The sequence below is a fragment of the Pseudomonas sp. R4-34-07 genome, assembly GCF_003852375.1.
Taxonomy (GTDB): Bacteria; Pseudomonadota; Gammaproteobacteria; order Pseudomonadales; family Pseudomonadaceae; genus Aquipseudomonas.
In genome coordinates this window covers 1,548,453-1,661,468 of the sequence record NZ_CP027760.1, presented here as the reverse complement: position 1 = coordinate 1,661,468, position 113,016 = coordinate 1,548,453, and the positions used below count along the sequence as shown (strand labels likewise).

At 60.4% G+C, this 113,016-nt stretch carries 105 protein-coding genes (2 of these 105 running past the window's edge); 45 read left to right on the top strand and 60 right to left on the bottom strand.

All coding sequences use genetic code 11. From position 1 onward, the window contains the following. The 6 genes in view from C4J85_RS07575 to C4J85_RS07550 are tightly spaced (at most 3 nt apart) and all read right to left on the bottom strand, a layout consistent with a single transcriptional unit that may run on beyond the window. Positions 1-494, bottom strand: the start of a protein-coding gene (locus tag C4J85_RS07575) for an ABC transporter substrate-binding protein (protein ID WP_124409340.1). It extends 1,021 nt beyond the left edge of the window; the window shows 494 of its 1,515 coding nt (coding positions 1-494); it begins with the start codon at positions 492-494; its stop codon lies beyond the left edge, outside the window. Further along, entirely contained in the window at positions 476-1,495 is a 1,020-nt protein-coding gene (locus C4J85_RS07570) for an ABC transporter ATP-binding protein (protein WP_124366319.1), read from the bottom strand. Before C4J85_RS07570 ends, C4J85_RS07575 begins: the two co-directional genes overlap by 19 nt. Then, positions 1,492-2,448, bottom strand: coding sequence for an ABC transporter ATP-binding protein (locus C4J85_RS07565; protein WP_124366318.1), 957 nt, complete (start codon positions 2,446-2,448; stop codon positions 1,492-1,494). Before C4J85_RS07565 ends, C4J85_RS07570 begins: the two co-directional genes overlap by 4 nt. Further along, positions 2,445-3,296: an ABC transporter permease gene (locus tag C4J85_RS07560; protein ID WP_124409339.1), complete on the bottom strand. Its 852-nt coding sequence runs from the start codon at positions 3,294-3,296 to the stop codon at positions 2,445-2,447. Before C4J85_RS07560 ends, C4J85_RS07565 begins: the two co-directional genes overlap by 4 nt. After that, a complete protein-coding gene (locus C4J85_RS07555; protein ID WP_124361846.1) occupies positions 3,293-4,240 on the bottom strand; it encodes an ABC transporter permease in 948 nt (315 codons plus the stop codon). Before C4J85_RS07555 ends, C4J85_RS07560 begins: the two co-directional genes overlap by 4 nt. 3 nt (positions 4,241-4,243) lie before the next feature. After that, positions 4,244-5,131 (bottom strand): proline iminopeptidase-family hydrolase, encoded by an 888-nt coding sequence (locus tag C4J85_RS07550; RefSeq protein ID WP_124409338.1) that lies wholly within the window; start codon positions 5,129-5,131, stop codon positions 4,244-4,246. A 183-nt stretch (positions 5,132-5,314) separates the two neighbouring features. Between C4J85_RS07550 and C4J85_RS07545 the strand changes: the two genes are divergently transcribed. Both C4J85_RS07545 and C4J85_RS07540 read left to right on the top strand, forming a co-directional pair. Beyond that, positions 5,315-6,079, top strand: a complete 765-nt coding sequence (locus C4J85_RS07545) for a LuxR family transcriptional regulator (protein ID WP_124370070.1) — start codon at positions 5,315-5,317, stop codon at positions 6,077-6,079. Positions 6,080-6,171: 92 nt separating this feature from the next. After that, a complete protein-coding gene (locus C4J85_RS07540; protein WP_124366314.1) occupies positions 6,172-7,104 on the top strand; it encodes a proline iminopeptidase-family hydrolase in 933 nt (310 codons plus the stop codon). A gap of 167 nt (positions 7,105-7,271) precedes the next feature. Here C4J85_RS07540 and C4J85_RS07535 read toward each other — a convergent pair whose 3' ends face one another. Further along, complete coding sequence (locus tag C4J85_RS07535; protein WP_124406626.1) at positions 7,272-8,774, bottom strand: nucleobase:cation symporter-2 family protein; 1,503 nt, start codon at positions 8,772-8,774, stop codon at positions 7,272-7,274. Between the two features lie 157 nt (positions 8,775-8,931). Between C4J85_RS07535 and C4J85_RS07530 the strand changes: the two genes are divergently transcribed. Continuing rightward, on the top strand, positions 8,932-9,765 hold the full coding sequence (locus C4J85_RS07530) for a nucleoside-binding protein (RefSeq protein WP_124409337.1): 834 nt from the start codon (positions 8,932-8,934) through the stop codon (positions 9,763-9,765). Between the two features lie 128 nt (positions 9,766-9,893). Here the strand turns inward: C4J85_RS07530 and punC are convergent, their stop codons facing one another. Next, positions 9,894-11,072, bottom strand: a complete 1,179-nt coding sequence (gene punC, locus C4J85_RS07525) for a purine nucleoside transporter PunC (RefSeq protein WP_124366311.1) — start codon at positions 11,070-11,072, stop codon at positions 9,894-9,896. Positions 11,073-11,194: 122 nt separating this feature from the next. Between punC and punR the strand changes: the two genes are divergently transcribed. Then, a complete protein-coding gene (gene punR / locus C4J85_RS07520; RefSeq protein ID WP_124409336.1) occupies positions 11,195-12,109 on the top strand; it encodes a DNA-binding transcriptional activator PunR in 915 nt (304 codons plus the stop codon). Positions 12,110-12,930: 821 nt separating this feature from the next. Here punR and C4J85_RS07515 read toward each other — a convergent pair. After that, positions 12,931-14,100 carry an aspartate aminotransferase family protein gene (locus tag C4J85_RS07515; RefSeq protein WP_124409335.1) on the bottom strand — a complete coding sequence of 390 codons (1,170 nt, stop codon included), beginning with the start codon at positions 14,098-14,100 and terminating at the stop codon, positions 12,931-12,933. Positions 14,101-14,203: 103 nt separating this feature from the next. Between C4J85_RS07515 and C4J85_RS07510 the strand changes: the two genes are divergently transcribed. Next, positions 14,204-15,109 carry a LysR family transcriptional regulator gene (locus C4J85_RS07510; protein ID WP_124409334.1) on the top strand — a complete coding sequence of 302 codons (906 nt, stop codon included), beginning with the start codon at positions 14,204-14,206 and terminating at the stop codon, positions 15,107-15,109. On the opposite strand, the gene C4J85_RS07505 is transcribed toward C4J85_RS07510, so the two are convergent. Beyond that, a complete protein-coding gene (locus tag C4J85_RS07505) occupies positions 15,106-15,729 on the bottom strand; it encodes an HAD family phosphatase (protein ID WP_124409333.1) in 624 nt (207 codons plus the stop codon). The two genes, C4J85_RS07510 and C4J85_RS07505, sit on opposite strands and share 4 nt — an antisense overlap. A 210-nt stretch (positions 15,730-15,939) precedes the next feature. Here C4J85_RS07505 and C4J85_RS07500 point away from each other — a divergent pair, with 210 nt between their 5' ends. Then, entirely contained in the window at positions 15,940-17,142 is a 1,203-nt protein-coding gene (locus C4J85_RS07500) for an anthrax toxin-like adenylyl cyclase domain-containing protein (protein ID WP_124409332.1), read from the top strand. Between the two features lie 60 nt (positions 17,143-17,202). On the opposite strand, the gene fabV is transcribed toward C4J85_RS07500, so the two are convergent. Beyond that, positions 17,203-18,396, bottom strand: coding sequence for an enoyl-ACP reductase FabV (gene fabV, locus C4J85_RS07495; RefSeq protein WP_124361834.1), 1,194 nt, complete (start codon positions 18,394-18,396; stop codon positions 17,203-17,205). A 274-nt stretch (positions 18,397-18,670) separates the two neighbouring features. Between fabV and C4J85_RS07490 the strand changes: the two genes are divergently transcribed. The 4 genes from C4J85_RS07490 to C4J85_RS07475 all read left to right on the top strand — a co-directional run bounded on the left by C4J85_RS07490 (position 18,671) and on the right by C4J85_RS07475 (position 21,838). Beyond that, on the top strand, positions 18,671-19,495 hold the full coding sequence (locus C4J85_RS07490; protein ID WP_124409331.1) for an aspartyl/asparaginyl beta-hydroxylase domain-containing protein: 825 nt from the start codon (positions 18,671-18,673) through the stop codon (positions 19,493-19,495). 149 nt (positions 19,496-19,644) lie between these two features. Next, on the top strand, positions 19,645-21,018 hold the full coding sequence (gene ppnN / locus C4J85_RS07485) for a nucleotide 5'-monophosphate nucleosidase PpnN (RefSeq protein WP_124409330.1): 1,374 nt from the start codon (positions 19,645-19,647) through the stop codon (positions 21,016-21,018). Positions 21,019-21,188: 170 nt separating this feature from the next. Continuing rightward, entirely contained in the window at positions 21,189-21,446 is a 258-nt protein-coding gene (locus tag C4J85_RS07480) for an AbrB/MazE/SpoVT family DNA-binding domain-containing protein (RefSeq protein ID WP_124366304.1), read from the top strand. Beyond that, entirely contained in the window at positions 21,443-21,838 is a 396-nt protein-coding gene (locus C4J85_RS07475; protein ID WP_124361830.1) for a PIN domain-containing protein, read from the top strand. Before C4J85_RS07480 ends, C4J85_RS07475 begins: the two co-directional genes overlap by 4 nt. Positions 21,839-21,865: 27 nt before the next feature. On the opposite strand, the gene C4J85_RS07470 is transcribed toward C4J85_RS07475, so the two are convergent. Continuing rightward, positions 21,866-22,195, bottom strand: a complete 330-nt coding sequence (locus C4J85_RS07470) for a YXWGXW repeat-containing protein (protein ID WP_124366303.1) — start codon at positions 22,193-22,195, stop codon at positions 21,866-21,868. Between the two features lie 132 nt (positions 22,196-22,327). After that, on the bottom strand, positions 22,328-23,227 hold the full coding sequence (locus C4J85_RS07465) for a DMT family transporter (RefSeq protein ID WP_124409329.1): 900 nt from the start codon (positions 23,225-23,227) through the stop codon (positions 22,328-22,330). 97 nt (positions 23,228-23,324) lie between these two features. On the opposite strand from C4J85_RS07465, the gene C4J85_RS07460 reads away from it, so the two are divergent. Next, positions 23,325-24,161, top strand: coding sequence for a LysR family transcriptional regulator (locus C4J85_RS07460; RefSeq protein WP_124361827.1), 837 nt, complete (start codon positions 23,325-23,327; stop codon positions 24,159-24,161). Positions 24,162-24,223: 62 nt separating this feature from the next. Here C4J85_RS07460 and mqo read toward each other — a convergent pair whose 3' ends face one another. Next, positions 24,224-25,870, bottom strand: coding sequence for a malate dehydrogenase (quinone) (mqo, locus tag C4J85_RS07455; protein ID WP_124409328.1), 1,647 nt, complete (start codon positions 25,868-25,870; stop codon positions 24,224-24,226). Positions 25,871-26,295: 425 nt separating this feature from the next. Here mqo and C4J85_RS07450 point away from each other — a divergent pair, with 425 nt between their 5' ends. Then, positions 26,296-27,483, top strand: coding sequence for an MFS transporter (locus C4J85_RS07450; RefSeq protein ID WP_124409327.1), 1,188 nt, complete (start codon positions 26,296-26,298; stop codon positions 27,481-27,483). 100 nt (positions 27,484-27,583) lie between these two features. Here the strand turns inward: C4J85_RS07450 and C4J85_RS27640 are convergent, their stop codons facing one another. The 4 genes from C4J85_RS27640 to C4J85_RS07430 all read right to left on the bottom strand — a co-directional run bounded on the left by C4J85_RS27640 (position 27,584) and on the right by C4J85_RS07430 (position 29,965). Then, the gene (locus C4J85_RS27640) at positions 27,584-27,802 is read right to left on the bottom strand and encodes a hypothetical protein (protein ID WP_124409326.1); all 219 of its coding nucleotides are present in this window, start codon (positions 27,800-27,802) and stop codon (positions 27,584-27,586) included. A 146-nt stretch (positions 27,803-27,948) separates the two neighbouring features. After that, positions 27,949-28,314, bottom strand: a complete 366-nt coding sequence (locus C4J85_RS07440) for a DUF6124 family protein (RefSeq protein ID WP_124409325.1) — start codon at positions 28,312-28,314, stop codon at positions 27,949-27,951. A gap of 248 nt (positions 28,315-28,562) precedes the next feature. Then, a complete protein-coding gene (locus tag C4J85_RS07435) occupies positions 28,563-29,036 on the bottom strand; it encodes an adenylyltransferase/cytidyltransferase family protein (protein WP_124409324.1) in 474 nt (157 codons plus the stop codon). Next, the gene (locus tag C4J85_RS07430; protein ID WP_124409323.1) at positions 29,027-29,965 is read right to left on the bottom strand and encodes a hypothetical protein; all 939 of its coding nucleotides are present in this window, start codon (positions 29,963-29,965) and stop codon (positions 29,027-29,029) included. Before C4J85_RS07430 ends, C4J85_RS07435 begins: the two co-directional genes overlap by 10 nt. On the opposite strand from C4J85_RS07430, the gene C4J85_RS07425 reads away from it, so the two are divergent. Next, a complete protein-coding gene (locus C4J85_RS07425) occupies positions 29,964-30,539 on the top strand; it encodes a hypothetical protein (RefSeq protein ID WP_124409322.1) in 576 nt (191 codons plus the stop codon). The genes C4J85_RS07430 and C4J85_RS07425 overlap by 2 nt on opposite strands. A 474-nt stretch (positions 30,540-31,013) precedes the next feature. Here the strand turns inward: C4J85_RS07425 and C4J85_RS07420 are convergent, their stop codons facing one another. Further along, the gene (locus tag C4J85_RS07420; RefSeq protein WP_124409321.1) at positions 31,014-31,322 is read right to left on the bottom strand and encodes a BrnA antitoxin family protein; all 309 of its coding nucleotides are present in this window, start codon (positions 31,320-31,322) and stop codon (positions 31,014-31,016) included. 392 nt (positions 31,323-31,714) lie between these two features. Here C4J85_RS07420 and dusA point away from each other — a divergent pair, with 392 nt between their 5' ends. After that, positions 31,715-32,701 carry a tRNA dihydrouridine(20/20a) synthase DusA gene (gene dusA, locus C4J85_RS07410; RefSeq protein WP_124409320.1) on the top strand — a complete coding sequence of 329 codons (987 nt, stop codon included), beginning with the start codon at positions 31,715-31,717 and terminating at the stop codon, positions 32,699-32,701. Between the two features lie 331 nt (positions 32,702-33,032). Further along, positions 33,033-33,959 carry a transaldolase gene (tal, locus tag C4J85_RS07405; RefSeq protein ID WP_124409319.1) on the top strand — a complete coding sequence of 309 codons (927 nt, stop codon included), beginning with the start codon at positions 33,033-33,035 and terminating at the stop codon, positions 33,957-33,959. A gap of 196 nt (positions 33,960-34,155) precedes the next feature. On the opposite strand, the gene rssC is transcribed toward tal, so the two are convergent. Continuing rightward, a complete protein-coding gene (gene rssC, locus C4J85_RS07400; protein WP_003172602.1) occupies positions 34,156-34,638 on the bottom strand; it encodes an anti-sigma factor antagonist RssC in 483 nt (160 codons plus the stop codon). Next, complete coding sequence (rssB, locus tag C4J85_RS07395) at positions 34,638-35,819, bottom strand: two-component system response regulator RssB (protein WP_124361818.1); 1,182 nt, start codon at positions 35,817-35,819, stop codon at positions 34,638-34,640. The genes rssC and rssB overlap by 1 nt, the downstream gene beginning before the upstream one ends. 276 nt (positions 35,820-36,095) lie before the next feature. Here rssB and C4J85_RS07385 point away from each other — a divergent pair, with 276 nt between their 5' ends. Further along, the gene (locus tag C4J85_RS07385) at positions 36,096-36,392 is read left to right on the top strand and encodes a PilZ domain-containing protein (RefSeq protein WP_124409318.1); all 297 of its coding nucleotides are present in this window, start codon (positions 36,096-36,098) and stop codon (positions 36,390-36,392) included. Positions 36,393-36,454: 62 nt separating this feature from the next. Here the strand turns inward: C4J85_RS07385 and C4J85_RS07380 are convergent, their stop codons facing one another. After that, on the bottom strand, positions 36,455-37,144 hold the full coding sequence (locus C4J85_RS07380) for a VacJ family lipoprotein (RefSeq protein ID WP_057722960.1): 690 nt from the start codon (positions 37,142-37,144) through the stop codon (positions 36,455-36,457). Between the two features lie 196 nt (positions 37,145-37,340). Here C4J85_RS07380 and C4J85_RS07375 point away from each other — a divergent pair, with 196 nt between their 5' ends. Continuing rightward, positions 37,341-37,949, top strand: a complete 609-nt coding sequence (locus tag C4J85_RS07375; protein ID WP_124366287.1) for an HAD family phosphatase — start codon at positions 37,341-37,343, stop codon at positions 37,947-37,949. 111 nt (positions 37,950-38,060) lie between these two features. Next, a complete protein-coding gene (locus C4J85_RS07370) occupies positions 38,061-38,327 on the top strand; it encodes a DUF4404 family protein (protein ID WP_124361814.1) in 267 nt (88 codons plus the stop codon). A gap of 137 nt (positions 38,328-38,464) precedes the next feature. Here C4J85_RS07370 and queF read toward each other — a convergent pair whose 3' ends face one another. After that, positions 38,465-39,295 (bottom strand): NADPH-dependent 7-cyano-7-deazaguanine reductase QueF, encoded by an 831-nt coding sequence (gene queF / locus C4J85_RS07365; protein ID WP_124409317.1) that lies wholly within the window; start codon positions 39,293-39,295, stop codon positions 38,465-38,467. A gap of 66 nt (positions 39,296-39,361) precedes the next feature. Continuing rightward, positions 39,362-39,874 carry a plastocyanin/azurin family copper-binding protein gene (locus C4J85_RS07360; protein WP_124406607.1) on the bottom strand — a complete coding sequence of 171 codons (513 nt, stop codon included), beginning with the start codon at positions 39,872-39,874 and terminating at the stop codon, positions 39,362-39,364. A gap of 156 nt (positions 39,875-40,030) precedes the next feature. Between C4J85_RS07360 and C4J85_RS07355 the strand changes: the two genes are divergently transcribed. Next, the gene (locus C4J85_RS07355) at positions 40,031-40,711 is read left to right on the top strand and encodes a heavy metal response regulator transcription factor (protein WP_124366284.1); all 681 of its coding nucleotides are present in this window, start codon (positions 40,031-40,033) and stop codon (positions 40,709-40,711) included. Next, positions 40,708-42,051: a heavy metal sensor histidine kinase gene (locus C4J85_RS07350; RefSeq protein ID WP_124409316.1), complete on the top strand. Its 1,344-nt coding sequence runs from the start codon at positions 40,708-40,710 to the stop codon at positions 42,049-42,051. Before C4J85_RS07355 ends, C4J85_RS07350 begins: the two co-directional genes overlap by 4 nt. 106 nt (positions 42,052-42,157) lie before the next feature. On the opposite strand, the gene C4J85_RS07345 is transcribed toward C4J85_RS07350, so the two are convergent. From C4J85_RS07345 to C4J85_RS07335, 3 genes are read right to left on the bottom strand one after another with little or no spacing between them, the layout of a single operon-like run. Beyond that, on the bottom strand, positions 42,158-43,402 hold the full coding sequence (locus C4J85_RS07345) for a lipoprotein-releasing ABC transporter permease subunit (RefSeq protein ID WP_124366282.1): 1,245 nt from the start codon (positions 43,400-43,402) through the stop codon (positions 42,158-42,160). Positions 43,403-43,462: 60 nt separating this feature from the next. Beyond that, positions 43,463-44,146: a lipoprotein-releasing ABC transporter ATP-binding protein LolD gene (gene lolD / locus C4J85_RS07340; RefSeq protein WP_164484517.1), complete on the bottom strand. Its 684-nt coding sequence runs from the start codon at positions 44,144-44,146 to the stop codon at positions 43,463-43,465. 7 nt (positions 44,147-44,153) lie between these two features. After that, complete coding sequence (locus tag C4J85_RS07335) at positions 44,154-45,404, bottom strand: lipoprotein-releasing ABC transporter permease subunit (protein WP_124366280.1); 1,251 nt, start codon at positions 45,402-45,404, stop codon at positions 44,154-44,156. 94 nt (positions 45,405-45,498) lie between these two features. Between C4J85_RS07335 and C4J85_RS07330 the strand changes: the two genes are divergently transcribed. Together C4J85_RS07330 and C4J85_RS07325 are read left to right on the top strand one after the other, a co-directional pair. Beyond that, positions 45,499-46,077 (top strand): PilZ domain-containing protein, encoded by a 579-nt coding sequence (locus C4J85_RS07330; protein WP_124361807.1) that lies wholly within the window; start codon positions 45,499-45,501, stop codon positions 46,075-46,077. A 44-nt stretch (positions 46,078-46,121) separates the two neighbouring features. Then, complete coding sequence (locus C4J85_RS07325) at positions 46,122-46,844, top strand: glycerophosphodiester phosphodiesterase family protein (RefSeq protein WP_124361806.1); 723 nt, start codon at positions 46,122-46,124, stop codon at positions 46,842-46,844. Positions 46,845-46,886: 42 nt separating this feature from the next. Here the strand turns inward: C4J85_RS07325 and sthA are convergent, their stop codons facing one another. Continuing rightward, a complete protein-coding gene (gene sthA, locus C4J85_RS07320) occupies positions 46,887-48,281 on the bottom strand; it encodes a Si-specific NAD(P)(+) transhydrogenase (protein WP_003189670.1) in 1,395 nt (464 codons plus the stop codon). A gap of 438 nt (positions 48,282-48,719) precedes the next feature. Next, positions 48,720-50,183 carry a glyceraldehyde-3-phosphate dehydrogenase gene (locus tag C4J85_RS07315; protein WP_124361805.1) on the bottom strand — a complete coding sequence of 488 codons (1,464 nt, stop codon included), beginning with the start codon at positions 50,181-50,183 and terminating at the stop codon, positions 48,720-48,722. 340 nt (positions 50,184-50,523) lie between these two features. Between C4J85_RS07315 and mfd the strand changes: the two genes are divergently transcribed. Genes mfd through C4J85_RS07300 form a run of 3 tightly spaced genes read left to right on the top strand, consistent with a single transcriptional unit; the run spans position 50,524 to position 57,251 of the window. Continuing rightward, positions 50,524-53,973 carry a transcription-repair coupling factor gene (gene mfd, locus C4J85_RS07310; protein WP_124406604.1) on the top strand — a complete coding sequence of 1,150 codons (3,450 nt, stop codon included), beginning with the start codon at positions 50,524-50,526 and terminating at the stop codon, positions 53,971-53,973. Between the two features lie 11 nt (positions 53,974-53,984). Next, positions 53,985-54,551 (top strand): CsiV family protein, encoded by a 567-nt coding sequence (locus C4J85_RS07305; RefSeq protein ID WP_124366276.1) that lies wholly within the window; start codon positions 53,985-53,987, stop codon positions 54,549-54,551. 9 nt (positions 54,552-54,560) lie between these two features. Further along, positions 54,561-57,251: a DEAD/DEAH box helicase gene (locus C4J85_RS07300; RefSeq protein ID WP_124409315.1), complete on the top strand. Its 2,691-nt coding sequence runs from the start codon at positions 54,561-54,563 to the stop codon at positions 57,249-57,251. Between the two features lie 211 nt (positions 57,252-57,462). On the opposite strand, the gene C4J85_RS07295 is transcribed toward C4J85_RS07300, so the two are convergent. The 3 genes from C4J85_RS07295 to C4J85_RS07285 all read right to left on the bottom strand — a co-directional run bounded on the left by C4J85_RS07295 (position 57,463) and on the right by C4J85_RS07285 (position 62,731). Continuing rightward, positions 57,463-60,768 (bottom strand): DEAD/DEAH box helicase, encoded by a 3,306-nt coding sequence (locus C4J85_RS07295; RefSeq protein WP_124409314.1) that lies wholly within the window; start codon positions 60,766-60,768, stop codon positions 57,463-57,465. A gap of 109 nt (positions 60,769-60,877) precedes the next feature. Next, a complete protein-coding gene (gene nagZ / locus C4J85_RS07290; RefSeq protein ID WP_124366273.1) occupies positions 60,878-61,888 on the bottom strand; it encodes a beta-N-acetylhexosaminidase in 1,011 nt (336 codons plus the stop codon). A 135-nt stretch (positions 61,889-62,023) separates the two neighbouring features. Then, entirely contained in the window at positions 62,024-62,731 is a 708-nt protein-coding gene (locus C4J85_RS07285) for a TetR/AcrR family transcriptional regulator (RefSeq protein WP_124409313.1), read from the bottom strand. A 263-nt stretch (positions 62,732-62,994) separates the two neighbouring features. Here C4J85_RS07285 and lexA point away from each other — a divergent pair, with 263 nt between their 5' ends. Further along, a complete protein-coding gene (lexA, locus tag C4J85_RS07280; protein ID WP_003172575.1) occupies positions 62,995-63,603 on the top strand; it encodes a transcriptional repressor LexA in 609 nt (202 codons plus the stop codon). Positions 63,604-63,613: 10 nt separating this feature from the next. Next, complete coding sequence (sulA, locus tag C4J85_RS07275) at positions 63,614-64,087, top strand: SOS-induced cell division inhibitor SulA (RefSeq protein ID WP_065886339.1); 474 nt, start codon at positions 63,614-63,616, stop codon at positions 64,085-64,087. 23 nt (positions 64,088-64,110) lie between these two features. Here sulA and C4J85_RS07270 read toward each other — a convergent pair whose 3' ends face one another. The 7 genes from C4J85_RS07270 to C4J85_RS07240 form a co-directional block, all read right to left on the bottom strand. After that, positions 64,111-64,344: a hypothetical protein gene (locus C4J85_RS07270; RefSeq protein WP_124361797.1), complete on the bottom strand. Its 234-nt coding sequence runs from the start codon at positions 64,342-64,344 to the stop codon at positions 64,111-64,113. Positions 64,345-64,407: 63 nt separating this feature from the next. After that, positions 64,408-64,929 carry a DUF6586 family protein gene (locus C4J85_RS07265; protein WP_124361796.1) on the bottom strand — a complete coding sequence of 174 codons (522 nt, stop codon included), beginning with the start codon at positions 64,927-64,929 and terminating at the stop codon, positions 64,408-64,410. 234 nt (positions 64,930-65,163) lie between these two features. Beyond that, positions 65,164-67,785, bottom strand: coding sequence for a type I DNA topoisomerase (topA, locus tag C4J85_RS07260; RefSeq protein ID WP_124366269.1), 2,622 nt, complete (start codon positions 67,783-67,785; stop codon positions 65,164-65,166). A gap of 114 nt (positions 67,786-67,899) precedes the next feature. Further along, positions 67,900-68,136 carry a DUF1653 domain-containing protein gene (locus C4J85_RS07255; protein WP_124366268.1) on the bottom strand — a complete coding sequence of 79 codons (237 nt, stop codon included), beginning with the start codon at positions 68,134-68,136 and terminating at the stop codon, positions 67,900-67,902. Between the two features lie 95 nt (positions 68,137-68,231). After that, a complete protein-coding gene (gene fadA / locus C4J85_RS07250) occupies positions 68,232-69,407 on the bottom strand; it encodes an acetyl-CoA C-acyltransferase FadA (protein ID WP_124409312.1) in 1,176 nt (391 codons plus the stop codon). 29 nt (positions 69,408-69,436) lie between these two features. Then, entirely contained in the window at positions 69,437-71,584 is a 2,148-nt protein-coding gene (gene fadB / locus C4J85_RS07245) for a fatty acid oxidation complex subunit alpha FadB (RefSeq protein WP_124370032.1), read from the bottom strand. A 474-nt stretch (positions 71,585-72,058) separates the two neighbouring features. After that, positions 72,059-72,496 carry a hypothetical protein gene (locus C4J85_RS07240; protein ID WP_124361791.1) on the bottom strand — a complete coding sequence of 146 codons (438 nt, stop codon included), beginning with the start codon at positions 72,494-72,496 and terminating at the stop codon, positions 72,059-72,061. A gap of 105 nt (positions 72,497-72,601) precedes the next feature. Here C4J85_RS07240 and C4J85_RS07235 point away from each other — a divergent pair, with 105 nt between their 5' ends. Beyond that, positions 72,602-73,042 carry a universal stress protein gene (locus C4J85_RS07235; RefSeq protein ID WP_104502144.1) on the top strand — a complete coding sequence of 147 codons (441 nt, stop codon included), beginning with the start codon at positions 72,602-72,604 and terminating at the stop codon, positions 73,040-73,042. 179 nt (positions 73,043-73,221) lie between these two features. Here C4J85_RS07235 and C4J85_RS07230 read toward each other — a convergent pair whose 3' ends face one another. Then, positions 73,222-75,141 (bottom strand): ATP-binding cassette domain-containing protein, encoded by a 1,920-nt coding sequence (locus C4J85_RS07230; protein WP_124406600.1) that lies wholly within the window; start codon positions 75,139-75,141, stop codon positions 73,222-73,224. Positions 75,142-75,354: 213 nt separating this feature from the next. On the opposite strand from C4J85_RS07230, the gene C4J85_RS07225 reads away from it, so the two are divergent. Continuing rightward, positions 75,355-77,283 (top strand): transglycosylase SLT domain-containing protein, encoded by a 1,929-nt coding sequence (locus C4J85_RS07225; RefSeq protein ID WP_124406599.1) that lies wholly within the window; start codon positions 75,355-75,357, stop codon positions 77,281-77,283. A gap of 308 nt (positions 77,284-77,591) precedes the next feature. On the opposite strand, the gene C4J85_RS07220 is transcribed toward C4J85_RS07225, so the two are convergent. Continuing rightward, on the bottom strand, positions 77,592-79,358 hold the full coding sequence (locus tag C4J85_RS07220) for an ABC transporter transmembrane domain-containing protein (protein ID WP_124409311.1): 1,767 nt from the start codon (positions 79,356-79,358) through the stop codon (positions 77,592-77,594). A gap of 245 nt (positions 79,359-79,603) precedes the next feature. Between C4J85_RS07220 and C4J85_RS27450 the strand changes: the two genes are divergently transcribed. Further along, the gene (locus C4J85_RS27450; protein WP_164485237.1) at positions 79,604-79,777 is read left to right on the top strand and encodes a PA1571 family protein; all 174 of its coding nucleotides are present in this window, start codon (positions 79,604-79,606) and stop codon (positions 79,775-79,777) included. A gap of 54 nt (positions 79,778-79,831) precedes the next feature. Here the strand turns inward: C4J85_RS27450 and pdxB are convergent, their stop codons facing one another. Beyond that, positions 79,832-80,974 carry a 4-phosphoerythronate dehydrogenase PdxB gene (gene pdxB, locus C4J85_RS07215; RefSeq protein ID WP_124409310.1) on the bottom strand — a complete coding sequence of 381 codons (1,143 nt, stop codon included), beginning with the start codon at positions 80,972-80,974 and terminating at the stop codon, positions 79,832-79,834. Between the two features lie 256 nt (positions 80,975-81,230). Here pdxB and C4J85_RS07210 point away from each other — a divergent pair, with 256 nt between their 5' ends. After that, on the top strand, positions 81,231-82,634 hold the full coding sequence (locus C4J85_RS07210) for an MATE family efflux transporter (RefSeq protein WP_124409309.1): 1,404 nt from the start codon (positions 81,231-81,233) through the stop codon (positions 82,632-82,634). 107 nt (positions 82,635-82,741) lie between these two features. Here the strand turns inward: C4J85_RS07210 and tusA are convergent, their stop codons facing one another. Together tusA and rlmM are read right to left on the bottom strand one after the other, a co-directional pair. Then, entirely contained in the window at positions 82,742-82,987 is a 246-nt protein-coding gene (gene tusA / locus C4J85_RS07205; protein WP_124406595.1) for a sulfurtransferase TusA, read from the bottom strand. A gap of 21 nt (positions 82,988-83,008) precedes the next feature. After that, complete coding sequence (gene rlmM, locus C4J85_RS07200) at positions 83,009-84,085, bottom strand: 23S rRNA (cytidine(2498)-2'-O)-methyltransferase RlmM (RefSeq protein WP_124366258.1); 1,077 nt, start codon at positions 84,083-84,085, stop codon at positions 83,009-83,011. Positions 84,086-84,276: 191 nt separating this feature from the next. Here rlmM and acnA point away from each other — a divergent pair, with 191 nt between their 5' ends. Further along, positions 84,277-87,018, top strand: coding sequence for an aconitate hydratase AcnA (acnA, locus tag C4J85_RS07195; protein ID WP_124409308.1), 2,742 nt, complete (start codon positions 84,277-84,279; stop codon positions 87,016-87,018). A gap of 126 nt (positions 87,019-87,144) precedes the next feature. On the opposite strand, the gene C4J85_RS07190 is transcribed toward acnA, so the two are convergent. Then, a complete protein-coding gene (locus C4J85_RS07190) occupies positions 87,145-88,080 on the bottom strand; it encodes an aspartyl/asparaginyl beta-hydroxylase domain-containing protein (RefSeq protein ID WP_124409307.1) in 936 nt (311 codons plus the stop codon). 139 nt (positions 88,081-88,219) lie between these two features. Further along, positions 88,220-89,194 carry a cysteine synthase A gene (cysK, locus tag C4J85_RS07185; RefSeq protein ID WP_124406592.1) on the bottom strand — a complete coding sequence of 325 codons (975 nt, stop codon included), beginning with the start codon at positions 89,192-89,194 and terminating at the stop codon, positions 88,220-88,222. A 126-nt stretch (positions 89,195-89,320) separates the two neighbouring features. On the opposite strand from cysK, the gene C4J85_RS07180 reads away from it, so the two are divergent. The 3 genes from C4J85_RS07180 to C4J85_RS07170 all read left to right on the top strand — a co-directional run bounded on the left by C4J85_RS07180 (position 89,321) and on the right by C4J85_RS07170 (position 92,519). Beyond that, on the top strand, positions 89,321-90,397 hold the full coding sequence (locus C4J85_RS07180; protein WP_124366254.1) for a DUF748 domain-containing protein: 1,077 nt from the start codon (positions 89,321-89,323) through the stop codon (positions 90,395-90,397). Positions 90,398-90,495: 98 nt separating this feature from the next. Beyond that, positions 90,496-91,341 (top strand): MoxR family ATPase, encoded by an 846-nt coding sequence (locus C4J85_RS07175; RefSeq protein ID WP_003189627.1) that lies wholly within the window; start codon positions 90,496-90,498, stop codon positions 91,339-91,341. Next, complete coding sequence (locus C4J85_RS07170) at positions 91,341-92,519, top strand: VWA domain-containing protein (protein WP_032892863.1); 1,179 nt, start codon at positions 91,341-91,343, stop codon at positions 92,517-92,519. Before C4J85_RS07175 ends, C4J85_RS07170 begins: the two co-directional genes overlap by 1 nt. A 126-nt stretch (positions 92,520-92,645) precedes the next feature. Here C4J85_RS07170 and C4J85_RS07165 read toward each other — a convergent pair whose 3' ends face one another. The 3 genes from C4J85_RS07165 to C4J85_RS07155 are packed head-to-tail and all read right to left on the bottom strand — an operon-like array spanning position 92,646 to position 94,992. Next, a complete protein-coding gene (locus tag C4J85_RS07165) occupies positions 92,646-93,554 on the bottom strand; it encodes a biotin-dependent carboxyltransferase family protein (protein ID WP_124409306.1) in 909 nt (302 codons plus the stop codon). Next, positions 93,551-94,255, bottom strand: a complete 705-nt coding sequence (gene pxpB, locus C4J85_RS07160; protein WP_124409305.1) for a 5-oxoprolinase subunit PxpB — start codon at positions 94,253-94,255, stop codon at positions 93,551-93,553. Before pxpB ends, C4J85_RS07165 begins: the two co-directional genes overlap by 4 nt. Beyond that, on the bottom strand, positions 94,252-94,992 hold the full coding sequence (locus C4J85_RS07155; RefSeq protein ID WP_124409304.1) for a 5-oxoprolinase subunit PxpA: 741 nt from the start codon (positions 94,990-94,992) through the stop codon (positions 94,252-94,254). Before C4J85_RS07155 ends, pxpB begins: the two co-directional genes overlap by 4 nt. Before the next feature lie 176 nt (positions 94,993-95,168). Between C4J85_RS07155 and C4J85_RS07150 the strand changes: the two genes are divergently transcribed. Continuing rightward, positions 95,169-96,083, top strand: a complete 915-nt coding sequence (locus C4J85_RS07150) for a LysR family transcriptional regulator (RefSeq protein WP_124409303.1) — start codon at positions 95,169-95,171, stop codon at positions 96,081-96,083. 107 nt (positions 96,084-96,190) lie between these two features. On the opposite strand, the gene C4J85_RS07145 is transcribed toward C4J85_RS07150, so the two are convergent. The 3 genes from C4J85_RS07145 to C4J85_RS07135 are packed head-to-tail and all read right to left on the bottom strand — an operon-like array spanning position 96,191 to position 98,078. Then, a complete protein-coding gene (locus tag C4J85_RS07145; protein ID WP_005786113.1) occupies positions 96,191-96,733 on the bottom strand; it encodes a DUF2937 family protein in 543 nt (180 codons plus the stop codon). Positions 96,734-96,743: 10 nt separating this feature from the next. Further along, positions 96,744-97,520 (bottom strand): class II glutamine amidotransferase, encoded by a 777-nt coding sequence (locus C4J85_RS07140; RefSeq protein WP_124361774.1) that lies wholly within the window; start codon positions 97,518-97,520, stop codon positions 96,744-96,746. Positions 97,521-97,550: 30 nt separating this feature from the next. After that, the gene (locus C4J85_RS07135) at positions 97,551-98,078 is read right to left on the bottom strand and encodes an MFS transporter (protein ID WP_124366250.1); all 528 of its coding nucleotides are present in this window, start codon (positions 98,076-98,078) and stop codon (positions 97,551-97,553) included. A 24-nt stretch (positions 98,079-98,102) separates the two neighbouring features. Between C4J85_RS07135 and C4J85_RS07130 the strand changes: the two genes are divergently transcribed. Further along, positions 98,103-100,145, top strand: coding sequence for a S9 family peptidase (locus C4J85_RS07130; protein ID WP_124409302.1), 2,043 nt, complete (start codon positions 98,103-98,105; stop codon positions 100,143-100,145). A 68-nt stretch (positions 100,146-100,213) separates the two neighbouring features. Then, complete coding sequence (locus C4J85_RS07125) at positions 100,214-100,687, top strand: cyclic nucleotide-binding domain-containing protein (protein WP_124361771.1); 474 nt, start codon at positions 100,214-100,216, stop codon at positions 100,685-100,687. On the opposite strand, the gene C4J85_RS07120 is transcribed toward C4J85_RS07125, so the two are convergent. Continuing rightward, a complete protein-coding gene (locus C4J85_RS07120) occupies positions 100,684-100,962 on the bottom strand; it encodes a hypothetical protein (RefSeq protein ID WP_124366248.1) in 279 nt (92 codons plus the stop codon). The two genes, C4J85_RS07125 and C4J85_RS07120, sit on opposite strands and share 4 nt — an antisense overlap. 78 nt (positions 100,963-101,040) lie before the next feature. Between C4J85_RS07120 and C4J85_RS07115 the strand changes: the two genes are divergently transcribed. From C4J85_RS07115 to C4J85_RS07100, 4 genes are all read left to right on the top strand, one after another. Further along, the gene (locus C4J85_RS07115) at positions 101,041-101,727 is read left to right on the top strand and encodes a spermidine synthase (protein WP_124409301.1); all 687 of its coding nucleotides are present in this window, start codon (positions 101,041-101,043) and stop codon (positions 101,725-101,727) included. A gap of 59 nt (positions 101,728-101,786) precedes the next feature. Next, entirely contained in the window at positions 101,787-102,161 is a 375-nt protein-coding gene (locus tag C4J85_RS07110) for a YajD family HNH nuclease (protein ID WP_003210675.1), read from the top strand. Between the two features lie 167 nt (positions 102,162-102,328). Beyond that, positions 102,329-102,796 (top strand): RNA methyltransferase, encoded by a 468-nt coding sequence (locus tag C4J85_RS07105; RefSeq protein WP_053136646.1) that lies wholly within the window; start codon positions 102,329-102,331, stop codon positions 102,794-102,796. A gap of 67 nt (positions 102,797-102,863) precedes the next feature. Further along, the gene (locus C4J85_RS07100) at positions 102,864-103,214 is read left to right on the top strand and encodes a DUF2892 domain-containing protein (protein WP_124366245.1); all 351 of its coding nucleotides are present in this window, start codon (positions 102,864-102,866) and stop codon (positions 103,212-103,214) included. 144 nt (positions 103,215-103,358) lie between these two features. On the opposite strand, the gene C4J85_RS07095 is transcribed toward C4J85_RS07100, so the two are convergent. After that, complete coding sequence (locus C4J85_RS07095; RefSeq protein WP_124409300.1) at positions 103,359-104,579, bottom strand: hypothetical protein; 1,221 nt, start codon at positions 104,577-104,579, stop codon at positions 103,359-103,361. Between the two features lie 13 nt (positions 104,580-104,592). Then, complete coding sequence (locus C4J85_RS07090) at positions 104,593-105,042, bottom strand: YcgN family cysteine cluster protein (protein WP_049709459.1); 450 nt, start codon at positions 105,040-105,042, stop codon at positions 104,593-104,595. A 153-nt stretch (positions 105,043-105,195) separates the two neighbouring features. Between C4J85_RS07090 and C4J85_RS07085 the strand changes: the two genes are divergently transcribed. Continuing rightward, on the top strand, positions 105,196-105,780 hold the full coding sequence (locus C4J85_RS07085; RefSeq protein WP_124409299.1) for a nitroreductase family protein: 585 nt from the start codon (positions 105,196-105,198) through the stop codon (positions 105,778-105,780). A gap of 181 nt (positions 105,781-105,961) precedes the next feature. On the opposite strand, the gene C4J85_RS07080 is transcribed toward C4J85_RS07085, so the two are convergent. From C4J85_RS07080 to C4J85_RS07065, 4 genes are all read right to left on the bottom strand, one after another. Continuing rightward, positions 105,962-106,894, bottom strand: coding sequence for a D-2-hydroxyacid dehydrogenase (locus C4J85_RS07080; protein WP_124409298.1), 933 nt, complete (start codon positions 106,892-106,894; stop codon positions 105,962-105,964). 108 nt (positions 106,895-107,002) lie between these two features. Continuing rightward, the gene (locus C4J85_RS07075; RefSeq protein WP_124366241.1) at positions 107,003-107,296 is read right to left on the bottom strand and encodes a YcgL domain-containing protein; all 294 of its coding nucleotides are present in this window, start codon (positions 107,294-107,296) and stop codon (positions 107,003-107,005) included. Then, positions 107,293-108,426 carry a ribonuclease D gene (gene rnd / locus C4J85_RS07070; protein ID WP_124409297.1) on the bottom strand — a complete coding sequence of 378 codons (1,134 nt, stop codon included), beginning with the start codon at positions 108,424-108,426 and terminating at the stop codon, positions 107,293-107,295. Before rnd ends, C4J85_RS07075 begins: the two co-directional genes overlap by 4 nt. Before the next feature lie 122 nt (positions 108,427-108,548). Then, positions 108,549-109,148 carry a class I SAM-dependent methyltransferase gene (locus C4J85_RS07065; RefSeq protein ID WP_124366239.1) on the bottom strand — a complete coding sequence of 200 codons (600 nt, stop codon included), beginning with the start codon at positions 109,146-109,148 and terminating at the stop codon, positions 108,549-108,551. A 207-nt stretch (positions 109,149-109,355) separates the two neighbouring features. Between C4J85_RS07065 and C4J85_RS07060 the strand changes: the two genes are divergently transcribed. Together C4J85_RS07060 and C4J85_RS07055 are read left to right on the top strand one after the other, a co-directional pair. Further along, positions 109,356-110,129, top strand: coding sequence for a transporter substrate-binding domain-containing protein (locus tag C4J85_RS07060; RefSeq protein WP_124406583.1), 774 nt, complete (start codon positions 109,356-109,358; stop codon positions 110,127-110,129). A 72-nt stretch (positions 110,130-110,201) separates the two neighbouring features. After that, positions 110,202-111,041: a cache domain-containing protein gene (locus tag C4J85_RS07055; protein WP_124370009.1), complete on the top strand. Its 840-nt coding sequence runs from the start codon at positions 110,202-110,204 to the stop codon at positions 111,039-111,041. A 787-nt stretch (positions 111,042-111,828) separates the two neighbouring features. On the opposite strand, the gene C4J85_RS07045 is transcribed toward C4J85_RS07055, so the two are convergent. Next, on the bottom strand, positions 111,829-113,016 hold the 3' portion of the coding sequence (locus tag C4J85_RS07045; RefSeq protein ID WP_124409296.1) for an MDR family MFS transporter. The gene runs 327 nt beyond the window's last position; only the last 1,188 of its 1,515 coding nucleotides appear in the window; its start codon lies off the right edge, out of view — the gene reads right to left on this strand; its stop codon occupies positions 111,829-111,831.

Genomic DNA, 113,016 nt, shown 5'->3' with positions numbered 1-113,016 from the left:
AGGATCGACACCGTTGGCGAGGCCAATTGCGAGAGAAACGCCACCGCCGGGGTTTTCAGGGTGACCACCAGCGTCTTCGGATCGCTGGCCTTGGCGGTGTCGATCAGGCTGAACGGGTCACTCCACAGCGACGCCTTGTTATCGCGGATGCGCAACAGGCTGAACGCCGCATCGCTGGCGGTGATCGGCGATCCGTCCGAAAACTTCGCCTCGCGTAGTTTAAAAGTGTAGGTCAGGCCGTCCTTGGAAATATCCCAGCTTTGCGCCAGGCCCGGTTCCATTTTGGTGCCCAGGTTATCCACGCGCACCAGGGTGTCGTAGACGTTGGCGAACACCAAGGTATCGCGGTTCTGCGCGCTTTTGATCGGGTCAAAGGTGGTGCTGTCTTCACGGCAGCCGATGGTCAGGACGCCGGCGGCCTGGGCCAGGCCGGCAGTGAGGGACCAGGCGGTCAGCGTGGCGGCGGCGAGCAATTTCAAATGGCGCGATTGCATGTCATAACTCCTTGTTCATGATGGGCAGGAAGGATCAAAGGGTGTTCAAGCACGCAACTGTATCGATGCTCATGCAGCGAGTGGGTGGGCGGTAACATCACGGAACACATGGCGCGGGCATACCGGCAACGCGGGTGAAACGCGCAACCGGTGGGCAGGTTCAGTGGGCTGGGTGGTTCGCCGGGCAGCGGCTGCGCCGGTAACGGACGATGCGGGTCAATCTGTGGAATCGCCTCGATCAACGCCGCCGTATAGGGGTGACGCGGTGCCGTGAACACCGCTTCCACCGGCCCCTCCTCGACGATCTTGCCCAGGTACATCACCGCCACGCGGTCGCACAGGCGCCGCACGATGGCCAGGTCGTGGGCGATAAACAGGATCGCCAGGTTCATGCGCTGTTGCAATTGCAGCAGCAAGTTGATGATCTGGCCCTGGATCGACACATCCAGCGCCGCCACGCATTCGTCGGCGATGATCAAGCGCGGCTCCACCGCCAGCGCCCGTGCGATCCCCACGCGCTGGCACTGGCCGCCGCTGAGGGAGCCCGGCTTGCGCGACGCCAATTCAGGCCGCAGGCCGACCAGCTCGAGCAGCTCATCGACACGGGCGCGGATGTTTTCCGGGGCGACCTTGCGCTGCACCCGCAACACTTCGGCGAGGGTTTCGCCGAGAGTGAGGCGCGGGTTCAGGGCGGCGTAAGGGTCCTGGAAAATCATCGCGGTTTCCTGGCGCAACCGCGCAATATCGATGGCGCTGCCCTGGGCCATGTCGACACCGTCAAACAACACCTGCCCGGCGCTGATCGGGTTCAGGTGCAAAATCGCCCGTCCCAACGTACTTTTACCGCTGCCGGACTCGCCCACCAGCCCGAGGGTTTCACCGGCCGCCAGGTTCAGTGAAACCCCGTTCACCGCCCTCACCCACTGCTTGTTCAACCCGAACAGGCCAGTGCCGGACGCGGCAAAGCGCACCTCCAGGTCCTTGATCTGCAGCAGACTCATGGGCGTTCTCCGAGGGGATAGTGACACGCCACCCGTGCGCCTTCCGGCAACAGCGTCGTACACAGCGGGCCGACCTGCGGGCAGCGGGGGTTGAAACGGCAGCCGTCAGGCAATGCGTCGAGCAGCGGTGGCTGGCCAGGGATAGTGCGCAGCAATGCATGACCGCTGCTGTGGGCCGGCTGGCAGTCGATCAGCCCGGCGGTGTAAGGATGCCGGGGATGGGCGAGCAGTTCGTATTTGCTGCCGTGTTCGCACAGGCGCCCGGCGTACATCACCGCGATGGAGTCGCAGCTTTGCGCCACTACGCCGAGGTCATGGGTGATCATGATGATCGACAGGCCACGCTTGTCGCGAAGGTCGAGCAACAGCCGCAGGATTTGCGCCTGCACCGTCACATCGAGGGCGGTGGTGGGTTCGTCCGCGATCAGCACCTTCGGGTTGCACCCCAGGGCTACCGCAATCATCGCGCGCTGGCGCATGCCGCCGGAAAATTCATGGGGGTAGTTGTCGACCCGCGCTTGCGGGTCGGGAATACCCACTTGACGCAGCACGTCGATGGCCTGCAGGCGCGCGTCTTTTTTCGATGTGCCCTGATGCAGGCGGATGCCCTCGGCGATCTGCTCGCCGATACGCATCAACGGGTCCAGGTGACTGCTGGGGTTCTGGAAAATCATGCCCAACTGCCCGCCCCGGATGGTACGCATGCCGGCTTCATCCAGGCGCAACAGGTCCTGGCCGGCCAACTGTACTGCGCCGCCTTGTACGCGCAGGTTGGACGACGGCAACAGGCGCATCAGCGCGCGACAGGCCAGGGTCTTGCCCGAACCGCTTTCACCGACCAACCCCAGGATTTCGCCTTCGGCCAGGTCAAAGGACACGCGGTCGACCAGGCACAGCTCGCGCCCGGCGTTATTGGCGATCACACTGAGGTCGCGCACCTGCAGCAGGCTCATGAACGAGCCCCCAACACTTGCGCCACACCATCGGCCAGCAGGCTGAAGCCCATGGCCAGGGTCACGATGGCCAACCCTGGAAAGGTGCAGATCCACCAGGCGGTGGTGATGAAGGCCTGGCCTTCGGCGACCATCGTCCCCCATTCAGCGGTCGGCGGTTGCACGCCCAGGCCCAGGTAGCTCACGGCCGCACCGTTGAGCAGCACCAGCACCGCGTCGGACATGGAAAACACAATCGAGCCGAACAGCGCATTGGGCAGCAAATGCCGGAACAGGATGCGCCCATGGCCAAACCCCAGGCTCTTGGCGGCCAGGGCGAACTCGCTTTCCTTGAGCACCAGGATCTGCGAGCGGATCAACCGCGCATACGACACCCAGCCCACCAGCGCCATGGCGATGTAAAAGCTCTGCAGCCCAGGCCCGAGAATGGCCATGATCGCCAGCATCAGCACCAGGAACGGAAACGCCAGCACCACGTCGATCACGCGCATGCACACACTGTCGAAGCGCCCGCCGATATAGCCGGACACCGCGCCGACGAAGGTACCGATCATGAACGGGAAGATCACCCCGACAATCGCCAGTTGCAGGTCGATGCGCGCGCCCCAGATCACCCGTGAAAGGATGTCGCGGCCGTAGTTGTCCGTGCCGAACGGGTGCGCAATGCCGGGCGCGAGCAGACTCATCTCGGTGTTCTGCGCGATGGGGTCGTAGGGGGCGATCCACGGCGCGAACAGCGCCAGGGTCAACCATGCAAACAGTATCAACAGGCCCCACGCGGCAGTCAGGCGACCGTTGCCAAAACCCAGGCGCAGGCGCCAGGGGGCGACCAATGGGCGGCTGTTCATTGCATCTTCACCCGTGGGTCGAGGGCCACCGTCACCACGTCGGCGACGAAGTTGACCACCACCGTCGCACAGGCCAGTACCATCGCCACGCCCTGCACCACCATGTAATCGCGGGTAAAAATACCGCGCACCAGCAACTGGCCGATGCCGGGAATGGCGAACAGGCTTTCGATGACCACCGTGCCGCTGATCAGCCAGCCGATATTCACTGCCAGCAGGTTAACCGCCGGCACCAGCGAGTTGGGCACCACATGACGGCGGAACACGGCGGCTTCAGACAGCCCCCGCGCCCGTGCCGCGGTGACATGGTCGGCCTGCAGTTCCACCAGCATGCTCGCGCGCAGATTACGCACCAGCACCGCCGACAGTGCGAGCGCAATGGTCAGACACGGCAGCAGCATATGGTGGGCCTTGTCCAACCAGGTGCGGCCATAACCGGACACCGGAAACAGGCCCCATTGCACACTCAACAACAGGATCAGCATCAGGCCCAGCCAGAACGCCGGCATGCCCAGGCCGACCGTGGTGAACACGCGAATCAGGGTGTCGGGCCAGCCGCCTTTATTGCGCGCCGCCAGCGTCGCCAGCGGCACCGCGATCAACAGCGCCAGCACCACGCTGCCGAGCACCAGTACAAGGGTCGGCTCGATGCGGGTGACGATCAGCTTGAGGGCGTCGACCTTGTACAACAGCGATTGGCCGAGGTCGCCCTTGAGCAGGTTCTTCAGGAAATAGAAGTATTGCAGCCACAACGGCTCATCGAGGCCGTACTGGGCGCGGATTTTCAGCAACGCGTCCGGCGTGCTGCGCGAGCCCAGCAGCGCACGCGCCGGATCGCCCGGGATCGAGCGCACCAGCACGAAGGTGATCAAACTGATGCCCAACAGCACCGGCAACAACTGCAGGGGCCGGGACAACACGAAACGGTAGCGGGCCAGGTTCATCCATCAGCCTCGGTGGCGGGCGAGAAAGTCCAGCAGCACCGGGAAATACGCCTGGGGTTCTTCGTAGAACGGCATATGGCTGCTGTTGGGAAATACGTGCAATTCGGCATGCCGGGCCGCCATTTTCATACGCATGGCACAGGCCGGGGTGAGTTCGTCGTGCTGGCCGGTGGTGATCAGCATCGGCATGCTGAAGTCGGCCATTTCGGCGATGCGGTTCCAGTCCTTGAGGTTGCCGACATACAGGAATTCGTTGGGGCCTTGCATGGTTTCGTAGGGCCCCATGTTCCAGTCGCCGAGGGAGCGTTTGACCGGCTCCGGCCATTCATCCAGACGGCAGACGTGGCGGTAGTTGAGCAAGGTGATCGCGGCTTGATACTGCGGGTGGTCGAGGGTGCCCATGGCTTCATGACGTTGCATCATGGCCACGGTTTCACTGCCGAGGGCGCCGCGCAGGCGCTCAAGCTCCTGGGACAGGTGCGGAATATCGCCGACGGTGTTTTCGAGGATCAGGCTTTTCAGCGCATCGGGATAATGAATGGCGTACTCGATGCCCAGCCAACCGCCCCAGGAGTGCCCGAGCAAGTGCACACGGCCCAGGTCCAGGGCCTGGCGGACGGTTTCAACTTCTTCGACATAACGGCCGATTTCCCACAGGGAAACGTCGTTCGGTCTGGCTGATGCGCCGGTGCCAAGCTGGTCGAATGCAACCACTCGCAGGTTATGTTCTTTGAGCCAGCCATGGGCGTCGCGCAAGTAGTCACACGGCAGGCCCGGGCCGCCGTTGAGGCACAGCAGCACCTCATCGCCTTCGCCAAAGCTGTAGACCACGAGATTATGGCCGTCGACTTGCACGTTGTACCGCTGGTCGGGGGCTATTTCACGCCACATGCATACATTCCTTGTGTTGTATCGGCCTGGCAGGTAGTGGCCGTTTATCACGTCAACACTACCGAGGATGCCGCGCGTCCATAACCTAGCGTTTCTTATAGGTTTGGCCTGGCAGTCCTTCGCCGGGGCGTGGCATTCTACTTGCAGCAAGTCGAGATTCAAATGAATTCGGGAGCAGAACGGATGCTGGCCAAGCTAACTGCCTTCAATAGTCGTCTGATGCCGGGCAGGAGCCTGGACGAGCAGATGGACAATACGTTTATCCTCGCCCAACAGTTGGGCTTCGATGCGCTGGTGTACGACTACACGCCAGTGCCTATCGACCTCAACGGTGCGCTGATCACGCCCTCGGTGCTGCAACTGCGCAACACGCCGACCGACTGGCACGCCTTGTGGTGCAGCGAAGGGTTCTACCAGATCGACCCGGTTCAACATTTGGCCTTGAACAGTGTGTCGCCATTTGTCTGGTCTTATGAGGCCAAGGCCGAGACTGCCCTGCAAACGATCATCGACCCCTGCCATGCACCCGTTTCGTCCTACCTGCACGAACAGCAGTTGACCTGCGGCGTCAGCGTACCGATCCACCTGCCCCGCGGTGGCTTCGCCTCGTTGACCGGCCTGCGCACCGGCACGGCGAGCACGGTATTGAAGGATGCGCAGCAAACCTTGTCGGACTTCAGCGTGATCAGCCATGCGTTACAGGAGGCGGCTTACCCTTTATTCAACAAAGCGTTGCGCACCTACCCGCATATCCACCTGACCAAACGCGAGCGCGAGTGCCTGAAATGGGCCGCCGATGGCTTGACTGCGGCCGAGATCGCCGCGCAATTGAGCCGTTCGCTGGCGGTGGTCACCCTGCACCTGGCGTCGGCCATGCACAAATTGGGCGCCAAGAACCGCGTGCAGGCGGTGGTGCGAGCCACGCACTACCGGTTGCTGGACGATTGATCCTTAGGCAAAACCTAGCTGTTTTGCTAGTTACCTAAACGTTGCGTGCAGACTATCGTAGCCCTGATCCTTTTTTCAGAGCAGGGTACGAAATGGAATTCATCGAGAAAGTCCGCGAAGGCTACGCACCCTTCGGCGCCTATCAGACGTGGTATCGCATCACCGGTGAACTGGCGACAGGCCGCACACCGCTGGTGATCATCCATGGCGGACCCGGCTGCACCCACGATTACGTCGACGCGTTCAAGGATGTCGCCGCCAGCGGCCATGCGGTCATTCACTACGACCAGCTGGGCAATGGCCGCTCGACGCATTTACCTGACAAACCCTCTTCCTTTTGGACCATCGGCCTGTTCCTCGACGAGTTGAACAACCTGCTCGACCACCTGCAAATCAGCGATAACTACGCGATCCTCGGGCAATCCTGGGGCGGCATGCTCGGCAGCGAACATGCCATTTTGCAGCCCAAGGGCCTGCGTGCCTTTATCCCGGCCAACTCACCGACGTGCATGCGCACCTGGGTCAGCGAGGCCAATCGGCTGCGCAAATTGTTGCCCGAAGGTGTGCATGAAACCCTGCTCAAGCATGAGGCCGCCGGTAACTACCAGGACCCGGAATACCAAGCTGCTTCGCGGATTTTCTACGACCAGCACGTGTGCCGCGTCAACCCATGGCCGGAAGAGGTGGCGCGCACCTTCGCCCAGGTCGATGCCGACCCGACGGTGTACCACGCCATGAGCGGCCCGACTGAGTTCCATGTGATTGGCAGTTTGAAGGATTGGAATGTGATTGGCCGACTGTCGGCCATCAAGGTGCCGACCCTGGTGATCTCCGGCCGCCATGACGAAGCCACGCCGTTGGTGGTCAAGCCGTTCCTGGATGAAATCCCGGACGTACGCTGGGCGCTGTTCGAAGACTCCAGCCACATGCCCCATGTGGAAGAACGCCAGGCGTGCATGGGGACAGTGGTGAAGTTTCTGGATGAGGTGTGCTCAATGCAGCACACGGCGCTCAAAGCTGGCTGAATTCCAATGTGGGAGGGGGCTTGCCTTAAGGCTTTTTGTAGGAGCGAGCTTGCTCGCGAAAAACTCACAGGCACTGCGTTCATTCAGAAAGCACGCGTCACCGTTGACGTTTTTCGCGAGCAAGCTCGCTCCTACAGACTGGCATCAGGCCTTACTTCCTCCCACATTCAAACCTCACTGGTCTCGGGCTTTGCGGCTTTCTTCAAGCTATCCGCCACCAGCGGAATCTCCTTACCTTCGGCATCGAACAACTTCCCACCTCGGTAGTAATCCCCATCGCGCAGCGCCGCCACGTCGCGAAAGCACAAACTGCGCTCAGTCCCCGCCACGAATACCGATTGCTGGTCCGAGTTACCGGCGGTGAAATGGTTGAACGTCAGGTTCAGCAAGATCGCCATGATCGCCGACGAACTGATGCCCGAATGGAAAATGGTCGCGAACCAGCTGGGAAACTGGTCATAGAAACTGGGGGCAGCGATGGGGATCATGCCGAAACCGATACTGGTGGCCACGATGATCAGGTTCATGTTGTTGCGATAATCCACCTTGGACAGCGTGCGAATACCACTGGCGGCCACCGTGCCGAACAACACAATGCCGGCCCCGCCAAGCACCGATGTGGGCACGGCGGCAATCACCCGGCCCATGAACGGCAACAGGCCCAGCACCACCAGGAACACCCCGCCCGTTGCCACCACGAACCGACTCTTCACGCCGGTGACCGCCACCAGGCCGACGTTCTGGGCGAATGCGCTTTGCGTGAAGGAGCCGAAGATCGGCGCGAACATGCTCGACAGCATGTCGGCGCGCAGGCCATTGCCGAGGCGTTTGGAGTCGACTTTAGTGTCGATGATCTCGCCCACCGCCAGGATGTCCGCCGAGGTTTCCACCAGCGTGACCATCACCACGATGCACATGGAAATAATCGCCGCCACATGAAAGGTCGGCATGCCGAAATGGAAGGGCGTGGGGAAACCGAACATGGGCCCCTGGGTGACGGCGGAGAAGTCGGCCATACCCAAAAACACCGCGATCAGCGTGCCGATCACCATCGCGAGCAAAATCGACAAGCGCGAGATGGCTGCGCTGCCGATTTTGCTCAACAGCAACACCAGCACCAACGTCAGTGCAGCCAGGCCGATATTCGACATGCTGCCGAAATCCGCCGCGCGGCTGTTGCCGCCCATGGCCCAGCGCGCCGCCACGGGCATCAGGGTCAGGCCGATGGTGGTAATCACGATACCGGTCACCAGCGGCGGGAAAAACTGGGTGATGCGTGAGAACACCGGAGTGATCAACAAACCAATGAACGACGCGGCCATCACCGCGCCGAGAATCGCCGGCACGCCCCCTGCCCCGTCGCTGCCGACGATCGCCACCATCGTCGCCACACCCGCGAACGACACGCCCTGCACCAGCGGCAGCTGACAACCGAAGAACGGCAGGCCAAGGGTTTGCAACAGCGTGGCCAGGCCGCCGGCAAACAGTGACGCGGCGATCAACAGGCCAATATCCGCAGGTGACAACCCGGCCGCCTGGCCGACGATCAACGGTACAGCAACGATGCCGCCGTACATGGTGAGCACATGCTGCAGGCCGTAAGCCATGTTGGCGGCGACGCCTAGATTTTCATCTTCGGGCCGCTGCGGTGACGCCTTCGGGATAGTCATAGTGAGGGGTCTCTGTTTTTGTTGTGCGCTCACTGTATGCAATGTTCAGACTGTATGTCCATAGAGTTGTATACAATCGTTCAGACAAGATACCCTGCCGCGGCGTTACAAAAACAATCCGGCCGTCATGAGCCAGAACGCCAAAGGAGCCAACAGAATGAAAAAGGCATTGCAGGGCGCAACCGTCGCATTGACCCTCCTCGGCGGTGGCGAGGCTGTCGCAGTGGAGTGGATGAACAACAGCCTGGGGTTTCGCTACGGCCAGCACTTCACCAACCCGAACAACCCCGACGACTTCAGCAAGCGCATCTACAGCTTCACCCACGCCAGCGGCTACCAGTACGGCAGCCATTTTCTGAATCTCGATGTATTCCTTTCCGACAGCAAAGACCCGCGCAAGGGCACCGACCACGGTGGCAGCGAGGTGTACGCGGTGTACCGGCACCAACTGTATGCCTCACGGGTGTTCGACACGCCGCTGGGCACCGGCCCGGTCAAGGACTACGCGCTGACGCTGGGTTTTGATGCCAACCGCAACAACAACGTCGCTTCCGCCAAAAAACGCGCCCTGGTCATCGGCCCCACCTTGAAATTCAATACCGTCGGTGTGCTGGACCTGAGCCTGATGTACTACAAGGAAAAGAACCACACAGGCATTCCCGGCGCGCAGGAATCGAACCACATCTTTGACGACACTTACATGCTCAACCTGACATGGATGCGCCCGTTCGAGATCGCCAACCACGCGGCGAAATTCCAGGGCTTTATCAATTACGTGGGGGAGAAAGGCGAGGATTATCATGGCCGCGGTACTGCGCCGGAAGCCCTGATGCGCACCGCGCTGATGGTGGCGGTGCGGCCGGGCAAGAGCGTCAAGCCGAACCTGTACCTGGGCGTGGGCTACGAGTACTGGCATAACAAGTTCGGCGTGGACGGTGGCCGGGGTAGCCGCACATCAACGCCGACGGTGAATCTGGAAGTGACGTTCTAATTGAAGAAACACAATACAAATGTGGGAGGGGGCTTGCTCCCGATAGCAGTGGGTCAGCTAGCCTAGCTGGCACTGATACACCGCTATCGGGGGCAAGCCCCCTCCCACATTTTTACCGCATTGTCAGCTCAGGCGCTGGCCAGTTCGGAAGCATTACCCTTCGGTCGCGCCAGCCAATACCCCAGCACAGCCAGCGGCGCGGTCGCCAGCATAACAATTACCGTAATCAACAACGGCTGCTCGATCATGGAGGACACCAACAGGCTGGCGAGAAAGCACAAGCCCAACTGCAGGGTATTTTGCAGTGCCGCCGCCTTGCCGGAATTTTCCGCAAAGGGCATCAGCGCATTCGCTACCACGATCGGGTAGCTGGCACCGTTGCACAGCGCCATCAGGCAGAACGGAATCAGCAAGGTGGTAAGGGTCGGCACGGTCAGGGTTGCAACCAGATACAGCGCCACCATGCTCAGGCAATAGAACGCGAGCAGCCACGGCAGCAGGGTCTTGCCCGGCAAACGTTGCAAGGCGCTGCGGCAACTGTAGCCGCCGACCAGAAACGCCAGGGTCGGCAACACGTAGCTGAGGCCGATGTCATTCGGGCTGTAACCCATGCCGCCGAGGATAAATGGCGAAGCGGTCAACCAGGCAAAGAAACTGGCGGAGCAGGCGGCAAATATCATGACGTTGCCGGTAAATACCCGTGAAGTGAGCAGCTGTGCATAGCCCAGGCGCACCGGTGCGTCCGTCTGGCGCTTCGGCGCGCTGCGCAGGAACACGGTCGGCAGCAACAAGAGCAGCGACACGCCCAGCAATACGCCGAAAATCGCCTGCCAGCCAAAGTGATTCAACACCATCGCGCCCAACAGCGGCGCCAGAGCCGGCGATAGCGACATCAGCGGCATGATGCTGGCGAACACGCGGTGCGCCTTGTCGGCCGGGTAGCGATCAATCACCAGCGCCTGCCAACTCACGGCGGCGGAACACACACCGATCGCCTGGATAAAACGCAGCGCCCACAGCTGCGGCGCGGTCTGCACCCAGAACATGCCCAGGCACCCCAGTACAAACAGGCTCAGCCCCGTAAGCAGCACCGGCTTGCGCCCGAGCCGGTCGGACAACGGCCCCCACAGCAACTGCCCTAGCGCAAACCCGGCGAGGAAAATACTCAAGCTGGCGCCCACGGCCCCGGCGCCAATCTGCAGTTGCGCACCCATGGCGCCAAACGCCGGCAAATACATGTCCATGGCGAGATAACCGAGCATGCTCAGCCCCGCCAGATACCACGTGAAACCAAAAGAATTTTTCATTGAAGCCTTGTAGATCCTGCCATCAAACTATTTGCTGACTGGCGCCCATTATGAAGCTGACAGTTTTGCTGTGAAGCGATAATAATTGGACACTCTTATCAATAATTTTGAAGGCAGCCGCCATGTGGTCCGAATACTCCCTGGATGTGGTCGATGCCGTCGCACGCCACGGCAGCTTCAGCGCCGCCGCTCAGGAACTGCATCGCGTACCGTCGGCCATCAGCTATACGGTGCGTCAGCTTGAGGAATGGCTGGCGGTGCCGCTGTTCATACGACGCCACCGTGACGTGGAGCTGACGCCCGCCGGCCGGCTGTTTATAGACGAAGCCCGGGGCGTGATGAAAAAAATGCTCGGCACACGGCGCTTGTGCCAGCAGGTGGCCAATGGCTGGAGCGGGCAATTGAAGGTGGCAGTGGATTCCATCGTCAAGCCGCAACGCTGTCGGCAACTGGTGCTGGATTTCTATCGGCAGTTTCCCGAAGTGGAATTGCTGCTGGAGTACGAGGTGTACAACGGCGTGTGGGATGCCCTGGCGGATGAGCGCACCGACATCGTGATCGGCGCTACCAGCGCGGTGCCGGTGGCCAGCCACTTCACATTCCACGACATGGGCCTGTTGAACTGGCTGTGCGTGGTCAGCGCCAAGCATCCCTTGGCGGCGATAGAAGGCCTGCTCAGTGACGATCAACTGCGCCCATACGCCTCCCTGTGCATGACCGACACCTCACGCAACCTGCCCAAGCGGGACACCTGGACCCTGGATAACCAGCGGCGTCTGGTGGTGCCCAACTGGTCCTCGGCGCTCGATTGCCTGCGCGATGGCTTGTGCGTCGGCATGGCCCCGGCGCATCAGGTGCTACCGTGGATCGAGCGCGGTGAGCTGGTGGCGCTGCAACTGCACCGGCCCTTCCCCGCCAGCCCGTCGTGCGTGGCGTGGGCGCAGAACAAACTGTCGCCGGCCATGGCGTGGTTGTTGGAATACCTGGGGGATACCGAAACCATGAATCAGGAATGGCTGAATGGCAATGACCTTTAAAGGTGACGCAGATCCCCTGTGGGAGGGGGCTTGCCCTAATGCCAGTCAGTTAAGCGTACACCGCCGTCTGTAGGAGCGAGCTTGCTCGCGAAAAACGTCAACGATAACGCGCGCTTTCTGAATGAACGCGGTGCCTGTGAGTTTTTCGCGAGCAAGGGCTAGCCGCCCGCCTCGTTCCTACAAAAAGCCTTAACTGACTGGCATTAGGGCTTGCCCCCGATAGCGGTGTATCAATGACAGATGGACTGACTGAACCACCGCCATCGGGGCATAGGTATCTACACAACTTTGGCGTGGCCCTGAACCTGTGGCGGCCCAGGAGCCGAAGCCTCTCTAACTGATGCCCCGCGACCTAATGTGGGAGGGGCGGTGCGACGATTCGACTTGCTCCCGATGACGGCCTGACAGCCGACCAGGATGTTTGATCTGAGCGAGTACATATCCGTTGCTGCGGTAACGGCTGCTATGGGTTCCGCCCTTACGGCGTCTCACTTTTGAAAAGCGCAAAAGTAAGCAAAACGCTCTTGCCCCACCACTCGGCACCTCGCCCCGGCTCGGTGTGCCCGTAATCCGACATTGATTTGGGGGGCCGCCGCCACGCGCCATCCATGGCGCGGGGCGGCTAAACCGGCATCCCTGCCGGTTTACCCCCCAAATCACTGTCGGATTCCGGCCAGCGTGGTTTAACGGGGCGCCTAGATCAAAAGCAAGATCAAGAGCGACTCGCTTCGCATCGTGGTTACCGTAGGCCGATGCTACAAAAGTTGTGTAGATACCTATGGCCATCGGGGGCAAGCCCCCTCCCACATTTTGATCGGGTTTTACTCAAGTAGGCGGGTGATCGCCCTTACGATCATCTCGACTTCCTTGGCATCCAGCGTCAGCGGTGGCAGCAGGCGGATGGTCTTGCCGCGCGTCACGTTGATCAGCAGCCCATGCTCCTGCGCCGCACGCTGGGCCAGCTCGCGATACGGGCGAGCCAGTTCGATGCCGATCATCAGGCCCTGCCCCCGAATCGCCACTACCTGCGGATGCTCGCTCAATTCCACCCGCAACCGCGCCAGCAGTCGTGCACCTTGTTGCGCAGCGTTCTGCAGCAAGCCTTGCTCTTCAATGATGTCCAGCACCGTGCAGCCCACCCGGCAGGCTAACGGGTTGCCGCCAAAGGTGCTGCCGTGACTGCCGGGGGTAAACAACTGGCCGACGGCGGCCCGGGCCAGGCAAGCGCCGATGGGTACGCCATTGCCGAGGCCTTTGGCCAGGGTCATCACGTCCGGGGTAATGCCTTCGTGCTGGAAGGCGAACCAAGCGCCGGTGCGGCCAATGCCGGTCTGGATTTCATCCAGCATCATCAGCCAGCCGTGGCGTGTGCAGTGATCGCGCAGGGCTTTCAGGTAGCCGGGGGGCGCGGGCAACACGCCACTTTCGCCCTGGATCGGTTCGAGCAGCACGGCCGCTATGCGCGTGCCGAATTGTTCAGTAATGGCTTCGAGGGCCGCCAGATCGCCAAACCCGACCTTGAGAAAATCCCCCGGCAAACGCTGGAAACCCAGGCGCACCGAGGGCCCGTCACTGGCCGCCATGGTGCCGAGGGTACGCCCGTGGAAGGCGTTCTCCATCACCACCACCAACGGCTCTTCAATGCCTTTTTTCCAGCCATACAAGCGTGCCAGTTTCAGCGCCGTCTCGTTGGCTTCGGCGCCAGAGTTGTTGAAGAACGCGCAGTCCAGGCCGGATAGCTGAGCCAGGCGCCGGGCCAACTGCTGCTGCCAATCGATGCTGTAGAGGTTGGAGGTGTGCAGCAGCATGCCCGCTTGCTCGCGGATCGCCGCCACCAGCCTTGGGTGGGAGTGGCCCACATTCGTCACCGCCACACCGGCCACCGCGTCGAGGTATTCACGGCCCTGCTGGTCCCACAGGCGCGTACCCAGGCCACGGGTGAAGCTCAGGGCCAAAGGTTGATAAGTGGTCATCAGGCAGGCGGCGGTCATGGTGGCAAGCTCCAGTGCATCGTGAGGATGGGTGCAGTATCGTTAGCCACCCGTGCTGGATAAACTGCACATTCCTGCAATGACTTTGAACCAGGGCTTGATAATGGATGTGTTCCAGGCAATGTCGGTGTACGTGAAAGTCGTGGAGACCGGCAGCATGACTGCCGCCGCACAGGAATGCGGAATGTCGACCACCATGGTCGGCAATCACCTGCGCGCGCTGGAGCAGCGCCTGGGGGTCAGCCTGCTCAAGCGCACCACGCGCAAACAAAGCCTCACGGAATTCGGCGGGGAGTACTACCAGCGCTGCCTTGAGGTGCTCGCGCTGGTGGCCGACTCCGAACTGCTGGCGGAGCAGATCCACAGCGAAACGCCCAAAGGCTGCCTGCGTATTACCGTGCCACCGGTATTCGGCAGCGAACGCCTGGTGCCGGCCTTGAGCGAATTTTCCCAGCGCTACCCGCAGATCGACCTGTACGTGGTGCTGAGCAATGAGCGGATGGACTTGGTCGACAGCGGCTTCGACGTGGCAATCCGTCTCGGCGACTTGGGAACCTCCAGCCTGATCGCCCGGCCACTGCAGGATTACACCCTGACCCTCTGCGCGTCGCCTGATTACCTGGCGCGACGCGGCACCCCGTCGACGCCCGATGACTTGCGGCACCACAACTGCCTGGCGTTCGCCTATCCGGCGAACGACAACTGGCGCGACACCGACAAGCTGTGGCGCATGACCGACGAGGACGGCGAGGTAGAGGTTCCGGTCTCCGGCTCATTGACCATCAACAGCTCGCAGGGCTTGCGCCAGGCGGCCGTCAATGGGATGGGCATCAGCATGCTGGCCGACGCCCTGGTGCAGCAGGACCTGGAGAGCGGCAAGTTGGTAGCCTTGCTGACCAGCTATCAACTGTCCAGCCGCCCCATGCATCTGCTGTATCGCCAAGACCGTTACCGCTTGCCCAAGCTGCGCGCCTTCGTCGACTTTGCCATGGAGAAGTGGGCGCGCTAGAAGCCCACCCCCAGCCTGCGCAAATGGGCGGAAGTACGCTCGGCCGACACATGGTGAATACCCTGCCAGCCAAGGGCCACAGCCGCTTCGACATTGCCCGCGACGTCATCGATAAACACCACTTCGCCAGGCTGGACATCCGGCAAATGAGCGCGCACCTGAGCGAGGCTGGCATGGTAGATCGCAGGGTCAGGCTTGATCAGTTTCAACTGGCCCGAGACGACGATATCGCGGAAAAACTGCAGGAACGGATAGTGCTCGCGGGCATAGGGAAAGGTTTCCGCCGACCAGTTGGTCAACCCGAACAACGGCATTTTCGCTTGATGCAATGCAGTGAGAATTTCAACACCTTCTGGCAATTCGCCACGCAACATCTCGTGCCAGCGCTCGTAATAAGCCTGGATCAGGCTCTGATATTCGGGGTGTTGCTCAATCAGGTGGCGGGTGGCTTCGGCGAGGGTGCGACCAGCATCCTGTTCGGTGTTCCAGGCCTGGGTGCAGATATTGTCGAGAAACCATTGCCGCTCCTGCTCGTCGGCAATGAGCTTGCGGTACAGATGTTGCGGGTTCCAGTCAAACAACACACCGCCGAAATCAAACACGACTGCACGAATCGTCATGGGTCCTCCTGTTTGCGCACATGGATGACGCAGTCTTGCATGCCGGAGCAAACAGCAAAAGGTAAGCCACGGTAGGACCGTTCTGAAAAGTGAAACGCCCACTCACATCGCCGAAAGCATCGTTTAAGGTGAGCTTCGCTCTCAGGGAAATCCATGACTGAAAGGAATCATCAATGCGGTCGCAAAAAAACGTGACGTAGAGGTATTCCAATGATTGCCATGATTACCGCCGTAACATCACCTTCCGCGCTCAGTCTGGAAGTACTGCATCGCAACCAGGCGCTTGTGCAGGCCAGCACTACGCCGGAGGTCGATGCCCCGCATGCACTGATCGACCAGGTAAAAGCGCAAACCGGAATAGTGGCGAGCCACCTCGCCCCCTTGCAACGGATAGCGGCAGCCACCAACTCCATCATCGGCATACGCCCGGTCGAATCCGTGGCCACAGGGCTGATAGAAGCTGGGCACCCCACCAAGGACTTTCATATCAAAGGCAAAAGTGCCAATTGGGGGCCACAGTCCGGCTTGATCTGTACGGACCAGGCATTTAGCAAACTCGAACAGTTCGCGCACAAGTCACCGGAAAAGGTGGCTAACGCCAACGCGCAGATCCTGGACTGCATCGAGCAAGGCCATGCAGTCCCGATCCCCTTGAAACTCTCGCGTCATCGCATTGACGAGCTGGTAAAGCTTGGCCAAATCACTGGGCGGGCAGCTCGCGGAGGTGATGGCACGCTGCAATTGAGCGCTCGCGGGCCAAGTCAGCAGCATTATGCATTCCAAGCCCATCCCGCCTCGCCTGGCGACGACAACTATCTGATCACGCACAACGGCAAGGTGCTGCACGTGCTGGCCAAGCAGCTAGAGGGCAAGGCCTTGACCGCCGACTATGACCTGCACATGATCGCGCCCCACCTAAGTGACTTTGGCGCCCAGGATAAGCTGCCGGTGCCCGATATCGCCCACAGTGTCTTCAGGGGTCGGGTTAGCCACTACCAGCAAGTTCCACGGGAATTATCGGCGGACTTTGAAAATGCCCCTCATTTCTACCGCAAGGAAAACCCCGATCTCGGCAATATCACGCCGCGAATAGAGGAAATGATCGGAATCATCAATCGAAAGCTGGTCGGCGACGCGGAGCGGGTGGTCCATCACAATGCAGACTCAGGCAGCCCTGCGACGGACGTGGCAGCAAACTACCCGGCGACTTTCTTCCTGCCGGCAAAGCTAGGTAGATTCGATGAGATCAGTATCATCCATGACAGCACGGAAATGGCTGAGCTGATAAAGACCGCCAAGGACAGCGGTTATCACGTGCCGCTCAATCCGCTATGGGAGAAGGAGGTGGTGAATGTGAGGCGGTCAGACTTCACCCTGGCAAAACAGCGCTTGTCTGGTTCCAGGCAAGCCTGACAGCTGAGCAGCAAAAAGCGGCTTGATAAGTCGATTATCAAGCCGCCACAGTGATAGCGCTTATGCCTGGACCAGACCGTTGATCTTGACGGTCGGGTTCACGTCCGCGTCGTAGTCCACGCCGTCGACTTCAAAACCGAACAAACGCAGGAACTCAGCCTTGTAACCGGCGAAATCGCTGATTTCGTTAACGTTGTCATCAGTCACCTGGTTCCACAGCGCGGCTACGGCGTCCTGGACCTTCGGCTCCAGCTCAGCCAGGTCGGCGCGCAAGCGGCCGTCAGCATCAAGCTTGGGCTCTTTGCCGTACAGGCTGTCCTTGAACAGGCCGTAGACCTGCTCGATGCAGCCTTCGTGGGTGCCCTGCTCTTTCATCACCTTGAACAGCAGCGACAGGTACAGCGGCATGATCGGGATCGCCGAGCTGGCCTGGGTGACCACGGCCTTGAGTACCGACACGCGGGCATCGCCCTTGAGCGCAGCGAGGTTGTCGCGCAGGGTCAGGACTTTCTTGTCGAGGTCTTTCTTGGCTTCGCCGATGGAACCGTTCCAGTAGATGTCCTGGGTCAGCTTCTCACCGAGGTAGGTGAACGCGGTGGTCTTGGCGCCTTCAGCCAGTACATCGGCGTCACGCAGGGCGTCGATCCACAGCTGCCAGTCTTCACCGCCCATCACTTTGACGGTGCCGTCGATTTCTTCCTGGGTGGCAGGCTCCAGGGTGGTGTCGACCACGACGCCCTTGTCGGTGTTGATACCGCGCAGGGTCACGGCCTTGCCGATCGGCTTGAGGGTGGAGGTGTGCACCACGCCTTGCGGGTCGGTACGGCGTGGCGCGGCCAGGCTGTAGACCACCAGGTCGATCTTGCCCAGGTCTTTCTTGATGGTGTCGATGGTCAGGCGCTTGATCTCATCGGAAAACGCGTCGCCGTTGATGCTCTTGGCGTACAGGCCTTTTTCCACGGCAAACTTCTCGAACGCCGCGCTGTTGTACCAGCCAGCGGAGCTCAGCTTGCCTTCTTCGCCTTCTTTTTCAAAAAACACGCCCAGGGTGTCGGCACCGCAGCCAAACGCGGCACTGATGCGCGCGGCCAGGCCGTAACCAGTGGAAGCGCCGAGGACCAGCACCTTCTTTGGGCCGCCTTCGATGGCGCCGTGCTGAATCACGTAGTCGATCTGCTCTTTGACGTTCGCTTCACAGCCAACAGGGTGAGCGGTCACACAGATAAAGCCACGAACGCGCGGTTTGATGATCATAAAAATTCTGCCTCTTCCAAGGTGCCGAAGGCCAGTGGTGGCCATTCAACTTCAATCGTACCGGTCTATGACGTCCGAAAAACCGAAGCGTCACGATAGTCGCAAATCTTCCGTTCTCAAAATTCAATCCACCCAAACCCGCTTGCCTCTGGGGCCAGTTACAAATTGTGCAGCGACTTCACAATTTTCGAACTATTTAAAACGCCTGCGCGCGCCATAAAGCTCTATCATGACGAAATTGTTTCATTATGTTTCAGGCCTGGAGCCGCGTTTCATGAGCAAAAATGCCGTGGGTAAAAAGCTGATATCCCTTGCCTGGGTGCTCGGCGTTTTACTGTTTATCGCCTGTTTTCCGCGCACCAGCCTGGCGTTTTTACTGCTGGTGGTGGTTTGCGGTCTGTATGACTTCCTGCGTAATGGCCTGTATGACCGCGCTACCATCAAGAAATATTTCATCGGCAACGGCCGTAACACCTGGATTCTGGCGCCGTTCAACACCCTGTTCGACCTGCTGAGCCGCCGCAACCGTCATGTCTACACCCTGGACGACCTGCCGCTCGCCTGGCGCGAAGACCTGCAACAGGTCATCGACGACGCCATGGCCCGCAAGGAAGAAATCATCAGTTACCTGGACGCACGCATGGCCGAGAAGAAACGCGGCATGTTGTTTTTCCAGTGGTACGGTCGCCCGATCGAAACCGCCCTGGACATCCCGCAACTGCGCAAGAAACTGCCATTCGTGAAGACCATCGGCGTGTCGGTGTTCAACGAGAATCGCTCGACGTCCTTCCATTTCGGCCCGTTGCGCATGATGTTCCGCGTGCTCTACAACATGGCGCCGGCGCCGCATCACGAGGGTGTGTATATCCAGGTGGGCAAGCACAAGCACTATTGGCACGACGACCCGCTGTTCATCTTCGATGACACGCTGATGCATGCATCCTTTAACAAGAACGATGCGAAACGTTACTGCCTGTTCATCGATATTGTGCGACCGACCCCGGTGCCCTCCGTGTTGAACGCCGTGATCTCGGGGTTTGCCGGCCTGGTGTTCACCCTGCGTCGGGTTTTCTACAAAAACTGGAAGCTGATCCAGTAAGTTCTGCGGCATGATGGTGCTGGACGGTATTTGCACTCGGCCTTGGGCGTGAGGTAAATAACCGTCTCGTGCGACCGTATACGGCGCGCCTCATTCTCAAGCCATTGCGCCTTTTGTAGACGCGATGGCTGTGCTTTCAAGGAACCAGAATGCCCCAACGTCAAGTGATCAATGCCTCCGTCAGCCCCAAGGGCAGCCTCGAAACCCTGTCCCAACGTGAAGTCCAGCAACTGAGTGAAGCCGGCAGCGGCAGCATCTACGCCCTGTTCCGCCAGTGCGCCCTGGCGATCCTCAACACCGGCGCGCATATCGACAACGCCAAGACCATCCTCGACGCCTACAAAGACTTCGAAGTGCGTATCCACCAGCAGGATCGCGGCGTGCGCCTGGAGCTGCTCAACGCCCCGGCCGATGCCTTCGTCGATGGCGAAATGATCGCCAGCACCCGCGAAATGCTGTTCAGCGCCTTGCGTGACATCGTCTACACCGAGAACGAGCTGGACAGCCAGCGCATCGACCTGAGCAACTCCCAGGGCATCACCGACTACGTGTTCCACCTGCTGCGCAACGCCCGTACGCTGCGTGCGGGTGTCGAACCCAAGATCGTCGTGTGCTGGGGCGGCCACTCCATCAACACCGAAGAATACAAATACACCAAGAAGGTCGGCCACGAACTGGGCCTGCGCAGCCTCGACGTGTGCACCGGCTGCGGCCCCGGCGTGATGAAAGGTCCGATGAAAGGCGCGACTATTTCCCACGCCAAACAGCGCATCACCGGCGGCCGCTACCTGGGCCTGACCGAGCCAGGCATCATCGCCGCCGAAGCGCCCAACCCGATCGTCAACGAACTGGTCATCCTGCCGGACATCGAGAAACGCCTCGAAGCCTTCGTGCGTGTCGGCCACGGCATCATCATCTTCCCTGGCGGCGCCGGTACGGCTGAGGAATTCCTGTACCTGCTGGGCATCCTGATGCACCCGGACAACCGCGACCTGCCGTTCCCGGTCGTGCTGACCGGGCCCAAACATGCGGCGCCTTACCTGGAACAACTGCATGCGTTCGTCGGCGCGACCCTCGGCGAAGCGGCGCAGAAGCATTACCAGATCATCATCGACGACCCGGCCGAAGTCGCGCGCCAGATGACCGCAGGGCTCAAGGCGGTCAAACAGTTCCGTCGCGAGCGCAACGACGCATTCCACTTCAACTGGCTGTTGAAAATCGACGAAGGCTTCCAGCGCCCCTTCGACCCGACCCACGAAAACATGGCCAGCCTGCAACTGACCCACGCGCTGCCGCCCCATGAACTGGCGGCCAACCTGCGTCGCGCGTTCTCGGGGATCGTGGCGGGTAACGTGAAGGACAAAGGCATTCGTTTGATCGAAGAAAAGGGCCCGTACGAAATCCACGGCGACCCGGCGATCATGCAACCTTTGGATGAACTGCTAAAGGCCTTCGTCGCCCAGCACCGGATGAAATTGCCGGGCGGAGCAGCGTATGTGCCGTGTTACCGCGTGGTGCAGTGAGCCAGCGGCGAGCCGTCATAGTTTGTATCGGTTTGGCGCGTGATCACAGGTGTGGGGATCGAGAGTTCGGACTAGGGTTTTAGTACCGACTCACCCACTTCTGCGAGCACCCTATGGACCAACGGATATTGTCCTCGATCACTCCTTACCCTAAGGTAAGGAGCATCACGATGGAGGTCTTCACCATGGCAACCGCCACACTTACTTCAAAAGGGCAAATCACCATCCCTGTCCAGGTCAGGACGGCCCTCGGCCTGGAAACAGGCGACCGGGTGGAGTTCGTCGAAATGGAAGACGGCAAGTTTTCCATGATCGCCGCGAGTAAAACCGTCACCGACCTCAAGGGGCTGATTCGCAAGCCTGCCACTGCCGTGTCCATCGAGGACATGAACCGGGCCATCGCGGCACAGGGAGCAAACGCGGGATGATCGGCCTGGATACCAACGTGCTGGTGCGCTATGTCACCCAGGATGAGCCCGTTCAATCCGCCAAGGCGTCGCGACTGATTGAATCATTGAGCGCCGCGTCACCGGGCTTTGTCAGCCTGGTGACCCTTGTGGAATTGGTATGGGTGCTGCAGGCCTGCTACCAATCGGCCAAAAGCGATGTGGTGATGGTGCTGGAAACCCTGTTGCATACGCGCGAGCTCACTGTCGAGCACGCCGATGTCGTCTGGCAGGCACTGCGCAAGTTCGTTGCGAACAAAGCAGACTTCGCCGACTGCCTGATCGAACGCTGCGCCCACGCGGCCGGCTGCGAGTACACCGCCACCTTCGACCTGAATGCGGTCAAGGCAGCGGGCATGAAACGGATCGGCTAGGCCGTCTTTTGGGAAGAGGCCGCTCGTTCAGCGAACCCAACCACCGCCCTGCCAATGATAACCATCGTTGCGCTGCACCCAATGCGGATGCACATAGCGATAGCCCACGCGTATCGGCTCCCAATGGCCGTGCACCGCTACATAGCGCCCACCTTCCCAGCGCCAGTAACCGCGTGACCAGATATAACCTTCGCGTACCGCCGGCTCGACTTCGATCACCTGCACCGGCGGCGGTTGCGGCGCCACGACTTCCACATACTCACGTTGTACCGGCCGGCGTTCATGCACGACGCGCTCTTGCACACACCCGGATGCCGCGACGACTACCGCCGCCATTGCCGCATAACGTAGCAACATACAAAACCCTCGGGCGTTAACGCCCTGTACCTGCATCAGAAAGAAATCCCCTGTGTTCCAGCCGGGCTCCTGCTTGGGCTTGAGTTATTTTTTAACAGGAGATGTCTGTCAGATTGCTGAACCCTCAAGGCCTCAGGTCGTGCAGGCGACGGTCGGTCGCTTCAGGCGCAACAACAGTAACCCGGCAATCACTACGGCAATGCCGGCATAGGTCGAAACATGGATTTCGTCGCCGAACATCAGCGCCGCCCATACCAGGGTGACGGGAGGCTCCAGATAGACCAACGCCGCAACCCGAGTAGCCGTCATCACGCGCAGCAGCCGCCAGAGGCTCAAGTAGGCGGCAAAGGTGGAAAACACCGTCAGCCACACAATCGAAACCAGTACGTCGGTGTCATGGGGAATGCTCAAGGTATCGGTATAAAGCACCGCGCCGGTGAAGCCGAGCAACGTCAGCAGCGATTGGATAAACAGCGGCATAAGCAAGCCGGCCTGCGTGCTCTGCTGCGAACGGCGCTCGTACAAGGTCGCCAGCGTCAGCCCCAGCGCCGAGACCAGTGGCAGCCCATACATGGCCAGGCCAACTTCTTTGCCACTATTGCTGTACTGCCCGGCGATCACGATCGCTACGCCGACAAAGCTGATCACGAGCCCCACCCATTGCCAGCCGCCGCTGCGCTCAGTTGCACTGCCTGTCGACAATGCGGCGGTCATCAACGGCTGCAACGCCGCGATGATCGCCGCAATGCCCGGCGGCAAACCGTTCTGGATCGCCACATAGAGGCAACTCAGGTACAGAAACTGCGACAGGCAGCCGATGATGGCGTAATGGCGGATCTGCGCCCAGGTCACCTTCAGCAACCTGACGTTCAAGAACGCTCCCAGGCACAGCGATACCAACAAAAATCGCCAGAACAGCAGGTTGAACGCACCGCTGCCTTGGGTGCCCAGCTTCGCGCCGATATAGCCCGAACTCCATGACAGAACAAACGCCCCTTGCAAGAGCAGCAATCCCAGGGTTGATCGCTTCATGCAGCCTCCAGCCTGTGTAGTTGACTTCAAGGCTAGGGAAGGAGGACTCTTCTGTATATTTGAATAACCTGCATTACCAATCCGCATTAGTAGAACCATGGCCAAACAACTGAATATCGATCTGTTGCGCACCTTTCACGCCGTCGCACGCTTTGGCCGCTTCAACGAGGCGGCCGAGCATGTGCACCGCAGCGCGTCCACCGTGACGACGCAGATTCAGAAGCTGGAAGACCAGGTCGGCCAACGCTTGTTCAGTCGCAGTAATCAGGGCGTGGATCTGACGCTGTACGGCAGGAAGCTGCTGGGCGAAACCACCGAATTCCTCAAAAGCCATGACCGCCTGCTGATCTCGCTGATGCCCCAGCGCATGCAGGGCAAGATCCGCCTGGGCGTGCCCGACACTTACGCACCTGCCTTTATGCACACATTCCTGCCGGGACTGATCGCCGACAACCCGCTGCTGGAACTGGAAATCGAGGCGCGGACCAGTGGCGAACTGTTGAATCTGTTCACGGCAAACCAGTTGGACCTGGTCATCACCGTCAGTGCACACCCACTGGCACAGGGTGAGCGCTTGGGCCCCGTGCAACCGCTGTGGGTCGCCGCCGAGCAGTTCAGTTACCCACCCAACGCGCCGCTGCCGATCACCGTGCCTATCGCTGGGTGCCCGTACCGTGCGGCGGCGTTACAGGCGCTGAAAGATCACGGGATTTACCATCGCGTACTGCTGGAAAGCCCCAACTCATCAGCGGTAGAAGCTTGCGTGCGCAGCGGCGTGGCCGTGGGCCTGATGGAGGAGAGCCGCATGGGCGAAGGGCTGAGGCAAATCACGCAACTGCCGGCCCTCCCCGCACAGCATCTGTATCTGCTGTGCGACACCGCTAACGCGCTGGCCCTGCATCTGTACGAGCAAGTCAGGCACTTCAGGGTCTGAACGTCGCGCAAAAAAAGCCCGCTGACCGTCACCGGTTCAGCGGGCTTTTGCTTACGCGTAGCTTACAGCGCCAAATCAGACGCCGGCTTGCCTGGCTCAGCCGCAGGCTTGGCAGCCTCGGTGGCCTGTGGAGCCGTCAGTTGCGGAATCGCTGGCGGTGGGGTCAGTTGCAGCACACCGGCGGTGTAGGCCCATTCCTTGGCAACCGCTTCAGGGCTGTCGTTCAGTTTGGTGCCGTAGCTTGGCACGATCTGGTGCAGTTTTTCCTGCCAGGCCGGGCTCGCAACCTTGTCCTTGAACACCTTTTGCAGCACGGTCAGCATGATCGGAGCCGCGGTAGACGCGCCTGGCGACGCACCCAACAGGCCGGCAATGGAGTTGTCGGCGGAGCTGACCACTTCGGTGCCGAGTTTCAGGACGCCGCCCTGCTCTTCGTCACGCTTGATGATCTGCACACGCTGGCCGGCTTGCCACAGGCGCCAGTCGGACTGCTTGGCGTTCGGGAAGTACTCTTGCAGCGCCTTGAAGCGGTCGTCATCCGACAGCATCAGTTGGCCGGCGAGGTACTCGACCAGCGGGTATTCACGAATACCGACTTTGGTCATTGGCCAGATGTTGTGGGTGGTGGTGCTGGTCAGCAGGTCCAGGTACGAGCCTTCTTTCAGGAACTTGGTGGAGAAGGTCGCGAATGGGCCAAACAGGATCACGCGCTTGCCATCCAGCACGCGGGTGTCCAGGTGCGGAACCGACATTGGCGGCGAACCGACCGATGCCTTGCCGTAGGCCTTGGCCAAGTGCTGCTCGGCGATGGTCGGGTTATCCGTGACCAGGAACGAACCACCCACCGGGAAGCCGGCGTATTCCTTGGCTTCCGGAATACCGGATTTCTGCAGCAGGTGCAGGGCACCGCCGCCGGCGCCGATGAACACGAACTTGGCGTCGGTTTCAGTCTTGGTGCCATCTTTGAGGTTTTTGTAGCTCACACGCCACGAACCGTCTTCGTTACGGGTGATGTCCTGCACTTCGCTCGACAGTTTCAGGTCGAACTTAGGGGTGGTCTGCAGGTGGGCAACGAACTGGCGGGTGATCTCGCCGAAGTTCACGTCGGTGCCGATTGGGGTCCAGGTGGCCGCGATTTTCTGGTTCGGGTCACGCCCTTCCATCATCAGCGGAACCCATTTGGCGATCTGGGCCGGGTCTTCGGAGTACTGCATGCCGGCGAACAGCGGGCTCGCCTTCAGCGCTTCGTAGCGTTTTTTCAGGAACTTGATGTTGTCATCGCCCCACACAAAGCTCATGTGCGGTGTGGAGTTGATGAACGAACGCGGGTTCTTCAACACGCCCTGCTGGACCTGCCAGGACCAGAACTGACGGGAAATCTGGAACGCTTCGTTGATCTCGACCGCTTTGGGGATCTCAACGTTGCCGTTCTTGTCTTCCGGGGTGTAGTTAAGCTCAGCCAGGGCCGAGTGACCGGTACCGGCGTTGTTCCAGCCGTTGGAGCTTTCTTCGGCCACGCCATCGAGGCGCTCGACCATTTCCATCGACCAGCCCGGTTCCAGCTCGTTAAGCCAGACACCCAGGGTTGCACTCATGATGCCGCCGCCGATCAGCAGCACATCGACTTTCTTTGCCTCTTCCGCGTGAACGGACGTGATCCCCATCGACAAAGCCAGCCCCAGCAGGGCAGTGTTTACTTTCTTAAACATCAGTAGCACCTATGATAAAACGCCATCCGCCCTACCGCCCCTGACTCTGCAGGCCGTAGGGTGGGCACACAAGGCCGACGTAGCGACCTCACTGTTTTTGTCCCTTCTGCGCTGACTTCTTATCATTATTGGCTTCAGCTACTTGGGCGACAGCCAACCGCCGGGACGTATACGGGTGTACGCACCAGGGAAAGACTAGACCAAGACGGCGCGCAGAATATCACGCCAAACCGCGTTTATGCGCCGTTTGGCCAATTGACACCTTTAAATCGCGGGTTTTCTCGCGCAGGTGTCAAGGCGGCCAGCCGCGACCTGGGGTCACAGGCCCGGAACTCTCATGCGCCTGGCTGTTCTAGACACCCTCACCGTCCCATGCGTAGCATCGGCGATTGTCTTTCGTACACCTCATCCAAACAGAGCCATTCATGTCTACCCACCCAACACCCGGGCACGTCCTGCCCGCGCGCAGTGCCGCCAAAATGGAAGCGGCCATGGCCGTGGGCGCTTTCGCAATCGGCACCGGCGAATTCGCCATCATGGGCCTTATGCCCGACATCGCCCAGAACCTGGGCTTGAGCGAGCCGCAGGTCGGCCACGCCATCAGCGCCTACGCCCTGGGCGTGATGGTCGGCGCCCCGCTGCTGGCCATCCTCGGCGCCAAACTGCTGCGCAAACACATGCTGTTATTGCTGATGGGCCTCTACGCCCTCGGCAACCTCGCCACCGCCTTCACCCCCACCTTCGGCTCGCTGGTGGCCTTCCGCTTTATCAGCGGCCTGCCCCACGGCGCCTACTTCGGCATCGCCGCCGTGGTCGCCTCCAGCATGGTGCCCAGCGACAAACGCGCCGGCGCCGTGGCCCGAGTGATGATGGGCCTGACCCTGGCCATGCTGCTCGGCAACCCCATCGCCACCTTCCTCGGCCAACACCTGGGCTGGCGCTCGGCGTTCGCCCTGGTTAGCGTGATCGCCCTGTGCACCCTCTTCCTGGTCTGGCAATTCGTCCCGCACCGCCACGATGAAGAACGCAGCGACCCGCGCAAGGAACTGCGCGCATTCACCAAACCCCAAGTGTGGATGGCACTGTCCATCGGCGCGATCGGGTTTGCCGGCATGTTCTGCGTGTTCAGCTACCTGGCGCCGACCATGCTGGAAGTGACCAAGGTCTCGCCGCAATGGATCCCCTTCGGCCTCGCCGCGTTTGGCATGGGCGGCATCATCGGCAACATCGCGGGCGGCAAGCTGTTCGATCGCATGCAATTTCGCGCGGTGGGCTGGATTCTGGTGTGGTCGATGGCCGTGCTGATCTTCTTCACCTTCGCCGCCAGTTCGCTGTGGAGCGTACTGCTGGGCATCGGCCTCGTCGGCACCATGATCGCCCTGGCGGCGCCATTACAAATCCGCCTGATGGACATCGCCCACGAAGCCCCGAGCCTGGCGGCAGCGTCCAACCACGCCGCCTTCAACCTGGCCAACGCGCTGGGGCCGTGGTTTGGCGGCATGGCGATCACCGCTGGGTTTGGCTGGACCAGTACAGGCTACATCGGCGCGGTGACGGCCCTGATCGGATTGGGTCTCTATCTGATTGCGCGGCGCATGAAAGGCGGCAACTAACGCCACAAGTTTTGCGCCGATCATAGATCCAATGTGGGAGGGGGCTTGCCCCCGATAGCAATGGGCCAGTCACCACACCTGTGACTGCCCCACCACCCCCTCAATCATCATGCAACAACCCCGACCCATACTCCCCATAACTACTCCCCAGCCCACTGCCACCAAAATTCATCTTGGCGGCTTTGCCGGGGCTGTGGTCACCAAATGCCTGACACCCCCCTGAAAAGCACGGGTCGCTGCTCACGGCGGGTGAAGATGAACAAGCGCTCAACAGCAACGTGCCGGTGATCATTGCGACTTTGACGAGGTTCGAAATCATAGTCTCAGTTCCCTGTGGGCTAGAGGCGCTGGAGTCCTCTCTTGCAAGGAATCGTAGACCTCAACGGTGCAGGGAATTATGAAACTTAGCTGCGGGACAGCATGAGTTCAGGTTGCCGCCTTGGGGTAAGGCGGCAGGGTTGGTTGTCAGGCTTTGACTGATTTGGTTACAGGCGCAACTTGTTCTTGGGCTCGGTCTACGAGCAATGCGCTCAACTCGATTAACTGCTGGATGCCCAGGGCGATGGCGCGTTGGGAGTCGTCGAGGTCGAACGCCAAGGTGACGGCCATTTGGTTGGCGGATGCTAGGTTTTCGGCGGCGTTGGCCAGGAGGGTTTCGGGGTCGATGGTTGGGTTTACGAGGAAGAGGTTATTGCTTGGGTGTCCGACGGGAGCAGCGTCGTCGGATGGTGGCAAGTGATGATTGATTGCTCGTTGGGCTGCGGCTTGAAGCTTGGGATCGACGGACGATGCGGTTTGATCAAGTGAAGAACTGTGTGTGTTGTTGTGCATGGCGATGCTCCAAATATTTATTGGGAGTTAAAACGCCTTAGCAATACGGACTTCCACCTCCGGCCGCTGGATTTGCAGCGGCTTGAAGAGGTTAACGAGGGGCGGCCTGATGGGCAAGTTGATAAAGGTGTGAAAACATTGCTGGTGATAACGTGACCTGATCTCCTTACTCCCTATTTAGTTGGAACCTGCCCCACACTGCCTCCCCGCAAAACAAAAAAAAGCAAGAATCACAATATCTAAATGCACTATGTGGACTTACCACTTTCTGGCAACAAATTTCTTATCAGACTACTTGTAGATATACCGACCGTATACGAGATTTCAAAAAAACCTATGAACCTTTCAACTTTCGAAATAAGGCAATTTTTTTCCTCATCCAATACCTTACCCTCTGAAAAAAAGTAATAATGAGGCCGAAGCAAACGAATATAATTAATTGACCCCTCTTTTTTCTCAAAGCAAAAAATCGACAACAACTGAACATTCGAAATTCTTTTCCCAATATCGTCAATCGGCCTGCCAAGTCCCTTATTGAATTTAACCTTCAGGTCTGAGTCCACGCCCACAATTAAGATATCGCAAAGCTCCAGACATTTATTAAGGTAATTAGCATGACCCTCATGAAAAAGATCAAATACTCCTGAGGTGTAACCTACACGCAGATCCAGCCATGTATCAATCAAAATATCTGTAGCTTCACGAATCGAATTTACTTCCACTTTCCGAGTATCCCGCCCAGTTTAATGACATCCATCAAACGATAAACCCCAACATATACATCCAAACCACTAGATTGACGCTTCAATTCAAAATATATTGCGCTCAACGTATAATCAAGCGCCTCAGAACGAGAGCAATTTCCCTTCCCCAAACCAAATACTGGTATAAATACCGTTTTAAAACCGCGAGCCACGCAATAATCAACAACATATTTAATTATATCGCGTATTGACGCACTCTCAAGAAAAGCAATTCCGGTATCGTTCTTACTAATCGCTATAGCAAAAATTATGCTTTTGATACCATATCTGCTTGTTTCGTATGGTTCATTACATTCGATACACAAACCTAAATTAAAATCCCTTTTTTTACCTTTTATCTCTTTCCAAGCTATAACCCACTCTTCAAGATTATCTCGAGTAATCTGGTTGAATTCGTCTCTGCTAGCGGCCATAGCCCTCAACCTACCCGAGACGGAAATACTCTTTGCCCCTCCTAACTCAAAATCTGTGTTTTCCGAAGCAACCACAACATCGATATCACTCAAAAAACTAATATTACCGCAATAACAATACACTTTCGAAGCGGACACATTTACAGCAGACGAAATCCACTTATCGTTAATAAGTTTTTCTTTATCCGGCTGCTTAACTTCAAAGCATGCCCACACCCAAAAAAATACTCCTACTACAATCAAAAAGCATCCCGCTATGACAGGCCAATCCGCGCCACCCTCTTTCGGACTCAAAATTTCCAAAGCAAAGACGTTATTTATCAGGATTTCCTGCCAGGGAACCGCTAATAGAGTACCTCCTATAAAAATAGTTGAGGCGGCCGCTTTCATTGGTATACTCTTACTCCTCCAGCGCTCAATCAATCTGACGAAATACTCGATCAGCACAAAGACTAAAAAATCGTTCTTAACCATGACAACTCCTGAAAAAAAACTAATAATTATCGGCTTTCATGGCACTTCAAGCGAATCTGCCAACCATATAATTCATGAAAACTTCAATATCAATCGAGGAGAAGAAGACTGGCTCGGATACGGTGCATATTTCTTTATCGAAGGAATCTCCTGCCCTATAAAAAGCGCCAACGAGTGGGCCAAAAATGCCCATGAAAACCACGAAACCTGCATATTAAAGTCCACTATCGAAGTTCATGAACGAAGCGTACTAGACTTAAGAAATATCGAGAACTTAAAAAGATACAATTTAGTCCGGGAGTTAAAAATCAGAGAACACTATTCCGACCTAATATTAAGAAGAGACCTCACCGTAAAAAAGAGAAAAGATATCAGAATCGACGACCGACTAATAACAAACATGGTGAAAAAACACTTAAGCATTACTGTATTAATACACAATGTATATATAAAAAATAAATCACAAAGAGATCTTGCTCTTGAATCTAGTTATCCCAATGCTACTGTTTGCAGCGTGAACGACATAGGCTTGATCATCCGCAATGAGCGCATCATCAATGATAAGCTCGGATAGCTTCGCGACAATACAAGCATATTATAATAATTCTCCGCAGCTCTCGCTTAGCTAAAGCTTTCCTCACTCGCCGAAAAAGCGCATGTCGGCCATCTAGGCATCACAAATGCGTTCAACGCCCCCTGCTTGCCAAGCATTTAGAGTGGATCAGACTCAACCTCAATCGTGGCCAAAAGCCATCTCCATATCATTCTGCATAATGCCGTATACAGGACGTCCGTATCAACGAAAATATCTCCGGCGAATATCGGAATCAAAAAATATCGGGCTCAAACCCGATATGCCGGTCTACCACCGAGACCCAGCCCGCTGAACTCTGCCGTTATCGGTTGAAGCAGATCGGACTTTGCCAACGAAACCTAATTGTCAAGCATCGAAAAGGGACAGAGTTATTTCTACCGAGACGAAACTAATCACTAATCAAAAAAAGCTGCTCCACCGACGGTTAATTATTTTGGGAATGATCTCTAACGACTACGCCTTCAGCTCATCCGGTGCATGCGTCTTGAGCCAGTCAGCCGACGCGGCATTCATTCGCGTTTGCCAGCCCGGCCCAGAAGCCCTGAATTTCTCCAGCATCTCAGCATCAAAACGAACATTCACGTGTTCTTTAGTCGCTGCCGACTTTGGCCGGCCACGCTTTGGCTTGAGCATTTCCTTCGCCTGAGCCTTGCCAAACAACCCCATAAGCACTTCGCTGGCTGGTTTGGACTTGGCAAAGTCCTCGGCCGACCATTCGGGGTTTGCCGTATCGACCATTTCAGGACTGGGTTTCTTGGCCATAATTTTTGACCTCCCGTTTGTTGGCTTTACGAAAGCTGATGACGTGGACCGCGTTACCCCGTGGGGTAAACACTATGACATGCAGCCGATCCCCTGTATCCCATCGCCCGATAACGACACTCGCTGTAGTCAAATCGATGATCCTGCAGGATCAGGGCAGCAGACCATTCAAAGTCTCGCACCAGCGCAAATGGAAGACTACGCTCTGAAACGTTGCGAGCGTGTCTCGCCGGGATCATAAGTCGCCAATACAAGATCTACGTCGAAACCCTAACCGGCACGTGCTCCAAGTGTCACTGGAGATTAAGTAACTAGCCATGAGAACCCGCCGAGTACCTGGCGAGCATCCCTGATAAACTGCTCGCCTTTCTGCCCGCTAGCTCAGACCCCCAATGTCCCTACAATCCGCCCCACTCTCCCGCCGCTTCTCCGTCGCCCCCATGATGGACTGGACCGACCGCCACTGCCGGTACTTCCTGCGCCTGCTCTCCAAGCACACCTTGCTCTACACCGAGATGGTCACCACTGGCGCGATCCTCCATGGCGATCACGAGCGCTTCCTGCGTCACAACGAAGCCGAGCACCCGCTTGCGCTCCAGCTAGGCGGCAGTGTTCCCGCCGATCTGGCCGCCTGCGCGCGTATGGCCGAGGCGGCCGGTTACGATGAGGTTAACTTGAACGTCGGCTGCCCCAGCGATCGTGTGCAGAACAACATGATCGGCGCGATCCTCATGGCCCACCCTGCCCTGGTTGCGGACTGTGTGAAGGCGATGCGCGATGCGGTGTCGATTCCGGTGACGGTGAAGCACCGTATCGGCATCAATGGCCGGGACAGTTATGCCGAGCTGTGTGATTTTGTCGGCACGGTGAAGGATGCGGGCTGCACCAGTTTTACCGTGCATGCGCGGATTGCGATTCTGGAGGGGCTGTCGCCGAAGGAGAATCGCGATATTCCGCCATTGCGCTATGACGTGGCGGCGCAGTTGAAGCAGGATTTCCCGGAGCTTGAGATTATTCTCAACGGTGGGATCAAGACGTTGGAGCAGTGCCAGGAGCATTTGCAGACGTTTGATGGGGTAATGCTGGGGCGGGAGGCTTATCACAATCCGTATCTGTTGGCGCAGGTGGATCAGCGGTTGTTTGGCAGTGAGGCGCCGGTGATTAGCCGGGCGGAGGCGTTGGCGCAGTTGCGGCCTTATATTGCTGAGCATTTGGCCAGTGGTGGGACGATGCATCACATTACTCGGCATGTGTTGGGGTTGGGCACTGGTTTTCCGGGGGCGCGCAGGTTCAGGCAGTTGTTGTCGGTGGATATTCATAAGGTGGCGGACCCGCTGGCGTTGCTGGATCAGGCTGGGGAATTGTTGGAAGGGCGGTGACTGGGTAGCTGATGGGCTTTTGTAGGAGCGAGCTTGCTCGCGAGAAATCCATAGCCGCCGCGCTTATTCAGAACGCACGCGTTATCGTTGACGTTTTTCGCGAGCAAGCTCGCTCCTACATTATTTGGGGCAGGCCCAGTGGCTATGAAGGCGCTATCGGGCAGTTGGGTTGAACCTGGCGGCGGTTTTGCCCTCCTATTGAGCAGTACGACCGCCATTCATACGGCTGTTTTCAGGTTGTTGCCCTCGCAAACGACCTAACGCATTTGCGCCCTTGAGCGCCTGCCAGCGCTCGGGTAATGTCATCAGACCCACAGGACAGAGCACGCCCATGACTTCCAAGCTGGAACAACTCAAGCAATTCACCACCGTCGTAGCCGATACCGGCGATTTTTCTACCCTCGCCAAGCTCAAGCCGCAAGACGCGACCACTAACCCTTCCCTGCTGCTCAAGGCTTCGTCGATCTCTGGCTATGCCAAGCTGCTGGATGAATGTGTGCAGGACTGCAACGGCGACGTGGGCCTGGCCAGTGACCGTTTCGCAGTGGCGGTTGGCCAGGAGATCCTTAAAGTCGTACCGGGCCGTATTTCCACTGAGGTGGACGCCCGTTTGTCGTTTGACGAAGACGCGATACTCAAGCGTGCGCACCGTCTGATCGATCTGTACGACAAGGCCGGCGTTAGCCGTGACCGTGTGCTGATCAAGATCGCGTCCACCTGGGAAGGTATCCGCGCAGCGGAAAAACTGGAAAAAGAAGGCATCCAGACCAACCTGACGTTGCTGTTCTCCTTCGCCCAGGCCGTGGCGTGCGCTGAAGCAGGTGTGTTCCTGATTTCGCCGTTCGTGGGCCGTATCTACGATTGGTACAAGAAGGCCAACGGCAACGACTACACCGGTTCCGATGACCCGGGCGTGCAGTCGGTGACGCGCATCTACAACTACTACAAGGCCAATGGCTACAAGACTGTAGTGATGGGTGCGAGCTTCCGTAACCTGAGCCAGATCGAAGAGTTGGCCGGGTGTGACCGCCTGACCATCAGCCCGGATTTGCTGGAGAAGCTGGCGGCCGATGAAGGCAAGCTGGAACGCAAGTTGGCGCCAGGGCAAGCCGGTGAAGCGCGGGTGCATATGACTGAAGCGCAGTTCCGTTGGGAATCCAACGAAGATGCGATGGCGACTGAGAAGCTGGCGGAGGGGATTCGTCAGTTTGCTCGGGATCAGGAGAAGCTGGAGGCGTTGTTGTCGGCCAAGCTGTAAAAGCGTAGGCGGCAAAAAGGGCGGCACCTTGGCGGGTGCCGCCCTTTTTTGTGCCAATTTCAAGCCAGGCACAGATCCATTGTGGGAGGGGGCTTGCTCCCGATGGCAGAGTGTCAGTCAGCTTGTTCATAACTGACACACCGCTATCGGGAGCAAGCCCCCTCCCACATTGGAATGTGTTTCGACAGGAAAGCCGTCAGTGGCGCTCGAGGGCGTTGACGAGGTCGTGGAAGGCTTCGCGGTTGGACTCGTTCAAGCCCATCAGGATCTTGTGCGCTTCCAGCACCTTGACCCGTACGACTTCTTCGGACTGATCCTGTGAAGGCAGGTCGGTCAGGCATTCCGGGCAGGGGATCGGGCGGTCAACGATGTTGAACACCTGGTCGAAGCCCATGGACTGTAACAGCCGGGTGATGTCTTCGTGGGTGGTGACGACGGTCGGCAACAGGCCAACCTTCTGCCGAGACAGAATGGACAACTTGGCCAGCAGGCCCAGGGTGGTGCTATCGATGCTGCGGGTTTCGGTCAGATCGATCACGATCGCCGAGAAGTTCAGCGCTGTGAAGATCCGCTCAATCGTCGCATCCAGCGCCGAACACAGAGTCAGGCGCACTTCACCGACAAATTTCAGGACGAAGGTCCCGTCTTGCTCGGCGAATTGGATTCTTCCGGTACTCATCAAAGATTCCTGCTCAACACCAATAGGGCGATATCATCCGGCATCTCCCCTAGCGTGGCCAATCCAAAAACCTGCCGCAGACCATCCAGGCTGCCGCCCGCCGACTTGACCTTTTGGGGCAAGGCGGCTTCTTTCTCTTTGAGTGTAGGCTCTGGAAGAAGGTCCAGGATACCGTCGGACATCAGCGTCAGGCTGAAAGTCGGCGGCAGTTCCAGAATGTGGTCTTCGTAGGTGGCCTCATTGAACAAGCCCACCGGCAGGCCACGCCCTTCCAGGTAACGCACACTGTCAGGAGTGTATAGAACCGGCATCGGCAGGTGACCGCCAATGCTGTAGGTCAAAAGACCGGTTTCTTCATCGATCACGCCGCCGACCATCGTCACGTGCTTGCCCAGCTTACAGCTGATCAGGCCCCGGTTGATGTGGCCCAGCACCTCGGAGGGGGTGAACTCGGGCAAGGTGCCGTTGCGCTTGGACTCGAACAGCAACCGCGTCGTCATGAACTTCAACAACACGGTGACGAACGCGGAGGACGCACCGTGGCCGGACACGTCGGCCAGGTAGAACGCCACACGCCGCTCATCCACTCGGAAATAGTCGACGAAATCACCCGACAGGTACAACGACGGGATGATCTGGTGGGCAAACTTGAATTCGTCAATGGTCCACGGACTGACCGGCAGCATGTTCATCTGCACCTGGCGACCGGCGTTCTGGTCTTCCTGGAGCAGGTTCAGGCTGGCTTCGAGCTCGCGGTTGGCGGTCTCGAGTTTTTCGCGGTAGCGCTGGTTTTCCAGCAACAGCCGGGCACGGTCCAGGGCGCGGCGCACCGAGTGCTCCAGCACGGCCAGGTCTTCCAGGGGCTTGATCAGGTAATCGGCGGCGCCCAGGCGCAGGGCTTCAACGGCGTCATTCATGACCCCGGCACCGGACACGACAATCACCGGCGTCTGCGGAGCACGCTCGGTCACCTGGCGAATCAGCTCGAGGCCGCCCATTTGGGGCATGCGCAAGTCGCAGATCACGAGGTCGGGCTTGTCGCGCTCGAATACCTGGAGACCCTGTTGGCCGTTGCCGGCCTGCAGGACGCTGAAGCCACTGTCTTCCAAATAGGCCGCGAGGCTCGCGCGCACTACTTCGTCGTCATCGATTATCAGCAGCGTGGCACTGGTTTTTTGCATGTGGGCAAACGGCGCCAGAATTAGGTTGGCGTAGGCGGCGCGGCAATGGCCGTGCTCACGTACTGGATTCGCTTTCTAGCCTCTCTGTCCTACAAAGCATTGGGATTTCGCCCATGCACAACGGTAAAGCAGAGGTGCCCTTCTAAGGCGCAGACGGTACTCCCATCCGTGAGGGGTTTCAAGCTCATGCCGATGGTCGCCGGGCGTCTTTACACCGCAAATCACCGGGAGTTATAAGAACGCTCATCACCACAACGCAAAGTAAGGATGGACTCAGTGAGCGAACACGAGCGCGACTACGCCGAAAAACGTGACTTCATCCGCATGCGGGTGGATGCCGATGTGTCCTTGATCCACGCCGGCCAAGAGATCGAAGGGGTGTGCCTGGACCTGTCCAGCTCCGGCATGCAGGTGCAGGCCCCTCGCCAGTTCAGCGTGGGAGACCGGCTGACGGTGCGCATCGATTCAGAGCACGCTGCACTCAAGGGCCTTGAGGCCGATACCGAGGTGGTGTGGACCAAGGCTGCCGGCGATGAGCAGCACCTGGGCCTCAAGATCTTGAAAATGCGCTGAAATGCGCCCACAAAAAAGGCGACCGTTCAAAGGTCGCCTTTTTCATTTCAAAACGTCTCAGCTTAAAAGTCGTCGACGACCTTGCCGTCCTTGACCTTGAACTCACGGTTCTGCAGGTAGGCGTTTCGGATAAAGGTGTACTTGTCGCCGCTGATCAGCTTTTCGCTATCGAGCAGGCTGGCACGGGTGTCGACCACGTTCAGGCCGAAGGTGCTGTTGCGCCAGCCGATATCGTTCATGTAACGGTACGGTTGGGTGTAGCTGTCCACGTATTTGGACGGCGCATCGCGCAAGGTGCTTGGGCCCAGCAACGGGATCATCACGTAGGGACCGCTGCCGACGCCCCAGTAGCCGAGGGTCTGGCCGAAGTCTTCATCGCTGCGCTGCAGCCCCATTTTGGTGCCGACATCAATGAAGCCCAGTACGCCGAATGTGGTGTTGACCAACAGGCGAGCCGTGTCGACGCCAGCATTGTGAGGCTTGAGCTGCAGGACGTTGTTGGCCAGGTTGCCGACATCGCCGATGTTGCGGAAGAAGTTGTGAACGCCGTCCTGCACGAATTGCGGGGTGACGAACTGATAGCCTTGGGCGATTGGCTTGAGCGCGTAGGTGTCAACGGTGTCGTTGAAGGTGAAGATCGGGCGGTTGACGCTTTCCCATGGGTCGTCTTCGGTCGCTGCTTGGGCGGCGAAGGGTGCCAACAGGACGGTGGCACACACCGATAGCTGAGCGAAGTACTGGCTCCAGCGCATAGCTTTTGCTCCTTGAATAGTCTGTCATGGGCGCTATGCCCTGAATAAGGCCGTCAGTATATGACGGAAGTGTCGATTTAGGCACTCGCAAGGAAACGACTTTCATGATTTGGACAAAATTCCTACAAATACCCACCCGTGTCATCCACTTGTCATGCCATCCCGATAGCGTTGTAACTATTTCAGGGACGTTCAGATGCCGCATGCCGAGATAGCCGTCACCACTGCCCCCGCGTTGACTGCCGTGTTGTTTGGTTTGAGTGGCTGCCTGGTGGATTTCGGTTCCCAGGCGCGCAGCGACTCCCCTTCCCCCGATTCCCAGACCACACCCGGGGCCCTGAAAATTCTGCGCAGCCTGAAGGAACAAGGCGTGCCCTGCGCCTGGCTGGATGAATTGCCGCCCTCGATCACTACGCCACTGGCCGCCACCCTGCCCGCCTGGCTCAAGGCCGCCTCGCCCTCCGCCATCCGCTGGCCGGCGCCCCATGCTTGCTGGCAGGCCTTGATGGAGCTGAATATCACGCGTCTGGACGGTTGCGTGCTGGTCAGCGGCGAGCCGCGACTGCTGCAATCAGGCCTGAATGCCGGCTTGTGGACCATCGGCCTGGCCTCCTGCGGCTCCCTGTGCGGCGTCGCGCCGCAGCAGTGGCAAGCACTGAGCGACAAGGAACGCGAGCACAAGCGCGGCAAGGCCACCGTGGCGCTCTATGGATTAGGCGTGCACTCAGTGATCGATCACCTCGGTGAACTCGGCACCTGCCTGGCCGACATCCGCCTGCGCCGGCTCAAAGGCGAGAAGCCCTGACAAGGATCATGCACGGTTGGCCGCAGTGGATTAATCTACAGGTCAGTTCGTAGACCTTTCCCGGCGTGCCGCGGTCTATGCCAGTGACTATCGATAAAAGGAAAGAATGTCATGCCTGATCGCGAGAAGTTACAACAGCAGGCCGATATCGTGCGCAAACAGCTGGAAGATCATCCAGAGTTGCCCGCTGAAAAACGTGAAGCGCTTGAAGAGCTGATTGCCAAATTCGACGTGCAGCTACAACTGGAGCCGGCCACCCAGACGCCCAGCATCGCTGACGATGTAAACCGCGCAGTGGAAGGTTTTGAACTGGACCATCCGGGCATTGCCGGGACCCTGCGCAACATCGTGATAACGCTGGGCAACATCGGCATCTAAGCTGCCCGCCAGCCAAGCACCGATCCAAAATGTGGGAGGGGGCTTGCTCCCGATAGCGGAGTGTCAGTCACAGCACCTGTGTCTGACACTCTGTAATCGGGAGCAAGCCCCCTCCCACATTGGGTTTGGTGTGCAGGCTACTGGCGCGCCAGGCGTACGTTCTGAAACGCCACCTCTTCGGTGCTGCGATACGGGTTGATATCCAACCCACCCCGCCGCACATACCGCGCATACACGGTCAACTTCTCAGGCTTGAGCAAGCGCTGCAGGTCCAGGAAGATGCGTTCCACGCACTGTTCATGGAAGTCCGAGTGCTGGCGAAAGCTCACCAGGTATTCCAACAGACTGGCGTGATCCAGCGCCGCGCCACGGTACTCCACCACTACGCTGCCCCAATCGGGCTGGCTGGTGACCGGGCAGTTGGATTTGAGCAGGTGGCTGTGCACGCTCTCTTCCACTACACGCGAATCGTCACAGCGCAACAATTCCGGACGCGGGTGCTCGTAGCTGCTGACGTTGATATCCAGATCATCGATGCACACGCCCGGCAACGCCATCACACCCTCAGCCTCGATCTCGTCCAGGCTGCGAATGCGCACGCTCACCGGTTTGCCGGCGGCGGCACTGAGGTCGGCGCGCAAGGTGGCTTCCAGGCTCGGCGTATCGGCAAACGCGGTCTGGTTCAACGAGTTGAGGTACAGCTTGAAGGACTTGGACTCGATGATGTTCGGCGAGTCGGCCGGGATGCTGAACTCACCGATGGCCACCACCGGTTTACCGGACGGCAGCAACCAGGACAGTTCGAAGCAGTTCCAGAAATCCACGCCCTTGTAAGGCAGGGTCTCGGCGCTCAGGCCCAGCTCGGCCCATTTGGCGGCGCGAGGGATCGGGAACAGCAACGAAGGGGTGTAAGTGGATATGTATTCACTGGACTTGCCCAGCGGCGAATGTTCGGCTGCGGGATGCATGGCGGAAACCTGGCTAAATAAACCGCACAAGTCTACCAGCCTTTGCCCGCGCCATTAAGGAACGCCTTACTCAACGGTCAGTTTGCCGACCATGCCCGCCTGGTAATGCCCGGGAAGATTGCAGGCGAACTCAAGGTCAGTGGCTTTGGAGAACTTCCAGGTCAGCTCGGCGGTTTTGCCGGGCTCGACCAGCACACTGTTCGGATCATCGTGCTTCATCGCGCCATGGTCCATTTTACTGTGGTCCATTTCTCCCATACCGGTGGCCGTAAGCATGCCGCTGGCCTGCATCTGTAACATTTCCTTCTGGTGTTCGGCGTGCATGGCCGCGTCGCCGAGGTTGAACTCATGCAGCAACCGGCCTTTATTGACCAGCACAAAGCGCACCGTCTCACCGGCCTTGACGTCGAGGGACTTGGGCGAAAAGGAAATATCCTGCAGGGTCACCTCAACTGTGCGCGCGGCTGTGGCCGCTGCGGCCGGCTGGCCGAAAGCATAGGTGTGGGCCCCATCGGCCACGGCATCGAAACTCAGCGCCAACAGGCAGCCCGCCAGGAACACAGGTATACGCAACGCCATCTTTGACTCTCCAAATGGGTGACTCGCTTGGCCAGCACTTTAAGAGGGCCTCGCTGCCAGCCAACTGACTGCTAGATTACAACTTTGTCAGGTTACCCCCTTTACCTGGGAGCCCGCGGTATAAAGTCCGGCGCCCACCGCTGCCAAGAGTCGCCCATGAAACTGCTGATTGTCGAAGACCAACCGAAAACCGGCCACTATCTGCGCCAGGGCCTGGCCGAAGCCGGGTTTACCACCGAACTGGTGGCCGACGGTATCAGCGGGCAGCACCTGGCGCTGACTGGCGACTATGACTTATTGATCCTCGATGTGATGCTGCCCGGTCGTGACGGCTGGCAAATCCTGCAAGCGGTGCGCAGTGCCGGCCTGGACATTCCGGTGTTGTTCCTGACCGCGCGCGACGCGGTGGCGGACCGCGTACACGGCCTGGAGCTGGGCGCCGACGATTACCTGGTCAAGCCCTTCGCCTTTTCCGAACTGCTCGCCCGCGTACGCAGCCTGTTACGGCGCGGCAGCAGTGCACCGCAGGAAACCTGCCTGCAACTGACCGACCTGCGCCTGGACCTGATCCGTCGCCGCGTTGAGCGCAGCGGCCAGCGTATCGACCTCACCGCCAAGGAGTTTGCCCTGCTGGAGCTGCTGCTGCGCCGCCAGGGCGAAGTGCTGCCCAAGTCGCTGATCGCCTCGCAGGTGTGGGACATGAATTTCGACAGCGACACCAACATCATCGAAGTGGCGATCCGCCGCCTGCGCCTGAAAGTCGACGACGCCTTTCCCAACAAGCTGATTCACACCGTGCGCGGCATGGGCTATGTACTCGAGGAGCGCTTCACTTGATCAAGCGCTTGTCCCTCGCCAGCCGCCTGGCGCTGCTGTTTGCCGCCTGCACCGCCGTGGTCTCGCTGCTGGCCGGCGTGCTGTTCAACCATGCCAGCGAGGCGCACTTCATCGAGCTGGACCAGCAGCAATTGGACAGCAAACTCGTGGCGCTGCGCAGCACGTTGCAGGGGGTCGACTCGCCGCACGCCTTCGCCCAGCGCGAACCCCAACTGCGCGCCGACCTCAGCCACCAACCCGACCTCGCCTTGCGCATCACGGCGGCCGGCCAGCGCTGGCTTGACGATGCGCCGGGCGTGGCGTTGCCCGAGGCCCCCGGCCTGCATAGCCTGCAAAACGCTGGCACCGCCTACCGCGTGTATAACGCGCCGCTGAACCCTGGCCAACCCGGCTCGGCGCAATTGACCCTGATACTCGACATCACCCATCACCAGCATTTCCTGCAACGCATGCAGCGCTTGATCTGGCTGACCGTCGGCCTCTCGGCCCTGGCCACCGCACTGCTCGGCGCCTGGGCGGCGCGCAGCGGGTTGCGGCCATTGCGGCGCATGGGTGAAGTCGCCGCCGGCGTGTCCGCGCATTCCCTGACGCAACGCTTGCCGCAACAGCAAATGCCAGCAGAACTGGCGGAGCTGGCGCAAACCTTCAATGCCATGCTGGGCCGGCTGGACGACGCGTTCCAGCGCCTCTCGGCCTTCTCCGCCGATATCGCCCACGAGTTGCGCACACCGCTGTCGAACCTGCTGACCCAGACCCAGGTCATCCTGACCCAGCCGCGCCCCTTGGAGGACTACCGCGAAGCGCTGCACAGCAACCTGGAGGAACTGCAGTGGATGGCGCAGCTGGTGAACGACATGCTGTACCTGGCCAAGGCCGATCACGGTTTGCTGGTGCCCAAGCGCGAGCCTTTGGCGCTGGCCGATGAAGTGGAGGCGTTGTTGGAGTTTTTTGCGTTGCTGGCCGAAGACGCCCACGTCAGCCTGGTGCGAGAAGGCACAGCCCATACGATGGGTGATCGCGGTATGTTGCGTCGGGCGCTGTCGAACCTGCTCGATAACGCGCTGCGATTTACGCCAGCGGGCGGCGAAGTGCGGGTACGCATGGTGGACGGCGTGACACTCACGATTGAGAACACCGGGGAAGGCATTCCAGCGCAGTTGTTACCGCGGTTGTTCGATCGGTTCTACCGGGCCGACCCGGCGCGCCATGAAGGCAGCAGCGAACACGCGGGGCTGGGGTTGGCGATTACCCAGTCGATTGTACGGGCGCATGGGGGGCGGATTTTTTGTGAGTCCGGGGTGGGGTGGACACGGTTTGTGATCGAGTTGCCTCACCTATGATCGTTCCCACGCTCTGCGTGGGAATGCCATCGGACGCTCTGCGTCCGCTGTTGTGACGCAGAGCGTCACGGGATACATTCCCACGCAGAGCGCGGGAACGATCGGTTCACGAATACCTGAGCGCATGCGCCGGCTCGATCTTCGCCGCCCGATACGCCGGGTAAATGGTCGCCAGAAAGCTCAACACAAACCCCGCCGAGCAAATCAGCAACACATCCCCACCTTGCAGTTCGGACGGCAGGTTGCTGACGAAGTACACATCCGAACTGAAGATATGCTGCCCGCTCACCCGCTCCAGCCAGCCCACCAGTTCGCTCACGTTCAGCGCCGCAATCACCCCCAGCACGCCGCCGATCAGGGTGCCGACAACGCCGATCACCGTGCCCTGCACCATGAAGATCGCCATGATCTGGCGGGGCGTGGCGCCGATGGTGCGCAGGATTGCGATGTCCGCGCCCTTGTCGTTCACCACCATGATCAAGGTGGCGATGATGTTGAAAGCAGCGACCGCGACGATCATCAGCAACAGCAGGCCGATCATGGTCTTTTCCATTTTCATCGCGCTGAACAGGCTGCCCTGGGTGTGGGTCCAGTCGTCCGCCTTATACGCCGCGCCGAGGCTGGCGGCGATATCGGCCGAGACCTTGGGCGCCGCGTACAGGTCCGTCACTGCCAGGCGTACGCTCTGCACCTGGTTGGGTTGCCAATGCTGGATTTCGGCCGCGTCGGCCTTGTTGATCAAGGCCATGGAGCCGTCCAGCTCGGCACCCACCTTGAAGATACCCACTACGTTCAAACGCTGCATGCGCGGGGTGATGCCCCCCGGCGCAGTGCTGATTTCCGGGACGATCAAGGTCAGTTTGTCGCCCACGTTCAGGCGAAAGCGACGCGCGGTGATGTCGCCGATTACTACGCCGAACTCGCCGGCTTTCAAGTCTTCCAATTTGCCGCGCACGATATGCTGGGCCACGATCGACACCTTGCCTTCCTGGGCCGGGTCGACGCCGTTGATCTCAATCGGCTGCATCGCGCCCTTGTAGGAGAACATACCGTCCATCTGGGTAAACGGTACCGCTGCCGTGACTTGCGGGTTCTTCATTGCAGCAGCAGCCACCGGCTGCCAGTCATCGATCGGGTTCACCCCCACGATGGTAGCGTGGGGCACCATGCCGAGGATGCGCGAGCTCATTTCGCGCTGGAAGCCGTTCATCACCGAAAGCACCACGATCATCGCCAACACGCCCAGGGCGAGGCCGATCATCGAGGTCATCGAGATAAACGAGACAAAACGGTTGCGGCGCTTGGCGCGGGTATAGCGCGTGCCGATGAAAATCGATAACGGTCTGAACATTCGCGGGCACCGTTGAAAAAATGAAAAAGCCCGGTTTCAAAAAAACGGGCTTGCAACAGGTCAGATAGCGACCAGATGACCTTCCTGCAAGTGCAGTACTCGGTCCATCTGACGGGCCATGCTCATGTCATGGGTCACCACCAGGAACGCGGTGCGCATCTGGGTGCTCAGCTCCAGCATCAAGTCCTTGATGCCCTGGGCCGTGTGGGAGTCGAGGTTACCGGTAGGCTCATCGAGCATCACCAGGCCTGGGTTGTTCACCAGCGCACGGGCAATTGCCACGCGCTGGCGCTCGCCGCCGGACAGCTCGGCCGGTTTGTGCTCCAGGCGATGGCCGAGGCCGACGCGCTCCAGCAAGGCCGTGGCACGCTGGCGCGCCTCCGGGATCGCGGTCTTGCCGATCAACAGCGGCATGCACACGTTTTCCAGGGCGGTGAATTCCGGCAACAGGTGGTGGAATTGATACACGAAGCCCAGCGAACGGTTGCGCAGTTGGCCGCGGGCCTTTTCATTCAAGGCAGACAGCTCTTCACCGGCCAGCCACACGCTGCCCTGGGACGGCGTATCGAGGCCGCCCAACAGGTTGAGCAAGGTACTTTTGCCGGAACCGGAACTGCCGACGATCGCCACGCGCTCGCCCGGATGCAGTTCAAGCTGCAGGTTGGCCAGCACCACCACGGATTCCGGGCCTTCCTCGTAGGATTTGCCCAGGTTGCGGCAGCTCAGGATTGCTTTTTCACTCATGCCCGATTCACTCATAACGTAATGCCTGTGCTGGCTGGGTGCGTGCCGCGCGCCAGGCTGGATACAGGGTGGCAAGGAAACTCAGGACCAACGCGGCGCCGCCCACCATCAACACGTCCTGGGCCTGAACCTGGGACGGCAAGTAGTCGATGAAGTAGACGTCGGCGTTGAGAAACTTGTGGCCGAGCACTTTTTCAAGCAAGGCGATGGCGGCGCTGACATTCAGTGCGGCCAGAATCCCCAAGGCGGTGCCGATCAGGGTGCCGACCACGCCGATCACCGTGCCTTGCACCATGAAGATCGCCATGATCTGCCCCGGCGTGGCGCCGAGGGTGCGCAGGATGGCGATGTCGCCCTTCTTGTCATTCACCACCATCACCAGCGTGGAGATGATGTTGAAGGCGGCCACGGCGACGATCAGCAGCAACAACAGGCCGATCATGGCTTTTTCCATGCGGATGGCCTGGTACAGGTTGCCATGGGTGCGGGTCCAGTCGCGGGCGTAATACTGCGATTCGCCCAGGTGCTGGGCGATTTCCCAGGCGCCGCGCGGTGCCTCGAACAGGTCGTTGAACTTCAGGCGCAGGCCCTGCACCTGGTCCGGCTGCCAGCGATGCAGGCGCGCCAAGTCCGTGAGGTTGGTCAAGCCGAGGTAGCCGTCGATCTCGCCGGCGCCGACGTGGAAGGTGCCGACCACGGTAAAGCGCTTCATGCGCGGGAACATGCCGGCCGGGGTCACGGTGACCTCCGGCGCGACGAAGGTCAGCTTGTCGCCGACGCCCACACCGAGCTTGGCAGCGGCCTTGTCGCCGATGACGATGCCGAAGCTGCCCGGCGCCAGATCGTCGAGTTTGCCCTGCAACATGAACTTGTCGATGATCGAGACATTGCGCTCCTGGGCCGGGTCGACGGCATTGAGCAGGATTTTCTGCACCTTGCCGTCGTTGGTCAGCAGCCCTTGCATCTGGGTAAACGGCGCAACGGCCAGCACCTTGGGGTTCTGCTTGACCTTGGCGGCCAGGCTTTGCCAGTCACTGATGGGCGCGTCGCCCTCGATGGTCGCGTGGGGCACCATGCCCAGCACGCGGGTGCGCATCTCATGATCGAAGCCGTTCATCACCGACAGCACCACAATCATCACGACCACGCCCAGGGCGAGACCGATCATCGAGGTCAGGGAAATGAACGACACAAAATGATTGCGACGCTTTGCACGGGTGTAACGCGTGCCAATAAATACGAAGAGAGGTCTGAACATGTCGGGGCTTGTTCGGAGGAAAAGAAGACGTCCCGGTGGCGGGGTCTGGTCAGCAGCTTTACACTCAGACCATTACCGTTACCTGGGGTTCGCCATGTCGACATTAGATGAAGAAGAGCGCCGCGAATACTACCGTATCGACGACATGATCGCACTCCAAATCAAACCCCTGTCGGCCCCCGACGCGGCGAGCAAGGAAGTGTTGCTGGATGATTCGCCGCTGTTCAATCTGCTCAGTGAACTGCACCTCAGCGAATTCGAGGCCCAGCACCTGCTGCGCCAGATCAACGAAAAAGACCGCAGCCTGGCGGCGTTCCTCAAAGTGCAGAACAAACGCCTGGACCTGCTCAGCCAGGTCATGGCTCGCGGGCTGCTCGGCGAGGTGGGCGCGCCGCAGCCGGTGATCCTTTCCGAAGGCGGCATCGACTTCCAGCACCCTGTGGCGCTGGCCCCGGACACTCACCTGGCGGTGAAGCTGGTGCTGATGCCCCAGGCCCTCGGCCTGCTGCTGCGCGCGCGGGTGACCCATTGCGATCCCAAGGGCGAGCGCTTTGACGTGGGCACGGAGTTCGAATCCATGACCGATGCCCAACGCCAACTGCTGGCGCGCTACATCCTGCAGAAACAGGCCCAGGAACGTCGCCTGGCGCGAGAACAAAGCGACGAACTCTGAATGCGTATTCACGACGCCAGCGAGCCTGGCGCAAAGGAGCAATTGTGACCCTGATTTACGGCCATCGCGGTGCCAAAGGCGAAGCACCGGAAAACACCCTGACCAGCTTTCAGGAATGCCTCAAACACGGCGTGCGCCGCTGCGAACTGGATCTGCACCTGTCCATGGACGGCGAGCTGATGGTCATCCACGACCCGACCCTCAAGCGCACCACTGACCGGCGCGGCAAAGTCGTCGAGTATTCGGCGGCGGACCTGGTGAAGATGGACGCACGCAAAGGCGGCCCAGGCTGGGTCAACCCATGCCCGATCCCGCGCCTGGAAGAGTTGTTCGAACAGTGCGACTTCGATCACTGGCAACTGGAAGTCAAAAGCGCTTCGCGCACTCGCGCTGCGACCACCGTGTTGGCGATCCGCGAGATGGCCGTGCGGTTTGGCCTGATGGACAAGGTCACGGTGACCTCAAGTTCACGGGAAGTCTTGAAAGCGGCGGTTGACCTCACCCCAGACCTGTCACGCGGGCTGGTGGCCGAATACGCCTGGCTCGACCCGTTGAAGGTCGCGCAGAACTACGGTTGTGAGTTCCTGGCATTGAACTGGACGTTGTGCACCCCCGAGCGGCTGGAAAAAGCCCAGCGTCAGGGCCTGCACGTATCCGTTTGGACGGTCAACGAACCTGCGCTGATGCGCAGGCTCGCCGACTTCGGCGTAGATAGCCTGATTACAGACTTTCCCGGTTTGGCCACTGCCACCCTCGGGAATTACTGAAATCGGTCTCCCCGGCCGGCTCAGGCCACCGGCCGGAGCCGCTCAAAAAAGCCGGTTGAGGCCGTCGTAGGCCGCTACCCGATAGGCTTCAGCCATGGTCGGGTAGTTGAACGTGGTGTTCACAAAATACTTCAGGGTATTTTGCTCGCCGGGCTGGTTCATGATTGCCTGGCCGATATGCACGATCTCCGACGCCTGATAGCCGAAGCAATGCACGCCGAGCACTTCCAGCGTCTCGCGGTGGAACAGAATCTTCAGCATGCCTTGCGGCTCACCGGCGATCTGCGCACGCGCCATGCTCTTGAAGAACGCCTTGCCCACTTCGTAAGGCACCTTGGCCTTGGTCAGTTCGTGCTCGTTCTTGCCGATCGAGCTGATCTCGGGAATGGTGTAGATCCCGGTCGGCACGTCGTTCACGTAGCGCCAGCTGCCGTTGTCGACAATGCTGCCAGCAGCCGAACGACCCTGGTCATGGGCGGCGCTGGCCAGGCTTGGCCAGCCGATCACGTCACCGGCGCCGTAGATGTTCGGCACGCAGGTGCGGTAGTTCTCGTCCACCTCGATCTGACCACGGCTGTTGACCTTGACCCCGATGTTTTCCATGCCCAGCTTGTCGGTGTTGCCGGTACGCCCGTTGCACCAGAGCAAGGCGTCGGCCTTGATCTTCTTGCCGGACTTGAGGTGCAGGATTACGCCGTTATCCAGGCCTTCGACACGCTCGTACTCTTCGTTGTGGCGCACGGTGATGTTGTTGTTGCTGAAGTGGTAGCTCAACGCCTGGGAAATTTCCGAGTCGAGGAAGCTCAGCAATTGGTCGCGGTTGTCTACCAGTTCCACCAACACACCCAGGCCGCTGAAGATCGAGGCATATTCGCAGCCGATCACCCCGGCGCCGTAGATGATCAGTTTGCGCGGGGTGTGACCCAGGCTGAGAATGGTGTCGCTATCGTAGATACGCGGGTGGTGAAAATCGATGTCCGCCGGGCGATACGGGCGCGAACCGGTGGCGATGATGATGTGCTTGGCCACCAGTTTCTCGACCACGCCGTTGGCGCAGACCACTTCGACGGTTTGCTCGTCGGCGAAGCTGCCGGTGCCGAAGAACAGGTCGACGCGGTTACGGGCGTAGTAGCCGGTACGCGAAGCGACTTGCTTGGAGATGACCTTTTCAGCGCTCTTCAACACGTCCGGAAACGAGAACCAGCGCGGCTCGCCGATGGCCCGGAACATCGGGTTGGTGTTGAATTGCATGATCTGGCGCACGGAGTGACGCAACGCCTTGGACGGGATGGTACCCAGGTGGGTGCAGTTACCGCCGACCTGGCGACGGCTATCGACCATCGCCACCTTGCGCCCTGCTTTGGCAGCGTTCATCGCCGCGCCTTCTCCAGCCGGGCCGGAACCCAGTACCACCACGTCGTAGTTGTAGACAGCCATGCGTACTCCTCAGAACAGGCCAGGCGTACGGTTGGACGCCTGGCTAAATCATGCCGCGGCCAGCGGGCATGAAGGACAATTTGGCTCAAGTGTGTGAACCGGGGCACAGTCTATATAAGGCTCAACGCCGCGCACATTAACCCTTGGTCGCGTCATAGGCCAGTCTTGCCATACTAACAGGCCGCCAATCAGCGTCGATTCTGGGATGAGCATTATGCGGCAACTATTTTGCTGATGGTGTCAGTTGTTGAAGTTGTGGCTGGACTACCGCTATCGGGGGCAAGTCGAATCGTCGCACCGCCCCTCCCACATTTGAATGTATTCGCAAATCAATTGTGGGAGGGGGCTTGCCCCCGATGAGGCCCTCACTCACACCACAAAACCACAGGCATAAAAAAGCCCCAAACCAATCGGGGCTTTTTCATTTATCGCTGAGGCTTAACGCGGAAACGCCGGCGGGTTAACCCCAGCCATGTCTTCCATCACGCGAACCACCTGGCAGCTGTAGCCGAACTCGTTGTCGTACCACACGTACAGCACAACGCGGTTGTCCTGGCTGATGGTCGCTTCGGCGTCCACCACACCGGCGTGGCGCGAGCCGACGAAGTCGGTGGACACCACTTCCTGGGAATTGACGAAGTCGATTTGCTTATGCAGATCGGAGTGCAGCGCCATGTAGCGCAGGTACTCGTTCATCTCTTCACGGGTGGCGGCTTTCTCAAGGTTCAGGTTGAGAATGGCCATCGACACGTTCGGCGTCGGCACACGGATCGCGTTACCGGTCAGCTTGCCGGCCAGTTCAGGCAGGGCCTTGGCGGCAGCGGTGGCGGCACCGGTCTCGGTGATCACCATGTTCAGCGCGGCGCTGCGGCCACGGCGGTCGCCCTTGTGGAAGTTGTCGATCAGGTTCTGGTCGTTGGTGTACGAGTGAACGGTTTCGACGTGGCCATTGACGATACCGAACTTGTCGTTCACTGCCTTGAGCACCGGCACGATGGCGTTGGTGGTGCAGGAAGCGGCGGACACGATCTTGTCGTCAGCGGTGATTTCAGTGTGGTTGATGCCGTGCACGATGTTCTTCAGCTTGCCTTTGCCAGGCGCGGTCAGCACGACACGGTCAACACCCGGGCAGGCCAGGTGCTGGCCGAGGCCCTCGGCATCACGCCATACGCCGGTGTTGTCCACCAGCAGGGCGTCCTTGATGCCGTACTGGGTGTAATCCACCTCGGACGGGTTCTTCGCGTAGATCACCTGGATCAGGTTACCGTTGGCGGTGATGGTGTTGTTTTCTTCGTCGATGACGATGGTACCGTTGAACGGACCGTGTACCGAGTCGCGACGCAACAGGCTGGCGCGCTTGGTCAGGTCGTTTTCGGCGCCTTTGCGCACAACGATGGCACGCAGGCGCAGGCCGTCGCCGCCGCCGGTTTTTTCAATCAGAATGCGCGCCAGCAGACGGCCGATACGACCGAAGCCATAGAGCACAACGTCGGTGCCTTTGCGGGCAGCGGCGTTTTGCTGGCCGACCACGTCGGCCATTTCTTCACGCACGAACTGCTCGGCACTGCGGCCGGCGCCTTCTTTACGGAATTTGTACGCCAACTTGCCCAGGTCCACCGACGCCGCGCCGAGCTTGAGCTCGCTCATGGCTTTGAGCAGTGGGAATGTTTCGTGGACGGAGAGTTCGCTGTCGTCGGCGGAACGGTGACGCGCAAAGCGGTGAGCCTTGAGAATCGCGATGACGGACTGATTGATCAGGCTGCGGCCATAGATCGAGCTCACCACATTGTTATTGCGGTACAGCTGGCCGATAAGCGGGATCATCGCTTCTGCGAGTGCTTCACGGTCGATCCATTCACCAAGACACTGGTCGGGCTTCTGAGTCACGGGAACCTTCCACATGTAGGGGCAGAAAAAAGGGGCTACATTATGTCGCCCGACTGCCCGTTGAGCAATGCGCGACAGGCAACAAAAACCCCTTGCAAAAAAATACCACCCCGCTACAGCCCAGGAAACACGCGGGTTCCAGAAGGCCACTAGTTTGCCGAGCAGCTCGACTTGTCCGTAACCCTCCTAAACATTCGCGTATTTTGGCACTACATATTGAGTCAAAACCGACGATTGTTTGTCTTAGCCACTACATTTCCAACAAACCGTAATAGGCACAGTCAGCAACTGACAGGCGGCACCTCTGGCCGCTACAATTACCGACTTTGTCGCAACGCTTGGAGCTCAACCTTCCGTGCCCGTTCTGCGTCTACCGCTACTCCCTGCCGCGGCAGGTAAACAGCACTGGGGCAACCTGCCCGGTGCCGCCCTGAGCCTGGCCATTGCCGAGGCTGCCAGCGCAGCCAAACGCTTTACCCTGCTGCTCACCGCCGACAGCCAAAGCGCCGAGCGGTTGGAGCAGGAGCTGAGCTTCTTCGCCCCCGATTTGCCGGTGCTGCACTTTCCCGACTGGGAAACCCTGCCCTACGATCTGTTCTCGCCGCACCAGGACATCATTTCCCAGCGCATCGCCAGCCTGTACCGTTTGCCGGAACTGGCTCACGGCGTGCTGGTGGTGCCGATCACCACTGCCCTGCATCGCCTGGCGCCGACCAAATTCCTGCTGGGCAGCAGCTTGGTGCTGGATGTCGGCCAGAAACTCGACGTGGAGCAGATGCGCACGCGCCTGGAGGCCACCGGCTACCGCTATGTCGACACGGTGTACGAACACGGCGAATTCACCGTACGCGGCGCATTGATCGACCTGTTCCCGATGGGCAGCAAGTTGCCGTATCGCATCGACCTGTTCGATGACGAAATCGAGACCCTGCGCACCTTCGACCCGGAAAACCAGCGCTCCATCGACAAGGTCGAGTCGATCAAACTGCTGCCGGCGCGGGAATTCCCGCTGCAAAAAGATGCGGTCACGCGCTTCAAGGCACGCTTTCGCGAGCGCTTCGACGTGGACTTCCGCCGCTGCCCGATCTTCCAGGACCTGAGCAGCGGGATTACACCGGCCGGTATCGAGTACTACCTGCCGCTGTTCTTCGACGAAACCTCCACCCTCTTCGACTACCTGCCCCAGGACACCCAGGTGTTCTCGCTGCCAGGCATCGAACAGGCCGCAGAAAACTTCTGGAACGATGTGCGCAACCGCTATGAAGAGCGCCGCGTCGACCCGTCCCGGCCGTTATTACCACCTGCCGAATTGTTCCTGCCGGTGGAAGATTGCTTCGCCCGCCTGAAAAACTGGCCACGCGTGGTCGCCAGCCAGCAGGATGTGGACGCCGGCAGCGGCCGCGAGCGTTTCCCGGCGGGCACACTGCCGGACCTGGCGATCCAGGCCAAAGCCACGCAGCCGCTCGAAGCGCTGTCCAACTTCCTCGGCGACTTCCCCGGCCGCGTGCTGTTTACCGCCGAATCCGCCGGGCGTCGCGAAGTCCTGCTGGAGCTGCTCGAACGCCTCAAGCTGCGCCCGAAGACCGTCGATAGCTGGCCGGATTTCGTAAAAAGCAAAGAGCGCCTGGCGATCACCATCGCGCCATTGGACGAAGGCTTGTTGCTGGACGACCCGGCCCTGGCGCTGATCGCCGAAAGCCCGTTGTTCGGCCAGCGCGTGATGCAGCGTCGCCGCCGTGAAAAACGCGCCGACGCCAACAATGACGCGGTGATCAAGAACCTCACCGAGTTGCGTGAAGGCGCGCCGGTGGTGCACATCGACCACGGTGTAGGCCGCTACCTCGGCTTGCAGACCCTGGAAATCGACAACCAGGCCGCCGAATTCCTCACCATGGAATACGCCGAGGGCGCCAAGCTCTACGTGCCGGTGGCCAGCCTGCACTTGATCGCGCGCTACACCGGTAGCGATGACGCCCTGGCGCCGTTGCACCGCCTGGGCTCCGAGACCTGGCAGAAAGCCAAGCGCAAGGCCGCCGAACAGGTGCGCGACGTCGCCGCCGAACTGCTCGACATCTACGCACGCCGTGCGGCCCGCGAAGGCTATGCGTTCGCCGACCCGAAAGCCGATTACGCCACCTTCAGCGCCGGCTTCGCTTTCGAAGAAACCCCCGACCAGCAAACCACCATCGACGCCGTGCGCGCCGACATGCTTGCGCCCAAGCCGATGGACCGCCTGGTGTGTGGCGACGTCGGCTTCGGCAAGACCGAAGTGGCGATGCGCGCGGCGTTCATTGCGGTGCATGGCGGCAAGCAGGTGGCGATCCTGGTGCCCACCACCCTGCTCGCCCAGCAGCACTACAACAGCTTCCGCGACCGCTTTGCCGACTGGCCGGTGAGCGTGGAAGTGATGAGCCGCTTCAAATCCGCCAAGGAAGTGAATGCCGCCATCGCCGACCTCGCCGAAGGCAAGATCGACATCGTGATTGGCACGCACAAACTGCTGTCGGACGATGTGAAGATCAAGAACCTGGGCCTGGTCATCATCGACGAAGAGCACCGCTTCGGCGTGCGCCAGAAAGAACAGCTCAAGGCCCTGCGCAGCGAAGTCGACATCCTCACCCTCACCGCCACGCCGATTCCGCGTACATTGAACATGGCGGTGTCGGGCATGCGCGACCTGTCGATCATCGCCACGCCGCCTGCACGCCGTCTGTCGGTACGCACCTTCGTGATGGAGCAGAACAAAAGCACGGTCAAGGAAGCGCTGCTGCGCGAATTGCTGCGCGGTGGCCAGGTGTATTACCTGCACAACGACGTGAAGACCATCGAAAAGTGCGCCGCCGACCTCGCCGAACTGGTGCCGGAAGCCCGCATCGCCATCGGCCATGGGCAGATGCGTGAGCGCGAACTCGAGCAGGTGATGAGCGACTTCTACCACAAGCGCTTCAACGTGCTGATCGCCTCGACCATCATCGAGACCGGTATCGACGTACCCAGCGCCAACACCATTATCATCGAACGCGCCGACAAGTTCGGCCTGGCCCAACTGCATCAACTGCGCGGCCGGGTCGGGCGCAGTCACCACCAGGCCTACGCCTACCTGTTGACGCCACCACGCCAACAGATCACGTCCGACGCGGAAAAGCGCCTGGAAGCGATCGCCAACACCCAGGACCTCGGCGCCGGCTTCGTGCTGGCCACCAACGACCTGGAAATCCGTGGCGCCGGCGAACTGCTCGGCGACGGCCAGAGCGGGCAGATCCAGGCCGTGGGCTTCACCCTTTATATGGAAATGCTCGAGCGCGCGGTGAAAGCCATTCGCAAGGGCGAACAGCCGAACCTCGACCAACCGTTGGGCGGTGGCCCGGAAATCAACCTGCGCTTGCCGGCGTTGATCCCCGAAGCCTACCTGCCGGACGTGCACGCGCGGCTGATCCTGTACAAGCGCATCGCTTCGGCCACCGACGAAGAAGGCCTGAAGGACTTGCAGGTGGAAATGATCGACCGCTTCGGCCTGTTGCCGGAACCGACCAAGAACCTGGTGCGCCTGACCCTGCTCAAATTGCAGGCCGAACAGCTGGGCATCAAGAAAGTCGACGCGGGGCCGCAAGGCGGGCGTATCGAATTCGAAGCGCAAACGCCGGTAGACCCGTTGGTGCTGATCAAGCTGATCCAGGGCCAGCCCAACCGCTACAAGTTCGAAGGGGCTACGCTGTTCAAGTTCATGGTGCCGATGGAACGCGCCGAAGAACGCTTCAATACCCTGGAGGCGCTGTTTGAGCGCCTCATTCCGAAATCTGCTTGAAGGACGCCTCCATGCGCGTGTTCCGCATTCTGAGCCTGCTGTTGCTGGTATTCGCGCCTTCGGCCTTTGCCGACAGCCCCTACCAGGTGGAGATGATCCTGGTACGCCAGAATGCAGAGCCGGTGATCAACAGCCGCGCCGCCCCGGAAAACTGGGATAGCGGTGCGCAGCGCCTGGGCGAGCGAATGAGCCCGCCGCGCCTGGGCAATATCGTCGAAAAACTGCGCGCCGATTCCAACTACACCGTGCTTGCGCACAAGGCCTGGGAACAGAGCCTCGGCGAACAGCCAGTGAAGATCGCGATCACCGACGGCCAGGAGCAATTCGGCCAATTTCCGATCGAGGGCGTGCTGAACCTGCAACTGGGTCGCTTCACTGACATCGATGCCGACTTCTGGATCAACCAGTTCGACAGCAACGGCAGCGTGATCGCCAGCGAACACCTGAGTCAGAAAGACGTACGCACCAAGAACAACCAGCTCAATTACCTGGATGGCGGCCACCTGGCGCTGCTGATCAAGATCACTTCGCTGACCGCCAAGCCCCCCAGCGCACCACCGCCCGACATGCAGGACTGATCCCGCGCCATGCCCCTGACAGCGTCGCTGACCAAACCCCTGGCCCCTTCGTGGGCCAATCGCTTCAAAGAGCAAAGCCTGGAGCGCGGGCGGCGTTACGCGTTGGAGAATCGGGTGCGCATCGTCGAGTCCGGCGACAGCACCATCACCGCCAGTTGTGAAGGCTCGGGCGGCAACGTCTACCGACAGACCATTTCGTTACGCGAATCGGCCAAGGGCATGCTGATTCTGGTGGACAGCCGCTGTACCTGCCCGGTGCACACCAATTGCAAACATATTGCCGCCGTGCTGCTCAAGGTGCAGGAAACCCTGGCCTACCCGGCGGCGGCCCAGGATGCCGAGTTGCTGGGAAAACTGCAGGCGGTGTTGGATAACCGTGTGGTACTGCCGCAGGTGGTCATGGAGGATGTGCGCCCAGTGCCGCGCCTGTGGCTAGCCAGTGTGGAGTTCAGCGCGTTCGAACCGCGCAATGGCAAGATGCAGCGTTACATCCAGCACCGCGCGGCGCTGTCGTTCAACTATCTGGGCAACTATGTCAGCGGGCAAAAGAACGCCGATATCATCGTGCGCCAGGAAACCCAAAGCCTGCGCATCAAGCGCCATCCCGAGCTGGAACAGCCCTATCGCGAGCAACTGCGCCTGCTCGGGTTCAAGATCGCCACGCGCCAGAGCAAGGCCTTGCCGGAAAGCGCCGGCGAGCTGTTCGAGATGGTCAATGACAGCGCCTGGTTGAATTTCACCCTCAACGCGTCCCCTGCCCTGCGGGCCGAAGGTTGGGAGCTGCAAATCGATGAAGACTTCGGTTTTGACCTCAGCCCGGTGGACGACTGGTACGCCAGCGTCGATGAAGCCCCCGAGCGGGACTGGTTCGATCTGGAGCTGGGCATCATCGTCAATGGCGAACGGCTGAGTCTGCTGCCCATCCTGCTGAATTTGATGCGCTCCCACACCGAAATCCTCAACCCGGAAAAACTCGCACGGCGCCGCGATGATGAATTGATCCTGGTGAACATTCCCGGCCTGCCCAACGGCCACGGTCCGCTGCAAGTGGCGCTGCCCTATGGGCGATTGAAGCCGGTACTGGCGACCCTCGGTGAGTTCTACCTGCAGGAATCCGGCACCACCACATTGCGCCTGGCCAAGGCCGATGCGATCCGCTTGAACCCGCTGGAAGATCTGCCACTGCAATGGGAAGGCGGCGAGAAAATCCGCAACTTCGCCCAGCGCCTGCGGGACATCAAGGATTTCACCTGCGTGGCGCCTGAAGGCTTGAATGCAACCTTGCGCCCTTACCAGCTGGAAGGCCTGAGCTGGATGCAGTCGCTGCGCCAATTGGAGGTGGGTGGGATTCTTGCGGATGACATGGGCCTGGGTAAAACCTTGCAGACCCTGGCGCATATTCTTACGGAAAAAAATGCAGGACGGCTGAATCGACCGTGCATGGTGGTCATGCCTACCAGCCTGATCCCCAATTGGCTCGATGAGGCCGCGCATTTCACTCCGCAATTGCGGGTGCAGGCGCTGTACGGCGCAGGGCGTAAGAAACATTTCGCCAATCTGCAGGACTATGACCTGCTGTTGACCACCTACGCGCTGCTGCCCAAGGACATCGACACCCTCGCCGCCCTGCCCCTGCATGTGCTGATCCTCGATGAAGCCCAGTACATCAAGAACCCCACCAGCAAGGCGGCGCAAGCGGCACGCGAGCTGAATGCGCGGCAGCGCCTGTGCCTGAGCGGCACGCCGCTGGAAAACCACCTGGGCGAGTTATGGTCGTTGTTCCACTTCCTGTTGCCGGGCTGGCTCGGCGATGTGAAAAGCTTCAACCGCGATTACCGCGTCCCCATTGAAAAACGCGCCAGTGAGGTGCGATTGCAGCACCTCAACGGTCGGATCAAGCCGTTCCTGCTGCGCCGCACCAAGGAACAGGTGGCCACGGAACTGCCGCCCAAGACCGAGATTATCCACTGGGTCGACCTTAATGAGGCGCAGCGCGACGTGTATGAAACCATGCGCCTGGCCATGGATAAAAAGGTCCGCGACGAGATCACCCGCAAGGGGGTGGCGCGCAGCCAGATCATCATCCTTGAAGCACTGCTCAAACTGCGCCAAGTGTGCTGCGATTTGCGCCTGGTCAACGATGCCGCCCTGCCCGCCCGCGGCAGCAGCTCGGGCAAGCTCGACAGCTTGATGCAGATGCTCGAGGAATTGTTTGCCGAGGGCCGGCGGATCCTGCTGTTTTCGCAGTTCACCTCAATGCTGAGTCTGATCGAGGCTGAACTCAAGCAGCGCAAAATCGCCTACGCCCTGCTGACCGGCCAGACACGCGATCGGCGCACACCGGTGAAGGACTTTCAGAGCGGCAAGCTGCAGATTTTTCTGATCAGCCTGAAAGCCGGCGGCGTCGGCCTGAACCTGACCGAAGCCGACACCGTGATCCACTACGACCCGTGGTGGAACCCCGCAACCGAAAACCAGGCCACTGACCGCGCCTACCGCATCGGGCAAGAGAAGCCGGTGTTCGTCTACAAGATGATTGCCCGAGGCACGGTAGAAGAGAAAATTCAGCATTTGCAGAAGGAAAAATCCGACCTGGCGGCGGGTGTGCTGGATGGGCGTTCGACCGGGGATTGGCAGTTGGGTAATGAGGATATCGAGGCGCTGTTTGCACCGTTGCCGAATAAGCAAGAGAAGCGCTGACTGTCGGATCGCCATCGGGGGCAAGCCCTAATGCCAGTCAGTTAAGAAGTAGAAAGGGTAAAAAGTAACCTGTGGCGAGGGAGCTTGCTCCCGCTGGACTGCGCAGCAGTCCCATTTTTGGGGCCGCTTCGCGGCCCAGCGGGAGCAAGCTCCCTCGCCACAGGTACAGTGTTCGTCCTTAACTGACTGGCATTAGGGCTTGCCGCGGTCGTTAGCCAGGCAACGGCGCAAACAGCGCCTCGATATCCCGCTGCTCCAGCTTCCAACCCGCACTGGCGCCCCCTTCAAGCACGCCGTCGGCAAGCGCTGCCTTTTCCAATTGCAACGCCTGAATCTTTTCTTCCACCGTGCCCCGGGCAATCATCTTGTAGACGAATACCGGCTTATCCTGCCCGATCCGGTAGGCCCGGTCGGTGGCCTGGTTTTCCACGGCCGGGTTCCACCAGGGGTCGTAATGAATCACCGTATCCGCGGCCGTCAGGTTCAAGCCGGTTCCGCCCGCTTTCAGACTGATCAGGAACAACGGCGTCTTGCCGTCCTGGAAATCCTTCACCGGTGTGCGCCGGTCCAGGGTTTCACCGGTCAGGATTGAATAGTCGACCTGACGCTGCTTCAGCTCCTCTTCGATTAATGCCAGCATCGAGGTGAACTGCGAAAAGAGCAGGACGCGCCGCCCCTCGCTGAGCAACTCTTCGAGCATCTCCATCAAACTGCCGAGTTTGCCAGTACCGGCCCGGGCCAGTTTGGAGGCGGGTGCAGTCTTGACCAGGCGCAAGTCGCAGCAGACCTGGCGCAACTTGAGCAGCGCTTCGAGAATGATGATTTGGCTGCGGGCGACACCATGCCGGGTGATCTCGTCGCGAACCTTCTTGTCCATCGCCACACGCACGGTTTCATACACGTCACGCTGGGCGTCGCTCAAGTCCACCCAGTGCACGATCTCGGTCTTGGGTGGCAGCTCGGTGGCCACCTGTTCTTTTTTGCGGCGCAACAGGAAGGGTTTGATCCTCGCCGTCAGGTGCTGCATGCGTTGCGCATTGCCGTGCTTTTCAATCGGCGTGCGGTAATCGCGATTGAAGGTTTTACTATCGCCCAGCCATCCCGGCAACAGGAAGTGAAACAGCGACCAGAGTTCGCCCAAATGGTTTTCCAACGGCGTCCCGCTCAGGCACAGCCGCTGGCCGGCATCCAGTTGGCGAGCGGCCTGGGCCGCCTTGCTGTTGGGATTCTTGATATTTTGCGCTTCGTCGAGGATCAGCACGCTCCAGCGCTGCGGCTGCAGGACCTCAAGGTCTCGCGGCAACAGCGCGTAGGTGGTGAGTACCAGGTCGTAATCGGTCAAGCGCAAGAAGTCAGCCTGACGCTGTGCACCGTGCAGCGCCAGAACTCTGAGCTGTGGCGTGAACCGTGTGGCTTCGTCGATCCAGTTCGGGATCAGGCTGGTGGGCATTACGGCCAATGCGGGCATTTGCAATCGCCCTGCCTGTTTTTCCACGAGCAGGTGCGCAAGGGTTTGTAGGGTTTTGCCCAGGCCCATGTCATCCCCAAGAATCCCGCCGACTTCCAGCTCGCGCAGCGTTTGCATCCAGTTCAGGCCTTCGAGTTGATAGCCACGAAGTTCTGCTTTCAGGCCCTCGGGGGCAGAGACCTGGGCATGGGTGGAGCCCTTGAGACGCTGGGCGAAATCACGCAGTCGCTCGCCGCCCTGCCAGACCAGAGGTAGTGCATCCAGGTTACTGAGCCTTGCCGCATCCGGCGCACTCAGCCGCAGTGCGTCTCCTTCAGGCGCGCGCAGGTAGAGTTCGCCGAGGGTCGCCATCAGAGGTTTGATACGACCGTAGGGCAGCGCAACTTTGATATGAGTGCGGGCATCCAGACTGACCAACACGCGCTCATCATCATCACGTTCGGCCATGTAGGTGGCGTCAAGCAGTTTGGGTTGACGCCGCATCAAGTCGAGCATGATGGGCAACAGGCTGTGCCGCTCGCCATTGACCTCAATGCCCAGCTCAAGGTTGAACCACTCGTGACCGGGTGACTCTTCAATGTCCGCGTACCAGCCGTCAACAGCCTCCACATTGTAATAAAACCCCGGATGAATGACGACTTCCCACCCTGCTTCACGCAGAACCGACAGCTGGCTTTCAACAAAAGCCAGCCAGGCTTCATCGTTGGGTAGATCGAACATCTCTCCTGCACCGACAGGCAGTGCACCGCTTTTGCGATTGACCGTTTTAAAGCCGATTTTCGTGAGCGTCTTGCGCAAGGCTTTTTCAGCTGCGGGCTTGCGTTGGATGCGTTGGGTTTCGGTGCCATTGAGAAACAGGATGTCCTCAGTGCCCTTGCCGCTGACCAGGCTTGTGTCGTAACGAAAAGCCAGGGCGGCGCGGTGTTCCAGGGCGAGCATCCGCCGATAGTCGACCTGGCTGTACACGTAGGATTCGTCGCTTCCCAATGTAAGACACCCTTGGGGTTCCAACGTATCCACGACGCGCTCGGTCAGCTCGCGTGGTGGCGGAATCACCTTGGACACCGCACTGATGCGATGACTGAATAACGCGACTTGCTCAGCTGGAATCATCGGCAAGCCGCAAAGATGCAGGGCCAGGTTCTTATCCAGCCCATGCTCGAGCACCCCGATTTCCATGTTGTCGAGGTCAAGATAGTGAAGCGGTTTGAGCGGCAACACATCGTCCAACTCGCGCCCGTCGCTGATCCAGCAGGGAATGTAATTGCCGTCGGGCAACACGGCCCAATCAAAACGAGCAGCGCGCGCCGGGCCAGGGTTGAGCGCCAGTCCTGCGCCCAGCTCCAGAAACAGGCGCTGGGTTTTTAACGCCAATTGGAGAATTTCGGCCCCCGTCTCGCCGGCCAACTGAAAACTGCTGCCATAGTTGCCATAAGATCGGCCCAACAACAGCAATCGACCAATGCGTGTATCCAGCTCATGCATATAGCCAGGGGCACGCCGCAATATCTCATCCATCGAGTGCAGAGGCTTGATATCGCTGTACTCGCCTTTTTTCGTCACGCGCGCCCGGTACACCTCCAACGACCAGCCACTGGAATAAACATCAGGAGTGATTTGGTACAGCAAACAAGTGCCGGTGTTCTTGGGCTGAACCTCACCCGGCGGGGTGGGCTTGGGGATGCTTTCGAGCCAGTTTTCGAGCTGCGGACTCAGGCGGTCACCCACCGGCTTCTTCGGCTCGTTCAGCTCTTCGTACAGCGCAGTCAACGTAAACAAGACCGCAGCCGCGTGCTTGCAATTTATCGCCACCGGGCAAGAACACACACAGATGATGCCCGGCCGACGGGATGTTGCACCCTCCAGGGTAATCGACAGGGTGTAGACATTACGTCCAGAGCCCCTGCAATGCGCGATCAGCCGGTGATGCCCGAATTCTTTTATTTCAAGACGATTTTCGCCAGCGTACTCAAACCCACGCTCCAGCGAGCGAGGTTCAAAGTACCCTTGCCAATCCAACTCGACGATACGTGCAATCAGGTCATTCATGAAACAAGGACTCTACAGCAGCCAGTAATGGAGGTTAAAGCAGCGCAACTCCTACACTGCGGCAAGAAACAGCCTCAGCCGCATTCAAACGCTACCTACATCAAGCTTCTTATTCAATCAGCTGAGCGTCTCGCAACGCTCCAAGGGCTGCCAGCCAGCGCGGATCCTGTTTGTAGTCAGTCGAGGCAATTGCTTGTCCCCGCATACGCGCAATGCGAGCCGAAGGCGTGACCTTCATCCGCTGGGCTGCAGTCAGTGCAAGCTCGGCAGCCGCGCGGTCATTGCACACCAGCCCCATGTCACAACCAGCAGTGAGTGCCGCCTCGATCCGACTGGCCGCATCACCCACCACATGGGCACCGGCCATGGACAGGTCATCACTGAAAATCACCCCGTCGAACTGCAGCTCACCGCGCAGGATGTCCTGCAACCAGCGGCGTGAGAAGCCGGCGGGTTGGCTATCCACTTGCGGGTAGATCACATGCGCGGGCATCACGGCGGCCAATTGCTTGCTCAGGCGTGCGAAAGGCACCAGGTCATTGGCGCGAATCTGTTCCAGGCTGCGCTCGTCGTTGGGAATCGCGACGTGGGAATCGGCCTCGGCCCAACCGTGACCCGGAAAGTGCTTGCCGGTGGCGGCCATGCCCGCGCTGTTCATGCCGCGAATAAAGGCACCGGCGAGTACGGCGGCGCGCTCGGGGTCGCCTTCGAACGAGCGGGTGCCGACCACGGCGCTGCGCTGGTAATCCAGGTCGAGCACTGGGGCGAAGCTGAGGTCCAGGCCCACGGCGAGTACTTCGGTGGCCATGATCCAGCCACATTGTTCGGCCAGGTACTCGGCGTTGGGGTTATCCGCCAGCGCGCGCATGGCCGGCAAGCGCACGAACCCCTGGCGCAGACGCTGCACCCGGCCGCCTTCCTGGTCAACCGCCAGCAGCAGGTCCGGGCGCACCGCACGAATCGCCGCGCTCAATTCGCGAACCTGGCGTGGATGCTCGATATTGCGCGCAAAAATGATCAAGCCGCCCACTTCAGGTTGGCGCAACAGATGGCGGTCCTCGGCCGTCAGCCAGGTACCGGCAACGTCGACCATCAAAGAACCTTGCAGGGCAGCAGTCATAAACCTTCCTTAAATAACGCGCACAACCCGTCATCCCTACCGGTTACGGTAAGCACGACGGGTTGCGCGTAAATAGCTGAAATCGGCATGGCGGCTAGCTTAGCGGATGCAAGCGGCCGCGCCCACCCGCAGCGGTCAAACCTTGGCGAGGGTGGGTGTGGATTTGCTGCGCGGGCGCAATTGGGCCACGGCCATGGCCTGATCGGTCACACCGGTTTCGGCGCGCATGCCAGCGGCGAGGAACGGCACCATCAGGCGCATCACCTGCTCGATGGAGGTGTTGACGCCGAAATCGGTCTCGGCAATCGCGCGCAGCGCCTTGATCCCGGACATGCTGAAGGCCGCGGCGCCGAGCATGAAGTGCACACGCCAGAACAGCTCGATCGGTGGAATACGCGGGGCAGCTTCATTGACCAACAACATATAGCGACGAAACACCTTGCCGTACATGTCTTCCAGGTAACGACGCAGGTGCCCCTGGCTCTGGCTGAACGCCAGCCCCAATAGACGCATGAAAATAGACAGGTCGTTACCGCTGCGCGGCTGAACCACCAGGGCTTGCTCGACCAGGATTTCCAAAAGCTCTTCCAGGCTTGGCTTGTTATCCGCCTTGGCCTGGCGACGCTCCAGCTCGCGGTCAAGACTGGCACAGAACGGCCCCAGGAAGCGCGAGAACACCGCCTGGATCAGGGCTTTTTTTGAGCCGAAATGGTAGTTCACGGCGGCGAGGTTAACCCCAGCCTTGCTGGTGATCAGCCGCAATGAAGTTTCAGCAAATCCTTTTTCCGCGAACAATTGCTCGGCAGCATCGAGAATGCGTTCAACGGTTTCCGACTGGGCCATGGCTACTCCGCCTGACAAACACTTGTTTGAAACATACGTTTCAGGGTATGTCTTGTCAAGCCTGCGTGTCCGTTTTCCGGCCGGGCAGTCATCTAATTCGTCGCTATTTAATCACATCTTTCATGGCCTGTAGGCAGCGCTACCTCTGCCCCGCAGTACGGATGATGGATGACCGTCCAGCGGAGCCGTTCAAAAGGATCATTGCCAAGCGCCGTTCACTGTATATAATCCCAGTCACTGTATAAAAAGACAGAGCGATCAACATGCTAAAACTGACGCCACGCCAAGCTGAGATTCTGGCTTTTATCAAGCGCTGCCTTGATGACAACGGTTACCCACCGACACGCGCCGAAATTGCGCTGGAGCTGGGTTTCAAGTCTCCCAACGCTGCCGAAGAACACCTCAAGGCCCTCGCGCGCAAAGGCGCGATCGAGATGACCCCTGGGGCTTCGCGCGGTATTCGCATCCCTGGCTTCGAAGCCAAGGCCGACGAATCGACACTGCCGATCATCGGTCGAGTGGCCGCGGGTGCGCCGATCCTGGCGCAACAGCACGTCGAGGAATCCTGCAACATCAACCCGACCTTCTTCCATCCGCGCGCCGATTACCTGTTGCGGGTGCACGGCATGAGCATGAAGGACGTGGGTATTTTCGACGGCGACCTGCTGGCCGTTCACACCACCCGCGAAGCCCGCAATGGCCAGATCGTCGTGGCGCGGATCGGCGATGAGGTCACCGTCAAGCGCTTCAAGCGTGAAGGCAGCAAGGTCTGGCTCCTGGCCGAGAACCCGGAGTTCGCGCCGATTGAAGTGAACCTCAAAGACCAGGACCTGGTGATCGAAGGCTTGAGTGTCGGCGTCATTCGCCGCTAAAGGAGACATCATGCAGCTCGTGCACACCCCACAACACACACAACTGTCGCTGTTCGAGGCCTTTATGGCTCAACCCCTTGCGCCCATCCTCAAGGAAACGGTCGAAGCGCCGTGGAGCTGCGAACCTGAGGTATTCAGTGAATTGTCGTTGCGTGGGGCTGCCGGAAGCTGCTTGAGCCTGCTGGCGCCGATCCTGCGCGAACTCAGTGAGGAGCAGGACGCGCGCTGGTTGACGCTGATCGCCCCGCCCGCCAGCCTGACCCAGGCTTGGCTGCGGGATGCCGGCCTCAACCGTGAACGTATTCTGTTGCTGCAGCCACGAGGCGCGCAAAGTGCCCAGCAGTTGACCTGCGAAGCTTTGCGCCTGGGCCGTAGCCATACGGTGGTGAGCTGGCTGAACCCACTGAATGCAACGGCCAAGCAGCAGCTGATCAGCGCCGCGCACACGGGCGATGCGCAGAGCTTGAATATTCGACTGGGGTAAGAAGTGAGCGGGTTACTCAGGGCTCAGTGAAGAACCTTTGGGCCATCTTCCTTCTCCGGCTCGCCTTCAGCCAGGCGACCGGCCATTTGCACGCCAACGCTCAACATCGCTTTAGCCACTTCCACATGCTGGCCTTGCAGGAACGCTTTTGCGTCTTCGGAAAAGTCCAGAATGACCAGAGAACCTTCGTCCTCGGCCCGACGCAGCTCGATTCGGCCGTCAGGCAGTTCAACAATTTCCAGAAAGGACGTTGGCATAAAAGTCTGTTCTCCACGAAAGCGCGGGATTATATCAGTGTTGTCGCGTGCAGGCGTGCCCGCTCAGCACTCGCTCAAACCTTCGCGAAAGCGCAACGCCAGCTTTTTCAGTTCCTGACGCCAGCTTTCCAGCTCTTCACGGCTCAAAGGCTTGGGCTCATCCGCCTCCAATGCAACCGCCACGATCAATGGCTGCGTCACATCACCCTTGGGTACATGGGGAACGCGGGGCGGCTGGAACATGTCGGCGTGCGCCTTGAGCAGGCGGGCTACCCAACTGTCCGGGCTCTGGGCCATTTCCACCAGTTCGGCCAATTCCGGGATAGCCATGGTTTCCAACACGTCTCGGGCCATGATCATTTCCGCGCGGGGCGAACCGGCCTGGGGCAAGCGGTAGAACCCGGCGATTTCATGGCATAGCCCCAGCAAGGCGCCATACAGGTGAAACAGAGCGGCTTCACGCCCCGCCTGGACCAGCGCGATGGCATTCATCTCCTTGCCCGCCTCGGCACGACCAAGGGCTTCCAGGGATAACCCCGCGAAGTAAATTTTCTGGTTGGTACGGGTATAGAGTTCGTTGGCCATGACGGCAATCTCCACAACGAATGAGGCGTGATGCTGGCTGTGTAGGAGCGAGCTTGCTCGCGAAAACTTGAGAGCACCACTGTGTATCAGATTTCTCGCGTCATCGTTAACTGCAAGTGCCATGAGGCAGATCCAAATGTGGGAGGGGGCTTGCTCCCGATGGCGATGCATCAGTCATAGGTATGTTGACTGATACATCGCTATCGGGAGCAAGCCCCCTCCCACATTGGACTATCAAGCGCCCTGACGCTTGTCCTCGACCTTCCACTTGCCGCCGTCGTAGAACGCCTTCCAACCGGTAGGCTTGCCGTCGACTTCGGTCTGCACGTACTGCTCCTTGGTTTTGCGGCTATAGCGGATCACGGCTGGGCGACCATCCGGGTCCTTCTTCGGCGCTTCACACAGGAAGTGGTACTTCGGATCGATCTCATCCTTGTGCGGTACGATTTCCAGCACCAGCGGGGCACGGGTCTCGCGGTTTTTCGGGAACTGGCTGGCTGCCAGGAACAGCCCCGAAGCACCGTCGCGCAGGATGTAGGTGTCGTTGACCTTCTCGCACTTGAGCTCAGGCATCTTCACCGGGTCCATCTTCGGCGGCGCCGCGTCACCGCTCTTCAGCAGTTTGCGGGTGTTCTTGCAGGTTGGGTTGGTGCAACCGAAGAACTTGCCGAAACGGCCGGTCTTGAGCTGCATCTCGCTGCCGCACTTGTCGCACTCCAGGCTCGGACCTTCGTAGCCCTTGATGCGGTAGGTGCCCTCTTCAATCTCGTAACCGTTGCAATCCGGGTTGTTACCGCAGATGTGCAGCTTATGCTTTTCATCCAGCAGGTAAGCGTCCATCGCCGTGCTGCAGATCGGGCAACGGTGCTTGCCACGCAACACCAGCGACTCGGACTCACCCTCGTCATCCGCCGCGATTTCATCGCCCGGCACCAGGTTGACGGTGGCCTTGCAGCGCTCTTTGGGCGGCAGGCTGTAGCCCGAGCACCCCAGGAACACGCCGGTGGACGCTGTACGAATCTGCATCGGCCGGCCGCAGGTGAGGCACGGAATGTCGGTCATGACCGGCTGGTTGGCACGCATGCCGCTCTCAGGGCTCTCGGCCACTTCGAGTTTTTTCTTGAAGTCGCCGTAGAACTCGTCCAGCACGCTCTTCCAGTCGCGTTCGCCCTGGGCCACGTCATCGAGGTTCTCTTCCATGCCGGCGGTGAAGCCGTAGTCCATCAGGTTGGAGAAACTCTCGGACAGACGCTCGGTGACGATGTCACCCATTTTTTCCGAATAGAAGCGGCGGTTGTGCAGCGCCACGTAGCCACGGTCCTGGATGGTGGAGATGATCGCCGCATAGGTCGAAGGACGACCGATGCCGCGTTTCTCCATCTCTTTTACCAGGCTGGCTTCCGAATAACGCGCCGGCGGCTTGGTGAAGTGCTGGGACGGGTCGAGCTTGATCAGCTTCAACGTATCGCCCTGGGCCATGTCCGGCAGCACATCGTCGTCGCCAGGCTTGGCGATTTGCGGCATTACACGGGTATAACCGTCGAACTTGAGGATCCGGCCCTTGGCGCGCAGCTCAAAGTCGCCCGCCCCCACGCTGACGGTGGTGGACAGGTATTGCGCCGGCAGCATCTGGCAGGCCAGGAACTGGCGCCAGATCAATTCGTAGAGGCGCTCGGCGTCGCGTTCCATGCCGCTCAGCTTGCTCGGCTCGGTGTTCGCGTCGGAAGGACGAATCGCTTCGTGAGCCTCCTGGGCGCCCTCTTTGCTGCTGTAGACGTTTGGCTTTTCCGGCAGGTACTTCTTGCCGAACTCGCTTTCAATATAAGTACGCGCCATCGCCACCGCGTCTTGCGACAGGTTGGTGGAGTCGGTACGCATGTAAGTGATGTAGCCGGCTTCGTACAGACGCTGGGCCATCATCATGGTTTTCTTCACACCGAAGCCCAGGCGGTTGCTCGCGGCCTGCTGCAGGGTGGAGGTGATGAACGGCGCCGACGGCTTGCTGCTGGTCGGCTTGTCTTCGCGCTTGACGATGCTGTAGCTGGAGGCCTTGAGCTTCTCCAGCGCGGCCATGGCCTGGGCTTCGTTCAGCGGTTTGAAGGCCTCGCCTTTTTCGCGGGCCACTTCAAAGCGCACGTTGTTGCCCTTGGCAGTGCCGAGGTCAGCGTGGACTTCCCAATATTCTTCGGGGTTGAACGCACGAATTTCGCGCTCACGCTCCACCACCAGCTTCACCGCCACCGACTGCACACGGCCGGCGGACAGGCCACGGGCGATTTTTGCCCACAGCAGCGGCGAGACCATGTAGCCCACGACGCGGTCGAGGAAGCGCCGCGCCTGCTGGGCGTTGACGCGGTCGATGTCCAGCTCGCCCGGCTTGGAGAAGGCTTCCTGGATGGCTTTCTTGGTGATTTCGTTGAACACCACGCGCTTGTAGCGGCTGTCATCACCGCCGATGGCTTCGCGCAGGTGCCAGGCAATGGCTTCCCCTTCGCGGTCCAAGTCCGTCGCGAGATAGATGGTGTCGGCATCTTTGGCGAGCCGGCGCAGCTCTTCGATGACCTTTTCCTTGCCCGGAAGGATTTCGTACTTGGCCTTCCAGCCATGATCCGGGTCCACACCCATGCGCGAGACCAGCTGCTTGCGCGCTTTCTCTTTAGGCGTGAGCACCGGACCTTCGCCCGCGGCCGCCTTGCCGCGCTTGGCGGCAGGCTCCTTGCTGGCGCTAGCCGAACCGCTGGTGGGCAGGTCTCGGATATGGCCGATACTCGACTTCACCACGTACTCGTTGCCCAAGTACTTGTTGATGGTCTTGGCCTTAGCCGGGGATTCCACAATGACCAGCGATTTGCCCATGGATCGGAAAATTCCTGAATTCGAGAAGTGAAAGGCAGTTGGCGCCTGTCGCGGCAACGCTATATATAGTGGCAACAAGGTGAGGTCAAGCGCAGCATTTTGCGCGACCCGCCGTTATTGCCCTTTAAAAAGACTGGGTTCGGCCTGGACCAAAGCAAAGCGCGGGACCTGCTCGCCGTCAACCTCGACGGTCTCCAGGAACATGCTCAACGGGCGTACCCAAAAGCCGTAATCGCCATACAGTGCTTGGTAGAACACCATTTCCTCTTCGGTCTCGGAGTGCTGCGCCAGGCTGAAAACGCGGTACTGCGGCCCCTTGTAATGCTGGTAGAGCCCGGGTTCGACTTTCATGCTCTGGCCCTCTTACAAAATTTATTGAAAAAAAATTAAAAATTCCAAAAAACAAAAGCCGGGGCACTGGGCCCCGGCTTCCGTCAACCCAACGCTTAGACGCGTTCGAAGACGGTGGTAATGCCTTGGCCGAGACCAATGCACATGGTTGCAACCCCAAGGTTACCGCCATTTTGCTTCATCACGTTCAGCAATGTGCCGGAGATGCGGGCACCGGAGCAACCGAATGGGTGGCCCAGGGCAATCGCGCCGCCGTGCAGGTTAACCTTCTCATTCATCTTGTCGAGTACTTTCAAATCTTTCAGCACTGGCAGGGCCTGTGCGGCGAAAGCTTCGTTGAGCTCGAAGAAGTCGATATCGAAGATGGTCAGGCCCGCGCGCTTCAAGGCTTTTTGTGTGGCCGGTACTGGACCATAGCCCATGATCGCAGGGTCCACACCCGCCACGGCCATCGAGCGGATCACCGCCAGCGGCTGGATTCCCAGGTCCTGGGCACGTTGCGCCGACATCACGATCATGCACGAAGCACCGTCGGTGATTTGCGACGACGTACCGGCAGTCACGGTGCCGCCCTTGGGATTGAACGCCGGCTTGAGCGCCGCCAGGCTTTCCAGGGTGGTGTCCGGACGAATGGTTTCGTCGTAGTCGAACAACTTCAGGAAACCGTTCTCGTCGTAGCCGTTCATCGGGATGATTTCATCCTTGAACTTGCCTTCCACGGTCGCCTTGTGGGCGAGTTGGTGGGAGCGCAGGCCGAACGCGTCCTGGGCTTCGCGGGTAATGCCGTGCATCTTGCCGAGCATTTCTGCGGTCAGGCCCATCATGCCCGAGGCTTTCGCCGCATACAGCGACATGTGCGGGTTAGGGTCGACGCCGTGCATCATGCTGACGTGGCCCATGTGCTCCACGCCGCCGACCACGAACACATCACCGTTACCGGTCATGATCGCCTGGGCGGCAGTGTGCAGCGCGCTCATCGACGAACCGCACAGGCGGCTGACGGTCTGGCCGGCCGCGGTGTGGGGGATCTGGGTCATCAAGGAGGCCATGCGCGCGATGTTCCAGCCCTGCTCCAGGGTCTGGTTCACACAGCCCCAGATCACGTCTTCGACTTCGTTAGGGTCAACCTTGACGTTGCGTTCCAGCAGCTTGCTGATCAGGTGCGCCGACATGTCTTCGGCACGGGTGTTGCGGTGCATGCCGCCCTTGGAGCGGCCCATCGGCGTACGACCGAAGTCGACGATCACGACGTCTCTTGGATTCAAGCTCATAAATATTCTCGCTCTAGTCGATTGGGCGCTTAACCGAAGAAGCTCTGGCCATTCTTGGCCATTTCACGCAGCTTCGCGGTCGGGTGGTACAGCGGGCCCAGATCAGCGTATTTGTCAGCCAGGGCAACGAACTCGGCCACACCGATCGAGTCGATGTAACGCAGCGCACCACCACGGAACGGAGGGAAACCAATCCCGTACACCAGGCCCATATCGGCTTCGGCGGCGGTCTCGACGATGCCGTCTTCCAGGCAACGTACGGTTTCCAGGCACAGGGCGATCATCATCCAGTTGATGATGTCCTCATCGGACACCTCACGCTGCTCGTAGATGACAGGTGCGAGTACTTCGTGCACCGACGGGTCGGCCACTTTCTTCTGCTTGCCCTTCTTGTCGGCCTCGTAGGCGTAGAAGCCCTTGCCGTTCTTCTGGCCCAGGCGCTTGGCTTCGTAGAGTGCGTCGATCGCCGAGCGGCGGTCGTCTTTCATACGGTCCGGGAAGCCTTCAGCCATGACGTCGCGACCGTGGTGGCCGGTGTCGATGCCGACCACGTCCATCAGGTACGCAGGGCCCATCGGCCAGCCGAATTTTTCCATCACCTTGTCGATGCGCACGAAGTCCACACCGGCGCTGACCAGTTTGGCGAAACCGCCAAAGTACGGGAACAGTACGCGGTTGACCAAAAAGCCCGGGCAGTCATTGACCACGATCGGGTTCTTGCCCATTTTCTTGGCGTAGGCAACGGTGGTGGCAATGGCCAGCTCGCTGGACTTCTCGCCACGGATCACTTCCACCAGCGGCATCATGTGCACCGGGTTGAAGAAGTGCATGCCGACGAAGTTTTCCGGACGCTTGAGGGCCTTGGCCAGCAAGCTGATGGAAATGGTCGAGGTGTTGGAAGCCAGGATGGTGTCGTCTTTGACCTGGGCTTCGACTTCAGCCAATACCGCCTGCTTGACCTTCGGGTTCTCGACAACGGCTTCGACGACCAGGTCGACGTGGCCGAAATCGCCGTAGGACAGCGTAGGACGAATGCCGTTAAGCACTTCAGCCATTTTCGCAGCGGTCATACGACCTTTATCGACGCGGCCCACCAGCAGTTTGGCGGCTTCCGCCAGGCCCTGCTCGATGCCGTGCTCGTTGATGTCTTTCATCAGGATCGGCGTGCCTTTGGACGCGGACTGGTAAGCGATACCGCCGCCCATGATACCGGCGCCCAATACGGCGGCCTGTTTCACGTCCTTGGCGATTTCGTCGTAGGCCTTGGCCTTTTTCTTCAGTTCCTGATCGTTCAGGAACAAGCCGATCAGGCTCTGTGCAGCCGAGGTTTTCGCCAATTTGACGAAGCCTGCCGCTTCCACTTCCAGGGCTTTGTCGCGACCGAAGTTCGCGGCCTTCTGGATGGTCTTGATCGCTTCGACCGGTGCCGGGTAATTCGGGCCGGCTTGGCCTGCCACGAAACCTTTGGCGGTTTCGAACGACATCATTTGTTCGATGGCGTTGAGCTTGAGCTTTTCCAGCTTCGGCTGACGCTTGGCCTTGTAGTCGAATTCGCCGCTGATGGCGCCTTTGATCAGGTTCAGCGCGGCTTCGGCCAGTTTGTCCGGGGCAACCACGGCATCGACGGCACCGACTTTCAGCGCGTCTTCAGCACGGTTTTCCTTGCCGGCGGCAATCCATTCGATGGCGTTGTCGGCACCGATCAGGCGCGGCAGGCGCACGGTGCCGCCAAAGCCCGGGTAGATGCCCAGCTTGACTTCAGGCAGACCGATCTTGGCGGTAGCGGACATGACACGAAAGTCTGCCGCCAGGCACATTTCCAGGCCGCCGCCCAGGGCGATACCGTTGATCGCAGCAACGGTGGGTACGTTGAGGTCTTCGAAATCGCTGAAAATCTTGTTGGCTTCGAGGTTGCCAGCCACCAGCTCGGCATCGGGCAGCTTGAAGTTGTCGACGAATTCGGTGATGTCAGCGCCGACGATGAACACGTCCTTGCCGCTGGAGACGATCACGCCCTTGACCGAAGCATCTGCTTTGATGGTGTCTACGGCCTGACGCAGTTCGTTCAGGGTTAGACGGTTGAACTTGTTGACGGACTCACCCTTGAGGTCGAATTTCAATTCGACGATGCCACTTTCAAGAGCCTTAACCGTGATGGCTTTACCTTCGTAAATCATCAACTGATCTCCACGATATGGAAGCTGAACAGTACACACCGGACGCTGGCCTCTGGTTGGACATTGACAACTGCATCAATGCTCACGCCAATCCGCCAGGCACACCCGCCAGTGCGATAGTCGGGGTTATGTCAGAGTCGCCTGTAGGACAAACGCTCAATTCATACGCCCGTTTGATTTGGGTACGCCACCTTCATCCAATTCAGAGCAATTGTCAATCGCTCCAAAGGCTAGGAAAAACGCGACTTTCCAGTCATTTCAGAACCTCGGCCACCGGCTCGCTACCCGTCAATATTGGAATATTCACAGGATCAATAATAGAAAAGTTGTCAAAAAAGGCTGTACGCAATGGGATATGCGGCTAGGCTAGCTGCAACCCAAATGCCTCAAATGAATTTACCGGCCTGCCTGGCCAACTCCAGCCCGATGATATGTCGGGCTTTTTATTGCCTGTTTTTGTAGGAGCGCGCGGCGTCAGGCCAATGCCTTGAGCAGCGCATCAATATCCTTCAACACGCTCGCCTCGCCCTTCTCGCCCCAATACAAGGCGATCATTTGCTTGTCGGCCTCGACCTTGTACACGTTGGCCGGCAGCGTCGAAAAATACGGCAACAACCTTTCATCCACGCAGACCTCGCGCCATTGATTGACCCACACCCCCGGCTCCAACTGCCAGTAACTCCAGAGGGCCGGCGTGCTGCCGCGTCGTGGCCGGCAATACTGCGCGCAGGGACTCGGCGGCTCTTGCTTGAGCCAGTGCGGCCACTCCTGGGGCGCCAGTTGCATGGCCAGCCCGATGCGGCGCGCCTCCATGCGCAGGGCCATACGCCCGCTCTGATGGCGCGACGGGCGCAGCCATGCCAGAGGGCTCAAGACCACCACAAGGATTGACACCACTATCCAGACCGTCATATGTGTACTCCCGAATTTCTAGATGAGCGGATTTGACCTGACGCAACCGCATCCGCTTGAAAGCAGCCATACTGAACTTATTGCAGTCCCCTGGAGGAACGCCCCATGCCCTACACACATATTCTGGTCGCGGTCGACCTGACCGAAGAGTGCGATCCAGTGATCAAGCGCGCGCAGGAATCTGCATTGGCCAATGGCGCCATACTGTCGTTGGTGCATATCGTCGAGCCCATGGCCATGGCCTTTGGCGGTGACGTGCCGATGGACCTTTCCCAGTTGCAGCAACAACAATTTGACCAGGCCAAGGAGCGCCTGGATCGTTTGATTCTCAAATACCCGCACCTGAAAAAGGAAGACTGCCACCTGACATACGGCCAACCGCGCCAGGAAATCCACCACTTGGCAAAGGAAAAGGCTTGCGACTTGATCGTGGTGGGTAGCCATGGTCGTCACGGTTTGGCGTTGTTGCTGGGTTCTACTGCCAATGATGTACTGCACGGTGCACCGTGCGATGTGCTGGCGGTGAAGCTGGTAAAAAATACTTAAGTACGCTGGAACCCAATGTGGGAGGGGGCTTGCTCCCGATAGCAGTCTGTCAGTTTATACATCTGGTGACTGATACACCGCTATCGGGAGCAAGCCCCCTCCCACATGTTGACCGCATTTCATATAAAAAAGCCCGGCGCTCATAAGAGCGCCGGGCTTTTTGATTGTGCGAAGGTCACTCAGCCATCCAGCTCGGCCCAACGCTCAACCAGCACTTCCAGCTCCTGATTCAGTTTCTCCAGGGAAGCGATAACCTCGGCAGTCTCTGCCGCCGGACGCTGGTAGAAACCCGCGTCAGCCATTTGTGCTTCCACCGCGGCGATCTGTTGTTCCTTGGCGTCGATATCGCCCGGCAACGCTTCCAGCTCGCGCTGCAGCTTGTAGCTGAGTTTTTTCTTCGCAGAGGGTGCAGCTTCCGGTGCCGGAGCAGCAGCGGCCACGGGCGCGACGACTGCGGAGGTCAAGTCGGCCTTGCCGGACTTGCTCTCGGTTACGCCCAGCAGGCGCGGCGAGCCGCCCTGGCGCAGCCAGTCCTGATAACCACCGACGTACTCGCGCACCTTGCCTTCGCCTTCGAAGACCAGGGTACTGGTGACCACGTTGTCGAGGAATGCCCGGTCGTGGCTGACCATCAGTACGGTGCCGTTGAAGGTCAGCAAGACCTCTTCCAGCAGTTCGAGGGTTTCCACGTCGAGGTCGTTGGTCGGTTCGTCGAGCACCAGCAGGTTCGCCGGTTTGCTGAACAGCTTGGCCAGCAGCAGGCGTGCACGCTCGCCACCGGACAGGGCTTTCACCGGTGTACGCGCACGTTGCGGGCTGAACAGGAAGTCGCCCAAATAGCTGAGCACGTGGCGGCTCTGGCCGTCGATGTCGATAAAGTCGCGGCCTTCGGCAACGTTGTCGATCACGGTTTTTTCCAGGTCCAACTGGTGGCGCAGCTGATCGAAGTAGGCCACGTCGATGCGAGTGCCCTCTTCCACCGTGCCGTTGGTCGGCTGCAGACCGCCGAGCATCAGCTTGAGCAAGGTAGTCTTGCCGGTACCGTTGGCGCCCAGCAGGCCGATACGGTCACCGCGCGCCAGGACCATGGAGAAGTCCTTGATCAGGAACGGGCCGTCCGGATGATGGAAGCTGACGTTCTCCAGCACCATTACCTGCTTGCCCGACTTGTCGGCGGTATCGAGCTGGATATTGGCCTTGCCGGTGCGTTCACGCCGTTCGCTGCGCTCAACCCGCAGCGCTTTCAACGCACGCACGCGGCCTTCGTTACGGGTGCGGCGCGCCTTGATACCCTGGCGGATCCAGACTTCTTCCTGGGCCAGCTTCTTGTCGAACAGGGCGTTGGCGGTCTCTTCAGCCGAGAGTGCAGCTTCCTTGTGCACCAGGAAGCTGGCGTAGTCGCCGTTCCAGTCGATCAGGCCACCGCGGTCCAGTTCCAGGATGCGCGTAGCCAGGTTCTGCAGGAAGGACCGGTCGTGCGTGATGAACAGCACGGCGCCCTGGAAATCCTTGAGGGCTTCTTCGAGCCAGGCGATAGCGCCGATGTCCAGGTGGTTGGTCGGTTCGTCGAGCAGCAGCAGATCCGGCTCGGACACCAACGCCTGGGCCAGCAGCACGCGACGACGCCAGCCACCGGACAATTGGGCGAGGGTCTTGTCGGCGGGCAATTGCAGGCGGCTCAAGGTGCTGTCCACCAGTTGCTGCAGGCGCCAGCCGTCACGGGCTTCGAGGTCTTGCTGGACATGCATCAGCTTGTCCAGGTCGGCTTCGGTGACGCAGTTCTGCGCCAGGTGGTGGTATTGCGCAAGCAATTCGCCCACGCCGTCCAGGCCTTCGGCAACCACGTCGAACACTGTCCGCTCGTCGGCTACCGGCAATTCCTGCGGCAATTCGCCGATCTTGAGGCCTGGGGCACGCCAGACAGAGCCTTCATCGGGCTTCTGGTCGCCTTTTACCAGCTTCATCATGCTGGACTTGCCGGTGCCGTTGCGGCCGATGATGCACACCCGCTCACCACGGGCGATCTGCCAGGACACCTTGTCCAACAACGGCATAGCGCCGAAAGCAAGGGACACATCGCTGAATTTGAGCAGGGTCATACACTTCTCCAAAAACTGGGCGCGCATTCTACCTGAGTTGAGGGTGGGATGCGGCCAGCATTTTCGCTGCCGACACGTTCAGCAGGACATTTGCCGCGAACTTGAACCAACCGGCCGGCAAAGCTTTCGCCGGCCGCTGGCAAAAGGCTAAGCTAGGGGCAATCAGTGTCGGCGGTGCCGGTGCTAGTCGTGATTTCTCTGCACGGACGTCTCATGCGCAGTCGCCTTTTCAACTTTTTATCCTGCCTGCTTCTCTCCGCCACCGCCGTTCAATCTGCCCAGGCCGTGGACCTCACCACCCAACGTCAATATTACGATGAAGCCAAACGCGCCCTGGCCAAGGGTGACAGCGGCCCGTACATGCAATACAGCCAGGCCTTGGCCGACTACCCGCTGACGCCGTACCTGGCCTATGACGAACTGACCGCGCGTCTTAAAACCGCGAGTAATCAGGAAATCGAACAATTCCTTGCCAAAAACGGCGACCTGCCCCAGGCCAACTGGATGAAGCTGCGCTGGTTACGCTGGCTGGCCGAACGCGGTGACTGGCAGACCTTTGAAAAGTACTACGATGCCAAGCTCAATTTCGTCGAGCTGGACTGCCTGCACGGCCAGTTCCAACTGACCCACAACCTCAAGGCCGAAGGCTACAAGACCACCGAAAAGTTGTGGATGACCGGTAAAACCCAACCGGCGGCCTGTGATGCGACCTTTGGCCAGTGGGCAGCAGACGGACAGTTGACCGAACAAAAAATCTGGGACCGCGCCAAGCTCGCCGCCGAAGCGCGCAACTACGCGCTGGCCAACAGCCTGGTGAAAACCCTGCCAACGCTCGGCGCACAAGGCCGCCTGATGATCGACGTGGCGCAAAAGCCCGATATGCTCAGCGACCCGTCGCGCTTTCTGCCGGCCACCGAGGCCATGTCTGACGCCGTAGGCCTGGGCCTGCGTCGCCTCGCACGCCAGGACCCGGACAAGGCCATGGCCCTGCTGGACGGCTACGCCAGCAGCATGCACTTCTCCCGTGACGAAAAAGTCTCGATCGCCCGGGAAATCGGCCTGACCCTGGCACGCCGGTACGATCCTCGCGCCTTGGACGTGATGACCAAGTACGATCCGGAGCTGCGCGACAACACCGTCTCCGAGTGGCGCCTGCGCCTGCTGTTGCGCCTGGCGCGCTGGGAAGATGCGTACCAGTTGACCCGCAAGCTGCCGCAGGATCTGGCCACCACCAACCGCTGGCGCTACTGGCAGGCACGCAGCCTGGAATTGGCCGAACCGAAAAACCCGCAGGCGTTGGTGCTGTATAAAAACGTGGCCAAGGAACGTGACTTCTACGGCTTCCTCGCCGCGGACCGTTCCAAGACCCCTTACCAACTGAACAACAAGCCGCTGGTGATGAGCCAGGCGCTGGTCAATAAAGTGCGCAATACCCCAGGCGTGCGCCGGGCCCTGGAGTTTTATGCCCGTGGCCAGATCGTCGATGGCCGTCGCGAGTGGTACCACGTCAGCCGTCACTTCAACCGTGACGAGATGGTCGCGCAGGCGAAGCTGGCCTACGACATGAAGTGGTACTTCCCGGCGATCCGCACGATCAGCCAGGCGCAGTATTGGGACGACCTGGACATCCGCTTCCCGATGGCCCACCGCGACACCCTGGTGCGCGAAGCCAAGGTGCGCGGCCTGCATTCAAGCTGGGTGTTCGCGATTACCCGCCAGGAAAGCGCCTTCATGGACGACGCCCGCTCCGGCGTCGGCGCCAGCGGCCTGATGCAGCTGATGCCCGGTACGGCCAAGGAAACCGCGCGCAAGTTCAGCATTCCCCTGGCCTCCCCGGCCCAGGTACTGGACCCGGACAAAAACATCCAGCTCGGCGCCGCCTACCTGAGCCAGGTGCACAGCCAATTCAACGGCAATCGCGTGCTCGCCTCCGCCGCCTACAACGCCGGCCCCGGCCGCGTGCGTCAATGGCTACGCGGTGCGGATCACCTGAGTTTCGACGTGTGGGTGGAAAGCATCCCGTTCGACGAGACCCGTCAGTATGTGCAGAACGTGCTGTCTTATTCGGTGATCTACGGGCAGAAGCTCAACTCACCGCAGCCGTTGGTGGATTGGCATGAGCGGTACTTCGACGACCAATAAGGCACTGAATCTGCCGAATATCCAATGTGGGAGGGGGCTTGCTCCCGATAGCAGGGTGACAGTCAGCAATTTTGTTGCTGATCCACGGCTATCGGGGGCAAGCCCTAATGCCAGTCAGTTAAGGCGACACCGAACCTGTGGCGAGGGAGCTTGCTCCCGCTGGACTGCGCAGCAGTCCCATTGTTTGGGGCCGCTTCGCGCCCCAGCGGGAGCAAGCTCCCTCGCCACAAGTTAGTTCTCGCTCCTGCTACTTCTTAACTGACCGGCATTAGGGCAAGCCCCCTCCCACATTTGTATTTCCGTGGATGCTAATGCCGCTGGTGGTCTGCACTGAACTGCAACGCCGCCAACCGCGCATACAGCGGATTGCTCGCAATCAACTGCTGATGCGTGCCCACGGCTACCAGCTTGCCCTGGTCCATCACCGCGATCCGGTCGGCGTTCTTCACCGTGGCCAGGCGGTGCGCAATCACCAGGGTGGTGCGGCCCTGCATCAATTGCGGCAGGGCTTGTTGGATCAGGTGTTCGCTCTGGGCATCGAGGGCGCTGGTGGCTTCGTCCAGCAGCAGGATGGGTGCGTCTACCAGCAACGCACGGGCGATGGCCAGGCGTTGCCGCTGCCCCCCGGAGAGGCCCAGGCCACCGTCGCCGAGGTGGGTCTGGTAGCCATCGGGCATTTGCAGGATGAAGTCATGGGCATGGGCGATGCGGGCTGCGGCTTCGACCTGCTCGCGGGTGGCCGTCGGGTTACCGTAGCGGATATTGTCTTCGATGCTGCCAAAAAACAGCGCCGGGCTCTGGGATACCAGCGCGAAGTGGCGGCGCAGGTCCAGCGGGTCGAGTGCGGTCAGCGGCTGCCCTTCGAGCAGGATGCGGCCGTGCTGGGGGTCATAGAAGCGCAGCAGCAAGTCGAAGAGCGTCGATTTGCCTGCGCCGGAAGGCCCCACCAAGGCCAGGGTTTCGCCAGGGTTGACGCTCAGGTTCAGGCCGTCGATGGCGTAGCTGTCTGGCCGTGACGGGTAGGAAAAGCGCAGGTCCTGCAGCTCCATGCGCCCGCTGACCCGTTCCGGCAGCCGTAGGCCACCGCTGGCCGGCGCCTGGATGTCGTTGCTCGACTGCAACAGTTCGCCAATCCGCTCCGCCGCACCGGCGGCCCGCTGCAGCTCGCCAAGCACTTCACTCAAGGTGCCGACAGCGCTGCCGACGATCAGGCTGTAGAACACGAACGCCGCCAGCTCACCGCCGGAAATGCGCCCGCTGATCACGTCCATCCCGCCGACCCACAACATCACGCCCACGGCACCGAGCACCAGCATGATCACTAGGGTAATCAGCCAGGAACGTTGCAGGATGCGTTTGCGGGCAGTGGTGAACGCTTCTTCCACGGTGAGGGCGAAACGCTGTTCGTCCTGCACCTGGTGGTTATAGGCCTGCACGGTCTTGATCTGGCCCAGGGTCTCGGACACATAGCTGCCGACATCGGCGATGCGGTCCTGGCTCTGCCGCGACAGGCTGCGCACACGTCGGCCAAAGATCAGGATCGGCGCCAGCACCAAGGGCAACGCCACCACGACAATGCTGGTGAGCTTGGGGTTGGTGATGAACAACAACACGATACCGCCGATGACCATCAGGGCATTGCGCAGGAACAGCGACAGCGATGAGCCGATCACCGATTGCAGCAGCGTGGTGTCGGTGGTCAGGCGTGACTGGATTTCCGAGCTGCGGTTGTTCTCGTAAAAGCCCGGATGCAGGTAGATCAGGTGGTTGAACACCTGTCGGCGAATATCCGCCACCACCCGCTCGCCGATCCACGACACCAGGTAAAAGCGCGTGAACGTGCCCACCGCCAGGCCCACTACCAGCACCATAAACAGCGCGATGGACTGGTTGAGCAGGTGCGGTGACTGGGTCATGAAACCCTGGTCGACCAGCAGGCGGATACCCTGCCCCATGGACAAGGTGATGCCAGCGGTAACGATCAGCGCCAGCAGGGCACCCAGCGCCTGCCAGCGGTAGGGCGCAATGAAGCGGCTGGCCAGGCGAATCGCACGGCGTTGACGGACAGAGAACATGGAGGGCTTCACCAATGAGGAGACTATTGATCAACATTGGGGGAACTTGAGCAAATAGCAATGAGTCAGGTTAATTATGCCCGCCGATGCAAGCCGCTAGAGGCTATCGGTCTAAGACTGATCTGGAAATATGTGCCGGTTTCTGGTGGACTGGGTGTTCGAACCGATGGTCGTGTAAGGAGTTGTAATAGCTCGGTCACGCGGGGGAATTAAAGTAGGTACACAACCTGATGAGGAGACAGGCCATGACCTTGCAAAACAGCAGCGATGCCAAAATTGAAGTGATCCGCCAGCCGCAGGAGCTGCCTTGCTCGTACATCGATGCCAAGGGCCGCGAAGTGCAGATTACCGAAGAAATGATCCAGCAAGCCTGCAGCGAACTGGAACAGCGCCTGGTCAAGCCTGCACAGCAAGGCTGAAGCGCCGACGCTCTTGCAAACCCGGCCCAGGTGGCCGGGTTTTTTATTGAGTGTTTAAACGCTGACCGCGCCCAGTGCGGTCACGATGTTGGACAACACGGCCGACTCACCATTGATGCGCACCTTCAAGCCGTCAATCTCACGACGCTCCGGGTAATGCTTGCGCAACAGGTCGAATGCCTTGCGCTGCTCCTCTACTGTTCCTACCAGGCTGCGACGCAAATCCGCATCGTCCCGGCGCGGGTCGTACACACTGCGGCACAAGGTCGCCAGCGCCCAGGCCGGATCGGTTGAGGCATTCAAGTGCACCTCGGCCAGCCATGGCGCCGGCAACAAATCGCGCAATTGAATGCTCGGTTCCTGGCCCAGGTGCGCACAGAACGCCTGATAGATCTGCGCCGTGCCGCGCTGCTTGCCGTCGAGGCTGTAGCCGGCGATATGCGGCGTAGCCAGCACGCACAGGTCAGCCAGATCAGCATCCACCTGCGGCTCGCCTTCCCACACGTCCAGCACGGCTTGCAGGTCTTCGCGCTCCAGCAACACGTCGCGCAGCGCGGCGTTGTCCACCACCGCGCCTCGGCTGGCATTGATCAGCCAGGTGCCGGGCTTGAGCTGCGCAAGGCGCTGGCGATCGAACAGATGCCAGGTGGAGCCATTGCCGGACTTGGTCAGCGGCGTGTGCAAGCTGATGACATCGCATTGCTCGATGATCTGCTGCAGGCTCACGTAATCACCGTCTTCGGCGATCTGCCGTGGCGGATCACACACCAGCACGTCCCAACCCAGGCCCTTGAGCACCTGGACCAGCCGCCCGCCGACCTCGCCGGCGCCAACGATGCCGTAGGTGCGGCGGCTGAGGTCGGCGCCTTCGATTTCAGCCAGGGTCTGCAAGCTGCCCAGCACATAATCCACCACGCCCCGGGCATTGCAGCCGGGTGCGCTGGACCACTGGATACCGGCCTGCCGGAAGTAATCGAGGTCCAGATGATCGGTGCCGATGGTGCAGGTGCCGACAAACCCCACCTTGGTGCCCTCGAGCAAGGCCCGGTTGACGTTGGTCACCGAACGTACCAGCAGTACATCGGCCTGCTCGACCGTGGCGCGGTCAATGGAACGGCCGGGCACGCGGCGAATCTCGCCAAACCCCTGGAAGAATGCATCGAGCAGCGGAATATTTTCGTCGGCAACAATCAGCATGGCAGGCTCCTTTGGCGGATCAGCAGTGTACAGGCTTGCGAGGGTCCCATGTGGGAGGGGGCTTGCTCTCGATGGCGGTGGGTCCGTTGATGCATCTGTGACTGAGCCACCGCTATCGGGAGCAAGCCCCCTCCCACAGGGATTGGTGTGTTTAGTCGATCGTTTACAAATCCCCAACACAGGTTTTTTCCTGACCGTTGCGTCAAAGCGTAGAATCCGCCGTCCTTGCGACTGCCTTTTTATTGGACACCTGTACGTGAACACTGCCACCGCTACCCTCACCCGCCCCGCCCGCATCAGCCGGGAAGTGCGCGACCTGCTGACGCTGGCGCTGCCGATCATCATCGGCCAACTGGCAACCACTGCGATGAGCTTTGTCGATGCGGTGATGGCCGGACGTGTCAGCCCCCAGGACCTGGCGGCGGTTGGCCTGGGTAACTCGATCTGGATCCCGGTCTACCTGTTGATGACTGGCACGCTGCTGGCCACCACGCCGAAAGTCGCGCAGCGCTACGGCGCAGGCAAGTACAGCGAAATCGGGCCATTGGTGCGCCAGTCTCTGTGGCTGGCCGTGGTGGTCGGCATCGCGGGTGCGCTGCTGTTGCTGTGCGCCGAGCCGGTGTTGCATGCGATGAAGGTCGAGCCGGCCCTGATCGAGCCGTCCATGGGCTACCTGCATGGCATCGCCGCCGGCATGCCGGCCATTGCGCTGTATTACGTGTTTCGCTGCTTCAGCGACGGCATGGGCCGTACGCGGCCGAGCATGGTCATGGGCTTGTGCGGGTTGGCACTGAACATTCCGCTGAACTACATCTTCATCTACGGCCATCTCGGCCTGCCGGCCATGGGCGGCGTAGGCTGCGGCTGGGCCACGGCGATTGCGATGTGGGTGATGATGCTCGGCCTGGCCGGGTGGACCCGCTGGGGCCCGGCCTATCAGAGCAGCGAATTGTTCAAGCGCTTCGACTGGCCACAATGGGCGGTGATCAAGCGTGTATTAGGGATCGGCCTGCCGATTGGCGTGGCGATCTTTGCCGAGTCGAGCATCTTCGCGGTGATCGCCCTGCTGCTGGGCAGCCTGGGGGCTACCGTGGTGTCCGGCCATCAGATCGCGCTGAATGTCAGTTCCCTGGTGTTCATGATCCCCTACTCCCTGAGCATGGCGGTCACCGTGCGCGTCGGCCAGGCCCTGGGCCGTGGCGAGCCGCGTGAAGCCCGCTTCGCCGCCGGGGTTGGCATGGGCACCGCGCTGGCCTATGCCTGCCTGTCCTGCAGCCTGATGCTGGTGTTTCGCGAGCAGATTGCGGCGATCTACACCCCCGACCCGGTGGTCATTCACCTGGCATCGATGCTGATCGTGTTCTCGGCGTTGTTCCAGTTTTCCGACTCGATCCAGGTGACCGCCGCCGGCGCGCTGCGCGGCTATCAGGACACCCGGGTCACCATGCTGCTGACCCTGTTCGCCTACTGGGGCGTGGGCTTGCCGGTGGGTTACGCCCTGGGGCTGACCGACTGGCTGGGCGAACCCAGCGGCCCAAGCGGCTTGTGGCAAGGCCTGATCGTCGGCCTGAGCTGCGCGGCAGGCATGTTGCTGGTACGCCTGGCGCGCAGTGCGCGCCGGCGTATCCACGCTGACAAGGTGCTCACGCGCGCCCTGTAGGAGCGAGCTTGCTCGCGAAAAACCTGAGAGCGCCGCGTTAAACCAGAAGCGCTGCTTGATCGTTAGCGTTTTTCGCGAGCAAGCTCGCTCCTACAAGGGTTCGGCGGTCAATCGGCTTTCTTGCGGATCCAGTAAAGGTACGTGCCGGCGTCTTCCTGTTGACTGACAAGTTCGTGCTCAAGGAACACGCAGAATTTGGGAATATCGCGGCGGGTCGACGGGTCGGTCGCGATCACCTTGAGCAGGCCGCCCGCAGGCAGGTCGCGGATGTGCTGGTGCAGCATCATCACCGGCTCCGGGCAATTGAGGCCGGTGGCGTCGAGGGTGCCATCGACGGGTAAATCAACGCTCATAGTTCACTCCTGACAGTGAGATCAGTGCTTTCTCGATTTCTTGACGTCCACCAGCCGGCGTAGATGGCAGGTGACTTCTTCGCGGTCGTGGTACAGCTGCTTGCAGCCGATCTCCACCCGAATGCCGCGTGCCTTGAAGCCATCTTCGATCCGCTCCAGCAGACGCTTCACTTCGGCATACCGCTGCTTCATCGGCAGCTTGAGGTTGACCACCGCCTCGCGGCAATACCCCTCGCCGATCCAGGTTTCCAACAATGCCGCGTTGCGCGCCGGCTTCTCGACAATATCGCAGACCATCCAGTCCACCGGCTGCTTGGGCACGAAGGTAAAGCCGTCGGCCATCAAATGCTGCACCAGGCCGGTGTCCATCAGGCTTTCGGCCATGGGGCCGTTGTCAATGGCGGTCACCAGCATGCCCCGGTTGACCAGCTGCCACGTCCAGCCGCCGGGGGCCGCACCGAGGTCGACACCGGTCATGTCGCCATGCAGGCGCTCGTCCCACTGCTCGCGAGGAATAAAGTGGTGCCACGCCTCTTCCAGCTTCAAGGTCGAGCGGCTTGGGGCTTCACGCGGGAACTTCAAACGCGGGATACCCATGGGCCACATCGCTGAATTGTTCGATTCGGCCAGGCCCATGAACACTTCGCGGCCGCTCTTGAACGTCAGCAGCAGGCGCGGCTTGCTCGGGTCGTCCACCAGCCTGCCGGCGTTGAGCAAGGCTTTGCGCAGGTGAACCTCGAATTTCTTGCAGAAGTTCGACAGTTCCTTACCGTCGTTGGTATCGACCATCTCCAGCCACAGGCTGCCGCACACCGGGAATTCGCGCAGGTGGGCGAGGATCACGCTGATGCGGTCGGTTTCCGGCAGGTCGATGAACACCCCGCGCGCCCATTGCCTGGGGAAGATCAGCTCGGCGAAGCGCTGGCCGTGCATCAGGCGTTGCGCGCCGTCTTCTTCGGTGCAGACAAATTCGGCGCAGGCGCTGCCGGTCTTGGCCTTGGCGTAGCCGGAAACGTTCAGGCGCGCGGCATGTTCCGCGATCTCGGAACAGACCTCGCCTTCAAAACCCGGGCGGCAGTGCATAAAAAGGGTGTTCAATTGAATCTCCTGGCAACTGGATTGCTCTATCGCAATACCTGTCATGAAAACGCGCGCATGATAGCCGAGTTCGGAACCTTGGACTTGAGCATAGAGTCCAGTTATTAGCCTGCTAATGAAAATCGCGCTAAGTTGAACGCTCTGTTCGTCCCGTCAGGTCCGTGGCCGTGCGGATCAAAAGGAGTCATGTAATGTCATCCCTTGATAGCCTGAGAACCCTTAAAACCCTGCAAATAGACAGCAAGACCTACCACTACTTCAGCCTGCCCGAAGCCGCCAAGAGCCTGGGTGACCTGGACAAGCTGCCGATGTCGCTCAAAGTGCTGCTGGAAAACCTGCTGCGCTGGGAAGACGCCAAGACCGTCACCGGTACCGACCTCAAGGCCATCGCCGCCTGGCTCAAGGAACGCCGGTCCGACCGTGAGATCCAATACCGCCCCGCCCGCGTGCTGATGCAGGACTTCACCGGCGTGCCCGCCGTGGTCGACCTGGCCGCCATGCGCGCCGCCGTGGCCAAGGCCGGGGGCGACCCGCAGCGCATCAACCCGCTGTCGCCGGTCGACCTGGTGATCGACCACTCGGTGATGGTCGACAAATTCGGCAACGCCGACGCCTTTGAGCAAAACGTCGACATCGAAATGCAGCGCAACGGCGAACGCTACGCCTTCCTGCGCTGGGGCCAGAGCGCTTTTGACAACTTCAGCGTGGTGCCGCCGGGCACCGGCATCTGCCACCAGGTCAACCTGGAATATCTCGGCCGCACCGTGTGGACCAAAGATGAAGACGGCCGCACCTACGCCTTCCCCGATACCCTGGTAGGTACCGATTCCCACACCACCATGATCAACGGCCTCGGCGTGCTCGGCTGGGGCGTGGGCGGGATCGAAGCGGAAGCGGCGATGCTCGGCCAGCCGGTGTCTATGCTGATCCCGGAAGTGATCGGCTTCAAGCTCACCGGCAAATTGAAAGAAGGCATCACCGCCACCGACCTGGTGCTGACGGTGACCCAGATGCTGCGCAAAAAAGGCGTGGTCGGTAAGTTCGTCGAATTCTATGGCGACGGCCTGGCCGATCTGCCCCTGGCCGACCGCGCCACCATTGCCAACATGGCGCCTGAGTACGGCGCTACCTGCGGCTTTTTCCCGGTCGACGAGGTGACGCTGGACTACCTGCGCCTGTCCGGTCGCCCGACGGAAACTGTCAAGCTGGTCGAGGCCTACACCAAGGCCCAGGGCCTGTGGCGCAACGCCGGCCAGGAGCCGATCTTCACCGACACCCTGGCCCTGGACATGGGCAGCGTCGAAGCCAGCCTTGCCGGGCCGAAACGCCCGCAGGACCGTGTCGCCCTGCCAAACGTGGGCCAGGCGTTCAGTGATTTCCTCGACCTGCAATTCAAACCCACCAGCAAGGAAGAAGGCCGCCTGGAAAGCGAAGGCGGTGGCGGCGTCGCCGTGGGCAATGCCGACCTGGTGGGCGAAGCCGATTACGAATACGAAGGCACCACCTATCGCCTGAAAAACGGTGCCGTGGTCATCGCAGCCATCACCTCCTGCACCAACACCTCCAACCCCAGCGTGATGATGGCGGCCGGGCTGGTGGCGAAGAAGGCCGTGGAAAAAGGCCTGACGCGCAAGCCATGGGTCAAGACCTCCCTGGCGCCGGGTTCGAAAGTGGTTACCGACTATTACAAGGCGGCCGGCCTCACCCACTACCTGGACACACTTGGTTTCGACTTGGTGGGCTACGGCTGCACCACCTGCATCGGCAATTCCGGGCCGCTGCCCGAGCCGATCGAAAAAGCCATCCAGCAAGCCGACCTCACCGTCGCCTCAGTGTTGTCCGGCAACCGCAACTTCGAGGGCCGCGTGCACCCACTGGTGAAAACCAACTGGCTGGCCTCGCCGCCCCTGGTGGTGGCCTACGCGTTGGCGGGTACGGTGCGTATCGACATCAGCAGCGAGCCCCTGGGCAACGACCAGCAGGGCAACCCGGTGTACCTCAAGGACATCTGGCCCAGCAGCCAGGAGATCGCCGACGCGGTGGCCCAGGTCAGCACGGGCATGTTCCACAAGGAATACGCCGAAGTATTTGCCGGCGACGCACAGTGGCAAGCGATTGAGGTGCCGCAAGCGGCGACTTATGTGTGGCAGAAGGATTCCACCTATATCCAGCATCCGCCGTTCTTCGACGATATCGCCGGGCCGCTGCCGGTGATCGCAGACATCAAGGGCGCCAACGTGCTGGCCCTGCTCGGCGACTCGGTGACCACCGACCACATCTCCCCTGCCGGCAACATCAAGACCGACAGCCCGGCCGGCCACTACTTGCGCGAGCAAGGCGTGGAGCCACGGGACTTCAACTCCTACGGCTCACGCCGGGGCAACCATGAAGTGATGATGCGCGGCACCTTTGCCAATATCCGGATCCGCAACGAAATGCTCGGCGGCGAGGAAGGTGGCAATACGCTGTATATCCCGACCGGCGAGAGAATGGCGATCTACGATGCTGCGATGAAATACCAGGCATCGGGCACACCGCTGGTGGTAATCGCCGGCCAGGAGTACGGCACCGGCTCGAGCCGCGACTGGGCGGCAAAGGGCACCAACCTGCTGGGCGTCAAGGCGGTGATTGCTGAAAGCTTCGAACGAATCCACCGCTCCAACCTGGTAGGCATGGGCGTGCTGCCGTTGCAGTTCAAGCTGGACCAGAACCGCAAGTCGCTCCAGCTCACCGGCAAGGAGAAGATCGATATCCTCGGGCTGACGAATGCCGAGATCGAGCCCCGGATGAACCTGACGTTAGTGATTACCCGGGAAGATGGCCGCAGCGAGAAGATCGAGGTGCTGTGCCGGATCGATACGCTTAACGAAGTGGAATACTTCAAGGCAGGCGGTATCTTGCATTACGTGCTGCGCCAGTTGATCGCCTCTTAAGCAACACTGCAAAACCAATGTGGGAGGGGGCTTGCCCCCCGATGCCGGAGTGTCAGGTTAAACATCTTCACCTGACACTCCGCTATCGGGAGCAAGCCCCCTCCCACATTTTTGACCGCGCTCCGATCAGAACAACCACTTCCACAGCAATACCAGCACAACCACCGCCAACACCGGCCGCGCAATGCGGTAGGCCTTGGGATGCTTGCGCTTCCACTGCTTGACCTGGCCGCTGAACTTGTCGCTGAAGGTCTTGCTCCAGGCATACGCCTGGTTGATCCCACCCACGCGCTCGTCGTCGAGGTTCTGCGGCGCGGTAGCACGCCCAAGTTGCTTGCTGACCCAGCGGTTGACGCGGGTCATCAGGCGGTTGCTCAGCGGGCGTTCGATGTCGCAGAACAGGATCACACGGGTTTGATCGGTTTCGTTCTTGACCCAGTGCACATAGGTTTCGTCGAACATCACGTCTTCACCGTCGCGCCAGGCGTAGACCTGGCCGTCGACGAAGATGCGGCAGTCGTCGGAGTTCGGCGTGGACAGCCCCAGGTGATAGCGCAGGGAGCCGGCGAACGGGTCGCGGTGCGGGTTCAGGTGGCTGCCGCCCGGCAACAGCGCAAACATTGCGCCCTTGACGCTGGGGATACTGCTGACCAGCGCCACGGTTTTCGGGCACAAGGCCTCGGCCGATGGCAGGGGCTTGTCGTACCACTTGAGATAGAAGCGCTTCCAGCCTTTTTTGAAGAACGAGCCGAAACCGGCATCGTTGTTCTTTTCGGCGGCGCGGATGTAGCCCTCGTCGAACAGGTGCATGGCCTCTTCGCGGATCACTTCCCAGTTGTCCTTGAGCACGTCCAGTTCCGGGAACTTGCTGCGGTCCAGGTAGGGCTTGGACGGTACCGCGGAAAACAGGTACATCAAGGCGTTATACGGGGCGAACAGCGCCGAATGGTTGACGAACTGGCGCAGCATCGGCAAGCGGGCCTTGCCGCGCAGGTGCACGTACAGCGTGCTGCCGATAAACAGCAGCAACACCGACAGTTTGGCGGCCAAAGAAAAGGTCATGCAGCAACTCCTGGAAATAAGCGCCTGGCCAACAGCAGACGTAGCAGCCGGCCATGATAAACATTTGGGCCATTATGCAGAAGACCTTGGCCAATCGGCTGACCTGAATCAACACCCCGTCGCCCTCTGGTGTAGGCGCTCAAGCCTGGTTTTCCTGCTCGGTAAACAAATCACTGAACAACATGCTCGACAGGTAGCGCTCACCGGAGTCCGGCAGGATCACCACGATGGTCTTGCCCTGCATTTCCGGCTTCTCGGCCAGGCGCACCGCCGCCGCCATGGCGGCGCCGCAGGAGATGCCGCACAAAATGCCTTCTTCCTGCATCAAGCGCAGGGCCATGGCCTTGGATTCTTCGTCGGTGACCAACTCCACGCGGTCGACCATCGACAGGTCGAGGTTTTTCGGCACGAAACCAGCGCCAATGCCCTGGATCTTGTGCGGGCTGGGCTTGATCTCTTCGCCGGCCAGCGCCTGGGTGATCACCGGCGACACGAGCGGCTCCACTGCCACTGACAGAATCGGCTTGCCCGCCGTGTGCTTGATATAGCGCGACACACCGGTGAGGGTGCCGCCCGTGCCCACGCCCGCCACCAGCACATCCACGGCGCCATCGGTGTCGTTCCAGATTTCCGGGCCAGTGGTTTTCTCGTGGATGGCAGGGTTTGCCGGGTTTTCAAACTGGCCCGGCATAAAGTAGGCGCCAGGGTCGGCGGCGACAATTTCTGCGGCTTTTTCAATCGCGCCTTTCATGCCCTTGGCCGGTTCGGTCAGCACCAGCTCGGCGCCGAGGGCCTTGAGCACTTTACGGCGCTCGATGCTCATGGACGCGGGCATGGTCAGCAGCAGTTTATAGCCGCGTGCCGCCGCCACGAACGCCAGGCCGATCCCGGTATTGCCGGAGGTGGGCTCGACAATGGTCATGCCCGGCTTGAGTTTGCCGCTGCTTTCCGCGTCCCAGATCATGTTGGCGCCAATGCGGCACTTCACCGAGTAGCCTGGGTTGCGCCCCTCGATCTTGGCCAGGATGGTGACCCCGCGCGGTGCGATGCGGTTGATCTGCACCAGGGGCGTATTACCGATGGAGTGCGCGTTGTCTGCAAAGATGCGGCTCATGACGGATCCTATTTGGCAATGTCCAGAAAGGTCCCAAGGGTATGCCTCGTGCCACTAGGCGTCCAGTCGGAGGAACGTTGCGCCCCTTGCAACAGTCCATCACCTACGAGCAAGGAGGACTGCCCCATGAAACGTCGTTACAGCTGGCCGCTCTGGACCCTCGCCGGGCTGGTGCTGGTACTGGTTGCCGTGCACATCGCGCTGCCTTACCTGGTGCGCAACTACCTGAATGAAAGGCTCGCCAATATGGGCGACTACCGTGGCGAAATTGCCGATGTGGACCTGGCTTTATGGCGCGGCGCCTACCGGATCAATGGTCTGCAGATCGTCAAGGTCGACGGCAAGGTACCGGTGCCGTTCATCAAGGCGCCGCTCATCGAGTTCGCAGTGAGCTGGCATTCGCTGTGGTACGACCATGCGGTGGTAGCCGAAGGGCATTTCGTACGGCCGGAGGTCAATTTCGTCGACGGTGGCGCCAACAAGCAGGCCTCCCAGACTGGTAAAGGCACCGACTGGCAGGAACAACTGCGCAAGCTGCTGCCGATCACCCTCAATGAAGTGCGCATCGAAGACGGCAAGATCTCGTTTCATAACTTCAGCTCCACGCCCAAGGTCAACCTCAATGCCACCGGGGTCAACGCCAGTTTCTACAACCTGACCAACGTGGTGGACGTCAAAGGCAAGCGCGATGCGCGCTTCGAGGGCAAGGCGCTGTTGCAAGGCCAGGCGCCTCTGGAAGCCAACGCCACCTTTGACCCACTGAGCGATTTCGAAGAGTTCGAATTTCGCTTGCGCGCCCGCGACCTGCAACTCAAGCGCATGAATGACTTTGCCTCGGCCTATGGCAAGTTCGACTTCAAGGCCGGCACCGGCGACGTGGTGATCGAAGCCCAGGCCGAAAAAGGCCAACTGAGCGGCTATATCAAGCCGCTGCTGCGCGATGTCGAGGTATTCGACTGGCAGCAGGACGTGGAAAACAAAGACAAGAACATCTTCCGCTCGATCTGGGAGGCTGTGGTTGGCGCCAGCGAGACGGTGTTGAAGAACCAGCGCAAAAACCAGTTCGCCACCCGCGTGGAGCTGAGCGGCAGCGTGCATCAACAAAACGTCAGTGCGTTTTCCGCGGTGATCGCGATTCTGCGCAACGGGTTCATCCAGGCGTTCAACGCGCGCTATGAACAACCCAAGCCAACGGCGGAGTGAGCCTGACCGGCCATTCAGAGACTGAATAGCCCGTCTGCGTTCACAGTCGCCGGGGCTGCGCGGTATAGTCGGGCATTGATGAATTCGAGGAATGACCGATGAAGTTCGAAGGCACCCAGGCCTATGTGGCTACCGATGACCTGAAACTGGCCGTCAACGCCGCCATCACCCTGGAGCGTCCGCTGCTGGTCAAGGGCGAACCGGGCACCGGCAAGACCATGCTCGCCGAGCAATTGGCCGAGTCCTTTGGTGCCAGATTGATCACCTGGCACATCAAGTCCACCACCAAGGCCCACCAGGGCCTCTACGAGTACGACGCGGTCAGCCGCCTGCGCGACTCGCAACTGGGTGTGGACAAGGTGCACGACGTGCGCAACTACCTGAAAAAGGGCAAGCTCTGGGAAGCCTTCGAATCCGAGGAGCGGGTGATCCTGCTGATCGACGAAATCGACAAGGCCGACATCGAGTTCCCCAACGACCTGTTGCAGGAACTCGACAAGATGGAGTTCTACGTCTACGAAATCGACGAGACCATCAAGGCCAAGAAACGCCCGATCATCATCATTACCTCCAACAACGAAAAAGAGCTGCCGGACGCGTTCCTGCGCCGCTGCTTCTTCCATTACATCGCCTTCCCCGACCGCACCACCCTGCAAAAAATCGTCGACGTGCACTACCCGGACATCAAGAAAGACCTGGTCAGCGAAGCGCTGGACGTGTTCTTCGACGTACGCAAGGTGCCCGGCTTGAAGAAAAAACCCTCCACCTCCGAACTGGTGGACTGGCTCAAGCTGCTGATGGCCGACAATATCGGCGAAGCCGTGCTGCGCGAGCGCGACCCGACCAAGGCCATCCCGCCGCTGGCAGGCGCCTTGGTGAAGAACGAGCAGGACGTACAACTGCTGGAGCGTCTGGCGTTCATGAGCCGTCGCGGTAATCGCTGATGTTGCTCAACCTGTTCAATGAAATGCGGGCCGCCAAGGTGCCGGTGTCGGTGCGTGAACTGCTCGACCTGATCAACGCGCTGAAACAACGCGTGACCTTCGCCGACATGGACGAGTTCTACTACCTGGCGCGGGCGATCCTGGTCAAGGATGAACGGCATTTCGACAAGTTCGACCGGGCTTTTGGCGCCTACTTCAATGGCCTCGAAAAGCTCGACGATCACCTGCAGGCGCTGATCCCCGAAGAGTGGCTGCGCAAAGAGTTCGAGCGCTCGCTGAGCGATGAAGAACGCGCGCAGATCCAGTCACTAGGCGGCCTCGATAAGCTGATCGAGGAATTCAAGAAACGCCTGGAAGAACAGAAAGAACGCCACGCCGGCGGCAACAAATGGATCGGCACCGGCGGCACCAGCCCCTTCGGTTCCGGCGGCTACAACCCGGAAGGCATTCGTGTGGGCGATGCGGGCAAGCGCCAGGGCAAGGCGGTGAAGGTGTGGGACCAGCGCGAGTACAAGAACCTCGACGATCAGGTGGAACTGGGCACGCGCAACATCAAGATCGCCCTGCGCCGCCTGCGCAAATTCGCCCGCCAGGGTGCGGCGGAAGAGCTGGACATCGATGGCACCATCGACCACACCGCGCGCGACGCCGGGCTGTTGAATATCCAGATGCGCCCCGAACGACGCAACACTATCAAGCTGTTGCTGCTGTTCGATATCGGCGGCTCGATGGACGCCCATGTGAAGATCTGCGAAGAGCTGTTCTCTGCCTGCAAGACCGAGTTCAAGCACTTGGAGTACTTCTACTTTCATAACTTCGTGTACGAGTCTGTGTGGAAGAACAACCAGCGCCGCACCTCGGAGCGCACCTCCACTCAGGACCTTCTGCACAAGTACGGCGCGGACTACAAAGTGATCTTTATCGGCGATGCGTCCATGGCGCCCTATGAAATCACCCAGGCCGGCGGCAGCGTCGAACACTGGAACGAGGAGCCTGGGTATGTATGGATGCAGCGGTTCATGGCCAAGTACAAGAAGCTGATCTGGATAAACCCGTATCCCAAGGATACCTGGGGGTATACGGCGTCGACGGGGATCGTGCGCGAGTTGGTGGAGGACCAGATGTACCCGCTGACGTTGCGCGGGTTGGAAGAAGGTATGCGTTTTCTCTCCAAGTAACCCAAATCCAATACACATCCAATGTGGGAGGGGGCTTGCCCCCGATAGCAGTATGTCAGTCAATACATCAGTGACTGGACCACCGCTATCGGGAGCAAGCCCCCTCCCACATTTTGGACTGCAGTGTTACTGGAATCGGCGCAAATAGTCGATGTGCTGCCGATGCGCGGTTTCCTGCACCACCGGTGTCAATCGCACCTTCTCCCCCGGCAGGCACTGCGCCAGGCGCGCCAGGGATAAAGGCGTCAGCGCACCCAACCGTGGATAACCACCAATGGTCTGCCGATCATTGAGCAGCACAATCGGCTGCCCATCCGGCGGCACCTGGATCGCGCCCAACGGAATCCCTTCGGAAATCAACGACAGCCCCTGATAGTGCAGCGGCGTGCCGAGCAAGCGCATGCCCATGCGGTCGGCGCGGCTGTCCAGCGCCCATTCGGTGTTGAAAGCGTCGAATAAACTCTGCCCGCTGAACTGGCCTATTTGGGCGCCGACGATTACGTCCAGTGAGGCACCGGATTGCAAATCCGGGTTGGCCAGCACCCTCATCGTCCCGCCCGTGCCAAAATAAGCCAAGCGCCCGCCTTCGGCCAATGCCTTGCCCAAACCGTCGACGCCGCCCAACTCCTCACGCACCACCGTTGCACAGCTGCCCAGCACCTGCGGTGCATCGAACCCGCCCGGCGCCGCCAGGTAAGCCCGCGCGCCCTTGAACGGCTGGATAAAGCGCAAGCGCTGGCCTTTTTGCAGGATAAAACTGCGCCCTGGGCTGATGGCGCGCTCGTCGATAAAGGCGCCAAGGTCGGCACCGGCCAGGGCCAGCAGGCAGTAGTCCTCGGCCTGCACGGTAAAGCCGCCCAGGGTGATTTCCACCACGGGCGCATCCAGCGCATTGCCCAGCAGCCAATTGGCCCACGACATCGACACCCAATCCAGCGCGCCGCCCTGGGTCACGCCCAGGTGGCGCACGCCGAAACGTCCGGCATCCTGCAACAGGCACAGCGGCGTGCTGGCTTCGATCAACAAGCGGCTCATGCCTGTGCCTCCAAGGGCGTGTCGTCGCCGCCCAGGTTGACGAACTCCGCGTGGCTGACCGCCTCGAAGCGCACCGTGTCGCCCGGCTGCATCAGGCTGTAGCCGTCGCGCTCGCGGTCGAACAGTTTGGCCGGGGTGCGCCCGATCAGGTTCCAGCCACCAGGGGACACCACCGGATAGGCGGCGGTTTGCCGCTCGGCGATACCCACACTGCCGGCCGTCACGCGTTTGCGCGGGGTGCTGAGGCGCGGTGTGGCGAGGACTTCATCCACCAGCCCCATAAAGGCAAAACCGGGGGCGAAACCGAGGGCGAACACTTGATAAAGGTGAGTGCTGTGGCGACGGATCACTTCAGCCACCGCAAGCCCACTGCGCTGTGCCAGCAAGGCCAGTTCCGGGCCGACGCTCAGGTCGTACCACACCGGCAGCACATGGCAGCGGCCGCCGCCCTGGGCCTGGGGCTGCAAGTCGGTCAGCGCCTGGTCGATCAACGCCCGCGCCTCGGCCGGGGCCAGCGTGGCGAGGTCGTAATGCACCATCAAAGTGGTGTAGGACGGCACCAGGTCGACCAAGGCACCGCCGAACCCGCTGCGCAACCGCTGGGTGGCGGCGAGCATCCACGGCATGTTGGTTTCGGCAATCTCATCGAACAGCCGCACCATCAGGCAGTCGATGGCCACCACTTCAATCCGTGGCTTCATGCTGGTTTCAACGCCTGGCGGATACGCTGCACCGCAGCCACCGAGCTGGCGTTATCACCGTGGACGCACAACGTGTGGGCCTGCAAGACCAAGGCGCTGCCGTCGCTGGCGCTCAGGGCCTCACCTCGGGAAATAGTCACCGCCTGATTGACGATGGTCTCGGTGTCGTGGTGCACCGCACCCGGCAGTTGGCGGGAAACCAGATGGCCCTGGCTGTCATAGGCGCGGTCGGCAAAGGCTTCGAACCACAGGGTCACGCCGTATTCATCGCCCACGGCCTGGGCCGCGCTGTTGTCGCGCGTGGCCAGCAACATCAGCGGCAGGTCGCCGTAAGCGGCCACGGCCTGGATCACCGCGCGCAGCTGGGCGGGATTGGCCATCATGTCGTTGTACATCGCGCCATGGGGTTTCACGTAACTGACGCGCGCCCCTTGTGCCCGGCAGATGCCATCCAGCGCACCGATCTGGTAATGCAGCAGGTCCTGGATTTCCTGGGGCGTGTAGTTCATGGAGCGCCGGCCGAAGCCTTGCAGGTCCTGATAGGCCGGGTGTGCGCCCACTTGCACGGCGTGCTTGAACGCCAGGCTGACGGTCTTGCGCATGATGCTCGGGTCGCCGGCATGGAAGCCGCAGGCCACGTTGGCGCAGTCGATGAACGGCATGACTTCAGCGTCCAGACCCATCGTCCAGTTGCCAAAGCTTTCGCCGATGTCGCAATTCAATAGCAGGCGGCTCACGGGGTCGCTCCTGTAGGCTTTGTTTTTTTGTAGTGTGGGATCTTTTACCAACATCTCGCAACGATGTTGTCCTGAACCCCAACGACGCTTATCGTGGAACGACTCGATTTTTGGCGCTGGCCGGTGCGGCGTCCAACTAATAAAAACCGATCCAAGCATAAGAAAAAGTTGATCCCATGAATTTGAAGTTCCTCGAAACCTTCGTCTGGGTGGCCAAGCTCAAGAGTTTCCGCCTGACCGCCGAAAAGCTGTTCACCACCCAAGCGTCGATTTCCAGCCGCATTGCCGTGCTCGAAAGCGAGTTGGGGGTGAAGCTGTTCCTGCGCGATTCGCGTGGCGTGAGCCTGACCCCGGAAGGTTTGAAGGTGCTCGATTATGCCGAGCAGATGATGGTGACCATGCAGGGCTTGAAACAGTCCCTGGAAACCACCAGCAGCAAGGTCGGACGGATTCGGATCGGCGCGATGGACACCGTGATCCACACCTGGCTCAGCCCGTTGGTCGCTGAGTTGATGAGCCTGTTCCCGCGGGTAGAAATCGAATTGGTCGCCGATACCGCTTTGAACTTAAGCGATCAGCTGCAAAAAGGCTTCCTCGATCTGATCCTGCAAACCGACCTGCTGCGCCTGGAAAGCGTGCGCAGCCTGGAACTGGGCAGCCACCCTATGGCGTGGATCGTCGCCAGCCAGTCGATCTATAACCGCGACTACGCTTCCCTCGCCGAATTGGCCCAGGAACGTATCATCACCTACTCGAAAAACTCCTGCCCCCATCAGGATGTATTGAGCTTGATGCAGGCCAATGGCGTGGCCGCGCCACGGATGAATTGCGTCAACTCGGTATCGGCCATCACCCGTTTACTGCGCGATGGCTTTGGCATTGGCGCACTGCCGCCGGTGCTGGTCAGCGAAGAACTGGCACGGGGGGAATTGGTGATGCTGCCGATGGCGCAGAAGTTGCCAAACCTGCAGGTGGTGGTGTCGTGGCGGGTCGGGGTGGAATTGGTGGAGGAGATTGTGGGGTTGTGCCAGAAGGTCGTTGCTCGCTACGCCGAAGAGGTCGGCGAAGAGCGGATGGTGCTGAGCAACTGACTAAACTGGATACACATGTGGGAGGGGGCTTGCTCCCGATTGCGGTGGGTCAGCCAAACATAGGCTGACTGACACATCGCTATCGGGAGCAAGCCCCCTCCCACATTTTAGAGGCCTTTGAGATCCCGCTCTTCGATCGGCCGGCTCTGGCGCAGGCGCCGACCGCCCAGCACCACCCAATCGATCAGTCGGTACAGGCATTCGATACCGAACGACAACAGCATCGCCCCGCCCAGGCCCCAGCCCATGGCTTCGGGCGTGAGCAATATCTGGTAGCTGTAGCCATTCCAGGTTTCCAGGCGAATATCCGGATCGGCGGCCACCGCCACTTGCAGGGCGCGGATGTACCAGGGGCCTTGCATGGCCTGGAATTGCTTGTCCAACTCGAGCTGCCGGTCGAGCATCGCGCCCAGGCTGCTCGCGTCGCTCTGGAACACCGGATCGTCACTGGCACGGTAATGCGCCACCAAAGCTTGCATGTCACCGTTGAAGAACTGCTGCGCAGTGGACTCGAACCCGCGCAAGCCTGTCTGGGCCTCGATCAGGTGGGCTTCGACGCGCTTGGCGTAATCGTTGATGAAGCCCGGCACTTGCACACCGACCAACAAGCCAATGGCAAACAGCACCAACCGCAGATAACTGAGCAACATGGTCGATTCCTTATTCGGTAACGCCTTGGCTGACGCATTCACCGCGTCGCCACAGGCTCCATTGGCCCGGTTCGTAGCGGGTCCAGTTTTCGTTGTCGGTCAGCGGCTCGGTGGCGATCACCGTTACCACGTCATTGGGGGTGGTTTCGGCCTGGAAATCGACAATCACGTCGACATCTTTCAAGCGGGCCGGGCCAAACGGGGCGCGCCGGGTGATCTGCGCCAGCTTGGTCGAACAGTAGCAAAACAGCCAGTCGCCATCACTGAGCAGGCAGTTGAACACGCCTTTGCTGCGGTATTCGGCACAGGCGGCGATCAGGTCCGGCAGCATGTGCTCGATGTCCACCGGCTCCGGGAAGGCTTCGCGCACGCGGTTGAGCAGGTCGCAGAATGCCGCTTCGCTGTCGGTGTCGCCGACCGGTCGGTAAAAGGTGGCGCGGGGGGTGAAGTCGGCCAGTTGGCCATTGTGCGCAAAACACCAGTTGCGGCCCCACAGTTCGCGCACGAACGGGTGGGTATTGGCCAGGCTCACCTTGCCCACATTGGCCTGGCGGATATGGCCGATCACCACTTCGCTCTTGATGGGATAACGCTGCACCAGCAACGCGACTTCCGACTCGCTGCTCGCGGCCGGATCCTGGAACAGGCGCAGGCCACGGCCTTCGTAGAAGGCGATGCCCCAACCGTCGCGGTGCGGGCCGGTACGCCCGCCCCGCTGCATCAGGCCGGTGAAGCTGAACACGATATCGGTGGGGACGTTGGCACTCATGCCCAATAATTCACACATGCCAGGGCTCTCGCTGCAGGGCGGACAACGTTAAAGGCGCGGTTCGACCCGCATGCCACCGACGGGCGCCGGGCGATGGAACGGTTCGTCTTCTTCCGGCTCGGCGGCCAACGCGGCATCCGTGGCGGCCTTGCGCTCGCGGCGGGCGTTGGCGGCGCGCTCGAGGGGCCAGCGGATCAACACGAACACGATGTACAGCCCGAACACGATCATGGTGTACATGAACAGGTCGGAGATGGCGCGCCAGGCGTTATTGCCAACCTTGAGCACCAGGTCCAGGGCGGTGATCGCCACGGCCGGCGCGAACTGGGTCTTGATCGGGTCGACGATGGTGGGGCTGAGCAACAGCACCGCCATCAGTAACTGCAACGGCTCACGCAGCCAGCGCCACATCCAGCGGGTCATGCGCCACCACACTAACAGGCAGCCCAAAGCGGCGAAGGCGTAAAGGCCCCAAGCGGTCAGATAGTCGTTCTCGGTCATGGTGTCCATGGCAAGGCTGGCAAAGAGGCGGCTATGATAACGGCTTTTGCGTGTCGCGGCTGCAATGCCGGCCACCGTCCGCCCGATAGAGAATCATCCATGCCTATTTCGACCGCACCGATTGCCCGCAAGGCCCCAGGCCCAGACCCGTACGCCTGGCTGCAGGAGCGTGACAGCCGCGACGTCCTCGATTACCTCAAGGCCGAAAACGCCTGGCAAGAGGCGCAGCTCGCCGACCAGCAGGCGTTGCGCGAGAGCCTGTTCGAAGAGATCAAGGGCCGTATCCTGGAAACCGACTTGTCCCTGCCCTCCCCCTGGGGCCCGTATCTGTACTACACCCGCACCACCGCCGGTGACGAATACGCGCGCCACTACCGCTGCCGCCGCCCGGCCGATGACAGCAACCAGGTGGATGAGCACAGCGAAGAACTGCTGCTGGACCCGAACGAGCTGGCCAATGGCGGGTTTTTCTCCCTCGGCGCGTTCAGCATCAGCCCCGACCATCAGCGCCTGGCCTACAGCCTCGACACCAGTGGTGAAGAGATCTACACCCTGTTCGTGAAGGAATTGGCTACCGACAAGGTCAGCGAACTGGCGTTCGACAACTGCGACGGCAGCATGACCTGGGCCAACGACAGCCTCACGCTGTTCTTTGGCGAACTGGACGACACCCATCGCCCGCACAAACTCTACCGCTACCGCCTGGACGGCACGGCGGCGCAGGAAGTGTTCCACGAACCCGACGGACGTTTCTTCCTGCATTGCTACCGTTCCAGCTCCGAGCGCCAGTTGCTGCTGGCCCTGGGCAGCAAGACCACCAGCGAAATCTGGGCACTGGACGCCGACCAGCCGCACCAGGGTTTCACCTGCCTGGCGCCACGGGTAGAAGACCATGAATACGATGTCGACCACGGCCAGTTGAACGGCCAGTGGACCTGGTTTATCCGCAGCAACCGCGACGGCATCAATTACGCGCTGTTCGTTGCCGCCGACACCGGCACGGTGCCCACCGAAGCCGACTGGCAGAACCTGATCCCCCACAGCGACGAGGTGATGCTGGACGGCATCAGCCTGAATGCCAGCGCCATGACCTTGAGCCTGCGCATCGGTGGCCTGCCGGTGATCGAAGTGCACCCCGAGGGCGTGCCGGCCTATCGCGTGGAATTGCCTGACGCGGCTTACAGCCTCTACGTACAGGACAGCCTGGAATTTATCAGCGACAAGGTCCGCCTGCGCTATGAAGCCCTGAACCGCCCGGCCCAGGTGCGCCAGTTGGAACTGGCCAGCGGCGCTCAACAGGTGCTCAAGCAAACCCCGGTACTCGGCGCATTCAATGCCGACGACTACGTCAGCCAGCGCCTGTGGGCCACGTCCGCCGACGGCACCCAGGTGCCGATCAGCCTGGTGGTCAAGCGTGACCAGCTCGGCAAGCCGACGCCGTTGTACCTGTATGGCTACGGCGCGTACGGCCAAAGCCTCGACCCGTGGTTCTCCCACGCACGCCTGAGCCTGCTCGACCGTGGCGTGGCGTTTGCCATCGCGCATGTGCGCGGCGGCGGCGAACTGGGTGAAGCCTGGTATCGCAACGGCAAGCAGGAACACAAGCAGAACACGTTCAGCGATTTCATCGCCTGCGCCGAACACCTCATCGCCCAGGGCCTGACTACCGCCAGGCAGCTGGCGATCAGCGGCGGCAGCGCCGGCGGCCTGTTGATCGGGGCCGTGCTCAACCAGCGCCCGGAGCTGTTCCAGGCGGCGATCGCCGAAGTACCGTTTGTCGATGTGCTCAACACCATGCTCGACCCGGACCTGCCGCTGACCGTCACGGAGTACGACGAATGGGGCAACCCGCAGGAGCCCGAGGTGTATGCGCGCATCAAGGCGTATGCGCCTTACGAAAACGTGCGGGCCCAGGCCTACCCGCACCTGCTGGTGATCGCCGGTTACAACGACAGCCGCGTGCAGTACTGGGAAGCGGCCAAGTGGGTGGCCAAATTGCGCGACACCAAGACCGACGACAACCTGCTGCTGCTCAAGACCGAGCTGGGTGCCGGTCACGGTGGCATGAGTGGCCGTTACCAGGGATTACGTGACGTAGCGCTCGAATACGCCTTTGTCTTCAAGGCGCTGGAACTGATTTAGGAACTTAGCCAGGCGGTCCTGTCTGAACACAGGACCGCCTACCGAATTGATGGACCAAGATCGCAGTTATGTCAGAACCCACCCTGCTCAACCAAGAAATCCGCGACATGCTGATGGACTGCGGCCTGTTCGACCCGCTGCTACCGGAAGATTTTCATATCGCCGCGGGCTACTTCAATATCAGCAGCATTGCCCAGGATGAGGTGATTTTCCTCGAGGGCGATGCCGGCACCTTCATGTGCATCCTCCACAGCGGCCAGGTGGCGGTGCAGAAAACCAACCACGCGGGCCAACGCCTGACCATTGCCACCCTGCGCAGCGGCCGGGCCTTTGGCGAAATGGCGGTACTCGACGGCGAACGGCGCTCGGCCAGCTGCATGGCGGCCACCGACTGTGTGCTGCTGAACCTGGGCAAGGACGCCCTGGAGAAAATGCTCAACGAAGCGCCCAGGGTAGCGGCAAAGATCATCCGCGCGATTGCCATCGCCCTGTCCAAGCGTTTGCGCATGGCTGACGGGCAATTACTGGCGCAACAGTTTTAACCGCCAGGCGTCTTCGGCTTGCTGTCGTTCTGCTGCAGGCCCGGCACGGTCTGGTCCTTGGGCGGCGCCGGCAGCACGATGGGTGCCAGGGGCGGCGAGCCGTTGGTCTTGGGCACGACGGGCGGCGTGACCTGCGGGTACAACGTAGGCGTTGGCGTGCCCGGCGCGCCGGGGGTGGGTGCGGGGGCGACCGGTACGGTTTGCGACTCCTGCGCCTGCGCCGCACCCAATGCGAGCGCGCCAAGCACAATGACCGTTAGAATACTGCACTTCATCGATGGCTCCATGGCCTGACCGGAATGTCGTAAGGCTACTCCCAACCGCGCAAGAATGCCCTTCCCAATGAGATTTCCATGAAACGTTTCGTTCTGCTGGACACCACTCCGATCCCCGACAACGGCGGTGCCTTGTGCCTGTTCGAATACGGCGAGGATTTCGTGATCAAGATTCAGGGCGGTGACGGTGGCCAGTTGATGAACACGCGCATGCACGGCTCCGAAGACGCCCTGGCGGAGATCCCCTGCCGCAAGGTCGCGGGGCGCCCGGGCTCACGGGTGCTGATCGGCGGCCTGGGCATGGGATTCACCCTGGCCTCGGCGCTCAAGCACCTGGGCAAGAGCTCCGAAGTGGTGGTGGCGGAATTGGTCCCGGGCGTGGTGGAGTGGAACCGTGGGCCGCTGGGCGAAAAGTCCGGCCGCCCCTTGCTCGACCCACGCACGGTGATCCGCCTGGAAGACGTGGCCAAGGTGCTGCAGGCCGAGCCCCAGGGCTTTGATGCGATCATGCTCGACGTCGATAACGGCCCTGAAGGCCTGACGCAGAAGGCCAACAGCTGGCTGTATTCCGCCGGTGGCTTGGCCGCCTGCGCCAAAGCGCTGCGCCCCAAGGGCGTGCTGGCGGTGTGGTCAGCCAGCGCCGACAAACTGTTCAGCGACAAACTGCGCAAGGCCGGTTTCAAGGCCGAGGAAGTGCAGGTGTTTGCCCACGGCAACAAGGGCACGCGGCATACCATCTGGATTGCGGAAAAGCTCAAGGGCTAATTGCGCTGTGATTAGCTAGAATCAACCTGTCCGTGACCACCCAATAGCCAGGAGCCATGATGAGCTCGACCAATCCGCCCTCCCACACCGCCAAGCTGGACCGCATCCTCGCCGATGCCCAGCGCGACCGGGAAATGGGCTACCGCGACAAAGCCCTGAAAATGTACCCCCACGTGTGCGGCCGCTGCGCCCGTGAATTCGCCGGCAAGCGCCTGAGCGAACTGACCGTGCACCACCGCAACCACAATCATGACGACAACCCCCAGGACGGCTCCAACTGGGAACTGCTCTGCCTGTACTGCCATGACAACGAGCACTCGCGCTATACCGACCAGCAGTACTTCGGCGAAGGTTCCACCAGCAGCCCGACGATTGCCAAGGCCACGCACAACCCGTTTGCGGCGTTGGCGGGGTTGATGAAGAAGGACGACTGAGGATTTTGTCGCCTGTTCCGGCCTCATCGGGAGCAAGCCCCCTCCCACATTTGACTGTATTCACAAATCAAAATGTGGGAGGGGGCTTGCTCCCGATAGCGATCGCCCCAGCACCACGATGCCCCAAAGCCGTATAATCGCGTTTTTTCTCCAAGGCACCCTTCCCCGTGGGCAATAAACGCTACAGCTGCATCGGTCTGTACAACCCCAAATCCCCTGAAAACGTCGGCTCGGTGATGCGCGCCGCCGGCTGCTACGGTGTGGCTTCGGTGTTCTATACCGGCGTGCGTTACGAGCGCGCGCGGGACTTCATCACCGACACCAAGAAGGTTCACCACGACATTCCGCTGATCGGCATCGATGACCTGAAGAAGATCCTGCCCCTGGGCTGCATCCCCGTCGCCGTGGAACTGGTGGAAGGCGCCCGCCCGCTGCCCGAATACACCCACCCCGACCGCGCGCTGTATATCTTCGGCCCGGAAGATGGCTCGCTGGATAAAGACATTCGCGACTGGTGCGAAGACGTCGTCTATATTCCGACCACTGGCTGCATGAACCTTGCCGCCACCGTCAACGTGGTGCTCTACGACCGCCTGGCCAAGGGCAACAACACCCGCTCGGGCCCCAAGTACTGAAATATCGGGAACATCCGGCCCTCGAGAACAGTCAGCTACTTACACTTGCCTTTGTAGGAGACAGACCATGAGCGACAGCAAAACCCTGCGACCTTTCATCGAACATCAGCAGCCTGAAGCCCCGCGTACACAGAACGTGCACGGCTGGGAGCGCATCGGCTCGGTGGCCGGTGGCGTGATGATGGTAGGCAAAGGCCTGCGCCGTGGCGGGCTCTTCGGGCTGATCCAGGTGGCGATTGGTGGCGTGGCGCTGGCTCGGGGTTTCACCGGGCACAGTTCGCTCAAGGACAAGCTGGAGCAAGGCCGCCAGGAAATGAACAGCGTACGCACGAAGATCGAGCGCGCTGGCGCGGAGCTGCAGAACTTGAAGACCAAGGCTGAAGTGGCGGCTGAGAAAGCCACGAAAACCGTGGGGTGACCCAGGTCTTCGGCCTATAGAGATTCAAATGTGGGAGGGGGCTTGCTCCCGATAGCAGGGTGTCAGTCACCGCATACAGTGACTGAACCACAGCAATCGGGAGCAAGCCCCCTCCCACATTTTGCTTTGTGCATGGCTTGAAGATCAGCGCAGCAGCTTGCTGTCGAGCACGGCGGATGAACCATCGATGATGCGCTCAGCCAGTTGCACAAACTCTTTTGTGGTAACGCTACCGGCCCGCATCACCGCCTGCGCCAGGTCATCCAGCGAGCGCTTGTTATGGGTTTTCACGCGAATCTCTCGGTCCAGCTCCTGCAACACCACCACGGCCCGTGACACCGTCGCGCCGCTGACGTGCTCGCCACGCAGGCGCGTCACGTCCTTGCCCTCCTTCGCCAAGCGCGCCTGTATCGCTTGATACCGCTCATCGGTGATGCCCCCGGCGCGGCGTACCAGTTCAATGGCATAGTAGCCGGCCAGGCCTTCGCTGATCCAGTCGCTGCTGTCGTGGTCATTGAAGCGGGCGATGGCCTGCACCACTTCGCGGATCAACGGGCTGCTGCCGTCCTCGCTGACCAGCGGGGTGCGGCTATTGAGGTAGACCGAATCATGCGCCGAAACTGCGCCACGGCGCATCGGATCGCTGGCGCCCACCACCAGCAATTTGGCCGGATGGCGCGGGAACGCGGCTTCCACCTGCGGCCACACGAAGGTCAGCAGCGTCAGCACATCCATACGCCGCATGCCCTGGCCCTTGGGCGAGGTCACGGTGACCTCGGTTTCCCCCAGGCGCATGCGGCGGCTGCCCAGGTTACCGGCGAGCATCCAGCCGGTGGGGCGGTCGAACAGGCGGGATACGTTGTCGATGCGGAACCGGTTCTTGCCGATACGCGGCCAGGCGGTCTCGACACTTTTCCAACCCGGCGGCAGTTCGAACATCAGCCGCGCGACCAACTCCACACCATCCTGCTGGTCCAGCCGTGCGGCGGGCACCAGGTCATCGCCACGAAACAGCGCCCAGCCTGGCGTCATCCGCGTTTCATAGCTGCCCGGCTTGCGCGCGTGGGTGAGGCGTACACGGTAGGTCAGGCTGGCCTTGTCGGCGCCGGGTTGCCAATGACCGCGATGACCAGTGACTTTCCATTGCCCATCGGCCTTGAAGTCGCTGTAGTCACCGTCCTGGCCCAGGTCAAAATCCAGGCTGCGCACGGCGGAACCCTGGGACAGGCTCACGCGCACTTCGGCCTGATCGCTCTGGGGCAGGAGTTTGACGTGGTAATCCAGGTCGACTTTCTTCGCGCACCACGCCGGCATGCTCAGCGCCAGCAACACGGCAGCGGTCGCCAGCTTGAATCCCACCCTCATACACACTCCTTGTTCAACCTGCCCGGAAGATCAGGTAATCCTCCCAGTCGTCCTCTGGCACGCTGCCTTCGCTGAGCATGCGCCCGGACTGGGAAATGCGTTCCTGGTGCACGGCGTCGCGGTCGCCACAGACCAGGTGGTGCCACAGTGGCAAATCCTTGCGCTCGCTGACCAGCCGATAGCCGCAGGTGGGCGGCAGCCACTTGAACTGGTCGGCCTGGCCGGGTGTGAGCTGGATGCAGTCGGGCACCGACGCGCGACGGTTGGGATAGTCGGTGCACTGGCAGGTTTTCAGGTCGAGCAGTTTGCAGGCGATGCGCGTGTAATAGACGCTGTTGTCGTCTTCATCCTCAAGCTTTTGCAGGCAGCACAGGCCACAGCCGTCGCACAACGACTCCCATTCCTCCTGGTCGAGGTGTTCGAGGGTTTTGCGTATCCAGAAAGGTTCGACTTTGGCGGCCATGGCTCTGCATCAGTATCGGTAGGTGAAAAGGCCGCCAGTCTAGTGCCCAAGCCCCCTGGGGCCAAGCGCTGTCGACTGGCGGTGTAACAACACTTGTCAGTCTAGTAGCGGCGCAGTAGTTTTGAGCGCCGAATCGACGATCAGGAACTGCTCATGACCCGTGTTGCCGACTACCCGATCCACCCCCAGTTTATCGACCGCTGGTCGCCGCGCGCCTTTACCGGCGAGAGCATTCCCCAGGAAACCCTGCTGAGCTTCTTCGAGGCGGCGCGTTGGGCCCCTTCGGCGTACAACTCGCAGCCATGGCGTTTTCTTTATGCCCGTCGTGACACGCCGGATTGGCCGCGCTTCCTGGGCCTGCTCAATGAATTCAACCAGGGCTGGGCGCAGCATGCGTCGGCGCTGGTGATCATCGCCTCGAAAACCGACTTCATCGCCCCCGGCGCCAAGGAAGAAACCCCGGCCTTGTGGCACACCTTCGACACCGGCGCCGCCTGGGCTCACCTGGCCCTGCAAGCCAGCCTGAGCGGCTGGCACACCCACGGCATGGCCGGCTTCGATCAGGAGCTGACCCGCAAGGTGCTGAAGATTCCAGAAGGGTATGCACTGCATGCCGCCGTGGCCATCGGCAAGCTGGGGGATAAGTCGAGCCTGCCGGAGTATTTGCAAGGCCGCGAAGCGCCGAGCCCGCGCAAGCCGCTGAGCGAGCTGGTCTCGGAAGGCGACTTCAGTCTCTGAAGCGTGCACTAATGCGAGCCAGTTAGGGCTTTTTGTAGGAGCGAGCTTGCTCGCGAAGAACCCAAAGCGCCCGCGTTTATCCAGAATGAACGCGTTGCCTGAACGTTTTTCGCGAGCAAGCTCGCTCCTACAGGAGCATCATCAGGGCAAGCCCCCTCCCACATTTTTTTACCGCGTTGTGTCAGTAGCCGCGCTCAAAATCCACTTCCCCGCGCAGTGCCTGTTTGGCCTGGTACGCACGCACGTTATGCACGAACAGCTCCACCATCATCGACGGCGAGGTCGGCGCCGAGCTGTGCCCGGTCAACAATAAGCCCCACGCCGTCCAGAACGGATGGCGCTGCGGCAGCGGTTCCTGGCGGCACACGTCGATCACCGCACCGGCCAGGTGCCCTTCTTTCAGGGCTTCGACCAGATCGGCATCGACCACCGCCACGCCGCGCCCGACGTTGATAAACAGCCCGGTCGGCTTGAATTGCTTGAACAGGGCCGCGTCGTACAGGTCATGGGTTTCGGGGGTGTTGGGCAGCAGGTTGATCACATAATCCACCTCGCCCACCAGCCGGCCCAATTGATCGAGCCCGGCGACTTCAATAAATGGCGCCTGCTCGCGGGCCTGGCTGGCGATGCCATACAGCTTGACGCCGAACGGCAGCAGGAACTGCGCCACGCTCTGGCCAATATCGCCGGTTCCGACGACCAGCACCTTGCGCCCCGCCAGGCTCTGGCCCAAGCGGTTGTCCCACTTGCGCTCGACCTGGCTGACCAGCCGCGCCAGCACTTCACGTTCGTGGCCGAGCATGTAAGTGAGGACGAATTCGGCCATGACCTGGCCAAAGATACCGACCGCACGGGTCAGGCGATAATCACGCGGCAGGCCTTCAGCCAGCAGCGGCGTGATACCGGCCCAGGTCGATTGCAGCCATTGCGGGTGGTGGCCCTGGCGCAACAGCGTTGCCAGCAGGTCCGGCTGGCCCAGCCATACCGGGCAATCGGCGGCCAGGCGCGAGAGTTCGGCCGAGTCGCCGCTGGTCAGCACCTCGAGGTCGGGCGCGGCTTCGCGAAGCAATTGGGCGTAGAGCGGGTGATCCTGTTCAGCAATCAGAACACGCATGGTTCAAACCTTTCAAAAACAGTACAGACGGCCGCCCGCATCCTTACGGCCACCGCCAACTCAATACGATTGCGTTGAAGAATGTGCCCGGCACCGGGCACCCACCGATCACATCGGGTCGTTGCGTCGCAGCAGCTCTTCGGGCAAGTGTTCGATGTACTCGTCCTCGGCCGGCGGCATTTGCAGGTGGTAGCCCTGCTTGTCGAGGTTTTCCAGGACCACGACGATGTCTTCGCGCGACAGCTTGCGCTGCGGTGTCAACACCATGTCGAACGCGTGATGCGGCTTGCCGAAGGCCATCATCAACGGCTCCGGCACCCGCTCCAGGGCGTCACTTTTGAGGACGTAGAGGTACATGCCGTCTTTTTTCAAGCTGCGATAAATGGAGCAGATACGTTTCAAGGCTGTTCTCCGGCAGTGGCCAGGCTGTCGAGCAGCGCCTGGCCCATCAACTCGCGACGCCAGCCACGCAGCGAGTCTGGCAATTGGTAAGGCCCATCGGGGTAGCCACTTTTAACCAGGGCTTCGAGGGTTTTCTTGCGCAGCATCAGTTCCGGGGCCATGTCCAGGCGTTCGGCTTCAGCCTGGCCCAGGGCGCGCAGTTGCTTGATCAGCGCGGCGGCGTCGACCGGCAGCGGTTCAGGCACGGCAGGCGGCCATTGGTCCATGGGCACGCTGCCCGCACGCTTGATCAGGTCGAGCAGGAACTGGCCGTCCTGACGCACGGTGCGCGGGTGCATGTCTTCGATCTTGCCCAGGGCGGCGAGGTTATCCGGCTGGGATTTGGCCAGGGGCCATAACGAGTGTTCACGGATGATGCGGTTGCGCGGCAGGTCACGGGCACGGGCTTGCTGTTCGCGCCAGGCGCACAGTTCACGCAGTACGGCGAGTTGGGCGCGCGACAGCTTCCACGCCAGCTTGGCGTCGCGGTACACCTCGTACGGGTCGACTTCGCGACGCAGGTTGGCCACCAGTTCGGCACCGTCCTCCAGCACCCAGGTGTACTTGTCATCCGACAGACGCGGGCGCAGGCGGATATACACCTCGGCCAGGTGCACGGCGTCTTCGGCGGCGTAGCTCACCTGGGTGTCGGACAATGGCCGCTGCAGCCAGTCCGAGCGCGTCTCGCCCTTGGGCAGGTCGATATCGAGCACCGCTTGCACCAGGCGCGAGTAACCCATGGAGAAACCCAGGTTCAGGTAAGCCGCAGCCAATTGGGTGTCGAACAACGGCGCCGGCAGGCTGCCGGTCAGGCGCAACAGCACTTCCAGGTCTTCGCTGCAGGCGTGTACCACCTTGATCACGCCTGGGTCTTCCAGCAAGGCAGCCAAGGGTTGCCAGTTGTCGATGGTCAGCGGATCGATCAGGTAAGCGCGCACGCCATCACCGATCTGGATCAGCCCGGCAATGGGATAGAAGGTGTCGACCCGCATGAATTCGGTGTCGAGGGCGACGAATGGCAACTGCTGCCATTCGGCGCAATGCTGGCCGAGGCTATCGTTGTCGCAGATCCAGTGAATATCGATGGCCACACGGCTCTCCCTTGAAGAATGGCGCGCAGTATATATCGCGAAAGGGACTTGCGAGCATCTGCAGTGCACAGGCAACCATGAAAACTCAGACAGGAGATGACGAATAATCCGACAGGCGGGAGTTATCCCCTCTTACGCAGGACGTAGACACACCAGAGCTTGGAGCCCGGCAGGAACTCCCGGTGATTCAAAACCTTGAAGCCCGCCTGGCGAAACTCATCCTCAACCGGCGTACGCGCGGCCACGGACACAATCACGGTATCGCGACTGACCCGGTGAAATTCGCGCAGCAACGCCAGGCGCACCTCGGTGCTGGGCACGTGGCGAAACAACTCCAGGCAGAAAATGCAATCCACCGCGTTGGCCGAAAGCCCGATGGAAAACGCCGAGCCGGGGAATGTCTTGACACGTTTGAGCAACGCCGCTGGATGATGGGTGCGGGCATGGTCGAGCATTTCTTCGGAATTGTCCGACGCCAGGATGACCCGATTGACGTGCTCGCCCAGCACCGGCCAGAACCGCCCGGAGCCGCAGGCCAGGTCCAGGATCAACCCCGGCTCCCCGGCGACCTTCAACGCATGGCGCACCAACCGCGCATCGCGCCATGCGGCCAGGCGCTGCAACAGCCCAGGCGGACGTGTATCACCGCAGACCCTGGCATGCTCACGGTCATGGCGCTCGGTGAATTCGGTCTCGATGGAGGATGGAGGCTGTGACGACATCGCGGGCTCATGTGGCTATAACGGAAGTAGAACGACCTTGGTTCGCAGCTTAACCACTGCAACGTGAAAAAAAGGTCGAAAGCCCTGCGGGTCTTCCGTTGATGATTCGGGAGGCTATTGCAGTAGGGCTAAACCGGCGACGCACCTTGTCCCCCTGCCCCGCGCTGTCAATAATGACCACCCGACCTGCCCCAAGGATTCGACCGCATGAAAGCACCTCTAGCCCTGTGTGTACTGGCGAGCATGGCAACCACCGCCGTGGCCGATACCCGCCCGTCGCGCCTCGACGACGTCATCGAGCGTGGCACGCTGACGGTGTGCACCACCGGCGACTACATGCCCTACACCTCGCTGCGTGCCGATGGTCACTATCAAGGCATTGATATCGCCATGGCCGAATCCCTGGCCAAGAGCCTCAACGCGACGATCACCTGGGTGCCCACCACCTGGAAAACCCTGATGCCGGATTTTCTGGCGCAACGCTGCGACATTGCCGTGGGCGGTATTTCGGTGTCGTTGGAGCGCCAGAAAAAAGCCTTCTTCAGCCAGCCGCTGGGCGTCGACGGCAAGATCCCGCTGGTGCGCTGCGCCGACGTACAGCGCTACCAGAGCGTCGAACAGATCAACCAGCCCCAGGTGCGGGTGATCGAGCCGGCGGGTGGCACCAACGAAGTGTTTGCCCGCACCCACCTGGCCCAGGCGCAGATACGCCTGCACGACAACGTGACGATTTTTGACGAACTGCTGGCGGGCAAGGCCGACGTGATGATCACCGACGCCAGCGAAGCGCGGTACCAGCAAAAGCAAAAACCGGGACTGTGCGCGGTCAACCCCGAGCGGCAGATGCAGTACAGCCAGAAAGCCTTCCTGCTGCCGCGCGATGATGTGGCCTGGAAAAGCTACGTCGACCAATGGTTGCACCTGAGCGTGGCGACCGGGGTGTATGACGGCATCGTCAGTCAGTGGCTGGCGGCGCCTTGATCAGCTTGCGCCACGATTCCCTCGCCGACCGTCTACGCTCTTGTCATTCCAACAAAATCGAGGGACGGATAAATGAACACACTGCTGCGATTCACCTGGCTGTTGCTGTTGTGCTGTAGCCAGGTGCACGCCGCCACGGCCCAGGATGCGGAGGCCCAGGCGGCCAAGGCGCTGCTGGAAAAAGCCCTGGCGTACTACCAGAGCAACGGTGACCAGGCATTGGCCGCTTTCAGCCGCCAAGGTGAGTTCATCGACCAGGACCGCTACGTATTCGTGGTCGATACCAAAGGCGTGCTGCTGGCCAGTGGCGGCCCCTCGTCGGCCTTGATCGGTCGAGACGTGTCCGAGGTACTTGGGCCTGATCTGCAGGCTTCGTTCAAGCAAGCTATCAGCGCACCCGAAGGCCAGGGTATCCAGCAGGCCGATTACCGCTGGCAGAACTGGAATGACGGCAAGGTCGAGCACAAGCATGTGTTTTACCAGCGCGTGGGCGAGCGCATCCTGGCGGTCGGCTATTACCTGCCACGGGCTACGCCGGAACAGGCCCGCGCGCTGCGCAACAAGGCGGTGAACGCGCTGGTGAAGGATGAAGCGGGGACGCTCAAGGCGATCAACTCATTGCAGGGTGGTTTCCTGCAGGACGATCTCTACGTGTTCGTGGTGGACCTGGATACGCGGCGCTATGTGGCCCATGGCACCAACCTGCGCTTGATCAATACGGATTTTGCCAAGGTCAAGGACCCGGATGGGAAGCCTGTGGGTGAGCCGATTCTTCAACTGATGACTGAGCAGGATCAGGGGGAGTACAAATATCGGTGGAAGAATCCGGTGACGGGGAAGGTTGAGAATAAGCATGCTTATTTGCGTAAGGCGGGGCGGTTTATGGTGGCGGTGGGGTATTACAGTCCCTGATTAGGGGTTTTTCGTGGCGGCCTCTGGGCCGACCAAGTAGTGAGTTTTATTGAGTACATATCCGTTATTTAGGTAACGGCGGCTTAGGGTTCCGCTCTTACAGCGGGTCACTTTGGAAAAGCCCCAAAGTAACCAAAGGGCTCTTGCCCCACCACTCGGCACCTCGCTCACGCTCGGTGTGCCCGTAATCCGACAGTGATTTGGGGGGCCGCCGCCACGCGCCATCCATGGCGCGGGGCGGCTAAACCGGCATCCCTGCCGGTTTACCCCCCAAATCCCTATCGAATTCCGGCCAGCGTGGTTTAACGGGGCGCTTAAGATCAAGATCAAAAGCAAAATCACAAGCAAAGCGAGGCGGCCTTCGAGCCGACCTAATCATTGAAGCGTGCGCGGTGTGGCTTCTACTTCCTCAGACGCTGACGAAGTCAGCAATCTTTTGATCTTGCTCTTGCTCTTGCTTTGGATCTTGATCTCAGTCGCCCCGTTAAACCACGCTGGCCGAACGCAGGCTTGAATCCGTGGGTAACCCGGCAGGACGCCGGGTTAGCCGCCCTGCGCCATGGATGGCGCATGGCGGCGGCCCACGGATTCAAGCCGGAGTGAGGGCATGCCGAGCCTAGGCGAGGCACCGAGTGGTGGGGCGAGGACCTTTTGGTTACTTTTGGGTCCTTCCAAAAGTGACCCGCTGTAAGAGCGGAACCGCCAGCCGGCGTTACCGCAGAAACGGATATGTACACAGTCAACCCCAACGACCTGGTCGGCCCAGAGGCCGCCACGCCCCCAAGCCTCAGCGCTTATCCCCAAGCCCCCGCAACACCCGATCCGGCATCACCACCGCCGCCACCAACCCCAACAACGACACCCCCGCACTCACCATCAACAAATGCCGAAACGTCACCGCCAACTCCCCTCGCAACGCATCCCGCGCCGCCCCAGGCGCAGCGTTAAGCCCATCAAGCAGCACATTCCCAGAGCCCCCCTCGCCCACCAACGCACCACTGGCCAAATGAACAAAACTTCCATCCTGCAACAACGCCAGCAGTAACGCCGACATACACGCCACCCCCACCGCTCCACCCAGGGAGCGGAACAGGTTGGTCGTACTGGTCGCCACGCCAATATCACGCTGCTCCACCGAATTCTGCGTCCCCACCAACGAAGTCGGAAACTGCATCCCCGCAGCAATCCCGCACAACAGCATGAACAATGACGTCAGCCCGACTGCCTCAGGCGCACTGTAGGCCATGCCGAAAATCGCCAGGGGACTCAACACCGCGCCACTGAGGATCATCGGTTTATAGCGGCCCGTCACCGACGTCCTGCGCCCGGCGAAATAGGCGCCCATCGGCAACCCCATCGCCAGGGGCAGCAGGTGCAGGGCCGCGCTGTCGGCACCGGCGCCGGTCACGGTCTGGTAACGCAGCGGCATCAGCACCGTCAGGGAAATCGCCTGGAAGCTGGTGATGAAAATCGTGCACCAGCACAACACCGCGCTGCGGTTGACGAACAGGTGCATGGGCAACAACGGCTCCGGCGCGCGGCGTTCATGCCATACGAACACGCTCAACGCCAACAGCGCACAGGCCAGCAGCCCGAGCACTTGATCGTCACGCCAGGCATGGCCCTGGCCGATTTGCGTGATACCAAGCAACAAAGCGGTCAAACCGATGATCATCAGCACGGTGCCGAGGTAATCAATGATCGGTTTGCGTTGTGGCACCGGCAACCCCACCAGGGTGCGATGGGCCACGTACCAGGCGACTGCGCCCAACGGCAGGTTGATCAGGAACACCCAACGCCAGGACAGGTATTGGGTCATATAACCGCCCAACACCGGCCCGGCGACGCTGGCCACTGCATACATGCTGCTGAAGTAGCCCTGGTAACGCCCGCGCTCGCGGGGTGGGATGATGTCGCCGATGATCGCCTGGCTTACCGAGACCATCCCGCCGGCACCGATGCCCTGGAGAACCCG

Excerpts from the sequence above, each read along its gene's own strand:
- C4J85_RS07500 (WP_124409332.1), top strand. The coding sequence starts at position 15,940 with ATGATTGCCATGATTACCGCCGTAACATCACCTTCCGCGCTCAGTCTG.
- fabV (WP_124361834.1), bottom strand. The coding sequence starts at position 18,396 with ATGATCATCAAACCGCGCGTTCGTGGCTTTATCTGTGTGACCGCTCAC.
- pxpB (WP_124409305.1), bottom strand. The coding sequence starts at position 94,255 with ATGAAGCCACGGATTGAAGTGGTGGCCATCGACTGCCTGATGGTGCGG.
- C4J85_RS07165 (WP_124409306.1), bottom strand. The coding sequence starts at position 93,554 with ATGAGCCGCTTGTTGATCGAAGCCAGCACGCCGCTGTGCCTGTTGCAG.
- lolD (WP_164484517.1), bottom strand. The coding sequence starts at position 44,146 with ATGAGTGAAAAAGCAATCCTGAGCTGCCGCAACCTGGGCAAATCCTAC.
- C4J85_RS07170 (WP_032892863.1), top strand. The coding sequence starts at position 91,341 with ATGTTGCTCAACCTGTTCAATGAAATGCGGGCCGCCAAGGTGCCGGTG.
- C4J85_RS07095 (WP_124409300.1), bottom strand. The coding sequence starts at position 104,579 with ATGAGGGTGGGATTCAAGCTGGCGACCGCTGCCGTGTTGCTGGCGCTG.
- C4J85_RS07110 (WP_003210675.1), top strand. The coding sequence starts at position 101,787 with ATGAGCTCGACCAATCCGCCCTCCCACACCGCCAAGCTGGACCGCATC.
- C4J85_RS07235 (WP_104502144.1), top strand. The coding sequence starts at position 72,602 with ATGCCCTACACACATATTCTGGTCGCGGTCGACCTGACCGAAGAGTGC.
- C4J85_RS07370 (WP_124361814.1), top strand. The coding sequence starts at position 38,061 with ATGCCTGATCGCGAGAAGTTACAACAGCAGGCCGATATCGTGCGCAAA.
- C4J85_RS07380 (WP_057722960.1), bottom strand. The coding sequence starts at position 37,144 with ATGCGCTGGAGCCAGTACTTCGCTCAGCTATCGGTGTGTGCCACCGTC.
- C4J85_RS07100 (WP_124366245.1), top strand. The coding sequence starts at position 102,864 with ATGAGCGACAGCAAAACCCTGCGACCTTTCATCGAACATCAGCAGCCT.
- C4J85_RS07120 (WP_124366248.1), bottom strand. The coding sequence starts at position 100,962 with ATGAAGTGCAGTATTCTAACGGTCATTGTGCTTGGCGCGCTCGCATTG.
- ppnN (WP_124409330.1), top strand. The coding sequence starts at position 19,645 with ATGCCCCAACGTCAAGTGATCAATGCCTCCGTCAGCCCCAAGGGCAGC.
- C4J85_RS07270 (WP_124361797.1), bottom strand. The coding sequence starts at position 64,344 with ATGCCAACGTCCTTTCTGGAAATTGTTGAACTGCCTGACGGCCGAATC.
- C4J85_RS07545 (WP_124370070.1), top strand. The coding sequence starts at position 5,315 with ATGCTGGCCAAGCTAACTGCCTTCAATAGTCGTCTGATGCCGGGCAGG.
- C4J85_RS07465 (WP_124409329.1), bottom strand. The coding sequence starts at position 23,227 with ATGAAGCGATCAACCCTGGGATTGCTGCTCTTGCAAGGGGCGTTTGTT.
- pdxB (WP_124409310.1), bottom strand. The coding sequence starts at position 80,974 with ATGCTGATTGTTGCCGACGAAAATATTCCGCTGCTCGATGCATTCTTC.
- dusA (WP_124409320.1), top strand. The coding sequence starts at position 31,715 with ATGTCCCTACAATCCGCCCCACTCTCCCGCCGCTTCTCCGTCGCCCCC.
- C4J85_RS07510 (WP_124409334.1), top strand. The coding sequence starts at position 14,204 with ATGGATGTGTTCCAGGCAATGTCGGTGTACGTGAAAGTCGTGGAGACC.
- C4J85_RS07490 (WP_124409331.1), top strand. The coding sequence starts at position 18,671 with ATGAGCAAAAATGCCGTGGGTAAAAAGCTGATATCCCTTGCCTGGGTG.
- C4J85_RS27640 (WP_124409326.1), bottom strand. The coding sequence starts at position 27,802 with ATGATTTCGAACCTCGTCAAAGTCGCAATGATCACCGGCACGTTGCTG.
- C4J85_RS07375 (WP_124366287.1), top strand. The coding sequence starts at position 37,341 with ATGCCGCATGCCGAGATAGCCGTCACCACTGCCCCCGCGTTGACTGCC.
- C4J85_RS07285 (WP_124409313.1), bottom strand. The coding sequence starts at position 62,731 with ATGGCCCAGTCGGAAACCGTTGAACGCATTCTCGATGCTGCCGAGCAA.
- C4J85_RS07530 (WP_124409337.1), top strand. The coding sequence starts at position 8,932 with ATGAAAAAGGCATTGCAGGGCGCAACCGTCGCATTGACCCTCCTCGGC.
- C4J85_RS07470 (WP_124366303.1), bottom strand. The coding sequence starts at position 22,195 with ATGTTGCTACGTTATGCGGCAATGGCGGCGGTAGTCGTCGCGGCATCC.
- topA (WP_124366269.1), bottom strand. The coding sequence starts at position 67,785 with ATGGGCAAATCGCTGGTCATTGTGGAATCCCCGGCTAAGGCCAAGACC.
- C4J85_RS07430 (WP_124409323.1), bottom strand. The coding sequence starts at position 29,965 with ATGGTTAAGAACGATTTTTTAGTCTTTGTGCTGATCGAGTATTTCGTC.
- C4J85_RS07535 (WP_124406626.1), bottom strand. The coding sequence starts at position 8,774 with ATGACTATCCCGAAGGCGTCACCGCAGCGGCCCGAAGATGAAAATCTA.
- C4J85_RS07345 (WP_124366282.1), bottom strand. The coding sequence starts at position 43,402 with ATGTTCAGACCGTTATCGATTTTCATCGGCACGCGCTATACCCGCGCC.
- mqo (WP_124409328.1), bottom strand. The coding sequence starts at position 25,870 with ATGTTTAAGAAAGTAAACACTGCCCTGCTGGGGCTGGCTTTGTCGATG.
- C4J85_RS07450 (WP_124409327.1), top strand. The coding sequence starts at position 26,296 with ATGTCTACCCACCCAACACCCGGGCACGTCCTGCCCGCGCGCAGTGCC.
- C4J85_RS07570 (WP_124366319.1), bottom strand. The coding sequence starts at position 1,495 with ATGAGTCTGCTGCAGATCAAGGACCTGGAGGTGCGCTTTGCCGCGTCC.
- lexA (WP_003172575.1), top strand. The coding sequence starts at position 62,995 with ATGCTAAAACTGACGCCACGCCAAGCTGAGATTCTGGCTTTTATCAAG.
- sulA (WP_065886339.1), top strand. The coding sequence starts at position 63,614 with ATGCAGCTCGTGCACACCCCACAACACACACAACTGTCGCTGTTCGAG.
- C4J85_RS07080 (WP_124409298.1), bottom strand. The coding sequence starts at position 106,894 with ATGCGTGTTCTGATTGCTGAACAGGATCACCCGCTCTACGCCCAATTG.
- tal (WP_124409319.1), top strand. The coding sequence starts at position 33,033 with ATGACTTCCAAGCTGGAACAACTCAAGCAATTCACCACCGTCGTAGCC.
- C4J85_RS07060 (WP_124406583.1), top strand. The coding sequence starts at position 109,356 with ATGAAAGCACCTCTAGCCCTGTGTGTACTGGCGAGCATGGCAACCACC.
- punR (WP_124409336.1), top strand. The coding sequence starts at position 11,195 with ATGTGGTCCGAATACTCCCTGGATGTGGTCGATGCCGTCGCACGCCAC.
- C4J85_RS07145 (WP_005786113.1), bottom strand. The coding sequence starts at position 96,733 with ATGTTGCTCAGTTATCTGCGGTTGGTGCTGTTTGCCATTGGCTTGTTG.
- C4J85_RS07555 (WP_124361846.1), bottom strand. The coding sequence starts at position 4,240 with ATGAACCTGGCCCGCTACCGTTTCGTGTTGTCCCGGCCCCTGCAGTTG.
- C4J85_RS07295 (WP_124409314.1), bottom strand. The coding sequence starts at position 60,768 with ATGAATGACCTGATTGCACGTATCGTCGAGTTGGATTGGCAAGGGTAC.
- C4J85_RS07190 (WP_124409307.1), bottom strand. The coding sequence starts at position 88,080 with ATGACCTTTTCTTTGGCCGCCAAACTGTCGGTGTTGCTGCTGTTTATC.
- C4J85_RS27450 (WP_164485237.1), top strand. The coding sequence starts at position 79,604 with ATGACCTTGCAAAACAGCAGCGATGCCAAAATTGAAGTGATCCGCCAG.
- C4J85_RS07240 (WP_124361791.1), bottom strand. The coding sequence starts at position 72,496 with ATGACGGTCTGGATAGTGGTGTCAATCCTTGTGGTGGTCTTGAGCCCT.
- C4J85_RS07440 (WP_124409325.1), bottom strand. The coding sequence starts at position 28,314 with ATGCACAACAACACACACAGTTCTTCACTTGATCAAACCGCATCGTCC.
- C4J85_RS07360 (WP_124406607.1), bottom strand. The coding sequence starts at position 39,874 with ATGGCGTTGCGTATACCTGTGTTCCTGGCGGGCTGCCTGTTGGCGCTG.
- C4J85_RS07315 (WP_124361805.1), bottom strand. The coding sequence starts at position 50,183 with ATGTGGAAGGTTCCCGTGACTCAGAAGCCCGACCAGTGTCTTGGTGAA.
- C4J85_RS07565 (WP_124366318.1), bottom strand. The coding sequence starts at position 2,448 with ATGAGCCTGCTGCAGGTGCGCGACCTCAGTGTGATCGCCAATAACGCC.
- C4J85_RS07125 (WP_124361771.1), top strand. The coding sequence starts at position 100,214 with ATGTCAGAACCCACCCTGCTCAACCAAGAAATCCGCGACATGCTGATG.
- C4J85_RS07175 (WP_003189627.1), top strand. The coding sequence starts at position 90,496 with ATGAAGTTCGAAGGCACCCAGGCCTATGTGGCTACCGATGACCTGAAA.
- fadA (WP_124409312.1), bottom strand. The coding sequence starts at position 69,407 with ATGAGCTTGAATCCAAGAGACGTCGTGATCGTCGACTTCGGTCGTACG.
- C4J85_RS07480 (WP_124366304.1), top strand. The coding sequence starts at position 21,189 with ATGGAGGTCTTCACCATGGCAACCGCCACACTTACTTCAAAAGGGCAA.
- C4J85_RS07130 (WP_124409302.1), top strand. The coding sequence starts at position 98,103 with ATGCCTATTTCGACCGCACCGATTGCCCGCAAGGCCCCAGGCCCAGAC.
- C4J85_RS07460 (WP_124361827.1), top strand. The coding sequence starts at position 23,325 with ATGGCCAAACAACTGAATATCGATCTGTTGCGCACCTTTCACGCCGTC.
- C4J85_RS07305 (WP_124366276.1), top strand. The coding sequence starts at position 53,985 with ATGCGCGTGTTCCGCATTCTGAGCCTGCTGTTGCTGGTATTCGCGCCT.
- C4J85_RS07115 (WP_124409301.1), top strand. The coding sequence starts at position 101,041 with ATGAAACGTTTCGTTCTGCTGGACACCACTCCGATCCCCGACAACGGC.
- C4J85_RS07150 (WP_124409303.1), top strand. The coding sequence starts at position 95,169 with ATGAATTTGAAGTTCCTCGAAACCTTCGTCTGGGTGGCCAAGCTCAAG.
- punC (WP_124366311.1), bottom strand. The coding sequence starts at position 11,072 with ATGAAAAATTCTTTTGGTTTCACGTGGTATCTGGCGGGGCTGAGCATG.
- C4J85_RS07515 (WP_124409335.1), bottom strand. The coding sequence starts at position 14,100 with ATGACCGCCGCCTGCCTGATGACCACTTATCAACCTTTGGCCCTGAGC.
- C4J85_RS07230 (WP_124406600.1), bottom strand. The coding sequence starts at position 75,141 with ATGACCCTGCTCAAATTCAGCGATGTGTCCCTTGCTTTCGGCGCTATG.
- C4J85_RS07180 (WP_124366254.1), top strand. The coding sequence starts at position 89,321 with ATGAAACGTCGTTACAGCTGGCCGCTCTGGACCCTCGCCGGGCTGGTG.
- C4J85_RS07355 (WP_124366284.1), top strand. The coding sequence starts at position 40,031 with ATGAAACTGCTGATTGTCGAAGACCAACCGAAAACCGGCCACTATCTG.
- C4J85_RS07550 (WP_124409338.1), bottom strand. The coding sequence starts at position 5,131 with ATGTGGCGTGAAATAGCCCCCGACCAGCGGTACAACGTGCAAGTCGAC.
- C4J85_RS07505 (WP_124409333.1), bottom strand. The coding sequence starts at position 15,729 with ATGACGATTCGTGCAGTCGTGTTTGATTTCGGCGGTGTGTTGTTTGAC.
- nagZ (WP_124366273.1), bottom strand. The coding sequence starts at position 61,888 with ATGACTGCTGCCCTGCAAGGTTCTTTGATGGTCGACGTTGCCGGTACC.
- C4J85_RS07335 (WP_124366280.1), bottom strand. The coding sequence starts at position 45,404 with ATGTTCAGACCTCTCTTCGTATTTATTGGCACGCGTTACACCCGTGCA.
- C4J85_RS07085 (WP_124409299.1), top strand. The coding sequence starts at position 105,196 with ATGACCCGTGTTGCCGACTACCCGATCCACCCCCAGTTTATCGACCGC.
- C4J85_RS07220 (WP_124409311.1), bottom strand. The coding sequence starts at position 79,358 with ATGTTCTCTGTCCGTCAACGCCGTGCGATTCGCCTGGCCAGCCGCTTC.
- C4J85_RS07140 (WP_124361774.1), bottom strand. The coding sequence starts at position 97,520 with ATGTGTGAATTATTGGGCATGAGTGCCAACGTCCCCACCGATATCGTG.
- C4J85_RS07560 (WP_124409339.1), bottom strand. The coding sequence starts at position 3,296 with ATGAACAGCCGCCCATTGGTCGCCCCCTGGCGCCTGCGCCTGGGTTTT.
- C4J85_RS07300 (WP_124409315.1), top strand. The coding sequence starts at position 54,561 with ATGCCCCTGACAGCGTCGCTGACCAAACCCCTGGCCCCTTCGTGGGCC.
- sthA (WP_003189670.1), bottom strand. The coding sequence starts at position 48,281 with ATGGCTGTCTACAACTACGACGTGGTGGTACTGGGTTCCGGCCCGGCT.
- acnA (WP_124409308.1), top strand. The coding sequence starts at position 84,277 with ATGTCATCCCTTGATAGCCTGAGAACCCTTAAAACCCTGCAAATAGAC.
- tusA (WP_124406595.1), bottom strand. The coding sequence starts at position 82,987 with ATGAGCGTTGATTTACCCGTCGATGGCACCCTCGACGCCACCGGCCTC.
- rssC (WP_003172602.1), bottom strand. The coding sequence starts at position 34,638 with ATGAGTACCGGAAGAATCCAATTCGCCGAGCAAGACGGGACCTTCGTC.
- C4J85_RS07420 (WP_124409321.1), bottom strand. The coding sequence starts at position 31,322 with ATGGCCAAGAAACCCAGTCCTGAAATGGTCGATACGGCAAACCCCGAA.
- C4J85_RS07225 (WP_124406599.1), top strand. The coding sequence starts at position 75,355 with ATGCGCAGTCGCCTTTTCAACTTTTTATCCTGCCTGCTTCTCTCCGCC.
- C4J85_RS07055 (WP_124370009.1), top strand. The coding sequence starts at position 110,202 with ATGAACACACTGCTGCGATTCACCTGGCTGTTGCTGTTGTGCTGTAGC.
- cysK (WP_124406592.1), bottom strand. The coding sequence starts at position 89,194 with ATGAGCCGCATCTTTGCAGACAACGCGCACTCCATCGGTAATACGCCC.
- C4J85_RS07425 (WP_124409322.1), top strand. The coding sequence starts at position 29,964 with ATGACAACTCCTGAAAAAAAACTAATAATTATCGGCTTTCATGGCACT.
- queF (WP_124409317.1), bottom strand. The coding sequence starts at position 39,295 with ATGCATCCCGCAGCCGAACATTCGCCGCTGGGCAAGTCCAGTGAATAC.
- C4J85_RS07065 (WP_124366239.1), bottom strand. The coding sequence starts at position 109,148 with ATGTCGTCACAGCCTCCATCCTCCATCGAGACCGAATTCACCGAGCGC.
- C4J85_RS07330 (WP_124361807.1), top strand. The coding sequence starts at position 45,499 with ATGTCGACATTAGATGAAGAAGAGCGCCGCGAATACTACCGTATCGAC.
- C4J85_RS07255 (WP_124366268.1), bottom strand. The coding sequence starts at position 68,136 with ATGAAAGTCGAACCCGGGCTCTACCAGCATTACAAGGGGCCGCAGTAC.
- C4J85_RS07090 (WP_049709459.1), bottom strand. The coding sequence starts at position 105,042 with ATGGCCGCCAAAGTCGAACCTTTCTGGATACGCAAAACCCTCGAACAC.
- C4J85_RS07265 (WP_124361796.1), bottom strand. The coding sequence starts at position 64,929 with ATGGCCAACGAACTCTATACCCGTACCAACCAGAAAATTTACTTCGCG.
- rssB (WP_124361818.1), bottom strand. The coding sequence starts at position 35,819 with ATGCAAAAAACCAGTGCCACGCTGCTGATAATCGATGACGACGAAGTA.
- fadB (WP_124370032.1), bottom strand. The coding sequence starts at position 71,584 with ATGATTTACGAAGGTAAAGCCATCACGGTTAAGGCTCTTGAAAGTGGC.
- C4J85_RS07540 (WP_124366314.1), top strand. The coding sequence starts at position 6,172 with ATGGAATTCATCGAGAAAGTCCGCGAAGGCTACGCACCCTTCGGCGCC.
- C4J85_RS07475 (WP_124361830.1), top strand. The coding sequence starts at position 21,443 with ATGATCGGCCTGGATACCAACGTGCTGGTGCGCTATGTCACCCAGGAT.